The following is a 114,154-nucleotide window of genomic DNA, read 5'->3' as shown; positions in this document are numbered from 1 at the left end:
GCCGCCACCGAACCGCCGCTGGAAGGCATCTGCGTACTTGTCGTAGCTGCCCTGCGAGAAGCTGCGCAGCACGGTCCGCTCGCCGACCCGCATCCGGACGACGATCTCGGCCCGCTCCCCCGGCGACAGCTGGACCCGCTCCAGCGACGCCGGCCTCTCCAGGAACCCGCCGTCCGTGCCGACGAGGGCGAAGGGCCGGTCGTCGGAGAAGCCGAAGTCGTACGTACGCGCCGTCGAGGCGTTCAGCAGCCGTAGCCGTATGAGCTCGTCGGTGACCTCGCGGTACGGGCTGAGGGTGCCGTTGACCATGGTGCGGTCGCCGAGGAAGCCCACGCTCTGCATCACGCGGTGGCCCCGGTCGAACTGCGCGCCGTCGAACTTGACGTCCTGCACGATCACGGGCAGGTCGTCGACGCCGTACCGCTTGGGCAGCGTCAGCCGTGCGGAGGTGTCGTCGTCGAGCAGGAACATGCCGGCCAGGCCGCGCTGTACGTGTTCCTCCGTCGCGCCGTGCGGATGCGGGTGGTACCAGAGGGTGGCCGCCGGCTGGTCGACCTGCCACCGCGGGCTCCAACTGCCGCCCGCCGGCACCATCTGGTGCGGGCCGCCGTCCATCGCCGCGGGCAGATGCATGCCGTGCCAGTGCACGGTCGAGGCCTCTCCGAGGGTGTTGTGGATCCGCACCCGGACCTTCTCGCCGCGCTCGGCACGCAGCGTCGGGCCCAGATAGTCGCCGTTGAAGCCCCAGGTGCTGGTCCGCTGCCCCTCCCTGAACTCCTTCTCGCCCGCCTGCATCCGCAGGTCGAACACCCGCGTGCCGTCGTTCTCGACCCGGGACGGCGCCAGTGGCGGTATCGCCAGCTCGTTGCCGAACGACTCCTTGCCGACCGTGCTCACCTGCGAGCCGGTCCACAGCCACAGGAACAGTCCGCCCAGCACGAGGGCGACGACGGTGAAGACCGAGGCGAGAACGATGAGTGCGCGCTTGATCCGGGACATGCTTCAAGGCTCCCGGCCCACCGCCCCCCGGACATCGGGGCCGACCCCCCAACCACCCCGGACCGCACCCCCATACGGCATCGGGGTTTCCCCCGACCCCGCACCCGATTCCGGTCCCGCTCCCGATCTCCCACCCGTTCCCGATGGCGCCGCGCGAACAGACACCGACGCCGGTGACCTCGTACGGGACCGTCGCGCCGCCGTCAGCCGATGTCGTCGGGGTCCAGGTCCGGGCCGACGACCAGGGTGAGCAGGCCGGCGGTGGCGTCCGTGTCCTGCGTCGCGCGGGTGTCGGGCAGGCGGGAGGCGAGGACGCGGGACTGTTTCTCCAGGCCCTGCGGGTAGGTGACCGTCGTGTCGTCGACCGTCTGCGGGGCGTTGCCCGTGCCGACGACGGTCAAGCCGGCCTTGCGCAGTTGCTCGGCGACGACGGCAGCGCGTCCCTGTTCGCCGGTGCCGTTGAGGACCTGGACCCGCACGGAGGAGGCGTAGACGGGATCCTTCACCGCCGCCGCCAACTGCGCCTTGGTCATCTCCTTGTCCTGGGCCAGCGCGGTGAACAGGTCGGCGGCCTGCGGGTACTGCCAGACGACGTTGGCCAGGTCCGAAGGCACGTCCGCCTCGCGCGGGTAGTTGGGCACGGTGAGGAAGGCCAGCCGGTCACTGGGTATGCCCTTGAGTTCGTTGGCGAGGGCGTACAGCGGCTGGATGCCCGCCATGTCGGGGTCCGTGGTGAGGGACTTGGTGGCCGACTTCAGGAAGCCGTACAGGGACTTGGGGCTGGTGAGCTTGTCCTGCGCCTTCTCGACGAGGGCGTTCATGAACTCCTGCTGGCGACCGATGCGTCCGATGTCGGAGCCGTCACCGACGCCGTAGCGGACCCGGACGTAGCCGAGGGCCGTCTCGCCGTCGACGGTCTGGCAGCCGGTCTGCAGGTCCAGGCGCGCCTTGTCGGACTTGATGTCCTGTTCCGGGCAGACCTCGATGCCGTCCAGGGCGTCGACCATGCCCTTGAAACCCGAGAAGTCGATCGACATGAAGTGGTCGATGCGCAGCCCCGTGTGGGCCTCGACGGTCTTGATGCTGCACGCGGCGGCCCCGGACACCTCACCGCTGCTGCCGCCGATCGCGAACGCCTCGTTGATCTTGGCGAGGTGCGGGGAGGACGTGCTGCCGTCGCCCCGTTCGCAGGCGGGTATCTCCACCCAGGAGTCGCGCGGGAACGACACGACCGCCGCCCACTTCCGGTTCGCGGGCACGTGCAGCACCATCAGCGTGTCCGACTGCATGGTGGTCAGGTCCTTGCCGTACTTCGCGTTCGCGCCGTCACGGCTGTCGGAACCGACGACCAGGAAGTTCTTCGAGCCCGGGCTGAGGTTCTCGGGCCGGTCCCCGCCGATCTTGTCGTCCACGTCGGCGGACCTGATGCTGTCGTCGAGGTCCTGGTAGACCCAGGCACCGACGCCGGCGACACCGAGCACGACCGCGGAGGCCACCCCCGCACCCCACAGCAGCACCCGGCGTCGCCGCGACGTCCCCGCCTTCCCTGCCTCCTCCGCCGCGCGACCCGACGTACGTCGTCGCCTCCCCGATCCACTCACCCGCACTCCCCCTCCGACTCGGCCGTCCTGGGCCGTCCTGGCACAGACGTCCCTGGACACAGACGTCTCACCCTGAACAGACCACAGCATCCGCCACATCCGTTGCCCACACCGGTCAACTTCCTGTCGGTGTAAGGCCGGTCACATCAGGACGCCGGTGTGTCGGCGGGGGAACCGGGCCTACTTCAGGCCGATGGCCGCGCAGTCCGCCGCGTACTCGGCGGTGCAGATGTCCTTGACGGTGTACACCTCGTCCTGGATCACCGTGTCCTCGATATTGGCCTTCGTGAGCGCGACCACCGGCACCAGCTGCGACGGGATGTTCTTCTGCGTCGGGCTGTCCACCGTGTCGCGGGTCAGCGCGTCGAACTCGATGGAGTGGCCCTGCACCGCGGCCACCGCGATCTCCGCGGCACCGTTCGCCTCGAGCAGGAACGACTTGTACACGGTCATGAACTGCTCGCCCGACACGATCCGCTGGACCGCCGCCAGGTCCGCGTCCTGCCCGGTCACCGGCGGGATCTCGCTGGCACCGGCCTCTTTCAGCGCGTCGATGACGGCGCCCGCCATGCCGTCGTTCGCCGAGTACACGGCGGCTATGTCGGCCAGCCCGATCGACTCGATGGCCTTCTCCATGTTGGCCTTGGCGATCTCGGGCAGCCACTCCTTGGTGTCGTACTGCTGGGCGATGACGACGTTGCCCTCGAGCTCGCTCAGCGCGCCGTCCTTGAACCGTGCCGTGTTCGGGTCGGCGGGCGCCCCGTTGATCATGACGATCTTGCTCGTGGCGGCGTCGTCGCCGAGCGCCTCGACCAGGGAGCGGCCCTGCACCTCGCCGACGAGCTCGTTGTCGTGGGAGATGTACGCGTCGATCGGACCCTCGGCGAGCCTGTCGTAGGCGATGACGGGGATGTTCGCGTCCTTCGCCTTCTGGACGGCCGACGCGATCGACTTGGCGTTCACCGCGTCCACGATGACGACGTCCACCTGGTCGGCGACCATCTCCTCGAGCTGTTCGTTCTGCTTGGCCGCGCTCGACTCGGCGTTGGCGTAGACGACCTCGCCCTTGTTGTTGGTGAGCTCGGCGACCCGCGTCTTGATGAGGGGGTGGTCGAACTTCTCGAAGCGCTTCGTCGCCTTGTCCGGCAGGAGAAGGCCCACCGTGATGTCGTCGCCCTTCTTCGGGGAGGCGGAACTGTCGCTCGCGCCGAGGCCGTCGACGACACCGCACGCGGTGAGGGAGAGGGCCGAGGCGGCGGCGAGAACCACCGCGTATCGACGGGCGGTGGTTCTGTGGGGGGTACTTGCGTTCACAGCTTGGTGCCTTCCGGGCGAGAGAGCAGCGTGGCGACCGGTGGGTGAACAGCCAACGCGCAGCGTGCATCCAGCGTCAAGCAGCCCTGGTCAACGAGACAGCAACAGCTTTCCATGACAACTCCCCAGTAATCACGGCCTGTTACTGCGAGTAAGAATCCGACCCGAGGCGCTGCGTACTCAGCGGATGGAGACCGCCATGGACGACGCGCCCCGGCCCCCGGCCGCCCCCGGTCCGCTCGCCTCCTTCCTCCGGCTCGTGGTGTGCGGCGGCGGAATCGGCCTCCTGTCCAGCGGGGCCGTGGCACTGCTCGCCGGGCTGCTGCCCCGGGCCGTCGCCAACGCGCTGATCACCATCGCCTCCACTGGCGGTCCGCCGGATGGCGTGCGCACTGGCAGTCGGCAGGCTCGGAGACGGTCGCCTACGCCGTGACCAGCGGCGCGATGCTCGTCCTGCACCCGGTGCAGTCGTCGCCCGGGGCGCTGACCCAGCAGATCGTCCACCTCGGCGCCTCCAGTCTCGCCGGACTCGGCCGCTTCCTGGTCCTGCGGCTGTTCGTCTTCGCGACGGGCCGCAGCAAGACGGCAGAACGGCCTGCCGGACAATGGACCCATGAGCATCGTCAAGATCAACGTACTCACGGTCCCCGAGGAGCAGCGCGAGACGCTGGAGAAGCGGTTCGCCGCCCGCGCGGGCGCGGTGGAGAGCTCCGACGGCTTCGAGTGGTTCGAGCTGCTGCGCCCGGTGGAGGGCACGGACACCTACCTCGTGTACACCCGCTGGCGTACCGAGGAGGACTTCCAGAACTGGATGACCGGGCGCGGACAGGCGGCGCACAGCGGCGGCGGTGCCGCGGAGGGCGAGCGGCCGAAGCCCGCCGCGACGGATGCCACGCTGTGGTCCTTCGAGGTGGTCCAGCAGGCCGCGCCCAAGCAGGACTGACACCGGCGGTGGCGCGCCACGGCCGGGGCGCGCCACCGAAGGTCTCCCTCGTCACGGGCTCAGGCGGGGAACAGCGCCGCACCTCCCAGCCCGCCCCGGCGCGCGGCCCCGCGTGCAGTTCGTGCGCAGACGGCAGCGTTGTCACGCACGTTCGGCTGCGTACGGAAGGTCGACAACCTGGCGCTCGCGGCCCGTACCGAGGCGTGGGCGCGTCAGGAACGGGTCAACCACAACGCCACCTCGGCGATGCCGACGGCGTGGAAGAAGACCGAGGAGCTGGCGTTCCTCAACGACGTGTCGTCGGTGCCGTTGCAGCAGACGCTGCGGCACTTGCAGACCGCGTTCACCCACTTCTTCGCCAAGCGGGCCAAGTATCCGCGCTTCCACGAGCGGCAACGACGCGACATCATGCCCGGCGGCCTCGGCCGTACGGCGGCACGCGGAGACGCACCGCGCCGCCCTTCGTGCCGCCGACGGAAACTCATCGGCACCTGTTTCTGAGACGGCCGTCTATCCGCGATCCGAACTCGGCTCGGCAGTGCCGCCCGAGGGCGTTTCGGCTTTCGTGTGGAGGACCTCGCGGGCCTGCTCCGCGGCGCGGGCGATGCTCTCGCTGACGAAGTCGAGGAAGCGGGCGATGTTCTCGAGGCGGGTGGCGGCCGGGGTGCCGGAGCCGAGGATGCCGACGCCCTGCCGTGCGACCTCGACGATCTGGGCGGTGGACCGGGCGCTGGCCATCATCGACTGGTACCAGACGTCCTCGTCGGCGACGTAGCGCTCGCGGCGGCCTTCGTCGCGCTCCCGGCGGACGAGGCCCTGGCTCTCGAGGAACGCGATCGCTTTGGAGACGGACGCCGGGCTGACCTGGAGGCGCTGGACGAGTTCGGACGCGGTGAGGCTGCCCGCGTCGGTGGTGTAGAGGCAGGCCAGGCCCCGGGCCATCATCCTGGGCGCACCCGACTGCATGAGGACAACACCCTGATGCGCTCCCTCGGCACCTCCTTCGCCAGCGCCCTCGCCGGCGTCATCCTCGCCCAGATGACCACCGACTTCGGCGGCCACGCACTGCCCTCGGAGAACGGCTTCCAGGTCGTCATGGCCATCGGCGCCGGAGCGGCTCTGCTGGCCTTCGTGCTCGCGTCCTTCGTGCCGAAGCACCGGGTTGCGGTGGAGGCGGCCGCGGAGGGGCCGGCTGAGGGGCCCGCTCCGGTCGCGGAGGGCTCGGGGGCGAAGGCGTAACGGCCGTCGCGGTCCGCATACGCCGGAAGGCCGCCGTCCCGTTCCCACGGGTGGCGGCCTTCCGGCGTATGTCTGCCCGGGCGTCGCCTGTCACCGGAGCGTGAAGAAGATCATGGGGTTGTGGTGGCTGTCCCGCAGCGGGTGGCTCAGGGCCAGGGAGCGCTTGACGTCGTTCAGACGGTCGTGGGTCTCGGGGGCGTGCGCGCGGGAGGCCGTGAAGTACGGGATCTGCCGCTCGGCCAGCCATTGCAGGACCACCTTGCCCTCGGTGAACGGCAGTGGCCTGCGGCCGTGGAGGACGTCGTGGACGCAGACCGGGATGCCCGGCGTCATACGCGGGAACAGGTGCCCGAGGTACCAGCGGGCGAAGCGGGCGGAGTGGTCCGCGTCGACGAAGAGGAACTCCGCGGTGTCCGGGATCTTCTCCAGGTTCTCCCGGACGTCGCCCTGGGTGAAGGTCCAGCGGCCGGTGGACAGGGGGAGCGGGACGTTGCGTACGACGTGGTCGACGACGTCGTACGAGTGGAGGTGGCCGGTGCCGTTGTCGCGCAGCGCCTGGAGTATCCAGGTCGTCGACCAGCCGTGGAAGGTGCCGATCTCCACGACGGTCTCGGGGCGGGACTCCCGCAGCAGGAGGTAGGTGATCTCGGCCTCGATGTCGTCGAGCTGGGCCTTCATCGGGTTCGGCGGGGCGAGCAGGGTGCGCTGGCGTTCGCGGGCCTCGTCAAGGTCGGCGGCGTAGGTGCGGTAGAGGGTGGTGATGTGGTCGAGGTCGAGACCGAGGTCGTTGTGGTGGGGCATGCGCGCTCCGTGCGGGGGAGGTGCCGGTGGGTGCCGGTGGTGGGAGGGTCGCGGGGACGGTAGGTGGGGGGTTGGGGGGAGCGCGTCACACTGGGGTGCCAAGTGCCGTGTCGTACCTGGGTATTAGGGGGTGCGGCTCGGCTCACCCCTTCTCGTCGGGGCTCACCAGGCCCGACTCGTAGGCGAAGATGACCAGTTGGGCGCGGTCGCGGGCGTCGAGCTTGGACAGGAGGCGGGTCATGTGCGTCTTGACTGTCTGCTCGGCCACGAACAGGTCGGCGGCGATCTCGGAGTTCGACAGGCCGAGGGCGACCAGGTGCAGGACCTCTGTCTCCCGGGGCGTGAGCGCGTTGAGCTTCAGCCGGGTCTGGCGGCGGCGGACGGGGCGGCGCCGGGTGTAGTCCTCGATGAGGCGACGGGTGACCGACGGGGCGAGCAGCGCGTCGCCGGCCGCGATCACCCGTATCGCGTGGATGAGTTCGGCGACCGGGGAGTCCTTCAGGAGGAAGCCGCTGGCTCCGGCGGCCAGCGCCTCGTGGACGTAGTCGTCGATGTCGAAGGTGGTCAGCATCAGCACTTTCGGCCGGTGGGTGATCCCGGGCGGCGGACCGAGCAGCCGCCGGGCCGCCTCGAGGCCGTCCAGCTCCGGCATCCGTACGTCCATCAGCACCACGTCGGGGAGGGTGGCGCGGCACACCTCGATGCCGCGCAGGCCGTCGGGGGCGTCGCCGACCACGTCGATGTCGCTCTGCGCGGACAGCAGGGCGGCGAATCCCGAGCGGACCATGTCCTGGTCGTCGACGATGACGACACGGATCACGCCGGGTGTCATGGCGGACCGTCCTGCGATGGCATGTGGGAACTCCAACTCCTGTTGCCGAGAGGGATTGCTCGGATCGGCTCCCACTCTCCCCGCACGACAGGGCCGCCCACTTCGGCCGAACGGCCACCTTTCCCGGGCCTCGACGGTGCCGCGCTCCACCGAACGGACGAGAAGGCCGACGGCAGGACCCTAATAACCTCGGCGACATGACCGGAACCCTGCAGTGCTTCGTACTCGACTGCCCCGACCCACTCGCCCTGGCCCGCTTCTACGCCACACTCCTCGACGGCGAGGTGAACCGGCCGGACCGTCGCTGGTCACTGGGCGCGGACTGGGCGACGCTGCACATCGCCGGGGGCCAAGTGCTGTGTTTCCAGGGGGTGCCGGACTACCGCCCGCCCCGGTGGGGCGACGCCGGGCATCCGCAGCAGGCGCACCTGGACATCGGGGTCGCGGACCTGGACGAGGCCGGGGCGGAGGCGGTGCGGCGCGGGGCGCGGGTGTTGGACTCGGGGGCGGTGGGGCGGAGTTGGCGGGTGTACGCGGATCCGGCTGGGCATCCGTTCTGCCTGGTCAGAGAGCGTTTCGCTGACGCGTGACGATCGCGCCGGGTGGGTCGGGGGCCCGACGGTGGAGGCCAGGCTGCCGCCGCGTCCTGGGGCCGACAGGCGCGGGCAGGTTGGCGGCCACCAGGAGTCCTTGGCCAGGAGTCCTTGGCCAGGACTCCCGGCACACACGCCGCCGGGGGCGGGCGACGCCTCGGCCGGGTCCGGCCCACGTCACTCCGCCCACAGTTGCCCGCCCGGGCCGCGCCCTCACCGCCGGTGTCCGGGGCAACCACGGTCAGCGTGTCGGTCGTGGCGTCAACTCCCCTGCGCCAGGGCCGTCTTGGCAGCGGCGCCCACGAACCGTCCAGCCCTGCCTGGTGGCCGTTGAGCATGGGATTCGGGCGTTGGTGGGAGAGGGCGGCGGATGTACAGCGGATGGATCAGGCGAGCTTCTTCAGGAGCTCTGCTGCCAGCGGGGCCGAGGACGCCGGGTTCTGGCCGGTGACGACGTTGCGGTCGACCTCCACGTGCGGTGCCCACGGCGCGCCCACCTCGACCTTGACGCCCACCTCGGTGAGCCGGTCCTGGAGCAGCCACTTGGCCTTGTCGGCGCTGCCGGCCAGTTGCTCCTCGGCGTTGGTGAAGGCGGTGATCCGGTAGCCGCCGTAGGCGTTGGTGCCGTCCTCCCGCACCGCGGCGAGCAGCGCGGCCGGTCCGTGGCAGACCACGCCGACAGGCATTCCGCGTTCCACCGCCCTGGTGAGGATGCGGCCGGAGTCGGCGTCGACCGCGAGGTCCTCCATGGGGCCGTGGCCGCCGGGGACGTACACGGCGTCGTAGTCGTCGAGGCGTACGCCGGTCAGCGCGAGGGGGCTGCGGAACTCGGCGGCCGTGTCCACGACGTCCTTGATCCTGGCGGCCTGCTCCGGGCCACCGTTGGCGTCGGCGCTCAGGCTGCCGGGGTCGACGGGCGGGACGACGCCGCCCGGCGTGGCCACGGCGACCTCGTGCCCGGCGGCCTTGAACGCCTCGTACGGAGCGACGGCCTCCTCGGCCCAGTAGCCGGTGCGGTGCTTGCTGCCGTCGGCCAGCGTCCACTGGTCGGCGCCGGTCATCACGAAAAGGATCTTCGCCATGTGTCCTCCTGAGATCGCTTGGTGACGTCCTCGACAGTAGGCCCGCCCCTCAGGTGCGTCACGTACCGTCGCGTCCCGGCACTCTTCGCACCGACCCTTCGCCGCCAGGCGCTTATTCCGTACGAATCGGCGATAATCGGAGCATGAGTACCGCGACGTTTGTTCAAGCAGCAGCGGCGAGCGACGTACTCAACGTGGTCGCCGCGTTCGCTGGTGGTCTGTTCATCGCCGGCGCACTGGTCTGGGCCGTGTCGTTCGGCATGCGGGTCCGTGATCGGGAGTTGCCGCGGCCTCGGCCGGAGGAGCAGCCACATCTTCCCGAGACCGGCCCGGTCCACGAGATCCGGGAGATGCGGGAGCCGGACGAGGTGCCGCACACGGAGGGCAGGGAGCGGATCTATCCGTACCAGCTGCACCACGCGGGCAGCAGACGGGGCAAGGACCAGCGCCGCAAGCGCTGGCTGCCCGGGTCCAGCGGTTCGTTCGGCGGCGGCGGTCTGGGGCACGTCTGACGGGCGGGCCCAGGTGAGTGAGGGCTGCCCCGCCGACCAGGGGCAGCCCCCGCTCCCGAATATCCGGGAGACGGGGACGACCCCGCGCTGCCACGCTGTACGGGCATCGCAGGCGAGGGATGGAACGGGACGGGGCGGGGAGCGGGCTTGAGCAGACGGCGTTACGTGGCGCGAGGGGTCCCCGGCGGCTACCGCATCTGGGACAACCATGGCCGCCGCTTCTGGGGCGACCACTACGAACTCTGCCCCGACGACCTGCTGACCGAACTGAACGGCAAGAAGGATCCGGCGCGGATCAGCGCACTCCAGCGGCGCTGTCGGGCTGCGAAGCGGTAGCCCTAGCCCTGGCGGCAGAGCTGCCCGGCGCGGTGGCCAGCGCCCAGATGACGAAGAAGTCGACGGCGACCGTGATGACCGACCAGACGGGGGCGTACGGCAGGAACAGGAAGTGGGCGACCATGCTCAGCGCGGCGAGGAAGATGCCGGTGATACGGGCCCACCAGGCGCCCTTGAGGATGCCGTAGCCGACGCCGGCCAGGACCACGCCCAGGACGATCATGATCGTTCCCCACCCGGTGAGGTTGATCTTGTAGACGTAGTCGCCGATGCGGTCGTACACGTCGTCGGAGGCGAGCGCGGAGATGCCCTGGAGGACGGCGAGGAGTCCGTTCACCATCATCAGCACCCCGGCGAAGACGAGGCCGCCGACGGCCAGGCCGGGTCCCGCGGGTGCCGGGCGGTGGGTGTCGTCCCAGGGGGGTGAGGGCTCGGTGCTTCCGGTGGACGTCCGGGTGGTGCCGGTCTGCGACTGGGTGGTGCCGGTCGGGGGCTGGGGGGCGTGCGGTTGCTGGGTCATGGCAGTACCCCGTTCCAAGGTTTTCTCGCGTGCGTGTCGACGGTCCCTACAAGGATCAGCGCGGGGGTGGGGCGGGGCCACGGGGGCGGGCCGTTCGGGTGACGGCGTGACGGCCGGGGTGCGGGGGCGGGTGTACGGACCTTGACTGAAGGAACACGGAACCTAGGCGGCACGTAGGCGGAACCTAGGTACGGACATCCCTGGAGGCTGACATGGCCGTTCACCGGAGGCGCCGGGCGCCGGCGGCCCTGGCCGTGACCCTGACCTTGCCCCTGACGCTGACCCTGACCTCCTGCACCGACGAGGAGACCCCCTCGTCGGTGGCCAGCAGGGCGGAATCGGCGTTCGAGTCGGCGACGGCGGAGGCGGGCCGCAGGCTGGACGAGATCAAGGGCGGCGTGGACGCCAAGGACGAGGTGACACTGGGCGACCCGACGACGAACGGCGGCGACCGCACGTCGGTCGAGATCACGGCGTCCAACACGACCGACTCGACGAAGTCCTTCGCCGTCCAGGTCGATTTCACCGACCAGGACGGGAACTGGCTCGACACGGTGGTGGTGACGGTGCCGGACGTGGCCACGGGGGAGTCGGCGAAGGCGACGGCGCGGAGTACGCGGGCACTGAGTGGAGAGGTGGAGGCGGAGGTGGCGAGGGCGGTGCGCTACTGAGGACGGCCGTGCGGCGATCCGACCCCGCGGCGCCGGACACAATTGGCGGATCTGTTCCACCCCCACCCCGCACGACCTGGGCTTTCACCGGCCCCAGGTGAAACAGACTCTCCACTCACCGAGGCGGCCAGGGCTCAGTCACCAGGTTGGACACCTCGATGCCGCGCCACTGGAGGATGTTCAGGACCATCTCGGAACGTTGCACGAAGACCGCTGCGCTGTCGCGGTCGATGGTCCGCAGGGCGGCTGCCAGGGATTCCAGAATGGCGGCGGCCCGCGGCCCCTTGCCATGTGTCATCGCCGAGAGCACCGCAAGAGGTACGTCCCGCTCGGCCTCCCGCTCCTCCGCGATCACCGGCACGTTGTCCGGGCCGCGCACGAAACGTGATCAACGAGCTACGCCACCACCAAGTCACACCACACGTACTTGCCCCGACTCCCGTTCCTGGACAGCGGCTGCCGGCCCCACAGGTCGGCGCAGGCCCGGACCAGGGCCAGGCCCCGCTCCTCCTCCGCGTCCGCGAGGCTCGCCAACTCACCCGGGGGTGCAGGGGGTTCGGAGTCCGCGTCCCACGCGCCGATCCGCAGGACGCCCCGCGACCAACGGACGCGGAAGACAGCCGGGCTGTTGGTGTGCTGTGCGGCGTTGGCGAGGGTGAACTCCGAGGGTGTACGTCCCGTAGATGCCGCCCGCCGCCACGGAACCCCCGTAGCCCTGGCGTCCAGCGGCGTGCCGGTGGTCCGCGTCCTGTACGGCCGTATGGACGAGTGCGACGCGCCGCCCGCCCGCCCGGGCACCGACCGTGGGGACATGACGTACCAGCAGACTCCCCTGCCCTCCCTGGCCGTTGCCGGGATCCTCGCCCTCGCCTGCCTCACCGCCCCGGCGGCGACCGCCCACGCCGCGGCCGCCACCGTCAGCTGCACCTCCGCCGAGCCCGCACTCGCCGACAAGCTCCGCAGACACATCACCGCCGCCCTCGCGGAACGCGCCGGGACCGTCGCCGTCGGAGTGCGCGACCGTACGACGGGCACCACGTGCACGCTCCGCCCGGACGCCGCCTTCGACTCGGCCAGCGTCGTCAAGGTGACCGTCCTGGCCACGCTCCTCTGGGACGCCCAGCGCCACGGCCGTACCCTCACCCGGCGCGAGTCCGACCTCGCCACCGACATGATCACGCGGTCCGGCAACAGCGCGACGGACACGCTGTGGGAGCAGTTGGGGGTGGAGAGGGTGCAGGCCTTCCTGGATGCGGCGGGGATGAGCCGGACCGTCCCCAACCTCTCGGGCTACTGGGGCCTGACCCAGATCAACGTCCGCGACCAGCAGCGGCTCCTCGCCCTCCTCACCGGACCGGACTCCGTCCTCGTCGCCGACTCACGGGCATACGTCCTCGATCTCATGGGCAAGGTCGTCGCCTCCCAGCGCTGGGGCACCTCGGCCGGGGCGCCCGCCTCCGTCTCCGTGCACGTCAAGAACGGGTGGCTGCCGCGGGCGACGTACGGCTGGCGGGTGCACAGCGTCGGCGCGTTCCAGGGCGCCGGCCATGACTACACGATCACCGTCCTGACCCACGGCAACAGCACCATGTCCTACGGCGTGAACACCATCCAGGCCGTCGCCCGCGCCGTCCACCTCGACCTCGTACCCGACGACCGCATCGAAGACCGGTACCGGCCGACCACGAGGCCGACGGAGGTCGTCCCGCCGCTGCCCTCCCGTCGGCCGGGGTCGTCGTGAAGATGTCCGGGTGACTCACCGCATCAGCGCCCTGATCCGAGTGCGATTCAGGGCGGGTGGTCAGACCCGTCGGTTTTGCCAAATCAATACGAGCCCAAGAGGTTCCGAACACCCGTCCGTTCGTACTCCTCCACGTGCGGGGTTCCAGACTGGAACAGGAGTCATGGTGCTCGTTTCACGGAAAGCGGCGGGAACTCTCATCTTGGGCGGTGCGCTCACCTTCACCCTCGTTTCGCTCGTCTACCCGGCCATGAAGGGGGTCGAGACGGTCAGCAGCGCGCCCTCCCGGATCATCGCCGAAACAGCGGCCGGACCGCTGACCGAAGCCGACCGGGACTTCGTGGTGAAGGTGCGGGCGGCCGGGCTGTGGGAGTACCCGGTGGGGCAGATGGCGTCGGAGAGGGGAACGACCAAGGCGGTGCTGACGGCCGGTCGGCATCTCGTCGACGGGCACACCGCGCTGGACGCCACCTGCCGCCAGGTCGCCGCGCAGCTGAACATCACGCTGCCCAACCAGGCCAGCCCCCAGCAGCAGGGCTTCGTCGCGACGCTCAGGGCGGACACGGGCCGGCAGTTCGACACCGACCTGGCCAACATCCTGCGCGTCACACACGGCCAGATCTTCAGCACGATCGCGACAGTCCGGGCCAACACCCGCAACACCCTGGTCCGGCAGCTCGCCGACCAGGCCAACGACACCGTCCTGGACCACATCACCGTCCTGGAGAAGACCGGGCTGGTCAACTTCGGTCAGGTTCAGGTGCAGGTGACCGCCCCGCCCGGACTCCCAGCCGAGGCCATGACCCCGCCACCGCCCGCACCGGGCGAGCCGCAGGTCGTCCTCACCCCCGCGGCCGCACCATGACAGCCGTCACGCCAGCCAGACCGTCGTGTCCGGGCCAAGTCGCCCCTCCTCCAGCGGCGCGCTGCTGATCAGTACCTCTCCGGGCGGGAGCGGGATCGCCGTCCCGGAGAGGTTCGCCACGCAGCGCCAGCCGTCGTGGCGGGCGAAGTGCAGGACTCCGGCCGGGCTGCCGTCCGGCGCCCACTCCAGCGACTCCCCCTCCAGCAGCTTCCGCCTCAGCTTCAGGGCGGTGCGGTAGAGCTCCAGGGTCGAGCCGTCCACGCCCTCCTGGGCCTCCACGGCGTACGCCTCGAAGCTCGTCGGCTGGGGCAGCCAGGCGCCGCCCGGGCCGAAGCCGTACGACGGTCCCGTCGTCGTCCACGGCAGCGGCACCCGGCAGCCGTCGCGGCCCTTGCGGACCCGGCCCGTCTGTTCCCAGACCGGGTCCTGGAGGACCTCCGGGGGCAGGTCGGCGACCTCGGGCAGGCCCAGTTCCTCGCCCTGGTAGACGTACGCCGAACCGGGCAGCGCCAGCATGAGGAGGGTCGCGGCGCGGGCGCGGCGGAGGCCGGACGGCTCGTCGACGGCGGGGGCGTGGCCGCCGGTCAGGAGCCAGGCGTTGTCGTCGGTGCCGGGCGGGAGCATCAGGCGGGAGGTGTGGCGTACGACGTCGTGGTTGGAGAGTACCCAGGTGGCGGAGGCTCCGGCCGCCCGGGCCGTGGACAGGGAGTCGGTGATGACCTGGCGGAGTTCCGCCGCGTCCCAACCCGCCTGCAGGTACTCGAAGTTGAACGCCTGGCCCAGTTCGTCCGGGCGGGCGTACAGGGCGCGGCGGGCGCCGGGGACCCATGCCTCGGCGACCGCCATGCGGGGCGGGGTGTAGGCGTCGAGGATTTTGCGCCAGTCGCGGTAGATCTCATGGACCTCGTCGCGGTCGTAGAAGGGGTGGGTGCCGGGCGGGAACCCGGGGAGCGCCTCCTCGCCGCTGAGTTCGGGGGCGCCCAGGTCGCGCAGGGGTTCGGTGAGGTCCTTGGCCAGCGCGTGCGCCACATCCACCCGAAAGCCGTCGACACCTCGGTCGGACCAGAAGCGCAGGGTCGTACGGAAGTCGGCGCGGACGTCCTCGTGCTCCCAGTTCAGGTCGGGCTGTTCGGGGGCGAAGAGGTGGAGGTACCACTGGCCGTCGGGGACGCGCTGCCAGGCGCTGCCGCCGAAGACGGACTGCCAGTCGGTGGGCGGGAGTTCGCCGTGCGGGCCGCGGCCGTCGCGGAAGACGTAGCGGTCGCGGGCCGGGGAGCCGGAGCCCGCGCGCAGCGCCTCCTGGAACCAGGCGTGCTGGTGCGAGGTGTGGTTGGGGACCAGGTCGACGATCACTTTCAGGCCAAGTCGGTGGGCCTCGGTGATCAGGGCGGCGAAGTCGTCGAGGGTGCCGAGGCGGGGGTCGACGTCGCGGTGGTCGGCGACGTCGTAGCCGCCGTCGGCCAGCTCGGAGGGGTAGAAGGGGCTGAGCCAGAGGGCGTCGACGTTGAGGGCGGCGAGGTGGGTCAGGCGGCGGGTGATGCCCCTCAGGTCGCCGAGGCCGTCTCCGTCGGCGTCGGCGAAGCTGCGGGGGTTGGCGACTGCTCGCCAGGGAGTGCGCGCGAGGTCGAGTTAGCTCGATCGTGTGATGGTCGGCTCGCGAGCTTGCGGTGCCCTGGGCCGACCGGGTTAACGTGATCGCGCGATCTGGGACGCCGGGTACGGCGCCAGTGTGCGGGGCCCCCGCTCCACCAGAGGATGGTTTGGGGCCTCCCCGTCGCCTCTGGCCGTATCCATTTGGCCAGGTCGCGCAGGGAACTGGCCTCCCGGGAACGGACCACGCACAGGATGCGTGTCGCCGCCCTGGGGTTGAGTACGCCGGGGACCTGGGGGTACCTCCCACGCCCTTAAGGCAGTGGGGGAGCGCCCAAGACCGTTCGGGGCGTGCGGCTGATCAGGCTCACTCATGCTCAGTCCTCAGGAACGGTAGACCTGGTAGATGACGGCCTGGCGCCACCAGTTCGGGTCGCGGGAGGAGAGGTCGGGCGTGGTGGTGCGGACGGTCACGCGGGCTCCTCGGTCGGTGCGTGCGGCGTGCGGGCATACGGGCGTACTGGGCGTACTGGGCGTACGGGGCGTACGGGCGACAAAGGGGAATCTGTCCAGCACGCCGGAAAATTGAACCTCGGAGTTTTCCGGGCTTTCCGGAGTAGATCGTTCCCCGTGTGATGGAATTGTGACGACGCTCTAACGGGCCCCGCATTCCCGCAGGTTGACAGCGTCCGCCGAGCCCATCACGATGTGCTCACACTGTGGTGCAAGTGACCATTGAGCCCAGTGTTTCTCTCAGACCACGGGGGTCTCCGCACCCCCTCCTCCACATGCACACCAAAAATGGGGATACGCATGTCCATAGCGAGCCATGTCACCGCGCGCCGCCTGCTGGGGACGGGCGCCGCGACGCTCGCCCTCTGCGCAGCAACCGTCGCCTCCGCCTCCGGCGCGTTCGCCACCGGCCCGCACGGCGGGGACGGCTGGAACTCGGGCGGCACCTACAAGCCGGGCACGGGCGCGGGCACGGAGACCGTGACCGACCGCTGCCAGTTCTCGCTCGACGGCAACAACTTCTACGACTCGGTGAAGGTCGACGACCAGAACCTCAAGGTCACCGAAGACGGCAAGGTCCACATCAAGGTCCGCACCGCCGGCAACGCCACGACCTGCACGGCCTCCCTGGCCTCCTACCTCGCCCACGGCCCGTCCTTCGGCACCTCCGGCGAGCAGGTCTTCGTCGACTTCGACACCGTCACGGTGAAGCCGGGGCAGACCGACTCCCTCGACATCGCCGTGCCGGACGCGGGCTGCTTCGCGCAGATCGACCTGTACCGGGGCTCGGTGAAGTTCGACGGCAAGCTCGACGCCAACGACGGCTTCGAGCACGGCGACCTGCCCAAGGGTCCGGACCGTCCGGTCATCAAGGACAAGCTGATCGCGGCCTGGAACGGCGGCACGAAGGACTGCACGGTCACGGAGTCCGAGCCGCCGACCTCGCCGACGCCGACCCCGTCGACGCCGGAGACCACGCAGCCCCCGGCGGAGGAGACCACGCCGCCGGCGGACGAGACGACCCCGCCCGCCTCCGAGACCCCGGCGACGGACACCCCGACCCCGTCCGCCTCCGAGTCGACGACGGCCCCGGCGACCACGCCCAACGGCGGCGGCGACCTCGCGGAGACCGGCGGCTCCAGCGCGACCGGCCCGATCGCCATCGGCGCGGTGGCGCTGCTGGCGGGCGGCGCGGCGATGGTGGTGGCGACGAAGCGTCGCCGTACGGCCCGCTCCTGACCGACGCCCGGTGAAGGGGCCCGGGGTGATCACTCACCCCGGGCCCCTTCGTGTGCGGCGGGTGCCGGCCGGAGGCGGGCCGTCAGTAGCAGTTGCGGATCTTCCAGACCGGGGTCCAGTTGTAGCTCGTGCTCTGCTCCCCGATCGGCACGTTCTTCAGGACGTTGCCGGACTCGCCGTAGAACGTCGCTGTCGCGCGGCTGCCGCTCTGGAAGTTCGCGTAGCCACCGGTGCCTCCCCAGTACGAGAGCGAGTAGGTGTGGCAGTTGTAGAGCTTGAACACCTTGTACGTGCTCCTCGTCGGGTCCCATACGCGGGCGCAGAAGGTGTCGTCCGGGCACGTGTAGCCGGGGCCCGAGGTGTAGAAGAAGTCCGCGCCCGGCGACACCGTCGGCGCGACCGCTGCCACCCCCTGGCTGCCGGCGGGCGACGTGGCCTCTGCGGCGCCGGCACCGGGAGCCAGGCTCACCGCCGCCAGACCTGCGGCGGTGCCCGCCGTACCGAGAATGGAACGTATACGCATAAGGACGAACTCCCCCTGTGTGGTGTGACGCCTGGTTCCTGGTCGCCCACAGGCTGGCAGCGCCCTCGTCCCGCTGCCACACGTTGAAGCCGTGCCTTAAACGGAGGTCTGCGCACCGTCGAGGAGGGCGCGTCCCGCGGGGGTGATGGTGTGGACGACGTTCTTGCTGCGGCGCATGCTCAGCAGCAGGCCCGCCCGGCGGAGCACCGCCGTGTGCTGGCTGACGGCCGCGCCGGAGATGCCGAAGCGTTCGGCGAGTTCGCCGGTCGTACGGCCGGTCACGACGTCCTCCAGGATGGCGGCGCGGGTCCGTCCGATGAGGGCGCCCAGCCGCGTACCGCTCTCCGGGGGCGCGGACTCCCGGGCCCAGCCGAGGGTGTGCTGGATGGGGTAGACCAGGACCGGCGTCAGGTCCTCGGCGGCGAGCGTGATGGGTCTTCGGAGGCAGAAGAAGGACGGCTGCAGCAGCAACCCCCGCCCGCCCAGGCGCAGTTCGCGGTCGACCGGGTAGTCGGCCTCCAGCACGGGCGGCTGCCAGCGCAGTACGGGACGGAAGCCCGCCAGCAGACCGTCGGTACCGCCCGCCAGCACGGCCCGGGCCCGCACCGCCCGGTCGGCGTCCACCTGGGCGCGGATCCGGGGCCAGAACGGGGCGAGCGCGCGGCCGTGGTAGGCGTGCAGGGCGGCGCCCAGCCGGCCCAGGGCCTCGAGGTCGCCGTCGGCCAGGGCGCGGGTGCCGGGCGGCAGCGGGCGCGGCAGTCCGGGGGACGCGGCGAGTCTGGCCAGATCCCGGCGCAACCTTCCCCGGGGAGTGCCGAGCACGGTGTCGACGGCGGCCCGCAGATCGGGGGCGCCGCGCAGATCGGGGGCGCCGCGCAGATCGGGGGTGAGAAAGTCGGGGAAGTAGCCGCGCAGCGGCAGCAGCGCGGCGAGCAGCCCGCCCGCCGGACCCAGCCGCGGCCGCACGAGCCGCCGCCACTCGCCGAACAGCAGCGGGGCGTCCTCGCCGATCAGCGCCTGGAAGCTGTTGGCGATCTCCCAGAGGGGGTCGGGGGCGGCGGCGACGCGCACGCGCGCGAGGTCGTCGCTGGTGAAGTGCACCCGCAGCATGGAGGGCTCCGATGGTGGTCGGTCATCGGTGAGTGGGCGAGTGACGGTGCCCCACGACAGTGCCGGAGCCGCACTTGTGCGGACAAGGCGGCATCCGGACGACCACAGGTGCCAGGTGGTGGCTAGGCGCGCTCCACCGTAGCCAGGTACAGCTTCACGAACCGTTCCACGTCCACCTCCAACGCCACATCTACCAGGGCCTGTTCACGCCCGCCCCCGTGGATCTCGGACTCGCCGGGCCGGGGACGCAGGTCGACGATCGTCTGGCCGCGGGTCGGGCCCGGGGCGAGGGAGACCTCGACGGGGAGGAGGCGGGTGCCGATCCCGGCCGGGTCGGCGACCGCGCAGACCGCGCCCGCGTCACCGAGGCCGCCTGAGGGAGTGGGATCGCCGGAAGTGGCCGGGTCCCGGTGGGCGAGCAGCTCGCCGGCGAGACGGGTGCCGGGTTCCGCGCTGTCGCGCAGCCGCCGTACGTCCGTACCCGGCACGACCACCCGCTGGAAGACATCGAGGCCGTACATGGTGATCGGCACCCCGGCGGTGAGCAGCACGGCGGCCGCCTCCGGGTCGTGCCAGACGTTGAACTCCGCGACCGGCGTGGCGTTCCCGGTCGCCACCGCGCCGCCCATGAACACGATCCGCTCGATGTTGCGGACCACCTCCGGGTGCGTACGCAGGAGCAGCGCGATGTTGGTGAGCGGGGCGAGCGGGATCAGCGTCACCGGGCGCGGTGAGGCGAGGATCTCGCGGCGCAGCAGCGTCACCGCGTCCACGTCGACGCGGGTGCGGGCGGGCACGGGCAGGCCGAGGTCGCCCATGCCGTCCACGCCGTGGACGTGCCGGGCCGACCGCGCGGGTTCGATCAGCGGGCGTTCGGCGCCCCGGGCGACGGGGATGTCCGGGGCGCCGGCCTGCTCCAGCACGGTCAGGGTGTTGCGTACGACGCCGTCCACGTCGGTGTTCCCGGCCACGCAGGTCACCGCGCGCAGGTCGATCCCCGGGTGCCGTACGGCGAACAGCAGGGCCAGGGCGTCGTCGACACCGGTGTCGCAGTCGATGATCACCGGGATGGGCTGCTGGGCGTTGGTCGTCACGGCGGGGCTCCTTTCGCGGGTGGGCCGAGGGACGGGCGGGCTCCGTGTCCGCGACTTTACGGCGTTCCGCAGGTCACAAGCTGTCCCTGAGCGCAGTGCGGGTCACACGCGCGGTGCGGGTCACAAGCTGTCCCTGAGCGCGGTGCGGGTCACACGCGCGTGCGGGTCACACGCTGTCCCAGCGTGGGTGCAATCGCGATCACACGCCGTCCCAGAGCGCGGTGCGGGTCACACGCCGTCCCAGCGCGGGTGCATTCACGGTCACACGCCTTCCCAGAGCGCGGTGCCACGCGCGGCGACCTGGTCGGCGATCCGGCCGACCAGCTCCGCGGCCGGCACCGCCCCCGGCCGCCGCCCGTCCCGCAGCCGTACGGCCGCCAGGTCGCCGCCGTCCGCGGCCTCCCGCTCCCCGATCACCGCCTGGTACGGCACGAGCCGCGCCGCGCGGATCCGGGCACCGAGGGTGCCGTGCCCGGCCCCGAGGACTTCCACCCGCACCCCGTGCTCCAGCGCCCGGCGCATCAGCTTCTCCGCCGCCTCCCCCTGCTCCTCCGACACCGGCAGAACGGCCAGCTGCACGGGCGCGAGCCAGGCCGGTGTCCGGCGTCGTCGTGGGAGACGGGTGGGCGCGCTTCATGGGGGGGGACGGTAACAGGGGGTGGGGCGGCGGTGCGATCGGATTTCCGGGGCGAGCAGCGCCGCTACTGGCCGAGCGCGCCGTCCTTTGCGCCCGACAGGAAGGCGTGCCAGCCCTCGGGGCTGAGGTAGAGGGAGGGGCCGTGCTGGTTCTTGCTGTCGCGGACGGCTCGGCCGCCGGTTGAGGTGAAGGCGACCTCGACGCACTGGCCCTCTCCTGTGGTGTACGACGACTTCCAGAAGGGGCTTACCACCTCGGTCACGATGCTTCTTCCTTGCTACTTCGCAGTGCGCTCCGAATGAGCCGCGCACTGGCGTCCGGTGCCAGCGCTGCCGATCGTAGATGGTCGTACGCGTTGGCGTAAGCCGCCAGATCCTCGGGAGCCTCAAGGACCGATGCGCCCCGCAAATTGTCCAGGGTTACAGCTTCGACAGTCGGCTCAGATTCGAAGCTGAAGGACTGGAAGGCGTAGGTGGAGCCCGCCACCGCTCCCGCGCTGAACGGCAGTACCTGCACGGTGACGTTCTTCCGCTTCCCGGCCTCAAGAATCGCGGACAGCTGTTCCCGGTGAATCTCGACACTCATCAACGGGTGCCTGATGACCGCTTCCCAGAGAATGGCGGCGTACGCCGCTCCGCCTTCCTCGATCTTCGCCTGTCGCCCCTGGCGCACCTTCACCAGTTGAGCAACTCGCTCGGGGGCGATGTAGTCAGGAGTCGACGCGATAACCGCCTCCGCGTAGGCCGGAGTTTGCAGAAGCCCTGGCACCAGAACCGGTTGCCACTCCCGGATGTACGTCGCGTCGTCCTCCAGCGCGATGTAGTCGAGGTAGTCCGGTCTCAGGTGTGCCGCGTGTTCGAGCCACCACCCGCGGTGGTTGGACCGCTTCGCCAAGTCCTCCAGCTTGTTGCGGACTTCCGGATCATCCACGCCGTACGCGTTCAGCAGTACCCGAATCTCAAGGATGCGTGCGGTCACATGCCCGCTCTCTATGCGGCTGACCCGGGTCTGGTGCACGCCGAGCATCTCCGCCGCCTGCGGCTGGTCGAGCTTGGCGGCCTGTCGGTACCTCTTGAGCGCAGCGCCAAGTCGCCTACTGCGCACGGTCGGCCGTCCCCCTGCGGGCATCGCTTCCCCTCTCCTGCAAGAGCCGGTCCCAGCGAGCTCCACTCTAGGGCGTGCGAAAACCGCAGGGCGACTCGCAGCATGTATGCAGCTTGTTCGGTTGCGAAATCGGCGACCTGGGTTCTAGCCTCGTTGCACACGCACCACTACAGGGCGTGAACTTGACTATGCGTCAGGGGGTACATCCGCCATGCCCACCGCCGTTACCACCCACCCACGCCGCGACACGTTCCGCATCCCCAAGCACAAGAGACACGTGCCGCAAGCCCGAGCCCAGATCCGGCGGATCCTCAAGGACTGGGCCCTCGACGCCGAACTCGCCCACGACATCGCCACCGTCGCGACCGAGCTGGTCACCAACTCCGTACGCCACTGCCGTGTGGCTCTCGCCCAGGTCGAGGTCACCCTCTCGATCCGGGGCTGCGGCCTGCTGGTTGAGGTGTCCGACCCCGACCGGGAGCGCATTCCGACGCTGCCCGCGGGTGTCGACGAGGAAGCGGCCGGCGGACGCGGGTTACTCCTGGTCGCCGGGCTGGCCTCGCGCTGGGGCCACGACCTGCGCCCGTTCACCAAGTGCGTTTGGGCGTACTTCCTCATCCCCGAGGAGTCCCGTTGCTCGGATTACTGACTGCCTCGCCACCCCTACCCAGCCCCCACGACGCGCGTTGGCGCCGTTGGTCGGCACGTTCGCGGCGTCACCGCGCCGAGCGCGGGCGATGGTTGCCGTTCCTCGCCCGTGAGGCGTGCTGGGAACCTCCGCCCGCGCAGGCGGAGCACCTGGAGGGCGCGTACATGGACGTAGGGGACATCGTGCGGACGTACGTCACTGCGTACCTGTGCGAGGAGCAACCGGCAGGAACGGACGCAGCCGGACGACGCGGTCATGGCCACCTTCCATGACTGGCTCAGTCATGTCGTCGCCTGTAGAGGGGCCTGTCGCACGGAGGGAATCTCCTGTCACCACTCAATGCAGCTGGGCGACAAGCACCGTGAGGCGAAGAAAGCCGCGCAGGTGGCCTGGTTCGGTGGGAGTCCTCGTAGGGCGGGGCTCGTACGTGCTCGGCCAGGCGTTGTCGTACCCCCGGTGTAGCGTCCAGGCCGGAAGTCAGGTTCCTGCTCAGCGGTTGACGGAGGCGCGCGGATGACGAGTACGACAGGCGAGCCTGTGGTGGTGTCCCGGCGCATCGGGGCCCCGGCGGGGGACATCTTCCGGATCCTGGCCGACCCTGGACGGCACCCGGACCTCGACGGCTCGGGGATGCTGCGCGGTGGCGTCTCCGGCGCCGTGGTTTCGGGCGTCGGAGACGTCTTCGTGATGCGGATGCACTATGAGCGCTACGGCGACTACGAGATGAACAACCACGTCGTCGAGTACGAGCCGGACCGCCGCATCGGCTGGGAGCCGAGGCCCGGTCGCGGGCACCCGGACGCCACCGCGCCCGGAACCGTGTGGGGCCACCAATGGATCTTCGACCTACTCCCGGCCGGGACCGGGGCGACGGTCGTGACCGAGATCTTCGACGGTTCGCGAATGCCGGAGGACAAACGCGCGGAAGTGGACAGCGGGCGAGCCTGGTGGCAGACGCAAATGGCGAGCACCCTGGAACGCCTCGCCGAACCGTGTGCCGCCCGGTGAACGCCGAACTCGACGCCCTCAAGGGCGCCCTGGACCGCCAGCGCGAGCACGTCCTCGGGATCCTCGAAGGGCTCTCGGAGGAGGATCTGCGGCGACCGGTGCTGCCCAGCGGCTGGAGCTGCCTGGCATTGCTGCGTCACCTCACCCTGGATGTCGAACGCTTCTGGTTCCCCGGGGTGATCGCGGGCGAGCCGGATGTGGCAGGACAGCTCGCGACGGGCGCGGAGGCGCACTGGTACGTACCCGAGGGAATGAGCGCCGAGGAGGTCTTCGCCGACTACCGGACGGCCATCGCGCGCGCGGACGCCGTGCTCGCCGCCGCCGCGCCCGAACAGGAGCCCGCCGCCTGGCCCGTGGAGATCTGGCCGACCTGGCGGCTGCCTGACGTGCGGCACATCCTGATCCACGTGCTCACCGAAGTCGCCTGTCACAGCGGCCACTTGGACACGGTGCGCGAGCTGATCGACGGCACCACCTGGCTCGGCGGCAACCCCTACGCCGGCTAGTTCTGTGACCGGATTGGGTTCGCCGGGTTCTTCAGGCCGCGGTGGCGAGCGGAAGCCTGCCAAGGCTCCCTGAGACGGTCTGGCTCCCGTCCTGGGCAACGACGCCACGGCGCGGCGACAGCGACATCGCACATGCTCGCAGGTCCCAACCCCGACAAAGGTGACTCGACCGGCTGCTGATAGCGGCCTCCACCAGCGCCTGGTGAGTCTTGTCCAGTCACCGGTACACCAGAAAGGATCGCAGCATGTCCAGCGACCGTCTCATGCGCATCCATAGCGCCGAGTTCCAGGCCATGGCCGAGAGGGTCCTGCGGGCCACCGAACTCACCTCCCGCCTGAACGTCCTGCCCTTCGAGGACGAAGCGGGCAAGGCGGACCTGTTCGAACAGATCCTCGGCAGGCCGCTGTCGACGAGAGTCACGATCTATCCACCCTTCTACACGGACCACGGCCTTCACTTGGACCTCGCGGAACGTGTGTTCATCAACCAGAACTGCACGTTCCTGGACTACGCCGGCATCCGGCTCGGCGAGCGCGTGATGGTCGGACCAAAGGCCACGTTCATCACCGTCGGTCACCCGGTCGATCCCGGGGAGCGACGGGGGTGGCTGAGCGGCGCGCCCATCGACGTGGCGGAGAACGTGTGGATCGGCGCCGGTGCCACGATCCTTCCTGGCGTCAGCATCGGCCGTGATGCCGTGATCGCCGCCGGCGCGGTCGTGACCGATGACGTTCCGCCGGCAAGCCTGGTGACCGGCAGTAAGGCAACCGTGCACCGACGGTGGTGACGACCTCTCCCGGGCCACACCGAGCCCCTGACTACGGGCAGTCATCAACCACGTCGGAAGCCCACGCGCGTTGCCGGCATCACTTACTGGATCCTGCTCGCCGCCAAGTTTCCGCTGCCCCACCCGTGATCGGTATCCGTCAGTTGATGTTCCAGACGGTCGGGAGGGGATTGGGAGCCGTTCGCCAGTCCGACCGGATGGTGTCGGGACCGCAGTCGAGGGCAGGGCGGCGGAGCGATCGGTTTTCCGGGCCACCTCAACCAGCACATCCCCGTAAGCTGACAGCGAGGGTTCTGAACACGCGGGAACCGGAGACGACGGTATGACCGAGCAGGCCATCTACCGGCACTTGCGTGAGATGCGCGACCATTTCACGCCACCGCCCGGTTTCACGTACCCGGAGATCAGCGAAGGCACGCTCGTCATAATGATGAGCCCGCGCCCACGTCACCAGGTCACCGCCAAGGACATCACGCGTCAGCTCGATCCTCAGCTTCCCGAAGGCATCTTCACTTTCGAAGCCACGGACACCGACGACGGCTCTCTCGGCAAGCTCCGAATCCCCGATATCGTCGTCACCGCCCGCGAGGCGATGCTGACCGATGAACCACTGGATCCGCACGAGATCGTCCTCGCCATCGAGATCGTCTCCCCGTCCAACCCGAGCAACGACTACGAGGCCAAGAGCCGCGACTACCCCGCTATGGGCATCGAGCACTACCTGATCCTCGACCCTCGCGACGGCACCTGGACCTACCAGTGGGACATCGACACCAGCGGTGGGCGGCCCGAGTACGGCAACCGTCTCCATAAACAGCCCTACGGCACACCGCTCGCCATCAGCACTGAGCTGGGCACGTGGAAGCTCGACACCAGCGAGCTTCCGCTATACAGCCGCAAGGACATGATGCTCGCCTCAGAACCCGAACCCGACGGAACCGACGACGTCTGACCGCTGACCTGCTCGGTCTGTTCGGGGTGCGGGGCAAGGAACCAGGGACCGTGCAGAACGGGCGGCGGTGCGATCGGATTTCCGGGGCGAGCAGCGCCACCGCTTCCCAGAGGATGGCGGCGTACGCCGCTCCGCCTTCCTCGATCTTCGCCTGTCGCCCCTGGCGCACCTTCACCTCGACGCCGAACTCGCCCACGACATCGCCACCGTCGCGACCGAGCTGGTCACCAACTCCGTACGCCACTGCCGTGTGACTCTCGCCCAGGTCGAGGTCACCCTCTCGATCCGGGGCTGCGGCCTGCTGGTCGAGGTGTCCGACCCCGACCGGGAGCGGATACCGACGCTGCCCGCGGGTGCCGACGAGGAAGAGACCGGCGGACGCGGATTACTCCTGGTCGCCGGGGTCACTGACCACCGTTCTTGGGGCCCAGGCCCCCTCATCGGGCGAGTCCGGCCCTGTCGCAGGCGGGCCGGAGCTGCCGGGTGCAGATCTGGTCGATGGTGTACACGCCGTCCTTGACGAGTGTCTGCTCGATGTTGCCGACCGTCACCGCGCTCGGAGCGAGCAGGACGGACGGGATGTGCTCGGTGGTGGGGCTGTCGGTCGTCGTTGTGGCGACGTCGCGGAGACCCTCCCCGCGTCCCAGGGCGACGGCCATGGCGGCGGCTGCGTAGGCTTCCGTCCTGAAGGGTTTGTACACCGTCATGTACTGCTCGCCCTTGATGATGCGCCGCACGGCGTCGAGGTCGGCGTCCTGGCCGGTAACCGGAGGGAGTTCGCTGACGCCGGCGCTCTTGAGAGCGGAGATGACGCCCGCGGCTATGGCGTCGTTGGCTGCCAGGACGCCGTCGATCCGGTTCGGGCCCAGGGCCGCGATGGCGGCGGACATGTTGGCGTGGGCATTCTCCGAGTTCCAGCCCAGGGTGTCGTACGACCTGGCGATCTTCACCTTGCCCGTGAGGACGGACAACGTGCCCTCCTTGTACCACGCCGCGTTGGGGCTGGTCGGATCGCCGTTCATCATGACGACGTTCCCGCCGTTCGCCTTGTCCTCCATGGCCTTCAGGAGCGCCTCGCCCTGGAGCCGGCCGACCTGCGCGCCGTCGAAACTGACGTAGCCCGAGACCGGGCCTTCGGCGAGCCGGTCGTAGGCGACGACCGGGACACCCGCCTTGCGCGCTTCCTGGATCGAGGAGCGGAGCGCCCTGGTGTCGGCGGCGTCGAGGATCAGGACCTCGACCCCTTTGGTGATCATGGAGGTCACCTGGGCCCGTTGCCTGGTCGCGTCGTTCTGGGCGTTGGCGTACGCCATGGTGCAGCGGGGACACAGCTCCTTCACCCGCTTCTCGATCAGCGGCTTGTCGGAATGCTCCCAGCGGGGGACCGCTCGGCTGGGGAGCAGCAGGCCGACGGTGAAGCTGTCCGCGCCCGCCTCGCCGTCTCCCCCGCAGGCGGCCAGGGACATCGTCATGATCCCCGCGACGAGCGCCGCGACGACGTGCCGCGTACGGATCCTCCTGGCAGGCCCCCTCTTACGGATCCTCCTGGCAGGCCCCCTCTTACGGATCCTCCTGGCAGGCCCCCTCTTACGGGTCCTCATGACAGACCCCCTTGTTCCGTTCGGGGCTCGGAGTCCGCGGGAGCCGGCTCGCGCCGCGGCAGGACGATCTCGCTCCACACCTGCTTGCCGCCGGCCACCGGCATCGAGCCGAAGGCCTCCGACATCGCCTCGACCAGCAGCAGGCCGCGGCCGCCGGTCGACTCCCAGTCCACGATCACCGGCTTGGCGGGCGCACGCGGCGAGGAGTCGCTCACACAGACACGCACCCGGGCCTCGCGCAGCGTCAGGTCGACGCGGACCGCGCCCTGGGTGTGCACCAGGGCGTTGGTGACCAGTTCTGACACGACCAGCAGCACTTCGTCGGTCACGTCCCCGACCTTCCACCGGCGCAGCGTGCGCGCGGTGAACCGGCGGGCGTGCATCACGGCGTCGGGCAGCCGCCACACCGCCCAGCCGGCCCGTATCGGCCGGGTCTTCATGCCGTCGTAGCGCAGCAGCAGCAGCGCCACGTCGTCCTCGCGACGGTCGAGGCCGCCGAGCAGTGCGTCGACCATCCGCCCCGGATCCGCCGGATCGGCCGCGGTGAGCGCGGTGCGCGTCCGGCGCACGCCCTCGTCCAGGGGCAGGTCGGCGCCCTCGACCAGGCCGTCGGTGACCAGGGCGAGCACCGTGCCCGGGGCCAGCGCGACCGCGGTCATGGGGAACTCCGCCTCCGCGAGAATGCCCAGCGGGAGCCCGCCCTCGACCTGCACCTCCTCGGTGGTGCCGTCGGGATGGCGCAGCAACGGTGAAAGGTGCCCGGCCCGGACGAACAGGGCGTTGCCCTGCTCCATGTCCAGTTCGACGTAACAGCAGGTGGCGAACAGATCGGTCTCCATACCGACGAGGAGACGGTTCGCGTAGGAGACGACCACGTCGGGCGGGTGGCCCTCCACCGCGTAGGCCCTGACCGCCGTACGCATCTGGCCCATGATCGTCGCGGCTCCGGCGCTGTGTCCTTGCACGTCACCGATGACCAGCGCCACTCGGTCCTCGGAGAGGGCGATGACGTCGTACCAGTCGCCGCCCACCTGCAACCCCCGTCTGGCGGGCAGGTAGCGGGCGACCGCCGTCCCCCCGGCCAGCTCGGGGAGGCGCCGGGGCAGCAGACTGCGCTGCAGCATCGCCGCGAGCTCCTGCTCGGCGTCGTGCTCGTGCGCGCGCTTGAAGGCTTGCCCGACCAGCGCCGCGGTGGCGGTCAGCAGGGACCGCTCCTCGGGGACGAACTCGTGCGGCTTGTCCCAGCCGACCAGGCACACGCCGGCGACCCGGCCCTTGGCGGGCAGCGGCAGGACGGCCAGGCCTCCGGCACCGACGCCCGCGAGTCCGGGTTCGAAGGCTGTGCCGGCCGGCCACAGATCCATACGTCCGTCCCGCAGGGCCATCTGCAGCGTGGGCAGGGCGCTGAGCGGTGCGTCGGGCCACTCCGAGCGCCACTCGGCACGCCATGCCTCCGGCCAGGCGGCGGGCTTGGGCGGGTCGAGTACGGTGACCATCAGCCGGTCGTTCTGCACCTCGGCGAGTGCCACCCGGTCGGCGCCCAGCGGCTCACGCAGCGCGGTGACCACCACTCGGCTGACATCACGGACCGTCGCGACCTCGTCGAGTGCGGCCGTCAGCCACTGGATCCTGGAGACGTCGTCAGGGCTTTGACTCAGAACCGAGGTCGCCGTCACCACGCCCAGCACCTGCTCCGGCCCGCCGTCGGCGCTCGCCACCACCCGACAGCTCAGGCTCAGCCAGCGCATTTCCCCGGTGGGGCGGCGGACGCGGAGCTCCAGCTCCCGCCGACCGAGGGCCTGGGTGGACGGCTCCACGACCGACATCAGCGCGTGCATGTCCTCGGGCAGGGCATGCGCGAGCAGGGTGTCCACCTTGCCGTCGAAGTCGTCCGGTGCGATGCCGACCAGTTCGAGCAGCGTCTCGTCCGCCTCGATCAAGCCGGTGTCCGGCACCAGCACGAACGAGCCGACGCGCAGACTCCGCAGGGCGGGACCCAGCAGCGACGTCGGCGCGGCCCGGCCGGACCCCGTCTGGAGCCTGCAGGCGACGGCGTCGGCGTACCGCTCCAGGAAGTGCCGTTGCCCGGCCTCGAAGCCGTCCGCGGAATCCCCCACGACGACGAGGCAGCCCAGCCGCCTGCCTTCCGTTCCGAGTGGCAGCGCGGCGAGCGACGCCTCCGCTCGCGGTGGCGTCGGCCCGCCCTCGGGGTAGGAGGCGAGTACCGCGGGGTTCAGCCAGAGCGGCCGGTCGGTGCGGAAGGCCTGCGCCGCGGGTGAACCACCGGACAGGGGCAAACGCTGCGGCAGCTCGTACTCGGACGTGGCGCATCCGGCCGTTTCCACCAGCAGGAGCTCTTCATTCCCGACACCGGGCACATAGACCGCTGCCAGCGCCGCCCCGGCGAACGTCAGGGCCCGCTCGCTCGCGGCGACCTCCGGCACCGGTGGCAGTGAACCGGTGTCCGCGGCGCCGGCCCCGGATACTCCCAGCTCCGAGACTCCGGCCCGGGCACCACCGTCATGAGGCATGTCCGCGACCTACTTCCCGTCCATGCAGCAGGTACCAACAGGTGGAGACCGAGCACCCACGTACCAGAATCGCACACATGGACCAATCGGACAGATCTACTCGATTACTGCATATCGATGGCAGGAGCAGCTACGTTCGCAGATCACCACGGCCGGTGTCACACTGACGACGTGGCCGTCTTGCCACTTCCACGCGGTCCCTTCCAGGAGGACGTCGGGCGCCGGCGTCGTGGCCGTCCGCCTGCTGCCGGACTGCTGCCTGGCAGTACGCGGTGGCCTCGTGAGGAGGCCCGGGTCGGCGATGCCGCTCCACGACCGCCGAACCCGCGTGTGAGAGCGGGGGTGTTTGCCTGGATCCCCATCCCGGCATGGCTGTCCGGCTCGACGCGGCCAGTGCCGTTGCGTCGCGTCACGGCCGGTGTGGCCCCGCCCGGCCAAGGGAGGTCTCTCACATGAAGGCCCGCATACGGGAAGCGACCGTCGTCGTGATCGCGGTCTCGACGGCCGTTGTGCTCGCGGCCTGCGGGGCGGGCGACGGGAACGAGTCCGACGAGGAGAGCACGCCGAAGATCGCTCTGTTGCTGCCGAGCGCCACCACGGATCGTTGGGAGGCACAGGACAGGCCGCTACTCGAGAAGAAGATCAAGGAGCTGTGCGACGACTGCACCGTGGAGCATGGCAATGCCAGGAACGAGGCGGCCATCCAGCAGGAACAGATGAACTCGATGATCGCCAAGGGGGTCGATGTCATCGTGCTGGTGGCCGTGGACTCCCGATCGATCGCCTCCGCGGTCAGGAGGGCGCACGAAGCAGACGTCCCGGTCATCGCCTACGACCGTCTCGCAGGGGGCCCGATCTCGGGCTATGTCTCCTTCGACGGCGAGGAGGTCGGCAGGCTCCAGGCCAAGGCGCTGCTGACGGCCATGGGCGACAAAGCCGCCAACGGCCAGATCGTCATGATGAACGGCGATCCCAGCGACCCCAACGCGGTGTCGTTCAAGAAGGGCGCGCTGTCGGTGCTGGAGGGGAAAGTGAAGATCGGCAAGGCGTACGACACACTCCATTGGAGGACGGAGACCGCGAACATGAACATGTCCGGTGCCATCTCCGCCCTCGGCGTCCGCAACATCGACGGGGTCTACGCCGCCAACGACGGACTGGCCGCGGGCAGCATCTCCGCCCTCAGAGCGAACAAGGTCCACCCGCTGCCCCCCGTCACCGGGCAGGACGCCGAACTCGGAGCCGTGCGGCGCATTGTCGGCGGCGATCAGTACATGACCGTCTACAAGCCGTTCGCGCCCCAGGCGTCCGCCGGCGCCGCCATGGCCGTGGCCGCGGCCCGCGGCGAAAGCCTCGACGAGGTTGCCACGGGCGAGGTGAGGACCCAGGACGGCAGGGCCGTTCCGACGGTCCTGCTCACCCCCGTGTCCGTGACCGTCGACAACATCGAGGAGACCTTGCTGAAGGACGGCGTGTACACGATCCAGCAGATCTGCACCCCCCAGCTCGCCGCCGCCTGCGACAGGGCCGGGCTGACCTGACAGCTGGTTCCGACCGGGTCCGGGCCCCGGGAAGGAGATGGTTTCCGTGCCGGCTCCCCCCTTGCTGGCGCTGCACGGCGTGTGCAAGCGCTTCGGCGTCGTCGAGGTCCTCTCGGACATCGAGCTGAAGATCCACGCCGGCCAGGTCGTCGCACTTCTGGGCGACAACGGGGCCGGCAAGTCCACTCTGGTCAAGGCGATCTCCGGCGTCGCCCCCGCGGACAAGGGAGTCATCAAGTGGGAGGGCCGGCCGGTCCACATCAAACGCCCCCACGACGCCCGGGACCTCGGCATCGCCACCGTCTACCAGGACCTCGCGTTGTGCGGGAACCTCGACGTCGTCGGCAATCTGTTCCTCGGGCGGGAGATCCGCAGGTTCGGGTTCCTCGACGAGGTGGAGATGGAGCGCCGCACCAGGCACCTGTTGGAACGCCTGACCAGGGGTATCCCCGATCTGCGCGCCCCGGTCGTCTCACTGTCCAGCGGCCAACGGCAGACGGTCGCCATAGCCCGCTCGCTCCTCGGCGATCCGCGGGTCCTCCTCCTGGACGAACCGACCGCGGCTCTGGGATTCGAGCAGACCACCGAGGTCCTGGACCTCGTCGACCACCTGCGTGACCGCGGCGTGGGCGTGCTGCTGATCAGCCACAACATGGGCGACGTCAAAGCTCTCGCGGACCGGGCCGCTGTGCTGCGGCTCGGTCGCAACAACGGCTTCTTCGACGTGAACACCGCGTCTCAGGAACAGATCATCTCCGCCGTCACCGGCGCCACGGAGAACGTGCCCCGCCGGATGGCCCCACAGGAGACGGGTTGGTGAAAGGGATGCGAAACATGGCCGACAACACGCGGGCCGAACCCACCGCGCCCCACACCAAGGCTCGTCACCCGCACCGCGAGCGGGCCATCGCCCATGCCGTGGAGAGCTGGGTCGGCGTCTTCCGGCGCAAGCTGAGCGCCGGTGAACTGAGCTGGCTCCCCGTCGTCCTCGTCCTCGCCGCGGTCTGGATCACCTTCCAGGCCCTCAACGAGAACTTTCTCTCACCCCGGAACCTGTCCAATCTCAGCGTGGACATCGTGGGCACGGGTCTGATCGCGGTGGGCATCGTCTTCGTCCTGCTGCTCGGTGAGCTCGACCTGTCGGTCGGCTCGATCAGCGGTCTCGCGGCGGCTGTCTTCGCCGTTCTGAACGTGAACAACGGCGTCCCGGAATGGCTGGCCCTCATCATCGCGGTGTTCGCGGGCACTGTCACGGGAGCCGTCCAGGGCTTCTCCTTCGCCAAGACCCGGGTGCCGGCGTTCGTCGTCACCCTCGCGGGGTTGCTCACCTGGAACGGTCTGATGCTCTACATCCTTGGCACCAGCGGCACCGTCAACCTCGACGAGAACGGGCTCGTCGCCAAGCTGACCAGCCATTACTTCACCAACGACGCCGCCGCCTATGGCCTGGCGACGGTCGGCGCGGGCATGGTTTTCCTCGTCTCGTACCAGAACAGGCGGCGCCGCAGGGCCGTCGGCATGCCGCACCGCTCGCTCGGGGGAATCGCGGTGCGCGCGGGAGGAGTCGCCGTGATCGCGTTCGCCGCCGCGTATCTGCTCAACCGCTTCCAGGGTCTGCCACTCGCGCTCCTGATCTTCCTGGTGGTGGTGGCAGGCCTGGACATCGCTCTCCGCCACACGCACTACGGGCGGCAGGTCTACGCACTCGGCGGCGGTGTCGAGGCAGCCCGGCGGGCCAGCCTCAGTGTGACGCGGGTACAGACCGCGGTGCTCGCGGTCTCGGGCACCATGGCCGCGGTGGGCGGCCTGTTCCTGGCCTCGCGCATCACTTCGGTGAGCACGGGTTCAGGCTCGGGCGTCCTCCTGCTCAACGCCATCGCAGCGGCCGTCATCGGTGGCACCAGCCTCTTCGGCGGACGCGGTACGACCTGGTCCGCGGTGCTCGGCATACTGGTCATCCAGTCCATCGCCTCAGGCATGGCGATCACGGACACCCCCGTCGCCGTCCAGTTCATCATCACTGGCGGCGTGCTCTTCGCCGCCGTGGTCATCGACTCACTGTCGCGGCACTCGCAGGAAGCACACGGGCGGGCTTGACGCGTCTGTTCCTGGCCACGCCGTCCGAACTGTCCTGGACCCGGTCGGGGCTGGTGTTGAGCGTAGTGGTTGGTCTCCCAGCCCTGGTCCAGGGGGAGTTCCGGCGCGGTCGCGGTTGACACGTTTTCTCGAGCCCAACTATCGCCTCTGACCAGGGGTTTGGGAATGAGAGACTGCCGATGGCAGGTAGAGACGAGATAGATACGCGAGCGGCCTTCCGCTCTACAGCCGCACGGACGTGATGCTCGCCCCGGAACCCGACGGAGTCGAAGGCGCCGACGACGTCTGACCGGTGACCTGCTCGGTCCGCTCGGTTCGCTCCGCTCTCTCCGCCGGCCCTGCCGGGCCCGCGTTCGCCGCCAGGACCAGGGCCGCCACCGCGATCACGGCGGCGGCGAAGCCTCGGGTGTAACGCTCGGTGGGGTTGGTGCGTTCCAGCACGGCGACCTCGCTACAACGGCGTGTTAAGCATGCTTAATGCGCGGCTTAACCTAGGGCTGTCGGACTTGAACGGCAAGGGGTACTGGGGGAGTTGGACGATGGCGGACCGCGACGACCCGGGCATCATCGGGCGCAGGGTGCAGCAGTTGCGGTCCGCACGCGGGCTGACGCAGAAACAGCTGGCCGAGCCCGCCTACACCCCCGCCTACATCTCCACGCTGGAGGCGGGCCGCGTGCGCGCCTCCGACGAGGCGCTCAGGCATATCGCGGGGCGGCTGGGTGTGGCGTACGAGGAGCTCACCACCGGGCGCCCGGCCGGCCTCGCCACCGATCTGCGGCTGCGGCTGACCGAGGCGCAGCGCACCCTCGCCACCGGCGAGGCCGGGGCGGCGGCGGAGCAGTACGCCGCGCTGCTCGCCGAGGCGGAGCGGCACGAACTCTCCGAGGGGGCGGCCGTCGCCCTGCTCGGCCTCGGCGAGTGCGCCCTGAACACGGGCGAGCTGGAGGCGGCCCGGCAGTACTTCGAGCGGGCCGAGCGGGCGCACGCCGACGCACCCCTGCCCGCCCGCGTCCCCGCCCTGCGCGGACGGGCCGTCGCCCACTACCTCGCCGGTGAACTCCGTTACGCCGTCTACCTGTTGGAGTCCGCCCTCGATGAGCTGAACCGGGGCGGGCTCCACGATCCCGACGCACTGCTCCTCATCTACGCCAGTGTCATCGGCCCCTACATGGACATGGGTGCCCACGCCCGCGCCGCCCAGGCCGCCGAGCTGGCCCTCGCCCTGGCGCCGCGGTCCGGCGACCCGGCCCTGGTCGCCCGCATGCACCGCTCCGTCGCCCGCACCCTCCTCGCCGAGGGCCGCATCGCCGAGGCCGACGCCTCGCTCGCCAAGGCCGCCGAGATGTACCGCCAGCTCCAGCTCCGTACCGAACTCGCCAACTGCCACTGGATGCGCGGCTACGTCTACGCCCAGAACGGCCGACTGGAGTGCGCAGAGGGAGAGTTGAGAGAAGCCCTCACCATGCTCTCCGCCAAACACGCCGCCCTCTACACCAGCCAGGTCGCCGTCGAGCTCGCCGACGTACTGCACCGGCGCGGCAAGTCCGACGAGGCCGCCGCCCTCCTCCAGGGCGTGCTCAGCGACATCGGCCCCGAACGCGGCGCCCTCCACTCCGCCGCCGCCCACCGCCTCCTCGGCATCATCGCCGAGGACGCCCGGGACACCGAGACCGCCGAGGAGCACTACGTCCGCGCCCTCAGCCTCCTCGAACGGGCCGGCGCCGCCGGTGACCTGGCCGACCTGTGCCGGCTGCTCGGCGATCTGCTGCGCCGTACCGGCCGGGTGGAGGCCGCGCTGGACGCGTACCGCACGGGCCTCGGACACCGTACGGCCCCCGGCACCACCACCCTCGGGCCCGCACCCGCACAGCCCCCTCTGTGACGGTTCCGGGGGCGCGCACGGCCCGGTCCTGACAGCCTGCGCCGCGGAACGCGGTACGTGCAGGCGGGGCTGCGGCCCTGGCTGGTGGTGTCCGGGGCGGTGCTTGTCCTGGTGGGGCGGGGCGGCGGTCGTGCGCCGGCGGGAGCGGTACGCCGACGAGGACGGGCACGGGGGCGGGCATGGGGGCGGGCACGGGCACGGGCACGGGGACGGGGACGGGCACGGGGACGGGCACGGGGACGGGGACGGGCACGGGGACGGGCACGGGGACGGGGACGGGCACGGGGACGGGCACGGGGACGGGCACGGGGACGGGCACGGGGACGGGCACGGGCACGGGCGCGACCACGGGCACAGCCGCCGCGTCGCCTGGCTCCTCACCCTCCCCGCCCTCGCGCTGCTCCTCTTCCCACCCTCGGCCCTCGGCTCCTACAGTGCCGGGCGCGAGGCGGCGCAGCGGGCGGCGCGGGGCGTGGGGACCTTCCCGGCACTGGCGGCCGGGGACCCGGTGGCGCTGACGCTCGGGGGTTCGGCTCGCGGGCGATCTACGACAGCGGGCGGTCGCTGACAGGCCGTTCCGTCCGCCTCACCGGCTTCGTCACGCACGACGCCGACGGCACCTGGTACGTCGGACCTGGCGTCCCGAGGGCGTCGGGGCGCCGGCCGGTCCGTACGAGAAGCGGTAGGGGTTTCGCGGGACGGGTCACGGGTAGTCGGGCGTCGTCCGGGGTGGGCGGTGAGAGCGCCCCGTGAGCCCCTTGGACGACCTAGGCCACGCTTGAAGTGAAGGTGAGGAGGCGGTGGCCGTGCGGCCCAGGGACGACCAGCGTGCGCGCGGTCGGGAACGGGCGGATGCCGCCGACGCGATCGCCGAGGGCGTACGTGGTGCCGGGCCCAGCGAGATTCCGGGACGGCTGTGCCATGTCGCCGTCGAGCTGCTGCCCGTGAACGGCGCGAGTGTGTCGCTGCACAGCGACGGCATGCCGGTGCAGCTGGGCGCGAGCAGTGCGCAGGCCGCGTATGTGACGGAGATCCAGGCGACCCTGGGGGACGGGCCCTGCCAGAGCGCCGCGGAGCGCGGGGAGCCGGTGCTCGCCTGCGATCTGACGGCGGGCCGGGATGTCGGACGCTGGCCGGTCTTCGCCCAGCTGGCCACGGAGGCCGGGATACGGGCCGTGTACTCCATGCCGCTCGGCAACGACACGGTGTGCGTGGGCACACTCGACCTCTACCGCGACGCCCCCGGCGAACTCACCGCCGACGAGGTGCGGACGGCACGGATGGTGGCCGGGGTGATGACAGTGGCGCTGATGGCGCTGCCGCGCGGGGAGGAGTACGGGTCGGGGTCGGGGGTGCGGGACGAGGACCGGTGGCTGAGTGGCTTGGCCACTGACCACGACGAGGTCTACCAGGCCACCGGGATGATCATGGCGCAGCTCGGAGTCGGCGCGGACGAGGCGCTGGCACGGCTGCGGGCCCACGCCTTCTCGCACAGCAGCACGGCACTGGATGTGGCGCGGGATGTCGTGTCCCACCGGATACGGTTCGACCAGGACTGACGGGAACTGTGTGAACCGGGGCGGGAGTTGGGGAGCGACGCCTAAGATCGCGAGCCATGGACACAGTCGGACTCTTGGGGCTCCTCTTCGCGCTCGTCGTGATCGTCGGCGTCATCAGCATCGAGGGCCGGATCAGCCGCGCCGACAAGCGGGTTGCCCGGATCGAGCGCAAACTCGACCTGATCCTCGACCACTTGGGGCTCGGCGAGGACGAGCCCCGGATGGCCGAGGTGGCGGCGCTGCGGCGGGACGGGAAGACAATCCAGGCGATCAAGGTGTACCGGGAGGTCACCGGGGTGGGCCTGAAGGAGGCCAAGGAGGCGGTCGAGCGCATGGGCTAGCCCTGTATTTCGCAGGCCGAGCGCCCGGCCCCGGCCTCAGATCTGGCCCCCGGACCTGGCCCCCAGAGCCGGAGCCGACCCTCAGACCTGCACCCGGCCCTGCTTCCTGACCTCCGCCAGCCGGTGGGCGCCCAGATCCACGGCCGCCTGGGTGGCTTCGTTCAGTACGTCGCCGAGGCCGCCGTTGGTGACGACGATCGCGTCCCCGCCGACCCGTACGACGGCGACGTCCACGGTGAGCGTCAGCGACTCGTCGTCCTCCGTCGCCCCGGTGAGAAGGACGCGCAGCGCCTGCCGGGCGTCGCCGACCTCCGGCAGCGCGGCCTCGCTGACCTCCACGGCCTGCGGAACGCCGCGCGCGGTCGTGGCGCCGAACTGCGCGCACTTCTCCGGCAGCGTCCTCAGCCAGCCCAGCGTCCGGTCCACCTCGGCGGGCCGATGGGCGACGACCTGGTACCGCAACTGCGCCTCGTCCCAGTTGTCGTCGAGCCCGACCACGGCCTGGGTACGGGCCTCCGCGCCGAAGAACTCCTCGGTGTACAGGGCGTCCAGCAGCCGCCGGCAGTCCGGCAGGTCGGTGGTCGCCTTGAGCATGGCGTCCCGCCAGGTCGCGGCGCCCTGGGTCGGCGTCCAGGGCTCTCCGAGGTCGGCGTCGCTGATGAGGGCGTCCCGGGCCTGGGCCTCGGTGAGGGCGGGGGCGGTGGTCGTCGGAGACTGGGCTGTGGTGGGGGTCGCGGCGGCTCTGGCGGTCGTGGGTGCCTTGTCCGGGCCGGCGGAGCATGCCGTCGCGGTCAGCAGGGCGGTTGCCGAGAGGGCCGAGGCGACGAAGGTGCGGGCCGGGGGACGGGGCATCGTGGGGCCTCCTGGAGGGCTGCCAAGATCGGGTGCGTGTTCCCAAGGCACCACCGGAGGGGTGCGGGCACCAGCGCGCCGGGCCGTACGGGTGAGTGGCGACGGCGAGCGCCCGGCAAAGGGCTCGCCGCCCGCAAAGGGCATCAGGCAGGCGGGGTCCCCGGCGCCGGTGCGGTGTGCCCGCCGGGCCGGCGCGGAGCATGGCCCGGTAGAGGGCGTCGCCCATGTGGATCAGTACGAGATCCGAGGGGTCGAAGTCCTCGCGCAGCCGCCCCGTCGCCTTGGCGCGGCCGATGAGCTCCACCATGGCCTCGTACGCCTCGTTGCGACGCTGTTCCAGGGCCTTGGGGGTGGGAAAGGTCATGGTCAGGACGTCGGCGAAGCCGGAGTCGGCGGCCTGCATCGCGCAGGCGGCCTCGATGTAGCCGATGAAACCGTGCCAGGGGTCGAGGTCGTCGAGGGCGACGGCGACCGCGTCGGCGTAGGCGTCCATGCGGTCGAGGAAGACGGCGGCGACCAGGTCCTCCATCGCGGGGAAGTGGCGCAGGATGGTGGCGATCCCGACGCCTGCCTCGCGGGCCACGGAGGCCATGGAGGCGTTGAGTCCGTCGCGCCCGAGGACCCTGCGGCCGGCAGCGATGATCCGGCCCCGGTTGCGCTCGGCGTCGCTGCGCCGGGGTTGGGCGGCACAGTCGTCGGTGGGTCGGGCGCCAGGGGTCATGCCGGTGACTCCAGCAATCGGATCGCCCTGTCCGGTTCCGGTCCCCGGGGCGGGACGGCCACACCCCCGGCGAAGAGCCGGAACCCCGCTGATCGCCTCCGGCGGGGCGCAGTTGGCAGCCGCGCGGCGCGTCAGGGCTGCGTCTGCAACTGGCGTAGCTGTCGGTGGATGTTCTCCAGGGCGCCCTGGCGTCGTCCCGGCACCCGGCCGCGCAACTCCGCCAGGGCCAGGCCGAGTTCGCGGGCCGGGCCGGCGTCCCGGATCTGGCTCCACTGATGGTGGGCGCGGTCCACTGCCGCCTCCACCGCGGGCGCGTCCGGGGCCTGGCCGGCGTGGAGGCGGGCGGAGGCGACCGTCAGCCAGGTGCGGCAGCTGCGGACGGCGTCGCCGGCCAGCATGGCGAGGTCGGCACGGACCTCGATCCAGTGCAGGGCCTCTTCGGAGGCGGGCCCGTGGGTGTGGACGGCCGCCTGTTCGTGCTGCGCGGCGAGGGCGTCGGCGGTGGAGTGGCGGCCGGACTGGACGGCGGCGGTGATGGCGGCGTGCGGATCGCTGGGCGCGGTGGCCTGCGCACCGGTCTGCGCGGTGAGCACGATGTCGGTGCCGACCCCGCCCTCGGGTGCGATCCGCGCGAGTGCGTGCTGATGGAGCTGGTCCAGCGGCGGTCTGAGTCCGCTGCGGAGCAGGGTCGCGACCGCCTTCATATACGCCGGCCCCGCCACCGTACGGCGTGCCGGCGGCGGCGCGATCCGGCCGTAGACCTCGTTGTTGCGGCCGGTGTCGAGGGGGTTGGCATGCAGCCACTCCCAGGTCTCCTGGTCGGCGTGCAGGTCGAGGAGGAGGGCCGTCGACCCCGGGGCGCGCAGGCGCAGTTCCTCGCGGATCCAGTGCCAGGGGAAGCCGGTGTAGCGGACCGTCGAGGGCGTCGTGCGGGCCAGCGCCAAGTGCGGGAGGTGCTGGCGGCGGTCCAGTTGGAGCTGGCCGGTGACGAAGACCGTGAGCGGGTAGGGGGCGGCCGCGGCCGCGCGCAGGCGGGTGAGGACGGCCTGCGGCTCCAGGGGGTCGGCGAGTTCGACGACGTTCGCGGTGTCGGTGCCGGACAGCACGCCGGGCGGCACGGCCGCGAGGACGGGAAGCACGGACGCCGCGTCCACCAGACAGCCCTTGGCTGCCGGCGCGGCGGCGAGCAGCAGCACGGTTCCGGGCATCGGTCCCTCCCCATCCCCCGTCGATCACGTACGTCAGCACCGTAACCGCTGCGGCTGCAAAGGGGGATCTCAGGCCTGCAAACGTCCGTTTCCGTCCGCATTGGCGCCGCCGGCACTGTTCCTCCGTACGGCGAACACCGTGGTGTCGTCGGCGAGATGCCCACCGCAGTGCCGCAACGTGCCGTCACGGACGGCGGCGACCAGGCGCGGAGGTTCGGCGGTACGCGGGTCGGCGGCCACGGCCCGGGCGACCTCGGCGGCCAGCGGGTAGAAGACGCCGTCACCGTCCCGGGCCTCGGTGACACCGTCGGTGGTGAGCAGCAGGGTCTCGCCGGGCGCGAGGGCGACACGGTGGACGGGCGGTGGCGCGGGGTTGACGGCGAGTTCGCTGAGGCCGAGGGGGAGTCCGTCGCCGGGCGGGAGGGGGCGTACTCCGGACGGGCCGACGACGAGGGGTGGCTCGTGCCCGAAGATGACGACGTCGACCGCACCGTGGTCGTCGTCGGGGAAGTCGAGCAGGACGGCCGTGGCGAACCGGTCGCCGTCGTCGCGGCGGGCCCGCGCCGGCAGGGGCGGCCCCGCCGCCCAGGCGGAACCGAGCCGGGTACGGGCCGGGCGCCCCGGGACCGGCGGGGCCGCGACGGCGGAACGCAGCGCGGCGCGCAGGCGGGCGTGCCGCTGCATACGGAGTTCCAGGCGGGCGGCGACCGTCGTGAGGTCCGGCTCGTGATACCCGGCCTCGCGGAACGTGCCGAGCAGCGCGGCCGCCGCCTCCACCGCCTCCAGGCCCTTGCCCTGTACGTCGCCGACGAGGACGCGGGTGCCGTGCAGGCCCAACTGGATGTCGTAGAAGTCGCCGCCGACGCGGGCCTCGCTGTCGGAGGTGAGATAGACGGCCGCGTGGTCGAGGCCGCCCCAGTCCGGGGGCAGCGGGCGCAGCACGGTACGGCGGATGGTCTCGGCGACGTCCCGCATGTGCAGCATGCGCCGCTCGCCGCGGATCCGCACCGTGCAGGCGAGGGTGGCCAGCACGCCGCCGACGGCGACCAGGATGAAGTCGGGCAGGCCGCTCTGGTACTCGTACGGCCAGGCGCTGTCCGCGACGACGTACGTCAGCAGCGCGAACAACGCGAACACGGCCGTCCCGGCCACCCCGCAGATCGCGGCGGCGATACCCGGCACCAGCACGATCCAGGAGATGATCCGGAACTCGGCATCGGTGTTGGAGTCGGCCAGCACGATCACCCCGAGCAGCAGCAGCGGCGGCACCCAGGCGACACTCCGCCCACGCACCCGCAGCAACAGCTGCCGCCGATGTACATCATCTCCGCCGACGCCTGCGAACCCCCGATACGGCCGGGTGAGCGGCCCCCGGCGACGACGCCCGCCCCCCGGCACGCGCACCCGACCGCCGCCACTCTCGCTCACGGCCCTCATGCGCCTCAGCGAAACACGACGTCCCGCGGGCCGCATCCGCTCCCGGCCGGGGCCTCCGGCGAACCGGCCGGGAGGACGGCGACGGCAGCTTGTCGGCGGGGCTCGACGGAACCCTTCGCCCGGTCGCAGCCAATCCGACGGGCGCCTCCGGCGGCAGGACGCCGGAGGCGCCCGTGAACCCCCGAACACACCCCGACACCACCGACTTGCCACCAGCCCCCCACAGGTGTGCTCTGGTAGGGCGGGGGCGAGGAGAGAGGAGTGCCTTCTCATGGCTCATGCGGCACCCGCGCGGCGCGGCACGCCCCAGCGCACACCCGATGTCTTCAGCGCGCGAACCCATCAGGCCGCGAAGGTGGCCGTGCCCGTCGTGCTCGGGCTCGTCTACGGCTACTGGGCCGCGGCCAACCGGCGTGGCGGCGGCGAGATCACCGGCTGGAACCTGCTGTTCGGGTTCGTCACCGCGTTCGCGTTCATGGCGCTCTACGTCGCCGTACGCGCCCTGTCACCCCTCATGAAGCGCGAGCTGCACGCGCTGCTGTGGACGGCGTTCGCGGGCTCGGCGTTCGGCTTCCTGTACAACCAGACCGGCGCGACGGTACTGCGCTCCACCGTGATGGCACTGGTGGTCGCGGCGGGCTTCTTCGTGGTGATCTTCTACCGCTACTACACACACGAGGACGCGGAAGGCCACCGCATCCGTTGAGGCTACGCACGGTTCGGCGCACGGTTCGGCCCCGGTGCCCGCTCGGGCGCCGGGGCCGAACCGTTCCCTTCCTCTCCCCAAGTCCTCTCCCCAAGTCACGAAGCGTCCCCAAGTCACCAAGCGCTTCCGCTCACGCTCCAGCTCCACGAACCGGAGATGCTCCAGGAACCGGACGCGGACGCGCGTCCGAGCAGGTCGGCACCCCGTGCCCGCCGGTGTCCACGAACGCGGCGCCGGCCCAGGCCTGCGCGCCGACGAGCCAGTACCAGTACGGGTTGCCGTTGACGTGCCGTCCGCGAACCTTGCAGTCGACACGGTCCTCGCTGCCCGGTGACACCCGCGCGACGACGGGTGATCGGGTGGTGGGCGCCTGCCGCAGGTTGAGGTCGGTGCGGGAGATGATGGTGCCCCGGACCGGGCCGCCGCCACGCCCTTCGCCACCTCGTCCTTCGGTGGTGGCCGGCGGGGCTGCCGCTGCAGTGGTGCCCGCCGCTGTGACGGCGAGGGTGCCACCGGTGAGCAGGGCCGCGGCCAGGATCCGCAGGGCCGGAGTGGTGCGCACAGATCGGCCTCCTTCTCCCCAGAACCAGGAAACACCCGTTCGGGTGAACGCTCCACCGGAGCAAGGAATCCCCAGCTCGGCGCACGTCTGACCGGCTCGGCGCACGTCTCCCAGGACGGCGCGCCCGTACGGCTTGACGCATGCGCCCATATGCAGTCACCCCGCTCGCACGGCCGCCCCGGGGCGACTTGCCTGAAACCGTGTCCCCACGACTCCGGAACGCCCTGTCGGCCGCGCTGATCGCCCTGTCCTGCCTCCTCGTGCCGTTCGGGGCGCTGGCGGCCTGGGTGACGTACGGGCTGGCCGACACCGGACGGTACGTCACCGCGATGGCGCCGCTGGCCGCCGATCCGGACGTACAGAACGCGGTCGCGCAAGCCGTGGGCGACGGCATCATGCGGGAGATCGACCACGGGACCGACCAGGAGCCCCTGCCCACCGGCACCCGCCCCTTCGTGCAGGACGCGGTGCGCTCGTTCACCCGGACCGACGCCTTCCGCACGGCATGGGACGCTAGCAACAGGGCCGTCCACGAGGCCGTGTTGAGCGCACTGCGGGACAAGGGGGACCGCGCGGTCACCGTCGACCTCGCTCCCGTCACCGCCCAGGTCAAACGCCGACTCACCGACGACAACGTCGCGTTGGCGCACCGTATCCCGGTCAAGCATACCGAGGTCGCCATACTCCCGGCCCGTGATCTGGACCGGCTCCGGAAGGGGTACGACGTGCTCGAGGTCGCCGGTTTCTGGCTCCCGGTCACAGCCGCTGTGCTGGCCGTCACCGGCATCACGGTCGCCGCCTGCCGCCGCCGCGCGGTCACGGCGACGGCTCTCGGCACGGCACTGGGCGGCGCGTTCCTGGACCTCGCGGTGGTGATCGGCCGCCATCTCACCCTGGCCGATCTGCCGGACGAGATCCACCAGCCGGCCGCGGGCGCGGTCTACGACGCCCTGACGGCCACCCTGCGCACGGTGGCCTGGCTGCTGGTCGCACTCGGCCTGACAGTGGCCGCGGGCTGCCGGCTCACGGCGTACCTCGTACGACACCGGCGAGCGTCCGCAGCGCCGACCTCAGATCCGGCTCCGCGGCCGACGCGAGCCCAAGTCTGACGGCGTCCGGCGTGCGGTTCGGATCCACGACGAACGCCGGCCCGGGGGTGACCGCGATGCCGTGCGCGGCGGCAGCGGCCGTGAAGGTGTCGGCACGCCACGGCGCGGGCAGCTCCCACCAGGCGAAATAGGCGCGCGGATCGGACCGTACGGCGCACCCCCGCAACTCCTCCGCGACGATCCGCTGTCTGCCCGCCGCGTCCGCCCGCTTGGCCGCGACCAGCCGCCGCACGGTCCCGTCCGCCACCCACCGCACGGCCGCCTCCAGCGCGAACCGCCCCGCACTCCACCCACCGGACCGGATCGCCGCCGCCACGGCCTCGCCCCGGTCCGCCGGTACGACGACGAAGCCGACGGTGAGTCCCGGGGCGACGCGCTTGGAGAGACCGTCGACGACGTAGGTGAGGCGGGGCGCGTGGACGGCGAACGGGTCGCCGTCGGCGAGGAAGGACCAGATGCGGTCCTCCACGACGGGAATGCCCAAGTCGCCGACAGCACCGGCGAGTTGACGACGCCGCTCGTCGCTCATGGTCAGGGACGTCGGGTTGTGCAGCGTCGGCTGGATGTACAGGGCGGAGAGGGGAGCGCTGCGATGAGCGGCGGCCACGGTCTCCGGCCGGAGACCGTCCTCGTCCCCCGCCAACGGCACCAGCGTGCTGCCGAGCCGGGCGGCGATCTCCTTGACCACGGGATACGTCAACGTCTCGACGCCGACGCGGCCGCCGGGCCGGACGAGGGAGGCGAGGGTGGCGGCGACGGCCTGGCGGGCGTTGCCGGTGAAGAGAAGCTGGTCGGGGCCGGGCTGCCAGCCGGGGGTGGCGAGGAGGCCGGCGGCTGCGTCCCGGGCCGGCGCGGTGCCCTCGGCGCGGGCGGGGAGCATGGCCTCCGCCAGGACGTCGGGGCGCAGGAGGGGCGCGAGGGTGGGGGCGAGGAGCTCCGACTGGCCTGGGGCGGACGGGTAGTTGAGCTCCAGGTTCACCGGTGCGGCGGTCGCGGGTTCGGTGAGTGCGCGGCCGGCGGGGCCCGGGACAGTGGCGGCGCGGACGAAGGTGCCGCGGCCGACCTCGCCCACGACCAGTCCCCGCCGCACGAGTTCGGAGTACACCCGCCCCGCCGTCGACGCGGCGACCCCGCGCCGCCGGGCGAACACCCGTTGCGGGGGCAGCCGTTGACCGGGCCGGAGACGTCCGGCGGTGATGTCGTCGGCTATGCGGTCGGCGAGGCGCCGGTAGTCGTCCACGAAACTCTCCCCCTGAGATTGCACCGAGCACAAAGATCTTATTGCACCGAGGAGTTGGGCCGATCTAGGGTCGTCCACATGAGCCCCTTCCTCGCATACGAGGACAAAGGCGGCGACGACAGTTCACTCGTCCCCCTTGTCCTCGTCCACGGCCACCCCTTCGACCGCACGATGTGGACCCCGCAGACCGAGGCCTTCTCCCCCGCCCGCCGGGTGATCGCCCCCGACCTGCGCGGCTACGGCGCCTCCCCGGTGGTCCCCGGCCGCACGCTCCTCTCCGACTTCGCGCGGGACATCGAGGCGCTCCTGGACGAGCTGAAGGTCGAGACGTTCGTGCTCGCCGGGCTGTCGATGGGCGGCCAGATCGTCATGGACTGCTACCGGCAGTTCCCCGACCGGATCCGGGGCCTGGTCCTCGCGGACACGTTCCCGGCGGCGGAGACGGAGGACGGGAAGAGGTCCCGCAACGCGATGGCGGACCGGCTGCTGCGCGAGGGCATGCGCGGATACGCCGACGACGTGCTGGAGAAGATGGTCGCGCCGTACGCCGCCCCGGAGGTGAAGACCCACGTCCACCGCATGATGACGACGACGTCCCCCGAGGGCGCGGCCGCGGCCCTGCGCGGCCGCGCCGAACGCCCCGACTACCGGGCCCTGCTGACCCGGGTCACGGTCCCGGCCCTGGTGGTCGTGGGCACGGACGACGAGTACACGCCGGTCGCCGACGCGGAGGCGATGCATGCGGCGTTGCCGGACTCGACGCTGCGGGTGATCGAGGGGGCGGCGCATATGCCGAACCTGGAGCGTCCGGGGGAGTTCAATGGGGTGCTGGGGGCGTTTCTGACGAAGGTGGACGGTCGCTCGTAGGCTCGGTGCCGTGACTGACCATGGAGTGCACCCCTTTCCCGACAAGTGAACAGGTGGCGGGTGGGCATGGGCCGGGGGTCCAGGGGGCGGAGCACCCTGGGGGCGGCAACGGGGCAGGGCCTCGCGCATGGTTCGCCGGTCTGCTGCTCGCCGGCGTGAGCGTGATCGTCGGCTGCCGACTCGCCGACACCGACGGCATCACGCCCGTCCCCCAGCTCCTCGCCTTCCTGCCCTGGCTACTCGCGCCCACCGCACTGGCCCTCCTCCTCGGCCTCGCCTCCCGTTGGTGGACCGGCGTGGTGTGGAGCGTCGCGGTCCTCGGCCTGCTGGCCTGGTTCATCGAGCCGTACGGCAAGACCGGCGAACCCGGCGGCCCCGCCCTCGCCTCCTTCACGGTCCTGACCTCGAACGTCGAGTTCGGCCACGCCACCGACGCCCTCGTCGCCACCGTCCGCCGCGAGAAGCCCGACCTCGTGTTCGTGGAGGAGTGCGAGTACACCTGCGACGCCACGCTCAAGGAGACCCTCGCGTCCGACTACCGTTCCTGAAGACTGAGCAGGAGCGAGCCCGATCAGCCGCAGCCCCGAACGGTCCTGGGCGCTCCCCCACTGCCTTAAGGGCGTGGGAGGTACCCCCAGGTCCCCGGCGTACTCAACCCCGGGGCGGCGACACGCATCCTGTGCGTGGTCCGAGCCCGGGAGGCCAGTTCCCTGCGCGACCTGGCCAGGTGGGTACGGCCAGTGGCGACGGGGAGGCCCCAAACCATTCTCTGGCGGAGCGGGGGCCCCGCACGCTGGCGCCGTACCCGGCGTCCCAGATCGCACGATCACGCTAACTCGGTCGGCCCCGAGCGCCGCAAGCTCGCGAGCCGACCATCACACGATCGAGCTAACCCGACCTCGTGCACACTCTCCTCGGAGCAGCTGCCAACCCCCACCGCGAGGCCCGCATCGCCTGGCCCGCACCGCCCCGGCGTTGGGCACGCAGATCGACCACGTACTCGTCTCCGAGGACCTCTCCGCCCGCACGGTCCGGTTCCTCGACCTGGCCGACACCGACCACCGTGCGCTGCTCGTCGACATCACGCTTCACCAGCGCCGATGACCGGAGCAGGCGTGCCCATAATGGGCGCATGTCCCGCGAGTTCCCCATCGGCCTGACGCCCCCCGACTGGCTGGTCCGGAACCTCCGGCCCCAGCAGGCGCCCGTCAACCGTGCCGCCATGGCCCGCGCCGCGATCGCCATGGCCGTCCCCCTCGCCATCGGACTCGCGACCGACCACACCGCCTACGGCGCCGTCGCCTCCATGGGCGCCCTGTCCGGCGTCATCGGCGACACCGCCGACGCCTACCGCATGCGGATCCTGAACATCGCCGTCCCGCAGCTCTTCGGTGCCATCGGCATCACCCTGGGCTCCGCCGTGTACGGCCACGGCTGGGTCGCCGTCGCCGCGGTCACCGGCGTCGCGCTGATCTCCGGGATGATCTCGACGATCGGCGCGGTGGCCTCCGTGTCCGGACTCCTGCTGCTCCTCAACTCGGTCGTCGGCGCGGGACTGCCGCTGCCGGGCGCGTGGTGGCTCGCGCCGATCCTGGTGGCGGGCGGCGGACTGCTGGTCCTGCTCCTCGCCCTGCTCGCGTGGCCCCTGCGCTCCGGGGTGCCGGAGCGGGTCGCGGTGGCCGACACCTACCGGGCGGTCGCCACGCTGCTGGGCGGCTGCGGCGACGACCGGACAGCGGCGTACGACACCGCCCGGCACGCCGTCACCCTCTCTCTGAACCATGCCTACGACCTGGTCCTCGCCCACCGCACCCGCCAGCACGGCCAGAGCCCCGAGCTCACCCGTCTGCTGGCCCAGTTGAACGCCATCACCCCGGTCGTCGAGGCCGCCCCGGCCGCCCATCTGTCCGGCACCCCCCTCCCGCCGGAGATCCCGGCAGCCGTACGCCACCTCGCCTCGGCCGTGGAGACCGGCTACACCGGCCCGATAGGGCTGAAGCTCCCCACCCCGACCACCGAGACCGCCCGCGCCGTCGACCACGCCCTGCGCCACGCCGCCGACGTCGTCACCGCCCCGGACATCGACCCGCGCGGCATCGACGACGCCTCGGCCTCCCCCACTCTCGACTTCGCTCGAGCGGGAGGTGCCCCCATCGCCGCCCTGCGCATCCGCACCGCCCGCGCCGCCCGCAACGTGACCCTCTCCGCCGCGTCCTGGCGCTACGGCCTGCGCCTCGCCCTCTGCATCGGCGCGGCGCAGGTACTCGTCTCGCTCATCTCCGTCCCCCGCTCCTACTGGGTCGCCCTGACCATCACCTTCGTCATGAAGCCCGACTTCGGCTCGGTCTTCTCCCGGGCGCTGCTGCGCGCCCTCGGCACGGTCGCAGGCCTGGTGATCGCGGCAGCCGTCCTCGCGGAGGTGCCCCGGGGCTGGTGGGACGTACCGGTGATGCTGCTGCTGGCGCCGCTGATCCCGGCGTTCACACCGCGCGGTTACGGCTATCAGACGGCGGCGATCACACCGGTGATCCTGCTCCTGTCCGACGTCCTGAACCGCGAGGGCACGGCCCTGCTCCTGCCCCGCCTGGTGGACTCCCTGATGGGCTGCGCGATCGCGCTGGTCGCCGGGTATCTCCTGTGGCCGGAGAGCTGGCACACCCGGGTCGGCGACCGGCTCGCGGACGCGGTGGCGGACACGGCACGCTATGTGGAGGGCGCGTTCGGGCCGGACGCCGTGGATCCGCCGGCCCGCGCCCGGATGCGGCGCCGCCTCTACCGGGACCTCTCCGTCATCCGTACGGAGTTCCAGCGCGCGCTGACCGAGCCGCCGCCGACCGGACGGCTGGCGGCGGCCTGGCTGCCGCTGGTCGTCGCCGTGGAACGGATCGTGGACGCGACGACGGCGGCCCGGGTACGGGTGCGGCACGGGGCGGCCCCGCCGTCCCCGCCCGAGGTGGACCAGGTCGCGCTGCAGCTGCGGGAGCTGGCGGAGGGCGTGCGGGAGGCCGAGGTGCTGGTGGAGGTCCGTACGGATCTCACCGGCCCGGCGGGCAGTGTGCTGGAGCCGCTGCGGCAGGAGGTGGCGGCGGCACGGGCGATCGCGTCGCCGCGCTGAAGTCCCGCTGAAGTCCAGCTCACACAGGTGGATGCGGCCGCCCTGTGCAGGAGGGCGGCCGCACCAGGTGGGGGGGGTCCTGGAGCCGGCCCCAGCGGCCGGACTTCTGCAGGGCTCAGGAGCCGATGGCGCACCCGTCCGCGCGCCACACGGCCACGACCGCCGGACGGACGAGCTTGCCGGGCCCGTCGGGCCAGGTGCTGGCGGGGTTCTCGACGGACGCCCCGTCGATCTCGCCCGGGTGCTGCACGGCGACCAGGACGCGGCGCTCCTGGATGATCGGCCCGCAGGTCTCGGCGCCGGCCGGCATGGTCAGGAACTGCTTCAGCTCACCGCGCCGCGAACCGCGGGTGGCGACGCCGAAGAGGCCGTCGTGGACGCCGAGCTGGGCGCCGTCGGTGGAGATCCACAGGTTGCCGTAGGGGTCGAAGGCCACGTTGTCCGGGCAGGAGATCGGGCTGACCTTGTCCTTCGGGAAGCCCGCGAAGTAGGTCGCCGGGTCGTTCGGGTCGCCGGCGACGAGGAACAGGGACCAGGCGAACCTGGTGCTCTCGGGCCGGTTCCAGCGCTCGGTCAGCTCGAGGACGTGCCCGTGCTTGTTGCTGTTGCGCGGGTTGGCCTCGTCGGGGCCCGCCTTGCCGGTGGCGCCGCGGTCCTTGTTGTTGGTGAGGGCGACGTACACCTTGCCGGTGAGCGGGGAGGGCTCGATGTCCTCGGGCCGGTCCATCTTGGTGGCGCCGACCTTGTCACCGGCGAGCCGGGTGAAGACGAACACCTCCTCGGCGGTCATTCCGTCGACGTGCGAGACGGCGCCCTTCGCGGTGGCGGTGGCCAGCGGAATCCACTCGCCGCTGCCGTCGAACTCACCGTCGGAGGGCAGCTTGCCGGTGCCGTCGATCTCGATGGCTGGGGAGTCACCGGTGAGCTTGGCGACGTAGAGGGTCCCCTCGTCGAGGAGGGAGAGATTGTGCTCGCGAACGGCCCGGCTGGTCCCGTGCTTCATCCGCTTGCTGCTGACGAACTTGTAGAAGTAGTCGAAGCGCTCGTCGTCACCGGAGTACACGACCGGCCGCCCGTCGGCGGTGAGCCGCACGGTCGCGGCCTCGTGCTTGAACCGCCCGAGGGCGGTGTGCTTACGAGGAGTGGAGGAGGGATCGTACGGATCGAACTCGACGACATACCCGAACCGGTGCACCTCGTTGGGCTCCTGGGCGACGTCGAACCGCTTGTCGAAGAGCTCCCACTTGCGCTCGGTGCCGCCGGTGCCGATGCCGTACCGCTTGTCGGTGGCGCGGGTGGCGTTGCCGAAGTACTGGTTGAAGTTCTCCTCGCCGTGGAGGGTGGTCCCCCACGGGGTGGTACCGCCGGAGCAGTTGTTGAGGGTGCCGAGCACCTTCGTCCCGGTCGGGTCGGCGGACGTCTTCAGCAGGTCGGACCCGGCGGCGGGCCCGGTGACCCGGAACTCGGTGGTGGCGGTGACGCGCCGGTTGAGGTGATGCCGGGGGACGGCGGTGAGCTTGCCGGTACGCCGGTCCTCCTCCACAACAACAGCGGAGAGCCCATGAGCAGCCCAGGCGATCTCAACCTGCTCCCGGGTCGGGTTGGCCTCGTCGTAGCCGGCGAACATGAGCACCTCGTCGGTGTACTCGTGGTTGGCGACGAGAAGCTGCTTGCCGCGCTCACCGGGAAGCGGCAGCAGGGAGAGGAAGTCGCAGTTGTACCCGAACTGGCCGGCCTGGGTGGCGGCGGTCTGATGGTCCGGGTCGAAGGCGGGCGCACCGCGCAGGATGGGCTCGCCCCAGCGGATGACGACGTTCTGCTGGTAGCCGTCCGGGACGGTCACGGTGTCGGCGGTGTTGGGGACGACGGGGTTGAAGCGCAGCCCGCGGGCCGCACGGCCAGAACCGGCCGCCTTGGCGGCAGCCTCGCCGGTCGTCGTGGCGGCCTTGGCCTCCGGCACGGACACGGCGGTCCCGGCAGCGGCGGCCACGGTGACGACGGCGGCGGCACGCATCATCGAACGGCGGCTGAGGGCGTCGGCGATCACATCACCGACGTACGGGTTTGCGGTGGGGTTGGGCACCTCGTGGAAACAGGCGTCCCCACACCGGAAACGGCAGGTCATGGCGGACCGCCCGCCGGGATGCGAACCGTTCGAAGTACTGATCAGCGGCAACGGAATGCGCATAATGTCTCTACCCCTTTGACTTCCCCTTGGATGTCGCGTGAGGGACGCTAGGGGCACGTTTGTGCGGGAGCGGGGCCGCACGGTGAACGGAGGGTGAACCTGAGGTATGCGTACGTCAGTTGGGGGCGCGGACCGAGGAAGGCGCATTGCCGCCCTTGACGTGACGGACCCCCTATGCCGCCCCGGCCCAAGATCACCCCGCGGGGCCGCTAACCTTACGTGTCCGTCCTGGCCAGGGATTAACGGGCATCAACTCACGCGAAGGGTTGCGCACATGGGCATTCTCACTCTCCTGCGGAACGCGTTCGGCCGGTCACGCAAGAAGCGGACCGCCGAAGCAGAGGGTGCGGATCGGACGCCGACCCCCTCGCAGACGGTCCCCACCCCGGACCCGACCTCGACGGCCCCGTCCCCGTCCCCCGAACCCGAGCCGACGGCTCCGGCCCCGGCTACGACGCCGGATACGACTCCTGCTGCCACGGCTCAGATCCCGGAGCAGCGCCTGTCGGCCGAGGAGGAGCACGACCTCGTCGCGCTGGCGTTCGACAACGTGGCGGTACCGAAGCCGGGAGAGGCGGAGGAGACCGAGGGGGCTGCTGCGCCGGAGGCCGCGGAGGCTGCGGCAAAGCCGGTGGCGGAGGTGACGCCGAAGGCTGCGGCAATGCCGGTGGCGGACGTGACGCCGAAGGCTGAGGCCGAGCCGGTCGTGGAAGTGACGCCGAAGGCTGAGGCCGAGCCGGTCGCCGGGGAGCCGACGCCCGAGCCGGTCGCCGAGGTCGCGCCGGAGCCGACCGAGGAGCCGGCCGCCGTGGCGGAGGAGCCGACGGGGGAAGCCAAGCCTGCGGCCGAGGAACCGGCCGCCGAGGTCACGCCCGAACCCGAGCCGGAGCCGACTGCCGAGGTCACGCCGGAGCCGGCCGAGGAGCCGGTGGCCGTCGTGGAAGAGCTGGCGGAGGAGGCCGAGCCTGCGGCCGAGAAGCCGGTCGCCGAGGTGACGCCGGATCCCGAGCCGATCGCGGAGACCACGCCCGACCCGGAGCCGACCGCCGAGGTCACGCCCGAACCCGAGCCCGAGCCGGCCACCGAGGTCACGCCCGACCCGGAGCCCGAGCCGGCCACCGAGGTCACGCCCGAACCGGAGCCCGAGCCGGCCACCGAGGTCACGCCCGACCCGGAGCCCGAGCCGGCCGCCGAGGTCACGCCCGACCCGGAGCCCGAGCCGGTCGCCGAGGTCGCGCCGGAGCCGACCGAGGAGCCGGCCGCCGTGGCGGAGGAGCCGACCGAGGAGGCCGAGCCTGCGGCCGAGAAGCCGGTCGCCGAGGTGACACCGGAGCCCACCGACGAGCCCGCAGCCGCCGACGGCGAGGAAGCCCCGCAGGGGCCACCCGCAGTCGACGACGAAAGTGACACGGGTGGTGCGGGTGGGAACACAGAGGCCGAAGGCGAAGCCGAGGCCGTAGTGCCCGCCACCCTCCTCACCGCCTACAAGGCCGCCACCACCACCCTCACCGCCAACAACCTCACCGGCACCCACGCCAAGGTCTACCTCGTCCTGGACCGCTCCGCCTCCATGCGCCCGTACTACAAGGACGGCTCAGCCCAGGCCCTCGGCGAGCAGACCCTCGCCCTCGCCGCCCACCTGGACCCCGAGTCCAAGGTCCACGTCGTCTTCTTCTCCACGGAACTCGACGGCACGGGCGAGCTGACCCTCACCGACCACGAGAACAAGATCGACGAGCTGCACGCCGGCCTCGGCCGCATGGGCCGTACCAGCTACCACGCAGCGGTCGAAGAAGTGGTGACCCACCACGAGAAGTCGGCCGACCCCACCACCCCCGCCCTGGTGATCTTCCAGACGGACGGCGCCCCGGACGCGAAGACCCCCGCCACCCAGTCCCTCACGGACGCCGCGAAGAACCACCCCACCGTGTTCTTCTCCTTCGTCGCCTTCGGTGAGCACGACAACAAGGCCTTCGACTACCTCCGCAAGCTGAAGACCGACAACACGTCCTTCTTCCACGCGGGCCCGACCCCGCGCGAGCTCACGGACACGGAGCTCTACGAGGGCGTACTGGCGACCTGGCGCCCGTAGCAACCCTCAGCACCCCCAGATCGTCACCGGCCGCCCGCTTCTCACCCCGTAAAACGAGAAGCGGGCGGCCCACCCCTGTCGGCTACGATTTCAAGGTTCGCAAAGCAGCAAGAAAACCGACCTGGGAGCAGCCCCCGATGGCTCGACACCTCATCACCAGCGCCCTTCCGTACATCAACGGAATCAAGCACCTGGGCAACATGGTGGGGTCCATGCTCCCGGCGGACGTGTACTCCCGGTACCTCCGCCAGCGCGGCCACGACGTCCTCTACATCTGCGCGACGGACGAACACGGCACCCCGGCCGAGCTCGCGGCGAAGGAGCAGGGGATCCCCGTAGCCGAGTTCTGCGCCCAGGCGCACGACGCCCAGAAGGCGGTCTACGACGGCTTCGCACTGGCCTTCGACTACTTCGGCCGGAGTTCCTCCCCCCAGAACGTCGAGATCACCCAGCACTTCGCCCGCCGCCTCAAAGAGAACGGCTTCATCGAAGAGCGCGCCATCCGCCAGGTGTACAGCCAGGCCGACGGCCGTTTCCTCCCGGACCGCTATGTCGAGGGCACCTGCCCCCACTGCGGCTACGACAAGGCCCGCGGCGACCAGTGCGAGAACTGCACCCGGGTCCTCGACCCCACGGACCTGATCAACCCGCGCTCGGCGATCTCCGGCTCCACGGACCTGGAGGTCCGCGAGACGAAGCACCTCTTCCTGCTCCAGTCGAAGCTGCAGCACGAGGTCGAGGAGTGGGTCGCCCGCCACGAGAACGACTGGCCGCACCTGGCCTCCTCCATCGCCCGCAAGTGGCTGAACGAGGGCCTGCACGACCGCGCGATCACCCGCGACCTGGACTGGGGCGTCCCGGTCCCCGCGGACACGTGGCCGGAGCTGGCGGCGGAGGGCAAGGTCTTCTACGTGTGGTTCGACGCCCCGATCGAGTACATCGGCGCGACGAAGGAATGGTCCGATCTGGACCCGGAGAACAGGGACTGGAAGTCCTGGTGGTACGAGGCGGACGAGACCGTCCGCTACACGGAGTTCATGGCGAAGGACAACGTCCCGTTCCACACGGTGATGTTCCCGGCCACGGAACTCGGCGTACGCGAGCCGTGGAAGAAGGTCGACTACGTCAAGGCCTTCAACTGGCTGACGTACTACGGCGGAAAGTTCTCCACGTCCCAGAAGCGCGGCGTCTTCACCGACCAGGCCCTGGACATCCTCCCGGCGGACTACTGGCGCTACTTCCTGATCGCCAACGCCCCGGAGTCGGACGACTCGTCCTTCACCTGGGAGCACTTCACGGCGACGGTGAACAAGGACCTGGCCGACACCCTCGGCAACTTCGTCAACCGTGTCCTGTCCTTCTCCAAGAAGCGCTTCGGCGAGGAGGTCCCGGCGGGCGGCGAGCCCGGCGAGGCGGAGACGCGGCTGGGCGAGGAGATCGCCCGTCTCCTCGCCGAGTACGAGGAGCACATGGAGTCCCTCCAGTTCCGCAAGGCGGCCGCCGCCCTGCGCGCCCTGTGGTCGGCGGGCAACTCCTACCTGGAGGAGAAGGCCCCCTGGCTGGAGATCAAGACCGACAAGGACGCCGCGGCCCTCACACTCCGCACGGCGATGAACCTGATCCACCTCTACGCGGTGGTCTCGGAACCCTTCATCCCGGCGACGTCGGCCACGATGCGCACCGCGTTCTCCCTGACCGACACTGCGTCTGATCAAAAGCGTGCGGCCTGGATCACCGAAGCCGAGGCGAAGTCCCTGACCACCCTCACCCCCGGCATCCCCTTCACGGTCCCCCCGGTCCTCTTCGCGAAGCTCACGGACGAGGACCTGGAGACCTACAAGGAGCGCTTCGGCGGCGAGCCGGCGTAAGCACACAAGCACCTGACAGCGAAGGGGCCCGGGAAGCGCAACCACTTCCCGGGCCCCACGCCTTTCCATCAGCCCTCTAGCGGAGAACGGCGCCCGTCGTGGCCGTCAGCTCCGTCACCAGGTTCTTCGCCGACGTCTGAAGCCCAGCCGTAAGCGTCGGCTTCCAGTTCACCGTCGTCTTCATCTTCTTCGAGCTCGCGGCGTTGTACGCGGCGACGATGTCCGTCGTCGTGCCGTTGACGAGGTTGCCGCCGCCCGCGACCGAGCCGGTGCCGTCACCGCTCAGCAGCTTGGCGACCTTCGCGCCGGACGGCAGCACCCAGGCGTTGCGCTCGGCGACCACCTGGGCCTTGGCGCGGGAGTCGAGGCTGTACTTGGGGACGTAGCCGTTGAGGTTCGTCGTGTCGTAGAGGTTGTTGTAGAGGTGGACCTGGCCGATGCGGGCCAGCGGGGCGCGCTGGACGATGCCCTTCCACACGTTGTGGTGGATGGTGACCCGCAGCTTGCCGACGCTGTCGGTGTCGCTGCTGCCGATCAGCATCGTCTTGTCGTGGCAGGTGAACACGTTCCGCTCGACGGTCACCAGGTCGGAGCCGTTGGTGATGTCGAGGGCACCGTCGTGGATCTGGTACTTGCGGCCGAAGTACGTCTTCAGCGCCTTGTCGAAGGTCGGCTCGTCGGTGAACGTGTTGTGGTCGGCCCAGACGTTGGTCGCGCCGCGCAGCGTCACCGAGTCGTAGTTCGAGTTCCACTCGCCCGCCGAGCCGTCCGTCGGGTCCCACTGCGGGAAGCAGTCCTCGGTCGCGGAGAAGGTGAGGTTGCGGATGATGACGTTCTTCACGTTCTGCACCTGAAGGCTGCCGCCCTTGATGCCGGCGTTGGTGCCGGGCACGCCCACGATGGTGGTGTTGGCGGGCACCTTGAAGACGATGTTCTTCTTCTGCTTGGCCTCGGCGGCCTGGCGGGCGTTCTCCTGCGTGCCGGACGGCGCCTTCTTGCCGTAGGTGGCGGGGTCGTACGCCTTCAGGTAGGAGGCCGGCGAGTAGCCGGTGCCGGAGGCGTAGCCGGCGCAGGTCAGCTTCTTGCCCGCGTCGTTGGTGTTGGCGTCGATCGTGCCCTTCACCTTGATGATCCGCGGGGCGGTGTCGGAGGCGGACCCCAGCGCCTTCACGAGCTGGGCGCGGGTCGAGACGGTGAAGGTGTGCGCGGAGTCGGCCTTCGCGCCGCCGGTCGTCCCCGCGCCGGAGGCCGCCCAGCCGTCCTTGGCGGGCAGCGTCTGGTGGTAGAGGTCTACGGGGTTGGCGTTCGCGTTCATCACGATGACGCCGGCACCGACGCCTGCGGCCGCGACGGCGGCGGTGACGACGAGGGTGCGCCGCGTGCGGAGGGACCGGCGGTGGGAGGGTGCTGCCACGAGGAGTCCTTACGTGATTGTGGGACACATGCTGTGCGTGGTGAAGCTCCGGTGAACGGCGCTCACGACTCATCAGTGGCCGTGGCTGCGGGGAAGGTTGCCGCCTCTCGCAGAGGAACTCGCAACCCACATCCGGCAGTTCGCGTCCCTCCTCAAAAGCAGGTCGATCGAGTGGGGGTCTCCATGGCGCTGTTCGGGAACGCGCACACCATCAATCCGGGGCAGGCGCAGCAGGACTACGCGCGACTGCTGGGGCACGGGGAACAGGTGCACGCGGCGTTTCTGCTGATCCGCGACACCATCCTGTTCACCGACCGGCGGATGATCCTGATCGACAAGCAGGGCCTCACCGGCAAGAAGGTGGAGTACCACTCCGTCCCGTACCGCAGCATCTCCCACTTCTCGGTGGAGACCGCCGGGCACTTCGACCTCGACGCCGAGCTCAAGATCTGGATCTCAGGGGCCGCGACGCCCATCGAGAAGACCTTCACGAAGGGCGTCGACATCTACGAGGTGCAGGCGATCCTCACGCAGTTCGTGGCGAGGTAGGCTCCCGGCGTCCCAACCTTCAACAAAGCACGAACCTACTTGGCGGTACATGTCAGGATTGCCCGCGTGGGAGGCCGCTGATCCGGACAGCCCGCGAGTCCGCTCCCGCCTGTGGCCGGCGGGGCGGACTCGCGCCATTGGTGAGGCAGCCCTAGCCGCGCCCGCCGGGGCCGCCGCCGAAGCCGCCCTCCGGGGCCTCGCCTGCGGTGACCGTGGCGATCTCGTCGGCGTCGCCGAGCTCCCCGCTCTTGGCGAGGCCGCCCGTGGTCTCCTCGGACGCCGATCCGCCGGAGTAGATCCGGTACTCCTCCCCGCTCTTGACCGCGGAGGACGACAGGACGACGTTCTGGATCGTCTTGGACGTCACGTACGTCGCCACGACCTTGCCGTCGGAGTCCACCACGTGCAGGGTCGTGCCCGCCGCGACGGACGAGTCGAGCGTCGCCGAGAGCCAGCCCTGCTCGGACTCGGTGTCCGGGGCGACGACCATGCCCGCGCTGCCGGCCGCGAGCAGGGTGCCGCCGCTGACCGTGAAGCTGCCGTTGACGTCGAGCGCGCCGTTGCCGTTCATCTCCGGACCGTTGACGACGACCGTGCCGCCGGTGATCTCGGCGGTGCCGTTGGAGTCGAAGCCGTCGCCGTTGGCGTTGATGACGAGGGTGCCGCCGGCGACCTTGACAGAGTAGTCGCCGACGCTCTCGCCGCCGCCCCCGCCGCCGAAGCCGCCCTGACCGCCCTGGTCGTCGGAGGAGGTGTCGCTGGCGGAGGCGTTGACGCCGTCGTCGCTCGACGTCACCGTCGCCGAACCCCCGCTGACCAGGATGTCCTTGCCTTCCAGCCCTTCGTTGGAGTTCGTGATGGTGAGCTTGCCCTTGCTGATCACCAGGTCACCCTCGGCGTGCACCCCGTCGTCGCCCGCGGCGGCCGTCACGGTGGCACCGGCCAGGTGCACGGCCGAGTCGCTGTGCAGGGCGTCGGCGGAGGAGTCGATGCCGACGGTGCCGCCCTCCAGGACGGTGATGACACCCGACTTCAAGCCGTGCGCGGAGGAGTCGTCGGACGCCTTGCTGGTGACGGTCAGCCTGCCGCCGGTGACCACCACGTCCGTCGCCGCGTCGACGCCGTCGCCCTCGGAGGTCACCTTCACGGTGCCGCCGCTGACGGCGATGTAACCCCGGTCCGCGTCCTCCGTGTTGTCGGCCTTGAGCCCGTCGCCACCCGCCGTGACGGTGACGTTGCCGCCGCTCACCACGAGGTAGTCCTTGCCCCGGATGCCATCGTCGGCAGCGTCGACGGTGAGGGTCCCACCCTGGATCACCAGACCGTCGGCGCTCGCGATGCCGTCGTTGCCGTTGCCCTTCACGGTGAGCGAGCCGCTGCCCCCGATCGTGAGGTCGGCGGCGCTGTACAGGGCGGCGTTCGCCTCCGCGTCCTCGGCGTACGAGTCGGTGTCGCCGAGCGTGTTCTCGCTGCCGTCGGCGAGGACGACCACGGCCTCGTCCGCGCCGGCGATGTCGATCGCGGCGCCCTTGGAGTTCGAGACCGAGACACCGTCGAGGATGAGGGTCACCTTCGCGTCGGGGGCGTCGACCACGACCTGCCCGTCGTTGAGGCTGCCGCTGAGCCGGTAGGTACCGGCCGCGGTGATGGTGACGGCGGACCCGTCGACTTCCACCCCCTTCCCCTTGGCGGAAGCGGAGTCACCGTTCAGCTCGATCTCCACGGCCTCGGACGCGTCGGACTCCGTGTCCCCGTCCTTCGCGTGGACGTCCTGGTTGTCGGCGAGGACGGCGGCGGCCGTCTGGCTTCCGTCGGTGGAGGCCGAGGAGGCCGAGGAGGTGGAGGAGGTGGAGCTCGACCCCGCCGCGCTCGACGAGGAGGAACCGGCCTCGGAGGAACACCCGGCCAGCACGGCCGTACCGAGTACCACCGAGGCGAGGGCGGCCACCAGCTTCGTACGAACCCTTCGTGTCAGTCTCATGCGGGACTCCCGTTCGATATCAGTGCCGTCGGAAAGTGGCGCCGCAGGACGGGCAGCCAACGGTGTGCGGGCAGTTCGGGGCGCAGGGCGGCGAGCCCCGCGCCGTACTTGGAAACCGGACAGGGCCGGTGCTTCAGGGACCACAGCAGCCGGTCGGCGCCCGAACCGGCCCGCCCCGACTTGGTCTCGACGATGGCCCGGTCCGGGGTGCGCAGTTCGGTCCCGTCGGGAAGAGCCCAGGTCAGGTCGGTGTCGACGGTGACGCGGCTGCCGCTCGCGGGCAGGAACAAGGTCATACGCCGGTACGACGTGACCAGCGAGGGCGCGAACCGGAACCCGTCGGAGTTGATCCCGGCCCCGGCGAGCACCTCGTCGGTGTACGCCCGGGCCGCGGGGGCGAGCCGCCAGGCGTCCCCCTCGTACGGGATGCGCTCCTTGACGGTCGTACCGCGCGGGCCACGTGTCTTGACCTCGAAGTACCGGTCACCGGAGTCGAGATAGGTACGGACCCGGAGCTTGAAACGGCGCCGACGGCGTCGGGCGGCGCCCAGGTAACCGTCCAGGTCGGGGGTGTCGAAGTAGACGGACCGGTACCCGAAGCGCCGCTCGCCGGCCATCTCCAGGACCTGTACGTCGTTCCCCAACCCGGCGAGGAACAGAGGAAGTTCGTGCGCCGGCAGCATGTACTTGCGGTCCAGTCGGGTCAGCAGCGAGGCGCGTTCCACGAGTTCGTCGAGCCCGATGGGCCGCAGGGTGCCGACGACTCGGGTGAGGGAGTCGGTGGCGGTCACGCCCGAACTCCCTGCCGGGTGACGGGGGAACCGGTCTCCTGGGGGATCCGCGTGCCCTCGGTCACGACGTACCGCACCTCGAGCTGGGTGGTGTCGTTGACGAGGTCGACGCTCTTGACCGAGAGGTTCACGACGCGTCCGCCCAGCAGCACCTCGAGGTGGGCGCGCAGGGCGTCCTCGTCGGTGTACGCGGAGTCGAGTTTCAGGCTCTGCTGCCGGTGCCGGCCGAAGAGGCGGGGGTGGTCGCCGACGTACATGGTGAGGACGATCAGCCCCATCAGGGCCGTCGTGAGGACGTTCACGCTCGTGGGGAGCCCGGCGAGGAGTCCGAGAGCGAGGGCGGAGAAGTAGTAGGCGATCTCATGCTGCGCGATCTCGTACGACCGGAGCCGGATGATCGACAGGACCCCGAACAGCCCCATGCCCAGCCCGATCCCCACGGACGCCGAGGTGAGCGTCATCGCGACGGCGAGGACCCCGATGTTCACACCGAGGAAGGCGGCGATCAGGTCCCGGCGGTGGTGGCGGGGGAAGTAGACGCCGAAGGTGAGCAGGGAGATGGCGGCGAGGTCGATGGCGACAAGGACCAGCTGATTCATGGCGGTTACCGCTCCCCGGGTCTGTGGTGACGTGGGCTGTTCGGGCTCATGTCCATGACGATCGGGGAGTGGCCTGTGAGAACCCTTTGCGTTCCCTTAACCAGCCTTGAGAAATACCAGAGGGGAAGGTGAGGTGAACTACACCTGTACGGCGGCATGGTGGCACCGCACCGACCCGGATACGACCGCGATAATCGGGGCCACCACGCAACCCCCGCACCGCCACCTGCTGACCGACGTCCTCACCGTCGGCGCCCGCTACCCACTGGTCCTGGCCGGTGACTGCGCGGTCCGGGCGCATGGCCTGACCGCACGGCGTGTGACATCGTCGGCGTCGGCGACATCACGGACGACGGCAGGTCGGACTGGTCTCCCGCGACACCAGCGGCAACGTGTGGCGCAACAGCGGGGACGGGAAGGGCTCGTTCGGGCCGCGCACGCAGATCGCGAGCGGGTGGGGCGGCTACAAGGCCCTCTCCTGACCGGCGAGTTGAACTCCTGAAGGCTCCCTGGGTGAAGAATCCCCGGGCGCCTTTACAATTCCCGCGTGATGTCGGCGCACGGATGGTGCGCCTGGGGTGGAGGGGACTCACATGGGCAGATGGGGCACGGCTGCGTTCGTCGTCGTCAGTCTGATCGGGGGTGCGCTGCTGCCGGCCGTCCCGGCGGCCGCCGTGCACGGGGCCGTCCCCGGTGACTTCAACGGCGACGGATACCGCGACGCGGTGCTGCCCGCGCCGGGTGCGAACGTGTCCGGCAAGGAGGCGGCCGGTGCCGTCGTCGTCCTGTACGGCTCGTCGTCGGGCCTGTCCGCGGGCCGCCGCAAGACCATCACGCAGAACACGTCCGGGGTGCCGGGCACGGCCGAGGCGTACGACCGCTTCGGCGCGGCCACCGCGACGGCCGACCTGAACCGGGACGGGTATGCCGACCTGGTGGTGTCGTCGCCGTACGAGGACACGGCGAAGGGGACCAACGCCGGTACGGTGACGGTGCTGTGGGGTGGCAGGAGCGGGCTGACGAACGGGACGAATCTGCCGGCGCCGTTCGCTGAACCGCGCTACTACGGGCTCGACGTGGCCGCTCTCAGTACCGGCGGGGGCGTGCGGACGCAGGTCGTGGTCGCCGGATATGAGGGGTCCGTGCACTTCGAGGGGCCGTTCAGCCGCACGGGCACGTACGGTTCCGCCACCGAGAACCAGGACACCGCCTCCGTCGAAAGCGTCGCGCTCGGCGACTTCAACGGCGACGCTCTCCCGGAACGGGTCGTAGCGACCACCCGCCTCGACGGCCTGAGCGGTGGAGAGATCCACATCAATCCGGTGCTCCCGAACGACCCGCTGCCGGGCAACGGCCTCATCGCCGCCACCGGTGACCTCAACGGCGACGGATACGCCGACCTCGTGGTCGGCGACCCCGACGACCCGGACACGGCGGGCGTCGACGGTGCGACCGGCGGGCGCGTCCTGGTCTGGTACGGCTCGGCAGGCGGCATCGCGACCGACGCGAAGCCCGTGCAGATCACGCAGAACACGCCCGGCGTCCCCGGCGGGAGCGAGAAGGGCGACGCGTTCGGCGCAGCCCTCGCCGTGGCCGACCTGAACCGGGACGGGCTCGCGGACATCGTGATCGGATCGCCGTACGAAGCCATCGGCACGACCCGCCAGGCCGGTCAGGTGACCGTCGTCCCGGGCCTGCGTACCGGCTCCCTCGGCACCGGCGCGTACGCCTTCACACAGGACACGGCAGGCGTCCCGGGCGGCTCCGAGCTCCAGGACTTGTTCGGTACGACCGTCTCCGCGGGCGACATCAACAAGGACGGCAAGCCCGAACTGTTCGTCGGCGCTGCGGGCGAGAACAACTTCACCGGCGCGGTCTGGGTGTTCCCGGGCGGCTCCTCCCGCCCGACGACCACGAACAGCCGCATGCTCACGGCGAACGCGGTCGGCCTCACCCAGCAGAACGGCACGCTGCTGGGCGGCAACGGGCTGCTCTGGGTCATCTGACGAACCGCCCGCGTCCGGCCACCGGCCTCGCTGCTAGCATCCGCACGCTTGTGCGAGGGCGTGGGCCCTCGCGGGGGAGGGAAACACACGTGGGCAGAATCGCCCTGTCGCGCCGTCGTCTCGCGGTCGCGATCTCTTCGGTGGCGCTGGCCGTGGCGGGCGGCGCCGTTCTTCCGACTACGGCCGTCGCGGCTCCGGTCGCGCCCTGGACGTCGGCCACGGCCATCACCGGCACCGATGTCAGCACCTCCGTGCTCGACGTCGTCACCGCCGCCGACGGGTCGGCCGTCGCGCTGTGGAACCAGTTCGCCGGTGTCGGCGGTGGCGAGCGCACGCTGTACGCCGCCGTGCGCCCGGCCGGCAGCGACGCATGGGGCACGCCGACGCCCCTGGCGACGACGCCGAGCGAGGCCGGCGGCGCCCAGTTGCACGCGTCCGCGGACGGCACGGTCACCGCGCTGTGGGTGGAGCACCCGGACAACACCGGGCCGGGCGACACCAACCTCGGCATCCGGCTGGTCAGCTCCGTACTCGCGGCCGACAAGTCCGGCTGGTCCGCACCCGCCGAGATCGTCGGCACGGACGCCGCCTGGTCCGACGCCGGCATCGACCTCGCCGAGGCGCCCGACGGCACGGTCACCGCCGTATGGACGACCCGGGCGAACTCCGCGGCCCACGCCGAGGTCCACGCCGCCACCCGCGGCACCGACGGCACCTGGACGGATCCCGTCCAACTCAGCACCGCCGCCACGGACGGGGCCGACTTCGCCGCCAATCCGAGCGTCGCCGTCACCACCGACGGCACCGCTGTCATCGTCTACAAGCAGTGGGACGGTCCGTCCGCCTCCCTGTACGCGGTCTCCCGCGCGGCCGGTGCCACCGAGTGGTCCGCCCCTGTCGCCGCGACCGGCAGCTACCAGTCGGTCGGTGACCCCGAGGTCGCGGCCGCCGACGACGGCTCACTCACCGTCGCCTGGCCGGGCACCGACGAGTCCGAGTCCACGTCCATCCTCACGGCCACCCGGAGCGGCGAGGGCACCTGGTCCGCGCCCGAGACCGTGACCGCCACCGACAACCTCGCCGACACCCCCGAGCCGCTCATCGCGCCCGACGGCGACGTCACCCTCGTATGGGTCGACTACACCAGCACCTTCAGCGCCCGCACCGCCACCCGCGAGGCCGACACCGGCACCTGGTCGGCCGCACGGACGCTGTCGACGGCGTACGCCTCCGAGCAGTACGACGCCGCGATCGGCGCCGACGGCACCGTGCACGCCCTGTGGAGCCAGTCCGGGACCCTGCGGGAGGCCGTCCGCAGCGACGGCACGTGGACCAGCCCCAGCCAGCTGCCGGGCTCCTCCAACGCATACGTCCTCGGCCACATCAGCGTCGGCGCCGACGGCGCCGCCACCGCCGTCTGGTCCGGCGCCGCGACCGAGAGCAGCGTCGGCCGGCTGTACGGCTCCCGCACCGCCTGGCCCACCCTCGCCGTCAGCGCCTCCAGTGTCCCGACGACGGCCGCGCTCAAGGGCACCACCGCCACCAGCACCGCCTGGGCACCCACCTGGACGCTCAGCCGCCCCACGTCGTCCTGGTCGGTGACGATCACCGACCGGGCCGGCAAGACCGTCCGGAGCCTCACCGGCACGACCGGCGAACTGAAGATCGCGGCGACCTGGAACGGCCGTACGGCATCCGGGAGTTACGCCCTCAACGGGCCCCTGACCTGGACGCTGCGCGCCACCCAGGAGGGCGCGGCCTCGGCCGTGAAGCTGGCCTCCGGCACGGTCACCGTCGCCGGCGGCGCAGCCGTTCTCCGTGACTTCTCCGGCGCCTCCGCCACCCCCGACGGCACCGGCGACCTGCTCACCCTCAACTCCTCCGGCGCCCTGACATGGCAGCTCGGCAAGGCGTCCACGGGCACCTTCTCCGGCAAGGTCAGCGGAAGCGGTTGGACGACGACCGTCAAGGCCGTCCCGGTCGGCGACCTCAGCGGGGACCGCTGCAACGACGTCCTGGTCCGATACAGCAGTGGCGCCCTCCGCCTGTACAAGCCGGGCTGCGGCAAGGCCGTGACCCCGTCGACGTCGTACACCACCCTCGCGAGCAGCGGCTGGACCCAGTACAACGTCCTGACCTCCCCCGGCGACGTCAGCGGCGACGGCCGCCCGGACCTCATCGCGCGGAACGCCTCCACCGGGGCCGTCTACCTCTACAAGGGCACGAGCACCGGCAAGCTCGCCTCCCGCGTGAAGCTCTACGACAACTGGAAGGGCTACAGGAAGATCGTCGGCGTCGGCGACATCACCGGCGACGGCATCGGCGACCTGCTCGCCCAGGACTCGTCCAACACCCTGTACCGCTACAACGGCACGGGCACCGGCACCTTCAAGGCCCGCACCAAGCTGTTCACCAACTGGGGCGGCTCGTACAACGCCGTCATCGGCGTCGGCGACATCACCGGCGACGGCAAGGCCGACCTGGTCTCCCGCGACAGCAGCGGGAACCTGTACCGCAACAGCGGCGACGGCAAGGGGTCCTTCGGCGGGCGTACGAAGATCGCCACCGGATGGGGCGGCTACAAGTCCCTTTTCTAGCCGATGACTTGAGTCACCAAGGCGCCCGGCGACTGGATGTCACCGGGCGCCTTTACATTCCCCCGCCTGTGGAGTCGGCGCACAAATGGTGCGCCGGGGGATGAGGGGATGCACATGACCTCCACCGGCGCCGTCTGGATCATCTGACGGTGCGGTCCGCTTGGACGTGGTGGAGGAGGGCGGCGAGGCCGGTGGGGGTGACGGGGAGTATTCGGGTGGGGTCGTCGCTTTCGCGGAGGAGCAACGAGTCGTCCCGGAGGGCAAGTTCGACGCACTCATTCCCGTCGGCACCGCCGGAGAACGACGACTTCTGCCACTGGATCACGTCTATAGCTCCTTCGCCAGGCGATGGATGAAGTCCCGGGACTTCACGGGGTCAAGCGCTACCGACTCCACCTTACGAAAAAGTGTTCGCATAGCGAGGAGTTGAGCGGCGTCGTCCAGGAACGCCGTGCCGTACGGAGTGTCCCGCTGCACCGTGTCCAGCGCGGCCACCGGACCGCCCAGGTAGAGCAGGGCGGCGCTGGCGCCGGCGAAGCCGTCGATATCGAAGGGAACCACCCGCACCGTGACGTTCGACCGCTCCGTCTGCTGGAGGATCTCGTCCAGTTGGGCTCGCGCGACACTGCGGTCGGCAACGCGCGTGCGCAGTACGGACTCGTGGACCACCGCCTCGTACTCGACGGCACCGTCACGCGTGATGACGGTCTTGCGCCGCATGCGGTGCTCGATCCGGGGGTCCACCTCGCCCGCCACGAACTCCGGAACCCAGTACGAGAACACCGCGCGCGCATAGTCCTCGGTCTGCAGCAGCCCCGGAACATGCGCCGTTCCGATCACCTGGATCGACCGGGCGTGATGTTCCAGCTCCGCCAGGTCCAGAAACGTCGGCGGCAGCACGCCCCGGTATTCCTCCCACCAGCCACGCGTACGGTCCGCCGCCATCGCCACGAGGGCCTCCACCAGCGCCCCGTCCGTACATGCGTAGAGAACGGCGAGCCTACGCACCCGCTCTTCACTCACGCCCGAGAGCCCGGACTCGACCTGGCTCATCTGAGCCGACGTCGACGAGAGGAGTCCGACCACTTCCCGGGCCGACATGCCCGCCGCTTCCCGCAGTTTGCGCAGCTCGGCGCCCAGACGCACCTGTCGGGTGGTGGGCTGGCTCCTCGGCGCCACGACGGCTCAACTCCTCAACAGCACTGCCTAAGGGACCTGTTGGCCCCCCTCGTTCGGGTGCCAGGTTACGCGAACAGCTTGCGCTGGGAGAAATTTCTCCTCTACCGTCAGTGACGCGACGCACACCCTGCGAAACCGGGGCCCCGGAAGCGCACCGCCCCGCCACGCCATGGCGACGACGACGAAGCCACCGCCCGACACTCCGCAGACCCAGCCAACTCTCCACCCACTGAACGGAGTTCACTCATGCCCGAAGTCGACCCCTGGGAGTACACCCTCCACATCCCCAACACCCCCCTGGCCGTCCCCATCTGCCGCCACACCCTCCGCCTCATCCTCGCCGCCCACGGCCTCCCCCACCTCACCGAAGCCGCCGAACTCCTGGCCACCGAGCTGGTCACCAACGCCGTACAGCACACCAAGGGCCCCGCCGCCATAAAGCTCCGCGCAGAACACGGCACCCTCCGCATCGGCGTGTGGGACGCCGACCCCACAGCACCCCGCCCCTCCCACCACACCACCCCGGACGCCCAAACGGGCCGCGGCCTCGCCCTCGTACGGGACTGCGCAGACGACTGGGGCTGGGTGCGGCAGCACGACACCAAGAACATCGTCGGCACCGGCAAGTACATCTGGTGCGAACTGACCGCCGTGGCCTGAACACCTCTTCCCTCCCCGAAAGAGTGATCCCATCCCTTCGGCCGGACGCCCCGGCCCAAGATCCCCTAGGTTCCGCCACATGGTCACCGCAGCAACCCGCCAGACATCGCACCGGATCTTCGAGAACCACCCGGAGGCCCTCACCCCCGTCTTCGAGACGCTACGACTTCCCCCACTCCCGAAATCGGCCATCGAGGTGCTCACCCTCGACGCCACGGAGTTCGGCCCACCGGACCACCCCGTGGACACGGTGCTGAAGGTCGAGCCCGCCGAGGGAGATGCCTTCCTCCTCGCAGTCGAGGTCCAGACGAAGCCGGACCCCGACAAGACACCGGGCTGGGCCCTGCCACGTGGCGCATCTCCACCTGGCGTACGACCTGCCCGTACTGCTGCTGGTGATCTGCCGGAACCGGCCCACCGCAACCTGGGCCGCCGGCCCCTTCGAGTCCCGCATCGGCAACCAGACATCCCAGATCCTGCGCCCGCTGGTGCTGGGCCCGGACGACCTGCCGGAGATCACGGACGAGTCGACGGTGGTCCGACAGCCGGCACTGGCGTCACTCGCGGCCATCGCGCACAGCGAGGGCGAGAAGACCACCGCCACCCTGGGTGTCCTGGCCCGAGGGATCCGGTCGCTCGACAGGGATACAGCGACGTACTTACGCGGGTTGCTGAGGTCCGGCCTTGTCGGTCACCCTCAGCCCCAGCTTCGGCAGCCCTGATGTATGTAGATTTAATCTACGTAGATTGAATCTACATAACCACCTGGAACCCACCCCTCACTCCTGGAGGAGGCCCATGCCCACCCCCTTCGTAGGCCGCCAGACCGAGCTGGCCCTCCTCCAGAAGCGCCTCGATCGCGTCACCTCCGACGGTAACGGCCTGGCCGTCGCCATAAGGGGGCGGCGGCAGGTCGGGAAGTCCCGGCTCGTGCAGGAGTTCTGTGACCGGGCCCGGCGACCGTACGTCTTCTTCACGGCGACCAAGGGCGCGTCCCCCCTGGAGGGGATCGCCGATCTCATGACTGAGCTGAGAGAGTCCTCGCTCCCGCCCGACCTGGAACTCGTACCGAAGAGCCCGCCGACCAACTGGCCCGACGCCTTCCGCGCACTCGCCGCCGTGCTGCCCGCCACCCCGAGCATCGTCGTCCTCGACGAACTTCCCTGGCTCGCCGAACAGGACCCCGTCTTCGACGGAGCACTCCAGACCGCCTGGGACCGGCTCCTCTCCACCCGCCCCGTGCTGCTGCTACTGCTCGGCAGTGACCTGCACATGATGGAGCGGTTCACCGCGTACGACCGCCCCTTCTACGGCCGGGCCGACAGCCTGGTCCTCGGTCCGCTCAACCCCGCCGAGACCGGGGCCGCACTGGGGCTCGACGCGGCGGACGCCATCGACGCGCACCTCGTCTCAGGCGGGCTGCCGGGGATCCTGCGCGCCTGGCCGCACGCCACCCCGGCGCTCGACTTCATCGAGGCCGAGTGCGCGGACCCCGCCTCGCCCCTCTTCGGCGTCCCCGAAGCGGCTCTCATGGCCGAGTTCCCCGCAGCCGACCAGTCCCGCCGGGTGCTGGAGGCGGTGGGCAGCGGGGACCGTACGCACGCCAACATCGCGGCGACGGCGGGGAGCCAGAGTGGTGCCCTGCCGTCGGGGATACTGTCCCCTCTGCTGCGACGGCTCACCGACGAGAAGCGGATCCTCGCCTCCGACACCCCGCTGTCCACGAGCCCCGGCAAGCCCGCCCTCTACCGGGTGGCCGACAGCAACCTGCGTCTGTATCTGGCCGCCTTGCGCTCCGCGCAGGGGTTGTCGCGGCGCGGCCGGCCCGAGGCCGCATACCGGCTCGTCCAGCGGCGCTGGGCCGCCTGGCGCGGGCGGGCCGTCGAGCCGCTGGTCCGGGAGGCACTGGAACTGGCCGCCGCTTCCGGGGACTTCCCCTGGCCGGACACCGAGGTCGTGGGTGGCTGGTGGAACCGCCGGTTCTCCCCGGAGATCGATCTCATCGGCGCCGATCGCTCTCCGGTGGCCGGGACCCTCTTCTTCGCGGGCTCCGTGAAGTGGCTCGGCTCGCCCTTCGATCAGCACGACCTGGCCGCGCTCGTGCGGGGCGCTGCTCAGGTCCCCGGGTTCTCGCCGGGTGGCACAGGGCTGGCCGTCGTTTCCCTCTCCGGTACCGCTGGGTCGGTGACCGGTGCCGGGGTCGGGCTGGTGTGGCGGGCCGGCGACGTGGTTGCGGCATGGCAGGCCTGAATCGCCGATCATGAGCGAGGAGTGCCTGGCCGCACCACGTTGTCCACGACCATCCGCTCCGCGCTCACTCTTCCCTTTACCCTGCATTTACCTCCTTATAGTGTTCAGGTCAGCGTGCGGCCAGGTCGGCCAGTGCGCAGTCGGCACAGAGTCCGACCACCACCGCATCGCACCCCAGGGGAATGTCGTGAAGCGCGTCCTGATCCGTTCCGGAAAGAGTCCGTTCCGTGTCGCCACTCCGGCGGAGTTCATCCAGCAGGACCTCATCGGGACGAACACCGGCAACCTGCTCTTCAGCGACTCCGCCCACAAGATGCTGTCGACGCCGAACACCGAGGTGACGTCGAACGGCATCCGCACCGACCCGTCGGCCGAGCGGGCCGCAGAGATCAACGAGCAGTACGACGTCTTCGTCGTCCCACTCGCCAACGCCTTCCGCCCCACCTTCCAGACCTCACTGGACCGGCTCTCCAAGCTGATCGAGCAGCTCACCATCCCGGTGGTCGTCTTCGGCGTCGGCGCCCAGGCCCCAGCCGACTACGACACCGAGTGGCTGACGCCGATGGAGACGTCGGTCAAGCGCTTCGCGTCCGCCGTCCTCGACCGCTCGGCGTCCATCGGCGTGCGCGGCGAACTGACCGCCGGCTACCTGAACGGCCTCGGCTTCCGGGACGTCGACATCATCGGCTGCCCCTCGATGTTCCTGTACGGCGCGACGTTCCCCGCGATCCGGGCCGCGGAGCTCACCGCTGACTCGCGCATCGCCCTCAGCCTCTCCCCGGACGCGATACCCGTCGGCGACATCTCCGGCATCGCCCGGCACGCATGGGAGCGCTACCCGCACCTCACCTACTACGCGCAGAACCTCACCGACGCGGAGCTGCTGCTGTGGGGCGACACCACGCCCGAGTCCGGGTTCGAGGATCCGTTCCCGCTGCAGCTCAGCCACGCCCTGCTGCGGGAGAACAAGGTGCGCATGCCGCTGGACCCGGCGACCTGGATCGACGAACTGCGCGGCTACGACTTCGCCTACGGCACCCGCATCCACGGCAACATCGCCGCCCTGCTCGCCGGCACACCCGCCGTCGTCCTCACCCACGACTCGCGCACCCTGGAACTGTGCCGGTACTTCGACATCCCGCACCGCCCGCTCACCGACCTGCCGGCCGACACCGATCCGCGCGAGCTGTACGAGGCCGCTGACTTCTCGCCCATGCTCAAGGGACACGGCGAGCGGTTCGAGCGCATCACCGCGTTCCTCACCCGCAACGGCCTGGACAACGCCTACCAGCACGGCGACGGCGGCGCCGCCCACGACGCCCGCGTCGCCTCCCTGGACCTGCCTGCCTCGATGCCGGTCTGGGACGGCTCGGACGACGGACAGATGCGTTACCGCATGAGCCGCCTGCGGGAGCTGATCACGGCGGCCGAGACCAAGGCCCAGAAGCAGGCCAAGAAGGCCGGCGAGGAAACCGGGAAGCTGCGCGCCAGGCTGACCGCCGCCGAGCGGCACGCGATCGAGACCGCAGAGCAGCTCGACGCCGTACGCCAGGAGCTGGCCGCGGCACACAAGCAGCTGGCCGCCGTCGAGCGCCGCGTCGGCGGCATCGAGAGGCGCCTCCTGGTCCGCCTGGGCCCGGCCATACGCCGCCGTACCCGCAAGCTCGCCGACTCCCGCGACCGCAAGGGCTGACCGCCCCTCACCTCTCCACCGGCGAGGGCGTCACCGCTCTCGGCGCCAAGTGGCTGGTAATATTCGGCCACTTGTGCGAGGGTGCGGGCCCTCGCAGGGGAGGAGGGGACGCCCACATGAGCAGAGGCAGATGGGGCGCGGCCGCGTTCGTGGCCGCCGGACTGATCGCGGGGACGCTGGTGTCGGCCGTCCCGGCCGCCGCCGTGCACGGGGCGGTCCCCGGTGACTTCAACGGCGACGGCTACCGCGACGCGGTGCTGCCCGCGCCCGGCGCGAACGTGTCCGGCAAGGAGGCAGCCGGTGCGGTCGTCGTGCTGTACGGATCGTCCTCCGGCCTGTCGGCCACCCGTCGCAAGACCATCACCCAGAACACGTCCGGGGTTCCGGGCGTGGCCGAGGCCTACGACCGTTTCGGCGCCGCCACCGCCACCGCCGACCTGAACCGGGATGGGTACGCCGACCTGCTGGTCTCCTCGCCCACCGAGGACACGACGAAGGGCACCGACGCGGGCACGGTGACGATCCTGTGGGGCAGCGGGAGCGGGCTGTCGAGCGCCACCAACCTGCCGACGCCGAGCACCGGCCCGCGGCGCTACGGTCTGGACCTGGCCGCGCTCAGCACCGGCAGCGGGACGAGGACACAGGTCGTCGTCGGCGGCTGGGACGCGATGGTGCGCTTCACGGGCCCGTTCAGCAAGAGCGGCAGCCACGGTTCCGCCGAGCTGAATCAGAACACCCCCTCCGTCGGGTCCGTCACGCTCGGCGACTTCGACGGCGACACGGCGCCGGACCCGGCCGTGGCCACCGTCCGCGTGCACGATCGCAGTGGCGGTGAGATCTACACGGAACTGGCGTTCCAGAAAGAGCTGAAGCACGGCAACGGTCTCATCACCGCCACCGGCGACGTCAACGGCGACGGGTACGGCGACCTCGTGGCCGGCGACCCGGACGAGCCCCTGGTCGCGGGCATGGACGGCGCGTCGGGCGGCCGGGTCCTGGTCTGGTACGGGTCGGCGGACGGCATCGCGAGCGACGCGCAGCCGGTGCAGATCACGCAGAACACCCCGGGCGTGCCCGGTGGGAGCGAGAAGGGCGACGCGTTCGGCGGCGCCCTCGCCGTGGCCGACCTCAACCGGGACGGGCTGGCGGACATCGTGGTCGGCGCGCCGTACGAAAGCCTCGGCAGCAGGAAGCGGGCGGGCATGGTCACCGTGATCCCCGGCCGTGCCTCGGGCGCCCTCGGCACCGGCTCGTACGCCTTCACCCAGAACACCTCCGGTGTGCCGGGCGGCGCCGAGGAAGACGACTTCTTCGGGACGACGGTCGCCGCCGGGGACGTGAACAAGGACGGCAGGCCCGAGCTGTTCGTCAGCGCGGCGGGGGAGAACAACCACACCGGCGGTGTCTGGGTCCTGCCCGGCGGCACCTTCCGTCCTACGGCCACCGGTAGCCGGGTGTTCACGGCACGCTCCGTCGGCCTCACCCAGCAGGCCCTCACGGCACTCGGCGGCAACGGCCTGCTGGAGGCCACCTGACGCCAACAGGTCGGCCGTCGGTCTTACGTCGGAAACCCGCCGGACGGCCGCAGCGCCCGGCGACGGCACCTGAGTGACCGCCCGTGACCCTCACGTTCACGGGCGGTTCGCGCTTTCCGGTGCCGGACCAGGCCGGCCGCCGCCCTCCCTGTGTCAGCTGTCCTGACCTGTGCGCGTGGCCTCCGGATCCACCCCCATCGTGATGGTCGCGAGGACACCCTTGGCGATGTCGTTCTTCTTGTACTTCAGCTTGAGCAGACCGCCCTGGACGCCACTGCCGTCGTAGATCGTGTCCTCGTCGAGCGTGGTGCGCTCGGTCGTCGACGTCGCGTACGGCGCCACCTCGGCGGCGGCGAGAGCTGACTCCTCGTCGAAGAAGAACTGGCCGGTGTGGCAGGTGTTCCCGCCCTCGTACCCGGCGTCGGTCCACTCGCCGTCCACATGCACCTTGGTGTGGATGTGGACGCAGCGGCCCTGGTACCAGCCCGGGAAGATCGTCTTGAAGGTGACGAAGCCCTTCTTGTCGGTCTTCCAGGTGCCGCGCAGATAGCGGGTGTCGCTGGTCGGCTCCTGGTGGCCGCCGCCACCGCCACCGCCGGACGGGGGCTCACCGGTCGGGGTACCGGAGGGGGCGTCCGTCGGGGCGTCCGTGGGGGCGCCGCCGCCACCGCCGTTGGAGAAGCTCTCGTAGCCCGAGTAGAGACCCAGCGCGTCGCAGTGCCAGACATCCACGGCCGCGTCGGCGATCGGCTTGCAGGTCTCGGAGTCGATGACCTTGAGGGTGAGAGTGAGCGGGATGCCCTCCTTGTCCTCGGTGATGTCCCGGCGGATCTTGTCCGCGTCGATGTAGTAGGGGCCCTCGGTGGTCTCGGAGGTGAGCTGGTAGCAGACCTCGCCGCTGCTGGAGGTGCTGCTCGCCGAGGCCGAGGTGCCCTTGGCGCCCTTCGCTCCCGACTCGCCCGCGAAGGCGCCCGCCGCGAGGGCGCCGCCCGTGCCCACCGCCACCGCAGCACCCGCACCGGCCACGACGACCTTGCGCCGCGTGAGGTCCTTCTGGTGTTTCGGTCCTTCGGCCGTCTGGTTTCCCGTCATGTGCAGGGAAGTTAGGGACGGCGTCTGTCAGGAGCATGGGTAAGAGCTGAGTAAGAGCCCTGCACAGGAATGTGGCCCGAAACCGATGTCGGTTCCGGGCCACTCCCACAGCTGTCCGCTACTTCGCCTACTTCGGCTGCGGCTTCCGCACCGAGAGGTGCAGCTCCTTCAGCCGCGTCTCGTCCAGCTCCGTCGGTGCGCCCATCATCAGGTCCTGGGCGTTGCCGTTGAGCGGGAAGGCGATCGTCTCGCGGATGTTCGGCTCGTCGGCGAGGAGCATCACGATGCGGTCGACGCCGGGCGCGATACCGCCGTGCGGCGGGGCGCCGAAGCGGAAGGCGCGCAGCATGCCGGCGAACTGCTCCTCGACGGTGTCCCGGTCGTAGCCCGCGATCTCGAAGGCCTTCAGCATGATCTCCGGCTCGTGGTTCCGGATCGCGCCGGAGGACAGCTCGACGCCGTTGCAGACGATGTCGTACTGCCAGCCCAGGATGTCCAGCGGGTCCTGCGTCTGCAGGGCCTCGAGGCCGCCCTGCGGCATGGAGAACGGGTTGTGCGAGAAGTCGATCGCGCCGGTGTCCTCGTCCTTCTCGTACATCGGGAAGTCGACGATCCAGCAGAACCGGAAGACGTTCTCCTCGAAGTGCCCGGCGCGCTGGGCGGCCTCGACCCGCACCGCGCCCATGATCTTCGAGACCTCGTCGAACTCGCCCGCGCCGAAGAACACGGCGTGACCGGCCGACAGGGACAGGCGCTTGGTCAGTTCCGCGACGTTCTCCTCCGTCAGGAACTTCGCGATCGGGCCGGACAGCGAGCCGTCCTCGGCGACCCGTACCCAGGCCAGGCCCTTGGCGCCCTGCGAGACCGCGAAGTCACCGAGCTGGTCGAAGAACTTCCGCGGCTGGGCGGAGACGTCCGGCACCGCCAGGGCGCGCACGTGCTTGCCGGCGAAGGCCTTGAACTCCGAGCTCTCGAACACGTCGGTGATGTCGACGAGCTCCAGCTGGGCGCGCAGGTCCGGCTTGTCGGAGCCGTACTTCAGCATCGCCTCGCGGAACGGGATCCGCGGGAACGGCGAGGTGACGTGGCGGCCGTTGCCGAACTCCTCGAACAGCTCCGTCATGAGCTTCTCGATCGGCTGGAAGACGTCCTCCTGCTCGACGAAGCTCATCTCGACGTCGAGCTGGTAGAACTCGCCCGGCGAGCGGTCCGCACGCGCGTCCTCGTCACGGAAGCAGGGCGCGATCTGGAAGTAGCGGTCGAAGCCGGAGATCATCAGCAGCTGCTTGAACTGCTGCGGCGCCTGGGGGAGGGCGTAGAACTTGCCCGGGTTCAGGCGGGACGGGACGACGAAGTCGCGGGCGCCCTCGGGGGAGGTCGCGGACAGGATCGGCGTCGCCATCTCGTTGAAGCCCAGCGCCGTCATCTTGTGACGGATCGCGGAGATCACGGCCGTACGCAGCATGATGTTGCGGTGCATGCGCTCGCGGCGCAGGTCGAGGAAGCGGTACTCCAGGCGCCGCTCCTCGTTGACGCCGTCCTCGGCGTTGATCGTGAAGGGCAGCGGGGCGGCCGCGCCGAGCAGCTCGACCTCGCCGACCTCGACCTCGGTCTCGCCGGTGGGCAGCTCGGGGTTGATGTTCTCCGCGCCACGCGAGACGACCTTGCCGTCGATGCGGACGGTCGACTCCTTGGAGATCTTGTCCAGCGCCTCGTACGCCGCGGTACCGGGGCGGGCGACCAGCTGCATGATGCCGTGGTGATCGCGCAGATCGATGAAGAGGATGCCGCCCAGGTCGCGCCGATTGTGCAGCCAGCCGCTCAGCCGGACGTCGGTGCCGACGTCAGAGGCGCGGAGCTCGCCGCAGGTGTGGGACCTGTACCGATGCATCGTCGTTCATCCAGTCTTCGCGGATCGGGGCCTTGTTTCACGTGAAACTCCCCCAAGCCTACCGGGCACCCCAAGATCGGCTCCCCACCATGAGGAACGGCCCATTGGCCACCCCGCCGATCACATGTCCCGTACAGCTTCGGTGGCAGCCTTCGATCAACTCTTCTTAGAGTGGAGCGCATGCGCACTGGTGAGCCCCTGCCCGCCGTGGGGGAGGTTCTCGCCGCCCTCGCGACCGGCCTGTGGCACTGGGACACCGCCACCGGACTGGTCAAGGTCGACGGCGAGGCCGCACGACTGCTCGGTCTGCCGGCCGAGCCGGCCGTCCTCACGCAGGCCCAGACCCGGGCCCGCCTCCACCCGGTCGACTGGAACGAGATCACCGGGGTGGTCCAGCTCGCCGCCGCCGAGGACAGCCTGGCCGAGGTGCGGGTACGGGTCATGGACGGCGAGGGCCGGGTCGTCCGGGTCGTCCGCAGCCGCTCCAAGCCGTCCTACGACCGGGTGAAGCGGGCGTACGAGATGACCGGCACCCTCCAGGAGGTCACCGAGCCGACGCCGGGCACCCCGGCCGGACGCACGGCGGTCACCGGGGACTGGCGGCGCTCCCGGGAGGCGTTCCTGCTGGACGCGGGCCGGGCGCTGGCCGAGGCACGGTCCACGGCGGAGGTCCTGCGGGTCGCGGCCGGCCTGTCGATGCCGGGCTTCTCACCGGACGGCCTCGCGGTCTTCGGCGTCGAGGGCGACCGTCTGACGATCATCGGCCACCACGGCCACCAGCCCGGCGACGAGGGCCCCTTCTCGCACATGGCCCTGGAGACCGACTACCCGGCCGCCGAGGTGGTCCGCACCGGCCGTGCCGTATACCTCTCCACACCCGAGCAGTACAAGTCCCGCTACCCGCTCACCTGGCCGCTCGCCCAGCACTTCGGCCGCCAGTCCTGGGCGTTCCTGCCGCTGACGGTCGCCGGGCAGACGATGGGCGCCTGGATGGCGGCCTTCGCCTACCCCGTCGCCTTCACCCCCGACGAACGCTCGGTCCTCACGACGGTCGCCCGTATGCTCGCGCAGGCCCTGTCCCGCGCCGGCGCCGCCGAGACGGCCCGCGAGCTCACCGACGGCCTCCAGCGCTCCATGCTGCCCAAGCTGGGCCCTGAGATACCGGGCATGGGCGTCGCCGCCCGCTACGTCCCGACCGGCGGCGGCCTCCAGGTCGGCGGCGACTGGTACGACATGATCCCGCTCCCCAACGGCCGCTTCGCCCTGGTCATCGGCGACGTCCAGGGCCACGACGTGCGGGCCGCCGGCCTGATGGGCCAGCTCCGCATCGCACTCCGCGCGTACGCCTCGGAAGGCCACCGCCCCGACGCGGTCCTGTCCCGCGCCTCGCGCTTCCTGCACGGCATGACCTACGACGACGGGGCCGAGGACGCCGCCGACCTGCGCTTCGCGACCTGCCTCTACGTCGAGGTCGACCCCACGACCGGCATGCTGGACATCGCCCGCGCCGGCCATCCCGACCCGGCGATCCGCATGGCCGACGGCACGGTGCTGGCCCGCCCGACGGCGGGAGGGCTGCCCCTCGGGATCGACCCGGACGCGGACTACCCGACGACGAGGATCACCCTCGAGCCCGGCGAAACGATGCTGATCTGCACGGACGGCCTGATCGAGACCGGCGGCCACGACCTGGAGACCGGCTGGAAACGCATCCGCACCATCCTCGAGGAGCACAAGGGCGATCTGGAGGAACTCGCCGACGCCCTCGTCCAGGCCGTCCACGGCCCGTCCTCCCACCACACCACGGGTCCGCTCGCCGACCGCCGCGAGGACGACATAGCCGTCCTGCTGCTGTGCCGGGAGGGCGAGGGCTGCGGTTGCGGTGACACGGTGACCGTGGTCCCGACGGTCCGCCGCACGATGCTCACGGTCGCGCAGGCCGAGCCCGAGCGCGTCGCGGTGGCCCGGCAGCAGCTCCGCGAGCTCCTCCACGACTGGGACTCGGCGGACCAGATCGACTCCGCGGTCCTGCTCCTCTCCGAGATGCTGACCAACGTCCTGGTCCACACCGACGCGGACGCCCTGCTTCTGGCCGAGGTGCGGGGTGGGCCGGGGGCACGCCGGATGCGCGTCGAGGTGACGGACACCAGCGACGACCTCCCGCACAAGCGGCGCCCCGGTGAACTGGCGTCCTCCGGGCGCGGTCTGATGCTGATCGAGCTGCTGGCGGAGACGTGGGGGGTGGATCCGCGGGGTGAGGGCAAGAGCATCTGGTTCGAGCTCTACGAATCGGCGGAGTCCTCGGCGGGCGCAGAAGCAGGCTCGGCAGCGGGCTCGGAGTAGCGCGTACGCAGCTCGTGCAGGACCCCGAAGGCGGCGGCGGTCAGCGGCACGGCGAGCAGCATCCCGAGAATCCCGGCGACGGACGCGCCCGCCGTGATGGTCACCATCACCACCGCGGGATGCATCTGCACGGTCCGGCTCTGGATCATGGGCTGCAGCACATGCCCCTCCAGCACCTGCACGGCGAGCACCACCCCCAGCGCCCAGAGCGCGATGACGAACCCCCGGTCGGCGAGCGCGACGAGCACGGCGACGGCCCCGGAGATGAAGGCGCCGAGGTAAGGGATATAAGCCCCCACAAAGACAAGCGCACCGAGCCCGACGGCCCCCGGCACGTCGAGCACGAGCAACCCCACGGTGATGCACACGGCATCGATGAACGCGATGAAGGTGGTCCCCCGCATGAACCCCTCCACCGCCTCGAAGGCCCGCCGCGCCATGGCCTCCACGGAGTCCCCCGCCCCACGCGGCACGACCGACCGCAGGACATCGGCGGCCCGATGCGAATCCCGCAGAAAGAAGAAGACGAGCAGCAGCGCGAGCACGGCCATGGCGATGGTCTCGCCCACGACGCTCACCCCACTGATAACACCGGAAGCGGCCGTCCCCCCGAACTTGGTGAGCAGCTCCCTGGCATTGGAGGCGAGGTCGTCGAGTGAGGTCCCGGCGGCCCCGAAGTGATCGGCGAGATCCTGAGCGGCGTCCTTGAGGGAGGCGACGATCTGATCCCCGGTGTCGATGAGAGCGGCGACGACGATATAGACGGCGCCACCGACGACAGCCACAACCGCCACGCACGTGAGCCCGGCGGCAACGGACCGCTGCACCCCGGCCCGCACGAGCCGCCGGTACAGCGGCCCGAGCAACGCCGTCCCGAGCAACGCGAGCAGCACAGGCACAACGGCCGTACGGAACTCGACGGCAAGCCGGACCCCGAGATAGACGACTCCCGCGACGAGCAGAGTCACGACACACCAGGCGGCGAGACGACGAACGGGCTCGGGGAGCAGCTGCTGCACGCTTCCAGCGGATCATGGGGCGGGCGGGGCTGCGGTACACGACGTGCAGAATCGATGTGCCTGTCCACTATCGGGTGAACATCCTTGCTATGTACGCAAGTCAGACCTCGTCGTGCCTAGCTTCCGGAGCGGAGGTGATGCTCGATGCACGAGCAGAACAACACGCCGCCGGAGCAGGCGGCGGGACGGAACCAGGACGCGATCGACATCAACGACTTCGTGTTCGCGGCGACGGGGGCGCGGATGCGGAGGCTGACGACGCCGGAGAGGGAGCACTGGTTCGTGGCAGCCGACGTGGCCACGGATCTCGGTTACGCAAACACGCGCCAGGCACTCCTCTGGCATGTTGCGCCAGATTGCACGAAGCGTCTGAGCGAGATTGCACCAGGCGTCTATACAGCAGACGCCTCACGCAAACTTGCAGCTCACAAGCTACAAAGGTCGATGAAGATGGTGAACCTTCGCGGGCTCATCGCGCTCGTCAACGGGTGCACGAAGCCGGAGTGCGCACCGTTCAAGGAGTGGGTCTCCGAGGTCATCGCCACCATCCAGCGCGACGGCTCCTACAGCCTGGAACCGGCCCCCGTACAACCCGCCCCCACCGGCGGCACCGCCTACGCCATGCCGCAACAGGTCGCCGACGCCATCGTGCGTCTGGAAGAACGCAACATCCGCGCCGACGAGATGATGCTGGCCTTCCAGGAGGAGCGCAACGATCTCCTTCGTCAGATCAGCCGCAGCCAGGACACCATGGCCAACGCACTCCGGGACATCGCCCAGTCCCTCAGGCACACCGATCCGGAACCGGAGCTGACGGCACAGCAGCTCCTCGCCACCTGGAGGACGAAGAACCTCGTCTTCACCGAGGACATCCACGCGGTGGCGGCCTACCTGGCCCCGACACTGGTGCGCGGCGAGGCGCGTTACCGCCTGGAGGAGATCGCCGCCCGGACGGGGCTGCCGCAGGACCGCGTCCACGACTGTCTGCGGACTCTGCTCAAGCGAGGTTGTGTACGGCAGACGGGCTGCGCCCCCGACGGAGCGCCGATCTACGTACTGCCGTAGCGCCGCAGCAGAGCCCCCATAAGACAGGCCCGAAGTCGCAAACCTCAGTTGCGGCTTCGGGCCTCGTCGTACCGTACCGGACCCCGCCCCCCACTCACCGCAGAACTACGCCGCCGTCGCCCCCCGCATCACCAACAGCACCCCCGCCAACACCGTCCACGCCGCCATCAGCAGCACCGTCGCCCACGCCGTGATCGGCCCCGCCAGGCACAGCACCGCGATGACGAAGCTGACCCAGCCCAGCCAGCTGGGTACGGCGCCGGTCGTCAGGGACACGCGCCAGATCGTGAACAGGAGCACCGCCGCCGCGGCCATCGCGGCGACGAAGCCGGCGTAGGCCATGTCGAGGAGCAGGAGGGCGACCATGGCCGTTTCGGGGCCGACGCGGAAGCTGTCCGTGTTGTTGGCCGAGATGGCGTAGATGGAGCCGGCGAGCGTGGCGATCATCAGGAGGGCCGTGAACACGGTGCCGCCCGCGAGCACCAGGTGCGACCGGTTCCCGGCGAGGCGGGCGAGTGCGCCCAGGAACCACAGGAACAGCAGGGCCGCCACCAGCAGCATCAGGGCCATGCCCTCGGTGACGTCGAGGTTGCTGTCCTTGCTGTAGAAGGCGAGGGTGTCGCGCAGTCCGTCGTCGCCCTCGGTGTCCGGACTGTTGGCGTAGATCACCAGCAGCGCGACGAGCATGAACACCCCGGAGGCGATCCCGGCGACGCCGGGCCAGAGGGTTCTGCGAGGGGTGTCGCCCGCGCTGTGCGGCTGAGCCGTCGTCGGTGCCGTCATGCCGGCCTCCCACGCGATGAGAATGTCGCGAGGGTCCCGAAATAGGACTCTTGATCTATTCTGCCCCTCCTGTCCTGTGAGAGACAGGAGGGGCAGGAGGGATGATCAGATGCCGCCCTCGGTCATGCCGTGCACCGCCGGGATCGTCCCCAGCCGGCCCTTCTGGAAGTCCTCGAAGGCCTGCTGGAGCTCCTCGCGGGTGTTCATGACGAACGGGCCGTAGTGCGCCATCGGCTCACGGATCGGCCGGCCGCCGAGGAGGACGACCTCCAGGTCGGGGGTGTGCGAGTCCTGCTTCTCGTCCGCGCGGACCGTCAGCGAACCGCCGGCCCCGAAGACCGCCGTCTGGCCCAGGTGGATCGGACGTCGGTCGGCACCCACCGCACCGCGGCCCGCGAGCACGTACGCGAGGCCGTTGAAGTCCTCACGCCACGGCAGGGTGATCTCCGCACCCGGCGCCACCGTCGCGTGGATCATCGTGATCGGCGTGTGCGTGATACCGGGGCCCTGGTGGCCGTCCAGCTCACCGGCGATGACACGCAGCAGCGCGCCGCCGTCGGGGGTCGTCAGCAGCTGGACGTTGCCGCCGCGGATGTCCTGGTACCTCGGGGCCATCATCTTGTCCGCGGCCGGGAGGTTCACCCACAGCTGGAGCCCGTGGAACAGGCCGCCGGACATGACCAGGGACTCCGGCGGGGCCTCGATGTGGAGGAGACCGGAGCCGGCCGTCATCCACTGGGTGTCGCCGTTGGTGATGGTGCCGCCGCCACCCTGGCTGTCCTGGTGGTCGAAGATCCCGTCGATGATGTACGTGACGGTCTCGAAGCCGCGGTGCGGGTGCCAGGGCGTGCCCTTGGGCTCACCCGGCGCGTACTCCACCTCACCCATCTGGTCCATCATGATGAACGGGTCCAGATGGCGGTAGTTGATCCCGGCGAACGCACGGCGCACCGGGAAGCCCTCACCCTCGAAACCGCTCGGCGCGGTCGTGACGGCGAGCACGGGACGAGCCACGGCGTCGGCCGGGGCGGCCACGCGGGGCAGCGTCAGCGGGTTCTCGACGGTCACTGCAGGCATGTCGGTACCTCCTTGTGCGGCCAGTTTAGTTGAGCATTGAACTTCCTGCTACCCCCAACAGAGAAAGCCCGGAGGGCATTCCCTCCGGGCTCCAGCCAAGACTTGGCACCTCAGCCGTACATTCTGCGCATCGCGAACTCGACCATCTGCTCGACCGCCTTCGCGTCGAACACCATCCGGTGCTCGCCCTCCATGTCGACCACGAAGCCGTACCCGGTGGGCAGCAGGTCGATCACCTCCGCGCCGGTGATCACGAAGTACTTGGACTCCTTGCCCGCGTACCTGCGCAGTTCCTTGAGCGAGGTGAACATCGGGATCACCGGCTGCTGGGTGTTGTGCAGGGCGAGGAAGCCGGGGTTGTCACCACGCGGGCAGTAGACCTTCGACGTCGCGAAGACCTGCTGGAAGTCCTCCGCCGACATCTGCCCGGTGGTGAAGGCCCGCACCGCGTCAGCGAGCGACGGCGGCGACGGTTCGGGGTACAGGGGCTGCTGCTGCCCGTAACCGCCGCCGCCCATGGGCTGCTGCGGCGGGGCGTACTGCTGCTGGGCACCCGCGTTCTGGTCGTAGCCGTACATGCGCGCAAGCGTACCGAGCCCACCGGGCGTGCGGGACGGTACGGGCACTCACGCCCCCACAGGGAGCCCACAGGTACACCCCTGGAATCCCACAGGCGGGGCCCGTAGCGTCCGCCACACCAAAGAACGCGCCACGGAACGGCAAAGCGCGAGCAATCGGCGGCAAGGAGACACGGCCATGAGCGGACACCACCACGACGACGAGATCCACGAGCACGACAGAGGTCTGTCCTACGACCTTCCCGTTCTCGCCCGCCGCCGGATGATCCGGCTGCTCGCCGGGGCGAGCCTGGTGCCGCTGGTCGGCTGCTCCGCCGAGGACGACTCCTCCACCTCCGCCGGCGGGAACTCGTCGGCCGCCTCTTCTTCTTCCTCCTCCTCTTCCTCTGCAGAGTGCGCCACCATCCCCAACGAGACCGCCGGCCCCTACCCCGGCGACGGCTCGAACGGTGTGAACGTCCTCAAGGAAAGCGGTGTCGTCCGCAGCGACATCACCTCCAGCTTCGGCGACTCCGCGGGCGGCACCGCCGAGGGTGTGCCGCTGACCATCACGCTGACGGTCGTGGACGCGGCCTCGGGCTGCGGTACGCCGAAGAAGGGCGCCGCCGTGTATCTGTGGCACTGCGACCGGGAGGGCAACTACTCCCTGTACTCCGAGGCCGTCACCGACGAGAACTACCTGCGGGGCGTCCAGGAGACCGACGACAAGGGCCAGGTCACCTTCAAGAGCATCTTCCCGGCCTGCTACACGGGCCGCTGGCCGCACATCCACTTCGAGGTCTACGGCAGCCTCGCCGACGCCACGGCGGCCACGTCGATCACGAACACCTCGCAGCTCGCGCTGCCGAAGGAGGTCTGCGACACGGTGTACGCGACGGACGGCTACAGCCAGAGCGTGACCAACCTGGGCCAGCTCTCCCTGGAGACGGACAACATCTTCAGCGACGGCTACGACCAGCAGCTGGCGGCGATGGAGGGCAGTGTCGACAACGGCTACACGGCCACACTGACGGTTCCGGTGTGACCTGTCACAGATGGGCGGATCGGGGTTGCTTCTTATTACCGACGGGTAGCATCATCGTAGCTACTTGTTGGTATGTGAACTAGAGCGAGGATCCAGTGCCTCGCCGATCTCTCTTTACGGAGCCGTCGCCATGGGGCACTACAAGTCGAATCTCCGCGACATCGAGTTCAACCTCTTCGAAGTACTCGGGCGGGACAAGCTGTACGGCACCGGTCCCTTCGAGGAGATGGACGTCGAGACCGCGAAGAGCATCCTCGAAGAGCTGACCCGGCTCGCGGAGAACGAGCTGGCCGAGTCCTTCGCGGACGCCGACCGCAACCCGCCGGTCTTCGACCCGGAGACGAACACGGCCCCGGTGCCGGCGTCCTTCAAGAAGAGCTACAAGGCCTTCATGGACTCGGAGTACTGGCGGCTCGGCCTGCCCGAGGAGATCGGCGGCACCACCTCCCCGCGCTCCCTGATCTGGTCGTACGCGGAGCTGCTGCTCGGCTCGAACCCGGCCGTGTGGATGTACGCCTCCGGCCCGGCATTCGCCGGCATCCTCTTCGACGAGGGCAACGACGTCCAGAAGAAGATCGCCCAGATCGCCGTGGAGAAGACCTGGGGCTCCACCATGGTGCTGACCGAGCCCGACGCGGGCTCCGACGTCGGCGCCGGTCGCACCAAGGCGGTCCAGCAGGAGGACGGCTCCTGGCACATCGAGGGCGTCAAGCGCTTCATCACGTCCGGTGAGCACGACATGGAGGAGAACATCCTCCACTACGTCCTCGCCCGCCCCGAGGGCCATGGCGCGGGCACCAAGGGCCTGTCCCTCTTCCTCGTCCCGAAGTACCTCTTCGACTTCGAGACCGGCGAGCTGGGCGAGCGCAACGGCGTCTACGCCACGAACGTCGAGCACAAGATGGGCCTCAAGGCCTCCAACACCTGCGAGATGACCTTCGGCGACCAGCACCCCGCCAAGGGCTGGCTGATCGGCGACAAGCACGACGGCATCCGCCAGATGTTCCGCATCATCGAGTTCGCGCGGATGATGGTCGGCACGAAGGCGATCTCGACGCTGTCGACCGGCTACCTGAACGCCCTCGAGTACGCCAAGGAGCGTGTCCAGGGCCCGGACCTCGCCAACTTCATGGACAAGACGGCGCCCAAGGTCACCATCACGCACCACCCGGACGTGCGCCGCTCGCTGATGACGCAGAAGGCGTACGCGGAGGGCATGCGCGCCCTCGTCCTCTACACGGCGTCGGTCCAGGACGAGATCCAGGTCAAGGAGGCCGCCGGCGAGGACACCGCCGCGGTGGAGGCGCTCAACGACCTGCTCCTGCCGATCGTCAAGGGCTACGGCTCCGAGAAGGGCTACGAGCAGCTCGCCCAGTCGCTGCAGACCTTCGGCGGCTCCGGCTTCCTGCAGGAGTACCCGATCGAGCAGTACATCCGCGACTCCAAGATCGACACCCTGTACGAGGGCACCACCGCGATCCAGGGCCAGGACTTCTTCTTCCGGAAGATCGTCCGCAACCAGGGCGCCGCGCTGAACTCCCTCGCCGAGGACATCAAGAAGTTCCTGGCGCTCGGCACCGGCGGCGAGGAGCTGGCGGGCGCCCGCGAGCACCTCGCGAAGGCGGCCGTCGAGCTGGAGGCCATCGTCGGCCTGATGCTGACCGACCTCGCGGCCACCGAGTCGGACGTCAAGAACATCTACAAGGTGGGCCTGAACACCACCCGCCTGCTGATGGCCTCCGGTGACGTCGTCGTCGGCTACCTGCTGCTCAAGGGCGCCGCGGTCGCCGCCGAAAAGCTCGAGACCGCCTCCGCCAAGGCTGTGTCTTCCAAAGATGTGGCCTTCTACACCGGCAAGATCGCGGCGGCGAAGTTCTTCGCGGCCAACGTCCTGCCGGGCGTCACCGGCACCCGCAAGCTCGCCCAGGGCGTCGACCTGGACCTGATGGAACTCGACGAGGCCGCGTTCTAGGGCAGGCCCTGGTCACGGTTCCGGTCACGCACGGACATTCCGCGTCGTCCTCACGCAGGCCCGCTCCCATCGCCGGGAGCGGGCCTGCGTACGTCGTTAAGGTGAACCCATGAGCGAACCCACCCGCTTCGGCGGCCGCGGCCACACCGACGACCTCATGTCCTTCCTCTCGGCGAGCCCCACGCCGTACCACGCCGTGGCGAACACCGCCGAGCGGCTGGAAAAGGCCGGCTTCAGGCAGGTCGCGGAGACGGACGCGTGGGACGGGTCGACCGGCGGCAAGTACGTGCTGCGCGGTGGCGCGATCGTGGCGTGGTACGTCCCCGAGGGCGCCGAGCCGCACACGCCGTTCCGGATCGTCGGCGCGCACACCGACTCCCCCAACCTGCGGGTGAAGCCGCGGCCCGACAGCGGGGCGCACGGCTGGCGGCAGGTGGCCGTGGAGATCTACGGCGGGCCGCTGCTGAACTCCTGGCTCGACCGCGACCTGGGCCTGGCGGGCCGGCTGTCGCTGCGGGACGGTTCGAGCCGGCTGGTGAACATCGACCGGCCGCTGCTGCGGGTGCCCCAACTCGCCATCCACCTGGACCGTTCGGTGTCGGCGGAGGGCCTCAAGCTCGACAAGCAGCGGCATCTGCAGCCCATCTGGGGGCTGGGCGACAACATCCGCGACGGTGATCTGATCGCCTTCCTGGAGGAGAGCGCCGGGATCGCGGCGGGCCAGGTCACCGGCTGGGACCTGATGGTCCACTCCGTGGAGCCGCCCGCGTATCTGGGCCGGGACGAGGAACTGGTCGCGGGCCCGCGCATGGACAACCTGCTGTCGGTGCACGCGGGCATGGCCGCACTGGTCGCCGTGTCCGGTGGCGACCTGCCGTTCATTCCCGTGCTGGCCGCCTTCGACCACGAGGAGAACGGCTCGCAGAGCGACACGGGCGCCGACGGCCCGCTGCTGGGCAGCGTCCTGGAGCGGTCGGTGTTCGCGCGCGGAGGGTCGTACGAGGACCGGGCGAGAGCCTTCGCCGGCACGGTGTGCCTGTCCTCCGACACCGGCCACGCCGTCCACCCCAACTACGCCGAGCGGCACGACCCGACGCACCACCCGCGGGTCAACGGCGGCCCCATCCTCAAGGTCAACGTCAACAACCGCTACGCCACGGACGGTTCGGGCCGCGCGGTCTTCGCCGCCGCCTGCGAGAAGGCGGGCGTCCCCTTCCAGTCCTTCGTGTCCAACAACTCCATGCCCTGCGGCACCACCATCGGCCCGATCACCGCGGCCCGGCACGGCATCAGGACCGTCGACATCGGCGTGGCGATCCTGTCGATGCACAGTGCCCGCGAGCTGTGCGGCGCGGACGACCCGCAGCTGCTGGCGAGGTCGCTGGCGGCGTTCTTGGAGGGGTAGCGGTCCCAAGGGCCCTGTCATCGCATGGGTGTTGCCGACCGGGGTACCCGGGCGTCCCGGACCGGAACGACCGGACCTTTCAGGGAGGCGACACGAATGGGCCATGGGGGTCCCCCCGCTCGAGCGAAGCCGAGAGTGGGGGAGGGTGCATCATTCTCATCGCCGCGGGAGCCATCCTCACGTTCGCGACCGACTGGGAGATGGAGGGGGTCAACCTCGACCTGGTCGGCATCATCCTGATGATCGTCGGGCTGATCGGGGTCACGACGTTCAGCAGCATCGCGCGGCGGCGGCGCGTGGTGGTGCCGCCCTCGACACCGGTCATCGACGAAGAGCCGCACCGCCACCGGCGGGACGGATACAGCGACGGTTACGGCGCCTGAGTGGTGTCCAACCCGGCGAGCACCAGCGGAAGACGGCCGGCGCCCTCGTCCGTGAGCCGGACGGGCACACCCCAGTCCAGCTGGTGCACATGGCAGGCCAGAAGTCCAGGACGACGATGCGTCCCCGCAGGTCGGCGAGGCTGTACGGACGGCCGCCCGTGTTCAGCCAGCCGCCCTTGCCGGTCAGCTCTGGGGCGCGGACCCGGGCACGGCGGGCAGTCGGGGCCGGGGCGGAATCGGTCATGGATCAAGGGTGCCACCCGGCACTGACAGTCACGTCAGCGCATGCCCGGTGGTGGCGTCCACGTGGTCCGGTACGTCGTCGTGGCGGTCGCCGACGGTGAGCGTGCCGGTGGGTTCGAACAGGAGGAGGGCGGTCGGGACGGGCGTGTACGGCTTGTGCTCGGTGCCGCGCGGGACCGTGAACACGCTGCCGCGGGGCAGGACGACCGTGCGCTCGCCTTCCCTCTCCCGTAGGGAGATGTGCAGTTCGCCGTCGAGGACCAGGAAGAACTCGTCGGTGTGGTCGTGCACGTGCCAGACGTGCTCGCCGTGGACCTTGGCGATCCGGACGTCGTAGTCGTTGACGGCGGTGACGATACGCGGGCTCCACCGGTCGCTGAAGGAGGCGAGGGCCTGGGCGAGGGAGACGGGTTCCTGAGGCATGCCGTCATCGTGCGGGGTGCCCGGGGCGGCGTACGAGTGCTAGAAATCGCACATGCCGCAAGGATCCTCTCAACCGCATCGCGTGGTCCTGGTCGTCGACGAGAACTCGAACCCCTTCGAGATGAGCTGTGCCATCGAGGTGTTCGGGCTGCGGCGGCCCGAGCTGGGCCGGGAGCTGTACGACTTCACGCTCTGCGCGGCCGGCCCCGAGACCCGCATGCGGGACGGCTTCTTCACGCTCACCGGGGTGGCCGGGCTGGAGGCGGCGGAGACGGCGGACACCCTGATCGTGCCGAACCGCCCGGACACGGACGCCCCCCGCTCGCCGGAGGTGCTGGACGCCGTACGCCAGGCACACGCGCGTGGCGCCCGCCTGCTCGGCTTCTGCTCCGGTGCCTTCACGATGGCGGAGGCCGGCCTGCTGGACGGACGGCGGGCGGCGTGCCACTGGATGTGGGCGAAGGCCTTCCGGGCGCGTTTTCCGCGGGTACGGCTGGAGCCGGACGTGCTGTTCGTGGACGACGGGGACATCCTCACCGCGTCCGGCAGCGCGTCGGCGCTCGATCTGGGCCTGCACGTCGTACGCCGGGACCATGGCGCCGAGATCGCCAACCACGTCTCCCGGCGGCTCGTCTTCGCCGCTCACCGGGACGGCGGACAGCGGCAGTTCGTGGAACGCCCGGTGCCCGAGGTGCCCGACGAGTCGCTGGGCCCGCTGCTGGCCTGGGCGCAGGAACGGCTGGGCGAGCCGCTGAGTGTGGCCGAGCTGGCCGCGCGGGCGGCGGTGTCGCCGGCGACCCTCCACCGGCGCTTCCGGGCGCAGCTGGGGACGACGCCGCTGGCGTGGCTGACCGGGGAGCGGGTGGCGCTGGCGTGCCGGCTGATCGAGCGGGGTGAGGAACGGCTGGACGTGGTGGCCGCGAGGACCGGCCTGGGGACCGCCGCCAACCTCCGGGCGCGGCTGCGGCGCGAGACGGGACTCAGCCCGTCGGCCTACCGGCGGCGTTTCGGACCCGCCGGCGGGGAACCGGTGACCGTATGAGATTCCTCGTACGCGACCGGCTCCTCGGCATCGGCGACGACTACTGGATCGAGGACGACCGCGGCAACAAGGTGTTCCTCGTCGACGGCAAGGCGATGCGGCTGCGGGACACCTTCGAGCTGAAGGACACGCAGGGGCGCGTCCTCATCGACATCCGCCACAAGATGTTCGCCCTGCGCGACACGATGGTCATCGAGCGGGACGGCGACCCCCTGGCGACGATCCGCCGCAAGCGGCTGTCCCTGCTGCGCAACCACTACCGGGTGTCCCTGGCGGACGGCAGCACGGAACTCGACGTCAGCGGCAAGATCCTCGACCGGGAGTTCGCCGTCGAGTACGACGGCGAACTGCTGGCGGTGGTGTCCCGGCGGTGGCTGCGGGTGCGGGAGACGTACGGCGTGGACGTCGTACGGGAGGACGTGGATCCGGCGCTGCTGATCGCGGTGGCGGTGTGCGTGATCCATCTGGCGGAGAGGGAACGGGAGTCGGACTGACGGCCGGGCCGACTAACGGTCCGGCTGACGGCGCGGGGGTTGCAGCCCCAGCATCCGGTCCTTCAGCGCCGGGAACTGGTTCCTCGTCGTCGTCACCTTCGTCGGGTCGAAGTCGACGGTGAGGATCTCCTCGTCCGGTCCGGCCTCCGCCAGCACCTCGCCCCACGGGTCGACCACGATCGAGTGACCGGCCTGCGGAACCCCCGCGTGGGTGCCGGCCGTTCCACAGGCGAGTACGAACGCCTGGTTCTCCACCGCCCGTGCCTGAGCCAGCAGCGTCCAGTGCGCCCGGCGGCGCTCAGGCCAGCCCGCCGGGAGGACGAAGACCTCGGCACCGAGGTCGACCAGCCCACGGAAGAGCTCGGGGAACCGGAGGTCGTAACAGGTGGCCACACCGAGGACGGTCTCGGGCAGCCGGACCGTGACCAGTTCCGCCCCGGCCCCCATCAGCACGGCCTCACCCTTGTCGAACCCGAAGCGGTGGATCTTCCGGTACGCGGCGGCCAGGTCACCGGAGGGAGAGAAGACGAGGGAGGTGTTGTAGAGCGGCCCTTCCGGGGTGCGCTCGGGAATCGACCCGGCGTGCAGCCACACACCGGCGTCGCTCGCCGCCTTGGCCATCGCTTCGTACGTCGGCCCCTCGAGCGGCTCGGCCTCGCTCCCGAACTCCTCGTACGCGAACGCCCCCGTGGTCCACAGCTCCGGCAGCACGACGAGGTCGGTGCCCGCCTGACCCCGTACCAGCGAAGCCATCCGCCTCCTACGAGATTCAACCGATTCGCCCTCATCTACGGCGATCTGGATCAGCGAGGCGCGCACACTACCACCGTCCTGGCATTCGACCTGTCGATACGGGCCTACGATCGTCACACGAAAGCACTGCCGGGGTGCCTCGCAGCAGCGTAACTTAGCGTTCCAAGACACCCGCCGACAGCCACCTCCCACTGGCACCGCCGCCACCACCAGCCCGAGTTCCCACCGCCGAGGGGTCCCGTTCCGTGAGTCTGCATCCCACCCTCCAGCCCTACGCCGACGCCTGGACCCACTCCATCGAAGCAATATCCGAGCTGGTGCAGCCGCTCGTGGAAGGGGAGTGGAACCGGCGGACGCCGTGCCCGGCCTGGTCGGTCCGGGATGTGATCTCCCATGTGATCGGCCTGGACAACGAGATGCTGGGCGACCCGCGCCCCATCCACACGCTTCCGCGCGACCTGTTCCACGTCACCAACGACCACCAGCGTTACATGGAGATGCAGGTCGACGTCCGCCGCCACCACACGGCGCCGGAGATGACGTCCGAGCTCGAGTACACGATCATCCGCCGCAACCGCCAGCTCCGGAACGAGTCCCGCGATCCCGGCACCAAGGTGCGCGGCCCGCTGGGCACCGAGCTCACCCTGGAAGAGGCCATGCGGGGCCACGCCTTCGACATCTGGGTCCACGAACAGGACCTGCGCACCGCCCTCGGCCGCCCCGGCAACCTCGACTCCCCCGGCGCGCACGTGGCCCGCGACGTCCTGCTGGACGCGCTCCCCGAGATCGTCGCCAACAGGTCGAACGCGCCCCGCAGCTCGGCGATCGTCTTCGACGTCCACGGCCCGATCGAGTTCCTCCGCACGATCCGCGTGGACATCCAGGGCCGCGGCACCCTCGAAACGGCCCCCGCCCTGGGCCCCGCCGCCACCCTCACCCTCGACTGGGAAACCTACGTCCGCCTGGCCTGCGGCCGCGTGACGCCGGAGGCGGCGGCGGACCGGGTGAAGGCGGAGGGCGATCCGGAACTGTCGGGCGCGATCCTGCGGAACTTCGTGGTGACGCAGTAGGGAGCAGTAGGGAAACGACGGGACGTTCTGACGCCGGGCAGCGATATCCATGCTGTCCGGCGGCATCCCGGGCTTCGCCCACCTCACCCTGGTCCCGGCCCGCCGGCCTGCGCCCCCGCGCGACTACGCCGGCACATGCACCGTCTCCACCCGGCTCGCAACCAACCGCTCCCGCTCCCGCCGAGCCGCCTGCTTCCGCAACCGCAGAATCTGGCTCACCCCCAGCGCCTGCAGAACGAACACCGCCGAGAACGCCACCCGGTACTCGTCCCCGGTCGCATCCAACAGCACCCCGACCGCGAACAGCGTCGTCATCGAGGCGACGAAGCCCCCCATGTTCGTGATCCCGGACGCCGTCCCCTGCCGCTCCGGCGGATTCGCCGGCCGCGCGAAGTCGAACCCGAGCATCGAGGCCGGCCCGCACGCACCGAGCACGGCACACAGCACCACCAGCAGCCACATCGGGGCATGCGCGGCGGGATACCCGAGCGTCGCCGCCCACAGCACGGCCGTAGCCCCCACGGTCCCCAGCGCCAACGGCAGCCGCGCCCCGTGATGCCGTGCGACGACCTGCCCGTAGACCAGCCCGACGACCATGTTCGACAGCACGACGAGCGTGAGCAGTTCGCCGGCCGTCGCCCGCGACAGCCCCTGCGCCTCCACCAGGAACGGCATCCCCCACAGCAGCAGGAACACCATCGCCGGGAACTGCGTCGTGAAGTGCACCCACAGCCCGAGCCGCGTCCCCGGCTCCCGCCATGACGCCGCGATCTGCCGCCGTACGTAGGCCACGCCCTGATGCGGGAGCGGCTCCGGCTCGTGCCCCTCGGGATGGTCCTTCAGGAACAGCAGCACCAGTACGAGCACCACGGCCCCCGCCACCGCGCTCCCCGCGAAGGCCGCGGTCCACCCCACCCCGTGCAGCAGCCGGGCCAGCACCAGCGTGGACACCAGGTTCCCGGCCATCCCCACCAGCCCCGCGAACTGCGCGACCAGCGGCCCGCGCCGCGCCGGGAACCACCGCGCGCCCAGCCGCAGCACGCTGATGAACGTCATCGCGTCTCCGCACCCGAGCAGCGCGCGCGAGGCGAGCGCCATGCCGTACGAGGGTGAGAAGGCGAACCCGAGCTGCCCGACCGTGAAGAGCACCGCCCCCAGCCCCAGCACCTTCTTGGTGCCGAGCCGGTCGACCAGTACCCCCACGGGTATCTGCATGCCCGCGTACACGAGCAGCTGAAGGATCGAGAAGGTCGACAGCGCGGAGGCGTTGACATGGAAGCGGTCGGCGGCGTCGAGGCCGGCGACACCGAGGGACGTGCGGAAGACGACGGCGACGAAGTAGACGGCGACGCCTATGCCCCAGACGGCGACGGCACGGCGTCCGCCGGGCGGATCACCGGGCAGTGCGGCGCTGCTCATCGCGCCTCGCCCCGGGCCAGATGGGAGAACCAGCCGACGTGCCGCCGGACCACCGTCACGGCCTCCTCCGCATCCCCCGAGCGCAGGGCGTTCAGGATCTCCTCGTGCTCGACGAGGGTCTTGGCGATCCGGTCGGGATGGGAGTGCAGGACGGCGACGCCCATCCGCAACTGCCGGTCGCGCAGCTGGTCGTAGAGCCGGGAGAGGATCTCGTTCCCGCCGCTGCGGACGATCTCGGCGTGGAAGCAGCGGTCGGTGACGGCGGCCGCGGCGAGGTCCCCGGCGGCGGCCTGCTCCTTCTGCCGGGCGAGCAGTTCCTCGAGCCGCGCGACCAGCCCGGCGGGGGCGGGCACGGCCTTCCTGGCCGCGTGCTCCTCCACCAGCAGCCGCGTCTCCACCACATCGGCGATCTCCTGCGCGGAGACCGGCAGCACCAGCGCGCCCTTCTTCGGGTAGAGCTTGATCAGCCCCTCGACCTCAAGCCGCAGCAGCGCCTCCCGCACCGGCGTCCGCGACACCCCGACGGCCTCGGCGAGCTCGCCCTCGGTGAGGAGGGTCCCGCCCTCGTAACGGCGCTCCAGGACGGCCTGCTTGACGTGGGTGTAGACGCGGTCGGCGGCGGGGGGTTGCCTGACGGCGAGGCTGCTCATGTCGACAGCATAGATACAACACGTACGCATGAGGGGATACGTCCCAGCATGCGAAACAAACCCAGATGCCAGAGCCGGCCTACCCGCGAATACGCGACCCCGCCCAACCACCCCACAACCTTCTGTGCTACTCACGTGTCACACACGTGCGGCCCCCTTCTCGCCTCCACGGCCACCATGGCCCCAGACCTCAACTCGGCCGCATCACAGCCGCATTCAACTTAATCGGGGTACCTCACTTGATAATCGGCATTCAGGGCATCCGTATCCGCCGAGCTGCCGCCGTCACCGTGACCAGTGGCGCGATGCTCGCGACCGTTGCCCTCTCCGCGGCGCCCGCGCAGGCCGTCACCGCGCCCACGATCGCCGCCAAGGGCGGCTACGTGATGAACAACGCGAACGGCAAGACGCTGTACACCAAGGCCGCGGACACCAAGCGCTCCACCGGCTCCACGACCAAGATCATGACCGCGAAGGTCGTGCTCGCGCAGCCGAACCTCAACCTGAACGCCAAGGTCAAGATCCAGATGGCGTACAGCGACTACATCGTGAAGAACAACGCCTCGTCCGCCCGGCTCATCGTCGGCGACAAGGTCACCGTCCGCCAGCTGCTCTACGGCCTGATGCTGCCGTCGGGCTGCGACGCGGCGTACGCCCTCGCCGACAAGTTCGGCACCGGCACGACGCGGGCGGCACGCGTGAAGTCGTTCATCGGCAAGATGAACACCACCGCGAAGAACCTGGGCCTGAAGAACACCCACTTCGACTCGTTCGACGGCATCGGCAACGGCGCCAACTACTCGACACCGCGCGACCTGACGAAGCTCACCCGCAGCGCGCTGAAGAGCTCCACGTTCCGCACGATCGTCAAGACGAAGTCGTACACCGCCAAGACGATCACCAAGACCGGCTCCACCCGCACGATGGCCGCGTGGAAGAACACCAACACCCTCCTCGGCAGCTACACCGGCACGATCGGCGTGAAGACCGGCTCCGGCCCCGAGGCCAAGTACTGCCTCGTCTTCGCCGCCACCCGCAACGGCAAGACGGTCATCGGCACGGTCCTCGCCTCTACGAGCAGCACCCAGCGGGCGACGGACGCGAAGAAGCTCATGAACTACGGGTTCGCGAAGCTGGGCTGACCCACCGGCACAGAGGTACGTGAGAGAAGGGGCCCGCCGCCGATGAGCGGTGGGCCCCTTCTGCCTTGGGCGGCCTGCCCGGCGGGCACCGTAATGGAGGCCCTCCGTCATACACCTGCCGATGACGTCCCGTTGGGGAATCGGCGATCTTTCCCCTCGCGATCGTGAAGCTTCTCGCGTGAGTTGGCATATTCGATTTGCTCCGCCATACCGTCCGCGACGGAGGTGGTTCACATGATCGAACCCAGCAAGCACCAGCCCGACCCGCGGACACAGCACGACGCGATCGATGCCGGCGACTTCGTGTACGCGGCCACCGGGGCCCGGGTCCGGAGGCTGACGATGCCGGACGGGACGCACTGGTTCCCGGCGGTGGATGTCTGCAAGGAGTTGGGGCACACCAACTCGAGGAAGGCACTCTCCGACCATGTCCCTGAGGAGCACCGAGAGATTCTCGAGACCGTAACTGGAGGTTACGGTCTCAGCATTCCCGCAGGTAGAGAGTGGCGCCGAGACATGAATCTCATCGATCTCCAAGGCCTGATCCTTCTCGTCAACGCCTGCACGAAGCCCGCCTGCGCCCCCTTCAAGCAGTGGGTCGCCGAGGTGATCGAGACTGTCCAGCGCGAGGGGTCCTACGCCCTTGAGGAGGCCGAGGTACAACCCGCCGACCCGGGTGCCCCGATCGCGTACGTGATGCCGGAGCAGGTTGCCGAGGCCATCGTCCGGCTCGAAGAGCGCAATCTTCAGGCCGACGAACAACTCGCCGCCGCCCAGCACAGGTCACTCGCCCTGCAACAGGAGATGGTGGAAATGCAGCGCGCCACCCTCGCCGCGCAGCAGGCCATCGCCCAGGCCATGGACCGCATCGCGAACCGGCTCGACGTCCTGGCCCTCGACCGCCCGGCACCCGCGGCGGGCCTTTCCGCACACCCGACCACCGAAGCCGTACTGGCCGACTGGCGGCATCGGCTGTCCGTGACGTCGGACGTGTGGGCGGTGGCGGTGGTGATCGCGCCGGTTCTCGTCGAGCAAGGCGAGCTGCGTCAGCCGCTCGCGTCGATCGCTGCCCGTACGGGACTCTCGGTGCACCGTGTCAACGAATGCCTGCGCCTGCTGCGCAAGCACGCCTGCATCCACTCCCGGGGCGCCAGCGAGGACGGGGAGCCGGTTTACGTACTCGAGCTTCCCTGACCGGCCTCGGTGAATGACTGAAAGAAAAAGAAGGGGCGGCCGCAATCAGAACTTGCGGCCGTCCCTTCAGATTTCAACCTATACCGTCCCGGACCGTCACGACCAGGTGATCAACCTCTTCGGCTGCTCCAGAATCGCCGCCACATCGGCCAGCACCTTGGAGCCCAACTCCCCGTCCACCAGCCGGTGATCGAAGCTGAGCGCCAGTGTCGTCACCTGGCGCGGCTTCACCTTGCCCTTGTGGACCCACGGCTGGAGCTTGATCGCGCCGACCGCGAGGATCGCGGACTCGCCGGGGTTGAGGATCGGTGTGCCGGTGTCGATGCCGAAGACGCCGACGTTGGTGATGGTCACCGTGCCGCCCTGCATGGCGGCGGGCGATGTCTTGCCTTCCCGCGCCGTCGACACCAACTCGCCCAGCGCCGACGCCAGCTGCGGCAGCGTCTTCTCGTGGGCGTCCTTGATGTTCGGGACGATCAGGCCGCGCGGGGTGGCCGCGGCGATGCCCAGGTTGACGTAGTGCTTGCGCACGATCTCCTGGTTGGCCTCGTCCCAGGACGCGTTGACGTCCGGGTTGCGCTTGATGGCGACCAGCAGGGCCTTGGCGATCAGCAGGAGCGGGTTCACCCGCAGGCCCTGCATCTCCTGATCCTGCTTCAGCTCCTCGACCAGCTTCATCGTGCGCGTCACGTCCACCGTCACGAACTCCGTGACATGCGGGGCGGTGAAGGCGGATCCGACCATCGCCGCCGCCGTCGCCTTGCGGACGCCCTTGACCGGGATACGGGTCTCGCGCGCCGTGTCGTACGTCGGCACGGGTGCCGGAGCGGCGACGGGCGCTGCCGGCACCGGCTCGGGGGCGGCCATCGGCGGGGCCGCCGCCGCGTGCACGTCCTCGCGCGTGATGATGCCGTCCGGGCCCGACGGGGTCACCGTCGCCAGGTCGACGCCCAGGTCCTTCGCCAGCTTGCGCACCGGTGGCTTGGCGAGGGGACGGTCCTGCACCTGGCCGGGGCCGTGACCATGGCCGTTCAGCTCCGGCTGGACGGTCTGGATCGGCGCCGATGCCACCTGCGCCGGGACCTCGGGGCCCTTGCGCGGGCGACGCTTCGTCGAGGACGCCGCCACGCCGTAGCCGACCAGGACCGGCTGACGTCCCTGCGGCTTCTGCTCCTCCGGCTCCGCGGCGGCCGGGGTCTCCGCGACGGCCGGCGTCTCCGCCACCTCCGCCGCTCGGCCCGACACGTCCACCGCGATGATCGGCGTGCCGACATCCACCGTGGTGCCCTCGGGGAAGTGCACGTCGCGCACGACCCCGTCGTAGGGGATGGGGAGTTCCACGGCCGCCTTGGCGGTCTCGACCTCGCACACCACCTGGCCGTCGGTGACCGTGTCGCCGGGCTGGACGTACCACTTGAGGATCTCGGCCTCGGTCAGGCCCTCGCCCACATCGGGCATCTTGAACTCGCGCACGGACGCTTCAGTCATCGTCGTCACGTCCCTCTCCTCAGTACGCCAGGGCACGGTCGACGGCGTCGAGTACCCGGTCCAGGCCCGGCAGGTACTCGTCCTCCAGGCGGGCCGGCGGATACGGGGCGTGGTAGCCGCCGACCCTGAGTACCGGGGCCTCCAGGTGGTAGAAGCAGCGCTCCGTGATCCTCGCCGCGATCTCCGCACCCGAGCCGAAGAACACCGGGGCCTCGTGGACCACGACCAGGCGGCGGGTCTTCTCCACCGACGCCTGGATGGCGTCGAAGTCGAGGGGGGACACCGAGCGCAGGTCCAGGACCTCCAGGGAGCGGCCCTCCTCGGCGGCGGCGTTCGCGACCTCCTGGCAGAGCTTCACCATCGGGCCGTAGGCAACCAGGGTGAGGTCGGTGCCCTCCCTGACGACACGCGCCTTGTGCAGCGGGCCCGGGATCGCCTCGGTGTTGACCTCGCCCTTGTCCCAGTAGCGCCGCTTCGGCTCGAAGAAGATCACCGGGTCGTCGCTCTGGATGGCCTGCTGCATCATCCAGTAGGCGTCGCCGGCGTTCGACGGGCTGACGATCTTCAGGCCCGCCACGTGCGCGAAGAGCGACTCGGGGGACTCACTGTGGTGCTCGACCGCGCCGATGCCGCCGCCGTAGGGGATGCGGACGACGACCGGGAGCTTGACCTTGCCCAGGGAGCGCGCGTGCATCTTCGCGAGCTGCGTGACGATCTGGTCGTAGGCCGGGAAGACGAAGCCGTCGAACTGGATCTCCACGACCGGGCGGTAGCCGCGGAGGGCCAGGCCGATCGCCGTGCCCACGATGCCGGACTCGGCGAGAGGGGTGTCGATGACCCGGCTCTCGCCGAAGTCCTTCTGGAGGCCGTCCGTCACGCGGAACACGCCGCCGAGCTTGCCGACGTCCTCGCCCATGATGAGGACCTTGGGGTCCGCGTCCAGGGCGTGGCGCAGCGATTCGTTGATCGCCTTGGCCAGCGCCATGTTCTTAGTAGTCTCCGCCGCCATGATCAGACCCCCTCGTCCGCGAACGACGCCTGGTAGGCGGCGAACTGGGCTCGCTCCTCATCGACGAGCGCGTGCCCGTCCGCGTACACGTTCTCGAAGATGGCGAAGTGGTCCGGGTCCGGCATGGCGCGGACCGCCTCGCGCACTCGTTTGCCCAACGCCTCGCTCTCGGCCTCGAGTTCCGCGAAAAATCCCTCGTCCGCGTGGTTTGAGGCCTCCAGGAAGCGGCGAAGGCGCAGGATCGGGTCCTTGGCCTCCCAGGCGAGACGCTCCTCGTCACCCCGGTACCGGGAGGGGTCGTCGGAGGTGGTGTGGGCGCCCATGCGGTACGTGTACGCCTCGACCAGCGTCGGGCCCTCGCCGCTGCGGGCCCGCTCCAGGGCCCACTTGGTGACGGCCAGGCTGGCGAGGACGTCGTTGCCGTCGACGCGTACGCCGGGGAAGCCGTAGCCCTGCGCGCGCTGGTACAGCGGCACCCGGGTCTGCTTCTCGGTGGGCTCGGAGATCGCCCACTGGTTGTTCTGGCAGAAGAAGACGACCGGGGCGTTGTAGACCGCGGAGAAGGTGAACGACTCGGCCACATCACCCTGGCTGCTCGCGCCGTCGCCGAAGTACGCGATGACCGCGCTGTCGGCTCCGTCCTTGGTGATGCCCATCGCGTAGCCCGTGGCGTGCAGCGTCTGGGAGCCGATGACGATCGTGTAGAGGTGGAAGTTGTTGCCGTTCGGGTCCCAGCCGCCGTTGTTGACGCCGCGGAACATGCCGAGCAGGTTGGTCGGGTCGACTCCGCGGCACCAGGCGACGCCGTGTTCGCGGTAGGTCGGGAAGACGTAGTCGTCGTCGCGCAGGGCCCGGCCGGAGCCGATCTGGGCGGCCTCCTGGCCGAGCAGCGACGCCCACAGGCCCAGTTCGCCCTGGCGCTGCAGGGAGGTGGCCTCGGCGTCGAAGCGCCGGGTGAGCACCATGTCGCGGTACAGACCACGGAGCTCTTCGGGGGTGATGTCGTCGACGTACTTGTCGTACTCGGCATTCTTGACGCGTTCGCCCTCAGGCGTCAGCAGCTGCACCGGCTCGTGCTCGGCGTCCGGCGACTTCCTTGCGGTCGTTCGCTTGCCGGCCGTGCTCTTGGTACCGGCGCTGCGTCGCGGCTTGCGCGCGGCAGTGCTCTCCACGGTCACGTGTGCTCCTCCGTCGGTCCGGCTCCCGGGTTCGCCGGGTGCCAGTGCGGCTCACCTGCCGCCGTACGGACGCACAGGGTGGGCGCGCTCGTTCGGGAACAGGCGTGACAGGTGCCCCGGCGAGCGCCCTGCAAAAGGCACGTTACCCAGTGCTCCACAATTCTGTGAAACCCCTCCTGACCTGCGTTTTTGCTTGGATTTCCAAGTAAATCGCAAAAGTCGGGAACAACTCCTGGTCACAGCCTTGCAGGGGGCCGGAACAACGGCACGTTATATCGGTGACCCAGGTCACGGGAAGAGTCCACCGAGGGCAGATCACTGCGGTCGTCCGGCGCGGCGTACAGGTGCGCGGGGAGATCCGCTCCTGGAACGCCACTTCACGCACGCCCATGACCGAATGTGAATGCCGACGACTGTCTGTGACAACCCCCAGTTCACAGGCCCGGATCGTGCCCTAGCATCTGCCGCGTGCCGCGCTCCCATGTACCACCCCTCATGCCTCACGCGCCCCCGCTGGGCGCCCTGCTCCGCCAGTACGCCGCCGGTTCCGCCCTGACCTGCGAACCCGTCGACCAGGGGCTGCTGAACCGCGGCTACCGGCTGTGCACGACCCGCGGCCGCTACTTCCTCAAGCACCACTTCGACCCCGAGACCGCCGCCCCGGCCGCCATCGCCCGCCAGCACCGGGCCACCCAGCGCCTGGCCGACCTGGGCGTCCCGGTGGCGCCCCCGCTGGCCGGACGCGACGGACGTACGGTCGCCGTCGTCGGCGGCCACGCCTACGCCCTGCACCCGTGGATCGAGGGACGGCACCGGCACGGCGGCCAGCTCACCGCCGGCCAGTGCGGACGGCTGGGGGCGCTGCTGGGGGCCGTACACGCCGGTCTGGAGCGGGTGATGCCGACGGAGGGGCGGGCGACCGGTGCGGTACCGGCCAAGGCGGCTACGGGGGCGCTCTCCGGGTCACCGGCCGGGACGTCCGCCAGGGCGCTCGCCAGGAGCGCCGACCCCGCCGACACCTTCGCCCTCATCGACGACCTGCTCACCCGCGTACGCCGCCACCGCCCCGCCGACTCCTTCGACGAACTGGCCCGCCACCGCCTCCTGGAACGCCGCGCCCTGCTCGAGCAGCACGCCGACCGGCGTCCCCCGCGCGGCGGCTCGGTCGGCTGGGTGCACGGGGACTTCCACCCGTTCAACCTGCTCTACAAGGGCGACGCGCCCGCCGCGATCGTCGACTGGGACCGGCTCGGCATACAGCCCCGCGCGGAGGAGGCCGTACGCGCCGCCGCGATCTTCTTCGTACGGCCCGCGGGGGCGCTCGACCTGCCGAAGGTGCGGAAGTACGCGCGCGCGTACCGGCGTACCGCGGGCGCCACACCCTCGGAGCTCGCGGCGGCCGTGCACCGGGTGTGGTGGGAGCGCCTCAACGACTTCTGGATGCTGCGCTGGCACTACGAGCGGGGCGACACCCGCGCGGACCCCCAGTTCCCGGCGGCGTCGGCGCTGGCGGTGTGGTGGACACGGGAGTACGACGCGGTGTGCGACGCGTTCGTGGAGTGACCGGGGCGGCCTCGCGAGCGGCACGCGCGCGTAGTGGGCCGTGAAACGCCACGCGCGCGTGCCGCCCGTTCCCGGGGCGCACGCGCGCGTGAAGGTCGCCGCCGGACGGTCAGCTGTCGCCGTCCTGGTCGCCCGTGGGGGCGGCCGTCGGGGTGATGGGCGCCGACGGCTGCGTCGCCGGGTCGGTCGGCTGCTCCGTCGGCTCCTCGGTCGTCGGGTCGGTCGTCGGGTCCTGGGTCGGGTCCTCGCTGAACGTCGGGGACGGCGTGTACGAGGGTGTGTACGACGGCGTCCACTCCGAGCCGGTGCCCGTGCCGGTGCCGTCGTCCGTGGCCGTGTCGGTGGGCTCCTCGGTGACGTCGTCACTCGGCGTCTCGCTGGCCTGGTCGTCGTCGGTGGTCTGCGAGGTGGTCGGCGACGGCGTGGTGCCCGTACCGCCCCCGTTGCCACCGCCGTTCTGCAACGCCAGCGCGACACCCGCCGCGATGGCGATCACCGCGAGGACGGCGAGGATCCACAGCTTGCCGCGGCCGCCGCCCCGGTTGCCGTGCCCCTCGAAGCCGCCGTCGTCGCCGCCCCCGTATCTGGAGGGCAGGATCGGCTGCGGGATCTGCGTCGTACCGGAGCCCGAGTCACCGGGGTGCGGCATCACGGTCGTATGGGCGAAGCCCGCCGCCGGGGTGTGCCGGCCGTCGTGCACCGCCACCGGGCCGGTGTTCCAGGTGCCGGTGTGGCCGCCCTGCTCGTACAGCATCTGCAGGCCGTACTGGACCAGCCCGCGCATCTCCTCGGCCGTCTGGAACCGGTCGTCCGGCTCCTTGGCCAGCGAGCGCATGACCAGGCCGTCGAGCTCGGGCGGGCAGCCGTCGGAGACCTCGGACGGGGCCGTCGGGATGTCCTGGACGTGCTGGTAGACCACCGACAGCGGGGTCTCGCCGGTGAACGGGGGCCGCAGCGCGAGGAGTTCGTAGAGCAGACAGCCCGTCGCGTACAGGTCGGAGCGGTGGTCGACGGCCTTGCCGAGGGCCTGCTCCGGGGAGAGGTACTGCGGGGTGCCCATGACCATGCCGGTCTGCGTCATGGTCGACTGGGCGCCGTGCAGGGCGCGCGCGATGCCGAAGTCCATCACCTTCACGGCGCCGCCGTGCGTGATGATGACGTTGGCCGGCTTGATGTCGCGGTGCACGATGCCGTGCTGGTGCGAGTAGGCCAGCGCCTCCAGGACGCCGGAGACGATGATCAGGGCCTGCTCGGGGCCCGGCGCCTCGGCGTTGAGCAGCAGGTCGCGGATCGTCCGGCCCTCGACGATCTCCATCACGATGTAAGGCACCGAATGGCCGCCCACAGAGTCCTCGCCGGAGTCGTACACGGCGACGATCGCATGATGGTTGAGGCCGGCCACCGACTGGGCCTCGCGCGTGAAGCGGGCCTTGGACACGGGGTCCTCGGCGAGGTCGGCGCGCAGCAGCTTGACCGCCACGGTGCGTCCGAGGCGGACGTCCTCGGCCGCGAAGACCTCGGCCATGCCGCCCCGGCCGAGTCTGCGGGTCAGCCGATAACGGCCGTCCCCGACAAGTCCGCCATTACCCCACATTTCCGGCGCGTCTGACATACCGCCGCCAGCCGCCTCGGGGTCGGACGGGCCCTGAGCGCGCTGCTGCTGTGCCATCAGTCCTCGCCGTCGTTTCTGCCCGCGGTGCGCGCGGTGTTGTTACGGTCTCCGTCGGCCACGCTACAGCCTCCGTGCAAGCCGCCGGTCCGGGACGGTCGCCGGGACCGGTACGCGACGGACCGGCCATGAAACCGGCACCGACGGCTCTCGTGCAAATTCTGTGTACCGGCGGTACGGCCCTCGTAACGCTTCCGCGACGCTTCTTCGCGTACGGTCACGGAACGGGCACCGAGCTTGACGTGTCAGTGCCCTGGGGCAGACTTGGCCGAGAATGACACATTCGATCAACGATTATCGACGGCGTCTGAAGGCTATGGGGGACACGGAAACATGAGCCAGGACGGCGTTCAGGGCCGGTACGCGGGGCGGGCGCTCGCCAACAACCGTTATCAGCTGCGTGACTTGCTCGGCGAGGGCGGCATGGCCTCGGTGCACCTCGCGTACGACGCCGTGCTCGACCGGCAGGTCGCGGTCAAGACACTGCACACCGAGCTCGGCCGTGAGCAGGCCTTCCGTGAGCGCTTCCGCCGCGAGGCCCAGGCCGTGGCCAAGCTCACGCACACCAACATCGTCTCGGTCTTCGACACCGGCGAGGACGACCTCGACGGCATGACGACGCCGTACATCGTCATGGAGTACGTGGAGGGCCGCCCCCTCGGCTCGATACTGGACGCGGACGTACGGCAGTTCGGCGCGATGCCCGCCGACAAGGCGCTGAAGGTCACCGCCGATGTGCTGGCGGCGCTGGAGATCAGCCACGAGATGGGCCTGGTCCACCGCGACATCAAGCCGGGCAACGTGATGATGACCAAGCGCGGCGTCGTCAAGGTGATGGACTTCGGCATCGCGCGCGCCATGCAGTCCGGCGTCACGTCGATGACGCAGACCGGCATGGTCGTCGGCACCCCGCAGTACCTCTCGCCCGAGCAGGCCCTGGGCCGCGGTGTGGACGCCCGCTCCGACCTCTACTCGGTCGGCATCATGCTGTTCCAACTGGTCACCGGGCGGCTGCCGTTCGAGGCGGACTCGCCGCTGGCGATCGCGTACGCGCATGTGCAGGAGGAGCCGGTGGCTCCGTCCTCCATCAACCGCGCGCTGCCGCCGGCCGTGGACGCGCTGGTCGCCCGGGCGCTGAAGAAGAACCCGAACGAACGTTTCCCGAGCGCCGAGGCCATGCGCGACGAGTGCCTGCGGGTGGCGTCCTCCTTCCAGGCGGCCGCGCCGAGCATCGTGCCGGGCGCGCAGACCTCCAGCGGCGCCGGGGTCGGCTCCGCGGTGTTCCCGCCGGTCGGCCAGACGCCCCCGCCGCACACCGGCGGCGTCCAGACGCCGTACCAGCCGACCCCGGCGCCGATCCCGTACGGCGCCCCGACGCCCCCTCCGGCGTACGGCTACCCGCAGCAGCCCGGCTACCAGACGCCGGCGCCCGCCGCGTACTCACCGCAGCCGGGTGGGGCGACGCCTCCGCCGTACAACCTCTCGCCGCAGACGCCGGCCCCGTCGTCGGGCGGCGGCGGGAAGAGCAACAAGGCGGTGATCATCGGCTCGATCGTGGTGTCCCTCGTGGCGATCGGCGGCCTGATCGCGGCGCTGACGCTGAACAACGGCGGGTCGGAGGACCCCGAGTCCGCCCCCAGCGCCTCGGCGACGAGCCACAAACCGGGCTATCGCGGGCCGGACACGGCGAAGACGGTCGAGACGACCGAGTGCACCGAACCGCGGGAGTCGTACAACGACCCCGATCAGGTGCAGATGCCGGAGCTCACGTTCAAGAACTGGGACTCGGTTGTCGCCTGTCTGAAGGCCGCCGGGTGGACTTACGACCCGTCGTACGAGGACGAGAACACCTTCGGCGACGGCACGGTGCTGGACCAGTCCCCCAAGGCGCGCACGGACTTCGACCCTGCGAAGCCGCCGACGTTCAAGTTCACGATCTCCACGGGCAACCCCGCGTGATCCACGCCAAGTGAACGGGCCCGACAGCACTGGCTGCCGGGCCCTTCGCGTATGAGGTCGCTGCTACGTCCTTACAGGTACGGCCCGCCCGAGCGGCCGCCCGGGGGGTGCTCGCCGTCCTCGTGGCCGGCGCCCGGGGGGAGGGCGCGGCGCATCTGCTCCAGCTGGGCGCGGGCGGCCATCTGCTGGGCGAACAGGGTGGTCTGGATGCCATGGAAGAGGCCCTCCAGCCAGCCGACCAACTGGGCCTGCGCGATCCGCAGTTCCGCGTCGCTCGGGGTCGCCTCGTCCGTGAACGGCAGGGAGATCCGCTCCAGCTCCTCGACGAGCTCCGGTGCCAGACCGTCCTCCAGCTCCTTGACCGAGCTGGCGTGGATCTCCTTGAGCCGGACCCGGCTCGCCTCGTCCAGGGGAGCCGCGCGCACCTCTTCGAGCAGCTGCTTGATCATGCTGCCGATCCGCATGACCTTCGCCGGCTGCTCGACCATCTCCGTCACCGGGACCTCGCGGGAGTCCTCGTCTCCAACGCCGCCGAGCGCCATCCCGTCCTGGCCCACGACCAGGATCTGGGGGTTCTCGGGCGACCTGTCGTTCCTCGGCATCTCCATGCCGCCATTCTCTCGCACCCCTACACCTCATCACCGTGGTGCCCCCCGTGTGAGGTGATCCACCGTTTACGGAGGGGAGGTTTCCGTCCGGGTCGGCCCGGTGGCGGAGTCCGGAATGCCGGGGGTGACGGGAGATGTGAGGCTTGTTCCGTGACTCCATGGCTGCGGACAGTGCAGGGGGTACGGGGGACGGGCCTGCTGGGCGTGCTGGTGGCGGGCCTGGTCGTCGGGGGCTACGGGGCTGTGCCGTCGTACGGCGCGGAGGGCGCGCCCGGTGAGGTCATCGCCGCCTCCACCTCCCCTGACCCATCCCGGGCCGGAAGCCGGGCGGGCGAGGGCCGGGAGCGGCCGGGGCGGCAGGTGGAGGGGGCCGCCGAGAGTCCGGACGCCTCCGGACCGCCCGCCCGGGAGGTCCTGGAGCCCGAGGAGAACGGCCACCTCGTGCCCTCTGCGCCGCCTCCGACCGAGCGGGAGGCCGTCACCCGGGCCGAGGACCCCGCTGAGCCCGTGTACCAGGTACTGCCACTGGGCAGCGGGCTGGTGCTCATCGGGCTCGGACTGGGGCTCGCCTTCGTCGGACTGCGGGTGCGGCGCGGCTAGGGCGTGTACGGCGGATCAGCCCGGCTCAGTGCTGCGGTGCCTGCCCTGGCCCGCGGCCCCAGGGTGATCCGAAAGACACGCCCTGAGGGCCCGCCCGGCGGATCGGATCAGGCCGGGAAGCTACGGGGCGACCAACAGGACCTTGCCCACGTGGCCGCTCTCCTCCACCACCCGGTGTGCCGCGGCCGCATCGCTCATCGGGACCTCTCGGTCGACGACCGGGCGTACGTGGCCGGCGTCGATCAGGGGCCAGACGTGCTCGCGTACGGCCGCGACGATCGCCGCCTTCTCGCCGAGCGGGCGGGCGCGCAGCGAGGTCGCGCTGATCGCGGCGCGCTTGGCGAGGAGGGCGCCGATGTTCAGCTCACCCTTGACTCCACCCTGCATGCCGATGATCGCGAGGCGGCCGTTGACGGCGAGCGCCTTGACGTTGCGGTCGAGGTACTTGGCGCCCATGTTGTCGAGGATGACGTCGGCGCCCGCGCCGTTGGTGGCCTTCCTGACCGCGGCGACGAAGTCCTGCTCCCGGTAGTTGACCAGGATGTCGGCGCCCAGCTCGGCGCACCGGTCCAGCTTCTCCCGCGTGCCGGCCGTGACGGCGACCTTGGCACCGACCGCCTTGGCCAGCTGGATCGCCATCGTGCCGATGCCGCTGGAGCCGCCGTGCACCAGCAGGGTCTCGCCGGGACGGAGGTGGGCGGCCGCGAAGAGGCCGGAACTTGTGAGGTCTCCTCCGTCGAACCATCCGAAGAGATTGGACCAGACAGTACAGGTGACTTCGGGGAGGGCCGCGGCCTCTACCAGGCCCACACCTTTAGGGATAGGGAGCACCTGTCCAACGGGAGCGATGACTTTCTCGGCGTACCCGCCGCCAGTCAGCAGAGCACACACCTCATCCCCCACAGTCCAACTGGCGACGCCGGGACCAAGGGCGGCGATTCGGCCGGAGCACTCCAATCCCGGGTACGGAGAGGTACCGGGGGGCGGGTCGTAGAGCCCCTGTCGCTGGAGGATGTCAGCGCGGTTCACAGCACTTGCCTCCACCTCGATGAGAACTTCCCCGGTCTGGGGTACAGGGTCCGGCACGTCCGTCCACTCAAGCACTTCGGGGCCGCCTGGCTGCGTGATGGTGACTGCCTTCATACGGGCGACGCTACTCCCGCCACAGAGTTCAAAAGCCCCCGCCCGCTGCCAGTAGCCCGTTACGCGGCTTCTTCCGGCATGGCTTGTTGGTCTTCTGCGTCTTCTGTCGCTTCCGTAAACGGACGTGCCCAGTGAATGAGTAGGCGTTCCGCAACGACTACTTCCTTCCGGCCCGGTGTGCCAGGGAGCACCTCGACATGGTCAACCCAGAGTTTAAGGAAGTCGCGCCGTTCGGCCATGGTCCATGTGGACCATGGCGTACCTTCGCCGATCGGCTCTGGTCCGGCTGCCTCGATCCACTCATTCAACGGCAGGCGCACCATGTTCACCTGCGTCTCGCGCAGTTCCCGCAGCCGAACCGTGCACGTCTCTTCGGTGAGCTGCATGGACCGCACGGCATCGATGAACGCTGCTTGGCCCACGGCCCCCTTGTAGAGCCCCGCCCGGCGGTCGTCGTAGATCTGTCGCAGGCTCTCCTGCGTGTGCTCGATCTGCGCTTCAAGTTCGTTGCACTCGAAGGCGACACCGACCGTGTCCTGCCGCTGGGCGAAGCGCTGAGCAGCGGCGGCCAACAGAGTTGCGTCTTCGGGATCTTCCGGGTCGGCGTTCATGACACGCGCCCACACCTGCCGGACCAGGTAGTCGTCTGTCGCCTCAACCTGAATGCTGACCCGCTGCTTGCACATCTGGCGCGCTGCACTGACCTCCCGGTTGCTCCGGTAGCGAGGCACCCCCTTCGTGATGGTGGTGCTCATCGTGGCGCCGCAGTACGAATACAGGAACGGCCAGCCGGTCAGCAGGTAAGTACCGCCGTGGTACTCGCGCCGGTGCTTCCCCTCCGTGGAGATCGCGATCTGCAGTGCGTACCACTCAGCGGGGGTGATGATCGGCTCGTGCACGTGGATCGGGTCTCCGTCGGCGTTGCGCCGGATCTCCCACTTGTCGGAGCCCACGCGGTTGGCGGCCATGCCCGCGATGCGCGGGTCACGAAGCGTCCGCAGAACGGCTTGCGGGGTCCATCTCGGCTTGTCGGGGAATGCCTTGTACGTGCCGCGCTTCCGCCGAGCCTCGACGCGCGCCTTGCCTTGCACCGCCCGCCAACCAGGCGGAGGGGTGCGGGGGTTGTCGGTCAGCTTCTCGGCGATCTCCCCCGGCGTCAGACGGTCCTTCATCGCCATGTCCCGCATGAGCAGGACCGTCTGGCGCCCTTCACCAGTCGGGACGATCTTGACGTACTTCACGTCGTCTTCGGTGAATGCCTTCTCGTTCGTCCCCCAGAACGGCGCGGTACCGGACACATGACCACCCGCCTTGCGGGCGAGCTCCTTCGTGTTGCTGATGAACGCCGACTTGATGTCACTCTCTTGCTTGGCGAGTCCCGCGATGATGGCAAAGATTCCGGCACCGATCGGGTTGTTGGTGTCCAAGTACGGCTCGCGGACGCTGACGAGTGAGACGCCGTGATCCCGCATCTCCGTCTCGATGGCGAAGGCTTCTTGTGCGCCCAGGCGGGTCAGGCGGGACAAGGTGAAGATCACAACCACGTCGCACTCGCCCCCACGGACCCACCGCATCAATTCTTCGAAGCCCTGGCGCTGCGTTCCGGGGTCCCAACCGGACTTCCCAACGTCCTTGAACCGGTGCACGACCCGGTAGCCACGGGCCGCACACAACGTTTCTCCCGCTTCCCACTGCATGACCGGGCTTGCCTCACTGCCGTCCTCGTTCAGCTTGGACTGACGGGCATAGAGAACGGCGCGGGGCTGATCGTCGGCGGCTGAGTCGGCAGCGCAGCTGTTCTGCACATTAGATGACATGGGGGGAATTTCATATGACCTAAAGGAGACGATGCAGCCCATCTCGGAAATGGTCACCCGTTCGGAGTAGGAGATGGCGACGTCATGTCGGGGCGGGTGTACCAACACCTCGGTCCTCGGTCCCATACCCCTCCGTCTTTGGGCGGGTCCGCGGGAAATCCCCGTGCGGAACCGATGAGTTTGCGCGACCGTAAAAGTCTCCCCATGCGTAGCCCAAGCACGTGGAAGAACCCCGTGGAAGGACCCGAAGCATGAGCACGCAGACGACGTCCGGTCTCGCGATCGAGACCGCGGGCCTGGTGAAGACGTTCGGTGAGACACGGGCCGTGGACGGCGTCGACCTCGCGGTCCCCGCCGGCACGGTGTACGGAGTCCTCGGGCCGAACGGCGCCGGGAAGACGACGACAGTGAAGATGCTCGCGACCCTGCTGCGGCCCGACGGCGGTCAGGCGCACGTCTTCGGGCACGACGTGGTGCGCGAGGCCGACGTGGTGCGCGGCCGGGTGAGCCTGACCGGGCAGTACGCGTCCGTGGACGAGGACCTCACCGGCACCGAGAACCTGGTCCTGCTCGGCCGCCTCCTCGGCCACGGCAAGCACGCGGCGCGGACGCGTTCCGGGCAGCTTCTGGAGGCCTTCGGGCTCTCGGACGCGGCCGGGAAGCAGGTCAAGCACTACTCGGGCGGCATGCGGCGCCGTATCGACATCGCCGCGTCCATCCTCAACACCCCCGACCTGCTCTTCCTCGACGAGCCGACGACCGGACTCGACCCGCGCAGCCGCAACCAGGTGTGGGACATCGTGCGCGCGGTGGTCGCCCAGGGCACCACCGTGCTGCTGACCACGCAGTATCTGGACGAGGCGGACCAGCTGGCGTCCCGGATCGCCGTCATCGACCGCGGCAAGGTGATCGCCGAGGGCACCAAGGGCGAGCTGAAGGCGTCCGTCGGCGCCGGATCCGTCCATCTGCGGCTGCGCGACCCGGCACAGCGGCCGGAGGCCGAGCAGGTGCTGCGGCTGGCGCTGAACGCGGACGTGCAGCTGGAGCCGGACCCAGTGGCGCTGACGGCCCGCCTCGGTACGGCGAGGAGCGACTCGGCCGCGGAGCAGGCCTCCCGCGCACTCGCCGAACTGGCCCGCACCGGCATCACCGTCGACAACTTCTCGCTGGGCCAGCCCAGCCTGGACGAGGTGTTCCTCGCCCTCACCGGACACGACACTCACGACGCCCACGACTCGAAGGACGAGGTGGCGGCATGAGCACCGCGACTACGACCGAGACCAAGGACCTCGCCCCCGTCAGCGCCGAGTCCCTCGCCGCGCTGCTCGTCTCCGGGGAGCGGCCGCCACGGCCCAGCGCCCTGTCGGCCTCGCTGACCTTCGGCTGGCGGGCGATGCTCAAGATCAAGCACGTACCCGAGCAGCTCTTCGACGTCACCGCGTTCCCGATCATGATGGTGCTGATGTACACGTACCTGTTCGGGGGCGCCCTGGCCGGGTCCCCGAAGGAGTACATCCAGTTCCTGCTGCCGGGCATCCTGGTGATGTCGGTCGTGATGATCACGATGTACACCGGGGTCTCGGTGAACACGGACATCGAGAAGGGCGTCTTCGACCGGTTCCGGTCGCTGCCCATCTGGCGGCCGTCCACGATGGTCGGCTATCTCCTCGGCGACGCCCTGCGCTACACGATCGCGTCGGTCGTGATGCTCACCGTCGGCATGATCCTCGGCTACCGCCCGGACGGCGGGGTCGTCGGTGTGGTCGCCGGGATCGCGCTGCTGGTCGTGTTCTCGTTCGCGTTCTCGTGGATCTGGACGATGTTCGGGCTGATGCTGCGCACCGAGAAGTCGGTGATGGGCGTCAGCATGATGGTGATCTTCCCGCTGACGTTCCTGTCCAACGTCTTCGTCGACCCGAAGACCATGCCGGGCTGGCTGCAGGCCTTCGTCAACAACAGCCCGATCTCCCATCTGGCGTCGGCCGTCCGCGAGTTGATGGCGGGCGACTGGCCGGCGGACGAGATCGCCTGGTCGCTGGGCTGGGCGGGCCTGTTCCTGCTGATCTTCGGGCCGGTCACGATGCGGCTCTACAACCGCAAGTGATCAGCCCCGCTGTGTTTCACGTGAAACACACCCCGATTCCGGCGGTCGCCCACGGCAGGTCGAGGAGTTCCGCCTCCTGACCCGCGCGGGCGCCGCCCGGGGGTACGACGGCGAGGGCGTCGGCCGCCGCGATGCCGCGCAGCATGGCCGGGCCGTTGTAGTGCAGCGGCAGGGCGCGGTCGCCGCGCAGGACGACGGGGATGAGCCGGGTGTCGTACGGGTGCCCGTGCGCGGCTTCCTGCAACGGCAGGGCGTACGGCTCCGGGGCCGGGCGTGCGGCGAGGGTGCGCAGCAGGGGTTCGGCGAGGGTGAGCAGGCCGGAGACGGCGGCGAGCGGGTTGCCGGGGAGGCCGACGAGGTGCTGGTTGTCCTTGATCCGGGCCAGCAGCATGGGGTGGCCGGGGCGTACCTTGACGCCGTCCACCAGGAGCTCGGCGCCGATGCGGCGCAGGGTGGGGTGGACGTGGTCGACCGGGCCGGACGCGGTGCCGCCGGTGGTGACGATCAGGTCCGCGCCGGACTTCGTGATCGCCCGGTGCAGGGCGTCTGCGTCGTCGCCGATCCGGCGTACGGCGGTGATCTCGGCGCCGAGGGCGCGCAGCCAGGGCGGCAGCATCGGGCCGAGCGCGTCGCGGATCAGGCCGCCGTACGGGCGCCCCTCGGTGAGTAGTTCGTCGCCGAGGATCAGCACTTCGGCGCGGGGGCGGGGGACGGCGGTGACGGTGTCGTATCCGGCGGCCGCGGCCAGCCCGAGGACGGCCGGGGTCACGAGGGTGCCGACGGGCAGGAGCTGGTCGCCGCTGCGGCACTCCTGGCCGCGGGGGCGGATGTCCTGGCCGTGCTGCAGCATGGGGGTCCCCCCGCTCGAGCGAGGCCGAGAGTGGGGGAGGTTGAGGTGCAGGCGGCCCTTGTCGTCGGTACGGCCGTGCTCGCTGCGCAGGACGGCGGTGGTGTCCGGGGGGATCCGGGCGCCGGTGGCGATCCGGACGGCCTCGCCGTCGGTCAGGGGCTCGGGCGCGGCGTGCCCCGCCAGGACGCCCTCGTCCCGTACGGCCCAGGGGCCGGGGCCCGCGACCGCCCAGCCGTCCATCGCCGAGGTGTCGAAGGAGGGGAGGTCGGTGAGGGCGCTGAGGGGAGCGGCCAGGGTGAGGCCCAGGGCGTCGTCGAGGGCGACGGAGACGGGCTCGCGGCGGGCGCCGATGGGGGCACCTCCCATGCCCTTAAGGCCATGGGGGAGGGCGGCCCGGGCTGCGATTGCGCGGGCCTCGGGCCAGGGGGTGGCGTGGTGGTGGGCGTCGGGCTTGTGCGGTGTGCCCGTAGGCGCCGGTACTGGGGTGGGGCCGTTGTTCTGGTTCACGAGGGCGAGTACCTCCTCGACGTCGAGGTCCTCGGCGTCCTCTCCCGCGCGGACACCGGGGGCGGTCATCCGGCGTCCGGGGCGGGCTTGGCGTCGGGGGCGGCCGGGGCGTTCTCCTCGGCCCAGCGCAGGGCGAGGGCGGCGGCCTTGCGGGAGGCCTCGGCGACGGCCTCGGGGCCACCTCCTGCCTGCGCGGCGGCGTAACCGGCGAGGAAGGTGGTCAGCGGGGCCGCGGGCCGCGCCACGCTGTGGGCGGCGTCGCGAGCCAGGTCCAGCAGCACCTTGGTGTCGACGTCGAGGTCGATGCCCAGCTCGTCCTTGACTGCGGAAATCCATTCATCCAACACGTGCCCATGCTCCCTGATGCGTGCCCTGGCGGTGGTGATGTCGTCCCAGGTGTCGCAGTCGAAGGACGCGACGGGGTCCGGGACGCGGGTGAGGTCGAGCGCGCCGGTCAGCCGGCGCAGCGGCAGGCCGGTGAGGCCGCCGTGCGCGTCGGTGAGGGCGGCCAGTTCGCGGCGCAGGGCGGCTGCCCGGTACGCGGCGACGAGCGGCTGGTCGCGGCCGTCGGCGTCGGTGAGCAGCACACCGTCGGCGCCGCCCGCACGCAGGGCGCCGAGCAGCCGCCGTACCGTGCCCGCTTCGAGGAACGGCAGATCGGCGGAGAGCACGACGACGTGTTCGGCCGTGGTGTGCCGCAGCCCCGCGTCGAGGGCGGCGAGCGGTCCGCCGCCCGGCGGGTCCTCGCGCGCCCAGGTGACGGGCCGCGCGGTCGGGCGCGGATCGGCGACGACGACGGTTGCGCGGGCGTCGTCGCAGGCGGCGAGCACCCGGTCGAGCAGCGCCCGGCCGCCGACGCGCAGGCCGGGCTTGTCGGCGCCACCGAGCCGCCGGGCGGCACCGCCGGCGAGCACGACGGCGTCGTACCCGGCGTCGGCGGCGTCCCTCGGCTCGTACGCGGTCACCCCCCGAGTATGCGTGCCGCAGCGATCACAGGGAACGCGCCGAAGGTCGCCCATTCACAGCGTGCGCAGCAGCACCGCCGGCTGTTCCACGCAGTCCGCCACATACCGCAGGAAGCCGCCCGCCGTGCCGCCGTCGCACACCCGGTGGTCGAAGGTGAGCGAGAGCTGGACGACCTGCCGCACCGCCAGCTCGCCCTCGTGCACCCACGGCTTGGGGACGATGCGGCCGACGCCGAGCATCGCGGCCTCGGGGTGGTTGATGATCGGCGTGGAACCGTCGACGCCGAACACCCCGTAGTTGTTCAACGTGAAGGTCCCGCCGGTGAGTTGCGCCGGAGTCAGGGACCCGGTGCGGGCCGCCTCGGTGAGCCGGGCGAACTCCGCGGTGAGCCCCTCGGCGTCGCGCGCGTGCGCGTCCCGGACGACCGGCACGACCAGTCCCCGCTCGGTCTGCGCCGCGAACCCGAGGTGCACGTGGTCGAACTGGACGACCTCCCTGGCCGCCAGGTCGACGCTGGAGTTGAGCTCGGGGAAGCGGGCCAGGGCGGCGGTGCAGATGCGGGCCAGCAGGGCGAGGACGGAGATCTTCGGGCCGCCCGCGGCGTTCATCGCGGTGCGCGCCCGCATGAGCTCGGTCGCGTCGGCGTCCACCCAGCAGGTCGCGTCCGGGATCTCGCGTCGGCTGCGGGAGAGCTTGTCGGCGACAGCACCGCGGACGCCCTTGAGGGGGACGCGGATCCCTCCGGGGGTCTGTGGGAGGGCCGCTGTCGCCGGCGCGGGCGCCACGCGTGCGTGCGGCTCGGTGGCCGGCTCCGCTGCCCGCCCCTGCACGGCGGCGGCCCGCAGCGCGTACTCCACGTCGGCGCGCAGGATCAGCCCGTCGGGTCCGGAGCCGGTCAGCTCCCGCAGATCCAGGCCGTTCTCGCGGGCGAGACGGCGTACGAGGGGGGAGATGACCGGCACGGGGCCGTCGGCGGGCGAGGTGCCGTCCTCGGCGGCCAGGTCGGCGCCGGCGGCGCCCGTGCCGCGCGCGCGAGATGGCACGGGGCCGTCGCTGCGGGTGAGGCCGTCGGCGGGCGAGGTGCCGTCGTCGCCGGG

The 114,154-nt window shown here is 70.5% G+C and carries 99 protein-coding genes and 9 pseudogenes (1 of these 108 running past the window's edge); 55 read left to right on the top strand and 53 right to left on the bottom strand.

All coding sequences use genetic code 11. The features are described 5' to 3' along the window. The 3 genes from AQJ91_RS10075 to AQJ91_RS10065 all read right to left on the bottom strand — a co-directional run. A protein-coding gene (locus AQJ91_RS10075) for a multicopper oxidase family protein (protein WP_067018606.1) crosses the window boundary here: on the bottom strand, positions 1–999 show its 5' portion. It extends 537 nt beyond the left edge of the window; the window shows 999 of its 1,536 coding nt (coding positions 1–999); it begins with the start codon at positions 997–999; its stop codon lies beyond the left edge, outside the window. A 203-nt stretch (positions 1,000–1,202) separates the two neighbouring features. Further along, the gene (locus AQJ91_RS10070) at positions 1,203–2,600 is read right to left on the bottom strand and encodes an LCP family protein (RefSeq protein WP_407696838.1); all 1,398 of its coding nucleotides are present in this window, start codon (positions 2,598–2,600) and stop codon (positions 1,203–1,205) included. Between the two features lie 180 nt (positions 2,601–2,780). After that, positions 2,781–3,914: a sugar ABC transporter substrate-binding protein gene (locus tag AQJ91_RS10065; RefSeq protein ID WP_067018604.1), complete on the bottom strand. Its 1,134-nt coding sequence runs from the start codon at positions 3,912–3,914 to the stop codon at positions 2,781–2,783. Between the two features lie 187 nt (positions 3,915–4,101). Here AQJ91_RS10065 and AQJ91_RS58175 point away from each other — a divergent pair. The 3 genes and pseudogenes from AQJ91_RS58175 to AQJ91_RS10050 all read left to right on the top strand — a co-directional run. Continuing rightward, positions 4,102–4,502, top strand: a pseudogene (locus AQJ91_RS58175) (hypothetical protein); the annotation flags it as partial. A 25-nt stretch (positions 4,503–4,527) separates the two neighbouring features. Beyond that, positions 4,528–4,857: an antibiotic biosynthesis monooxygenase family protein gene (locus AQJ91_RS10055; protein ID WP_067018600.1), complete on the top strand. Its 330-nt coding sequence runs from the start codon at positions 4,528–4,530 to the stop codon at positions 4,855–4,857. Positions 4,858–4,980: 123 nt separating this feature from the next. Further along, positions 4,981–5,256: pseudogene (locus AQJ91_RS10050) on the top strand (helix-turn-helix domain-containing protein); the annotation flags it as partial. Between the two features lie 111 nt (positions 5,257–5,367). Here AQJ91_RS10050 and AQJ91_RS10045 read toward each other — a convergent pair. Then, positions 5,368–5,829 (bottom strand): annotated as a pseudogene (locus tag AQJ91_RS10045) (MarR family transcriptional regulator); the annotation flags it as partial. Between AQJ91_RS10045 and AQJ91_RS51935 the strand changes: the two are divergent. Next, positions 5,830–6,096: pseudogene (locus AQJ91_RS51935) on the top strand (MFS transporter); the annotation flags it as partial. A 90-nt stretch (positions 6,097–6,186) separates the two neighbouring features. Here the strand turns inward: AQJ91_RS51935 and AQJ91_RS10035 are convergent. Together AQJ91_RS10035 and AQJ91_RS10030 are read right to left on the bottom strand one after the other, a co-directional pair. Further along, the gene (locus AQJ91_RS10035) at positions 6,187–6,897 is read right to left on the bottom strand and encodes a class I SAM-dependent methyltransferase (RefSeq protein WP_067018594.1); all 711 of its coding nucleotides are present in this window, start codon (positions 6,895–6,897) and stop codon (positions 6,187–6,189) included. Positions 6,898–7,039: 142 nt separating this feature from the next. Further along, positions 7,040–7,729, bottom strand: coding sequence for a response regulator transcription factor (locus tag AQJ91_RS10030; protein WP_067018591.1), 690 nt, complete (start codon positions 7,727–7,729; stop codon positions 7,040–7,042). 197 nt (positions 7,730–7,926) lie between these two features. Between AQJ91_RS10030 and AQJ91_RS10025 the strand changes: the two genes are divergently transcribed. Next, a complete protein-coding gene (locus AQJ91_RS10025; RefSeq protein WP_067018589.1) occupies positions 7,927–8,319 on the top strand; it encodes a VOC family protein in 393 nt (130 codons plus the stop codon). A 389-nt stretch (positions 8,320–8,708) separates the two neighbouring features. Here AQJ91_RS10025 and AQJ91_RS10020 read toward each other — a convergent pair whose 3' ends face one another. After that, on the bottom strand, positions 8,709–9,404 hold the full coding sequence (locus AQJ91_RS10020; RefSeq protein ID WP_067018587.1) for a type 1 glutamine amidotransferase domain-containing protein: 696 nt from the start codon (positions 9,402–9,404) through the stop codon (positions 8,709–8,711). A gap of 143 nt (positions 9,405–9,547) precedes the next feature. Here AQJ91_RS10020 and AQJ91_RS10015 point away from each other — a divergent pair, with 143 nt between their 5' ends. Then, on the top strand, positions 9,548–9,916 hold the full coding sequence (locus tag AQJ91_RS10015; protein ID WP_067018585.1) for a DUF6479 family protein: 369 nt from the start codon (positions 9,548–9,550) through the stop codon (positions 9,914–9,916). 147 nt (positions 9,917–10,063) lie between these two features. Beyond that, positions 10,064–10,252, top strand: a complete 189-nt coding sequence (locus AQJ91_RS10010) for a hypothetical protein (protein ID WP_067018583.1) — start codon at positions 10,064–10,066, stop codon at positions 10,250–10,252. Here the strand turns inward: AQJ91_RS10010 and AQJ91_RS10005 are convergent. Then, positions 10,212–10,772, bottom strand: a complete 561-nt coding sequence (locus AQJ91_RS10005; RefSeq protein WP_067018581.1) for a DUF7144 family membrane protein — start codon at positions 10,770–10,772, stop codon at positions 10,212–10,214. The genes AQJ91_RS10010 and AQJ91_RS10005 overlap by 41 nt on opposite strands. A gap of 212 nt (positions 10,773–10,984) precedes the next feature. Between AQJ91_RS10005 and AQJ91_RS10000 the strand changes: the two genes are divergently transcribed. After that, on the top strand, positions 10,985–11,443 hold the full coding sequence (locus AQJ91_RS10000) for an FxLYD domain-containing protein (protein ID WP_199847884.1): 459 nt from the start codon (positions 10,985–10,987) through the stop codon (positions 11,441–11,443). A 199-nt stretch (positions 11,444–11,642) separates the two neighbouring features. Here AQJ91_RS10000 and AQJ91_RS09995 read toward each other — a convergent pair. Next, positions 11,643–11,822 (bottom strand): annotated as a pseudogene (locus AQJ91_RS09995) (hypothetical protein); the annotation flags it as partial. Between the two features lie 17 nt (positions 11,823–11,839). Further along, positions 11,840–12,256, bottom strand: coding sequence for an ATP-binding protein (locus tag AQJ91_RS55360; protein WP_234381981.1), 417 nt, complete (start codon positions 12,254–12,256; stop codon positions 11,840–11,842). Here AQJ91_RS55360 and AQJ91_RS09985 point away from each other — a divergent pair. After that, positions 12,255–13,184 carry a serine hydrolase gene (locus tag AQJ91_RS09985; protein ID WP_067018577.1) on the top strand — a complete coding sequence of 310 codons (930 nt, stop codon included), beginning with the start codon at positions 12,255–12,257 and terminating at the stop codon, positions 13,182–13,184. The genes AQJ91_RS55360 and AQJ91_RS09985 overlap by 2 nt on opposite strands. Before the next feature lie 163 nt (positions 13,185–13,347). Then, a complete protein-coding gene (locus AQJ91_RS09980; RefSeq protein ID WP_407696837.1) occupies positions 13,348–14,049 on the top strand; it encodes a DUF4142 domain-containing protein in 702 nt (233 codons plus the stop codon). Positions 14,050–14,055: 6 nt separating this feature from the next. On the opposite strand, the pseudogene AQJ91_RS09975 reads toward AQJ91_RS09980, so the two are convergent. Next, a pseudogene (locus AQJ91_RS09975) lies at positions 14,056–15,639 on the bottom strand (glycoside hydrolase family 13 protein); the annotation flags it as partial. A gap of 813 nt (positions 15,640–16,452) precedes the next feature. Between AQJ91_RS09975 and AQJ91_RS09970 the strand changes: the two are divergent. Beyond that, positions 16,453–17,391 carry an LAETG motif-containing sortase-dependent surface protein gene (locus tag AQJ91_RS09970; RefSeq protein WP_067018574.1) on the top strand — a complete coding sequence of 313 codons (939 nt, stop codon included), beginning with the start codon at positions 16,453–16,455 and terminating at the stop codon, positions 17,389–17,391. A gap of 82 nt (positions 17,392–17,473) precedes the next feature. Here AQJ91_RS09970 and AQJ91_RS09965 read toward each other — a convergent pair whose 3' ends face one another. The 6 genes and pseudogenes from AQJ91_RS09965 to AQJ91_RS09940 form a co-directional block, all read right to left on the bottom strand. Next, complete coding sequence (locus AQJ91_RS09965; protein WP_067018572.1) at positions 17,474–17,914, bottom strand: hypothetical protein; 441 nt, start codon at positions 17,912–17,914, stop codon at positions 17,474–17,476. 96 nt (positions 17,915–18,010) lie between these two features. After that, on the bottom strand, positions 18,011–19,024 hold the full coding sequence (locus AQJ91_RS09960; RefSeq protein ID WP_067018571.1) for an ArsR/SmtB family transcription factor: 1,014 nt from the start codon (positions 19,022–19,024) through the stop codon (positions 18,011–18,013). A gap of 122 nt (positions 19,025–19,146) precedes the next feature. Next, a complete protein-coding gene (locus tag AQJ91_RS09955; protein ID WP_067018569.1) occupies positions 19,147–20,118 on the bottom strand; it encodes a nucleoside hydrolase in 972 nt (323 codons plus the stop codon). Positions 20,119–20,379: 261 nt separating this feature from the next. Beyond that, positions 20,380–20,715, bottom strand: a pseudogene (locus AQJ91_RS09950) (His/Gly/Thr/Pro-type tRNA ligase C-terminal domain-containing protein); the annotation flags it as partial. A 104-nt stretch (positions 20,716–20,819) separates the two neighbouring features. Further along, on the bottom strand, positions 20,820–21,017 hold the full coding sequence (locus AQJ91_RS09945) for a DUF397 domain-containing protein (RefSeq protein WP_067018564.1): 198 nt from the start codon (positions 21,015–21,017) through the stop codon (positions 20,820–20,822). Further along, on the bottom strand, positions 21,014–21,883 hold the full coding sequence (locus AQJ91_RS09940) for a helix-turn-helix domain-containing protein (protein ID WP_067018562.1): 870 nt from the start codon (positions 21,881–21,883) through the stop codon (positions 21,014–21,016). Before AQJ91_RS09940 ends, AQJ91_RS09945 begins: the two co-directional genes overlap by 4 nt. A 187-nt stretch (positions 21,884–22,070) precedes the next feature. Here AQJ91_RS09940 and AQJ91_RS09935 point away from each other — a divergent pair, with 187 nt between their 5' ends. The 6 genes from AQJ91_RS09935 to AQJ91_RS49045 all read left to right on the top strand — a co-directional run bounded on the left by AQJ91_RS09935 (position 22,071) and on the right by AQJ91_RS49045 (position 26,282). Next, positions 22,071–22,508 carry an ATP-binding protein gene (locus AQJ91_RS09935; protein ID WP_067018560.1) on the top strand — a complete coding sequence of 146 codons (438 nt, stop codon included), beginning with the start codon at positions 22,071–22,073 and terminating at the stop codon, positions 22,506–22,508. A gap of 513 nt (positions 22,509–23,021) precedes the next feature. Further along, complete coding sequence (locus AQJ91_RS09930; RefSeq protein ID WP_159054522.1) at positions 23,022–23,516, top strand: SRPBCC family protein; 495 nt, start codon at positions 23,022–23,024, stop codon at positions 23,514–23,516. Continuing rightward, positions 23,513–24,022, top strand: coding sequence for a DinB family protein (locus AQJ91_RS09925; protein ID WP_067018784.1), 510 nt, complete (start codon positions 23,513–23,515; stop codon positions 24,020–24,022). Before AQJ91_RS09930 ends, AQJ91_RS09925 begins: the two co-directional genes overlap by 4 nt. A gap of 245 nt (positions 24,023–24,267) precedes the next feature. Beyond that, positions 24,268–24,810, top strand: a complete 543-nt coding sequence (locus AQJ91_RS09920) for a sugar O-acetyltransferase (RefSeq protein ID WP_067018556.1) — start codon at positions 24,268–24,270, stop codon at positions 24,808–24,810. A 322-nt stretch (positions 24,811–25,132) separates the two neighbouring features. Next, entirely contained in the window at positions 25,133–25,762 is a 630-nt protein-coding gene (locus AQJ91_RS09915) for a Uma2 family endonuclease (protein ID WP_067018554.1), read from the top strand. 67 nt (positions 25,763–25,829) lie between these two features. Beyond that, the gene (locus AQJ91_RS49045) at positions 25,830–26,282 is read left to right on the top strand and encodes an ATP-binding protein (RefSeq protein WP_079084805.1); all 453 of its coding nucleotides are present in this window, start codon (positions 25,830–25,832) and stop codon (positions 26,280–26,282) included. On the opposite strand, the gene AQJ91_RS09910 is transcribed toward AQJ91_RS49045, so the two are convergent. Both AQJ91_RS09910 and AQJ91_RS09905 read right to left on the bottom strand, forming a co-directional pair. Then, positions 26,200–27,234 (bottom strand): sugar ABC transporter substrate-binding protein, encoded by a 1,035-nt coding sequence (locus AQJ91_RS09910; RefSeq protein ID WP_234381979.1) that lies wholly within the window; start codon positions 27,232–27,234, stop codon positions 26,200–26,202. The two genes, AQJ91_RS49045 and AQJ91_RS09910, sit on opposite strands and share 83 nt — an antisense overlap. 125 nt (positions 27,235–27,359) lie before the next feature. Beyond that, positions 27,360–29,894, bottom strand: a complete 2,535-nt coding sequence (locus AQJ91_RS09905; protein ID WP_067018552.1) for a SpoIIE family protein phosphatase — start codon at positions 29,892–29,894, stop codon at positions 27,360–27,362. Positions 29,895–30,346: 452 nt separating this feature from the next. Here AQJ91_RS09905 and AQJ91_RS09900 point away from each other — a divergent pair, with 452 nt between their 5' ends. The 3 genes from AQJ91_RS09900 to AQJ91_RS09890 are packed head-to-tail and all read left to right on the top strand — an operon-like array spanning position 30,347 to position 33,532. After that, on the top strand, positions 30,347–31,435 hold the full coding sequence (locus AQJ91_RS09900; protein WP_067018550.1) for a substrate-binding domain-containing protein: 1,089 nt from the start codon (positions 30,347–30,349) through the stop codon (positions 31,433–31,435). Between the two features lie 37 nt (positions 31,436–31,472). Then, on the top strand, positions 31,473–32,255 hold the full coding sequence (locus AQJ91_RS09895) for an ATP-binding cassette domain-containing protein (protein ID WP_067018548.1): 783 nt from the start codon (positions 31,473–31,475) through the stop codon (positions 32,253–32,255). 14 nt (positions 32,256–32,269) lie between these two features. Further along, entirely contained in the window at positions 32,270–33,532 is a 1,263-nt protein-coding gene (locus AQJ91_RS09890; RefSeq protein WP_407696836.1) for a sugar ABC transporter permease, read from the top strand. 222 nt (positions 33,533–33,754) lie between these two features. Here the strand turns inward: AQJ91_RS09890 and AQJ91_RS09885 are convergent, their stop codons facing one another. After that, complete coding sequence (locus AQJ91_RS09885; RefSeq protein WP_067018543.1) at positions 33,755–33,973, bottom strand: hypothetical protein; 219 nt, start codon at positions 33,971–33,973, stop codon at positions 33,755–33,757. A 98-nt stretch (positions 33,974–34,071) separates the two neighbouring features. Between AQJ91_RS09885 and AQJ91_RS09880 the strand changes: the two genes are divergently transcribed. The 4 genes from AQJ91_RS09880 to AQJ91_RS09865 all read left to right on the top strand — a co-directional run bounded on the left by AQJ91_RS09880 (position 34,072) and on the right by AQJ91_RS09865 (position 37,315). Then, positions 34,072–35,415, top strand: a complete 1,344-nt coding sequence (locus AQJ91_RS09880; protein ID WP_067018541.1) for a helix-turn-helix domain-containing protein — start codon at positions 34,072–34,074, stop codon at positions 35,413–35,415. Between the two features lie 103 nt (positions 35,416–35,518). Next, complete coding sequence (locus AQJ91_RS58170) at positions 35,519–35,983, top strand: hypothetical protein (RefSeq protein WP_407696835.1); 465 nt, start codon at positions 35,519–35,521, stop codon at positions 35,981–35,983. Positions 35,984–36,215: 232 nt separating this feature from the next. Beyond that, positions 36,216–36,974 (top strand): GAF and ANTAR domain-containing protein, encoded by a 759-nt coding sequence (locus tag AQJ91_RS09870; protein ID WP_407696834.1) that lies wholly within the window; start codon positions 36,216–36,218, stop codon positions 36,972–36,974. 56 nt (positions 36,975–37,030) lie between these two features. After that, complete coding sequence (locus AQJ91_RS09865) at positions 37,031–37,315, top strand: ribosomal protein L7/L12 (protein WP_067018539.1); 285 nt, start codon at positions 37,031–37,033, stop codon at positions 37,313–37,315. 81 nt (positions 37,316–37,396) lie between these two features. Here the strand turns inward: AQJ91_RS09865 and AQJ91_RS09860 are convergent, their stop codons facing one another. The 4 genes and pseudogenes from AQJ91_RS09860 to AQJ91_RS09845 form a co-directional block, all read right to left on the bottom strand. Continuing rightward, positions 37,397–38,167, bottom strand: coding sequence for a hypothetical protein (locus tag AQJ91_RS09860; RefSeq protein ID WP_067018537.1), 771 nt, complete (start codon positions 38,165–38,167; stop codon positions 37,397–37,399). 517 nt (positions 38,168–38,684) lie between these two features. After that, positions 38,685–38,888 (bottom strand): annotated as a pseudogene (locus AQJ91_RS58165) (helix-turn-helix domain-containing protein); the annotation flags it as partial. A gap of 131 nt (positions 38,889–39,019) precedes the next feature. Then, positions 39,020–40,096 (bottom strand): hypothetical protein, encoded by a 1,077-nt coding sequence (locus AQJ91_RS09850; protein WP_067018533.1) that lies wholly within the window; start codon positions 40,094–40,096, stop codon positions 39,020–39,022. A gap of 69 nt (positions 40,097–40,165) precedes the next feature. Continuing rightward, positions 40,166–41,533 (bottom strand): PP2C family protein-serine/threonine phosphatase, encoded by a 1,368-nt coding sequence (locus AQJ91_RS09845; protein ID WP_234381977.1) that lies wholly within the window; start codon positions 41,531–41,533, stop codon positions 40,166–40,168. 271 nt (positions 41,534–41,804) lie between these two features. On the opposite strand from AQJ91_RS09845, the gene AQJ91_RS09840 reads away from it, so the two are divergent. Continuing rightward, positions 41,805–42,239 carry a hypothetical protein gene (locus AQJ91_RS09840; protein ID WP_067018531.1) on the top strand — a complete coding sequence of 145 codons (435 nt, stop codon included), beginning with the start codon at positions 41,805–41,807 and terminating at the stop codon, positions 42,237–42,239. A 130-nt stretch (positions 42,240–42,369) separates the two neighbouring features. Here the strand turns inward: AQJ91_RS09840 and AQJ91_RS09835 are convergent, their stop codons facing one another. Continuing rightward, on the bottom strand, positions 42,370–42,801 hold the full coding sequence (locus tag AQJ91_RS09835; protein ID WP_324617987.1) for an SH3 domain-containing protein: 432 nt from the start codon (positions 42,799–42,801) through the stop codon (positions 42,370–42,372). 200 nt (positions 42,802–43,001) lie between these two features. On the opposite strand from AQJ91_RS09835, the gene AQJ91_RS09830 reads away from it, so the two are divergent. Then, positions 43,002–43,910, top strand: coding sequence for a hypothetical protein (locus AQJ91_RS09830; protein ID WP_067018529.1), 909 nt, complete (start codon positions 43,002–43,004; stop codon positions 43,908–43,910). On the opposite strand, the gene AQJ91_RS09825 is transcribed toward AQJ91_RS09830, so the two are convergent. Next, positions 43,825–45,150 carry an aminotransferase-like domain-containing protein gene (locus AQJ91_RS09825; RefSeq protein ID WP_067018526.1) on the bottom strand — a complete coding sequence of 442 codons (1,326 nt, stop codon included), beginning with the start codon at positions 45,148–45,150 and terminating at the stop codon, positions 43,825–43,827. The genes AQJ91_RS09830 and AQJ91_RS09825 overlap by 86 nt on opposite strands. 78 nt (positions 45,151–45,228) lie before the next feature. Here AQJ91_RS09825 and AQJ91_RS09820 point away from each other — a divergent pair, with 78 nt between their 5' ends. The 3 genes and pseudogenes from AQJ91_RS09820 (at position 45,229) to AQJ91_RS09810 (ending at position 49,132) form a co-directional block, all read left to right on the top strand. Further along, positions 45,229–46,017, top strand: a complete 789-nt coding sequence (locus AQJ91_RS09820) for an alpha/beta fold hydrolase (RefSeq protein WP_067018524.1) — start codon at positions 45,229–45,231, stop codon at positions 46,015–46,017. Positions 46,018–46,037: 20 nt separating this feature from the next. After that, a pseudogene (locus AQJ91_RS09815) lies at positions 46,038–47,121 on the top strand (endonuclease/exonuclease/phosphatase family protein). A gap of 28 nt (positions 47,122–47,149) precedes the next feature. Next, a complete protein-coding gene (locus AQJ91_RS09810; protein ID WP_067018522.1) occupies positions 47,150–49,132 on the top strand; it encodes an FUSC family protein in 1,983 nt (660 codons plus the stop codon). Between the two features lie 115 nt (positions 49,133–49,247). Here AQJ91_RS09810 and AQJ91_RS09805 read toward each other — a convergent pair whose 3' ends face one another. After that, positions 49,248–51,320, bottom strand: a complete 2,073-nt coding sequence (locus AQJ91_RS09805) for a PhoX family protein (RefSeq protein WP_067018520.1) — start codon at positions 51,318–51,320, stop codon at positions 49,248–49,250. Between the two features lie 274 nt (positions 51,321–51,594). On the opposite strand from AQJ91_RS09805, the gene AQJ91_RS09800 reads away from it, so the two are divergent. Further along, a complete protein-coding gene (locus AQJ91_RS09800) occupies positions 51,595–53,412 on the top strand; it encodes a VWA domain-containing protein (RefSeq protein WP_067018518.1) in 1,818 nt (605 codons plus the stop codon). Positions 53,413–53,549: 137 nt separating this feature from the next. Beyond that, on the top strand, positions 53,550–55,280 hold the full coding sequence (gene metG, locus AQJ91_RS09795; protein WP_067018516.1) for a methionine--tRNA ligase: 1,731 nt from the start codon (positions 53,550–53,552) through the stop codon (positions 55,278–55,280). Positions 55,281–55,356: 76 nt separating this feature from the next. Here the strand turns inward: metG and AQJ91_RS09790 are convergent, their stop codons facing one another. Continuing rightward, positions 55,357–56,694, bottom strand: coding sequence for a pectate lyase family protein (locus AQJ91_RS09790; RefSeq protein WP_067018514.1), 1,338 nt, complete (start codon positions 56,692–56,694; stop codon positions 55,357–55,359). Positions 56,695–56,877: 183 nt separating this feature from the next. Here AQJ91_RS09790 and AQJ91_RS09785 point away from each other — a divergent pair, with 183 nt between their 5' ends. Beyond that, positions 56,878–57,243: a PH domain-containing protein gene (locus AQJ91_RS09785; RefSeq protein WP_067018512.1), complete on the top strand. Its 366-nt coding sequence runs from the start codon at positions 56,878–56,880 to the stop codon at positions 57,241–57,243. Between the two features lie 151 nt (positions 57,244–57,394). Here AQJ91_RS09785 and AQJ91_RS09780 read toward each other — a convergent pair whose 3' ends face one another. Genes AQJ91_RS09780 through AQJ91_RS09770 form a run of 3 tightly spaced genes read right to left on the bottom strand, consistent with a single transcriptional unit; the run spans position 57,395 to position 60,614 of the window. Next, a complete protein-coding gene (locus AQJ91_RS09780; protein WP_067018510.1) occupies positions 57,395–59,224 on the bottom strand; it encodes a carbohydrate-binding domain-containing protein in 1,830 nt (609 codons plus the stop codon). Further along, positions 59,221–60,015 carry a polyphosphate polymerase domain-containing protein gene (locus AQJ91_RS09775; protein WP_067018507.1) on the bottom strand — a complete coding sequence of 265 codons (795 nt, stop codon included), beginning with the start codon at positions 60,013–60,015 and terminating at the stop codon, positions 59,221–59,223. The genes AQJ91_RS09780 and AQJ91_RS09775 overlap by 4 nt, the downstream gene beginning before the upstream one ends. Then, complete coding sequence (locus AQJ91_RS09770) at positions 60,012–60,614, bottom strand: DUF4956 domain-containing protein (protein ID WP_067018506.1); 603 nt, start codon at positions 60,612–60,614, stop codon at positions 60,012–60,014. Before AQJ91_RS09770 ends, AQJ91_RS09775 begins: the two co-directional genes overlap by 4 nt. A 593-nt stretch (positions 60,615–61,207) precedes the next feature. Here AQJ91_RS09770 and AQJ91_RS09765 point away from each other — a divergent pair. Together AQJ91_RS09765 and AQJ91_RS57310 are read left to right on the top strand one after the other, a co-directional pair. After that, positions 61,208–62,620, top strand: a complete 1,413-nt coding sequence (locus AQJ91_RS09765; RefSeq protein WP_067018503.1) for an FG-GAP-like repeat-containing protein — start codon at positions 61,208–61,210, stop codon at positions 62,618–62,620. Between the two features lie 89 nt (positions 62,621–62,709). Next, on the top strand, positions 62,710–65,217 hold the full coding sequence (locus AQJ91_RS57310) for an FG-GAP-like repeat-containing protein (protein WP_067018501.1): 2,508 nt from the start codon (positions 62,710–62,712) through the stop codon (positions 65,215–65,217). A 139-nt stretch (positions 65,218–65,356) separates the two neighbouring features. Here AQJ91_RS57310 and AQJ91_RS09755 read toward each other — a convergent pair whose 3' ends face one another. Further along, positions 65,357–65,542, bottom strand: coding sequence for a DUF397 domain-containing protein (locus AQJ91_RS09755; RefSeq protein ID WP_107122390.1), 186 nt, complete (start codon positions 65,540–65,542; stop codon positions 65,357–65,359). A 2-nt stretch (positions 65,543–65,544) separates the two neighbouring features. After that, positions 65,545–66,396, bottom strand: coding sequence for a helix-turn-helix domain-containing protein (locus AQJ91_RS09750; RefSeq protein WP_067018497.1), 852 nt, complete (start codon positions 66,394–66,396; stop codon positions 65,545–65,547). A gap of 246 nt (positions 66,397–66,642) precedes the next feature. Here AQJ91_RS09750 and AQJ91_RS09745 point away from each other — a divergent pair, with 246 nt between their 5' ends. From AQJ91_RS09745 to AQJ91_RS09725, 5 genes are all read left to right on the top strand, one after another. Next, a complete protein-coding gene (locus AQJ91_RS09745; protein WP_067018495.1) occupies positions 66,643–67,056 on the top strand; it encodes an ATP-binding protein in 414 nt (137 codons plus the stop codon). Positions 67,057–67,406: 350 nt separating this feature from the next. Next, positions 67,407–67,778, top strand: coding sequence for a hypothetical protein (locus AQJ91_RS09740; protein WP_067018493.1), 372 nt, complete (start codon positions 67,407–67,409; stop codon positions 67,776–67,778). A gap of 76 nt (positions 67,779–67,854) precedes the next feature. Further along, the gene (locus AQJ91_RS09735; protein WP_067018491.1) at positions 67,855–69,306 is read left to right on the top strand and encodes an AAA family ATPase; all 1,452 of its coding nucleotides are present in this window, start codon (positions 67,855–67,857) and stop codon (positions 69,304–69,306) included. Positions 69,307–69,493: 187 nt separating this feature from the next. Beyond that, a complete protein-coding gene (locus AQJ91_RS09730; RefSeq protein WP_067018489.1) occupies positions 69,494–70,999 on the top strand; it encodes a polysaccharide pyruvyl transferase family protein in 1,506 nt (501 codons plus the stop codon). Positions 71,000–71,115: 116 nt separating this feature from the next. Next, complete coding sequence (locus AQJ91_RS09725; RefSeq protein ID WP_067018487.1) at positions 71,116–72,534, top strand: FG-GAP-like repeat-containing protein; 1,419 nt, start codon at positions 71,116–71,118, stop codon at positions 72,532–72,534. A 153-nt stretch (positions 72,535–72,687) separates the two neighbouring features. Here the strand turns inward: AQJ91_RS09725 and AQJ91_RS09720 are convergent, their stop codons facing one another. Then, positions 72,688–73,626 (bottom strand): intradiol ring-cleavage dioxygenase, encoded by a 939-nt coding sequence (locus AQJ91_RS09720; protein WP_067018485.1) that lies wholly within the window; start codon positions 73,624–73,626, stop codon positions 72,688–72,690. A 127-nt stretch (positions 73,627–73,753) separates the two neighbouring features. Then, positions 73,754–75,517, bottom strand: coding sequence for an aspartate--tRNA ligase (gene aspS / locus AQJ91_RS09715; protein ID WP_067018483.1), 1,764 nt, complete (start codon positions 75,515–75,517; stop codon positions 73,754–73,756). A gap of 180 nt (positions 75,518–75,697) precedes the next feature. Between aspS and AQJ91_RS09710 the strand changes: the two genes are divergently transcribed. After that, on the top strand, positions 75,698–77,860 hold the full coding sequence (locus AQJ91_RS09710; protein WP_067018481.1) for an ATP-binding SpoIIE family protein phosphatase: 2,163 nt from the start codon (positions 75,698–75,700) through the stop codon (positions 77,858–77,860). Here AQJ91_RS09710 and AQJ91_RS09705 read toward each other — a convergent pair. Further along, on the bottom strand, positions 77,800–78,879 hold the full coding sequence (locus tag AQJ91_RS09705) for an AI-2E family transporter (RefSeq protein WP_067018479.1): 1,080 nt from the start codon (positions 78,877–78,879) through the stop codon (positions 77,800–77,802). The two genes, AQJ91_RS09710 and AQJ91_RS09705, sit on opposite strands and share 61 nt — an antisense overlap. 144 nt (positions 78,880–79,023) lie before the next feature. On the opposite strand from AQJ91_RS09705, the gene AQJ91_RS09700 reads away from it, so the two are divergent. Beyond that, complete coding sequence (locus AQJ91_RS09700) at positions 79,024–79,944, top strand: BRO family protein (protein ID WP_067018477.1); 921 nt, start codon at positions 79,024–79,026, stop codon at positions 79,942–79,944. A gap of 105 nt (positions 79,945–80,049) precedes the next feature. On the opposite strand, the gene AQJ91_RS09695 is transcribed toward AQJ91_RS09700, so the two are convergent. The 3 genes from AQJ91_RS09695 to AQJ91_RS09685 form a co-directional block, all read right to left on the bottom strand. Next, positions 80,050–80,727 carry a hypothetical protein gene (locus tag AQJ91_RS09695; RefSeq protein WP_067018475.1) on the bottom strand — a complete coding sequence of 226 codons (678 nt, stop codon included), beginning with the start codon at positions 80,725–80,727 and terminating at the stop codon, positions 80,050–80,052. A 105-nt stretch (positions 80,728–80,832) separates the two neighbouring features. Further along, a complete protein-coding gene (locus tag AQJ91_RS09690) occupies positions 80,833–81,804 on the bottom strand; it encodes a pirin family protein (RefSeq protein ID WP_067018473.1) in 972 nt (323 codons plus the stop codon). Between the two features lie 110 nt (positions 81,805–81,914). Continuing rightward, positions 81,915–82,382 carry an SseB family protein gene (locus AQJ91_RS09685; RefSeq protein WP_067018471.1) on the bottom strand — a complete coding sequence of 156 codons (468 nt, stop codon included), beginning with the start codon at positions 82,380–82,382 and terminating at the stop codon, positions 81,915–81,917. A 178-nt stretch (positions 82,383–82,560) separates the two neighbouring features. Between AQJ91_RS09685 and AQJ91_RS09680 the strand changes: the two genes are divergently transcribed. The 4 genes from AQJ91_RS09680 (at position 82,561) to AQJ91_RS09665 (ending at position 87,166) form a co-directional block, all read left to right on the top strand. Then, entirely contained in the window at positions 82,561–83,406 is an 846-nt protein-coding gene (locus tag AQJ91_RS09680; RefSeq protein WP_067018469.1) for an intradiol ring-cleavage dioxygenase, read from the top strand. 130 nt (positions 83,407–83,536) lie between these two features. Further along, the gene (locus tag AQJ91_RS09675) at positions 83,537–85,378 is read left to right on the top strand and encodes an acyl-CoA dehydrogenase (RefSeq protein WP_067018467.1); all 1,842 of its coding nucleotides are present in this window, start codon (positions 83,537–83,539) and stop codon (positions 85,376–85,378) included. Positions 85,379–85,487: 109 nt separating this feature from the next. After that, on the top strand, positions 85,488–86,783 hold the full coding sequence (locus AQJ91_RS09670; protein WP_067018465.1) for a M18 family aminopeptidase: 1,296 nt from the start codon (positions 85,488–85,490) through the stop codon (positions 86,781–86,783). Positions 86,784–86,932: 149 nt separating this feature from the next. After that, positions 86,933–87,166: a hypothetical protein gene (locus AQJ91_RS09665; protein ID WP_067018776.1), complete on the top strand. Its 234-nt coding sequence runs from the start codon at positions 86,933–86,935 to the stop codon at positions 87,164–87,166. Between the two features lie 273 nt (positions 87,167–87,439). Here the strand turns inward: AQJ91_RS09665 and AQJ91_RS09660 are convergent, their stop codons facing one another. Next, positions 87,440–87,832 carry a cupin domain-containing protein gene (locus tag AQJ91_RS09660; protein WP_067018463.1) on the bottom strand — a complete coding sequence of 131 codons (393 nt, stop codon included), beginning with the start codon at positions 87,830–87,832 and terminating at the stop codon, positions 87,440–87,442. Between the two features lie 52 nt (positions 87,833–87,884). Here AQJ91_RS09660 and AQJ91_RS09655 point away from each other — a divergent pair, with 52 nt between their 5' ends. Both AQJ91_RS09655 and AQJ91_RS09650 read left to right on the top strand, forming a co-directional pair. Next, the gene (locus AQJ91_RS09655; protein ID WP_067018461.1) at positions 87,885–88,874 is read left to right on the top strand and encodes a GlxA family transcriptional regulator; all 990 of its coding nucleotides are present in this window, start codon (positions 87,885–87,887) and stop codon (positions 88,872–88,874) included. Next, positions 88,871–89,368 (top strand): LURP-one-related/scramblase family protein, encoded by a 498-nt coding sequence (locus AQJ91_RS09650; protein WP_067018459.1) that lies wholly within the window; start codon positions 88,871–88,873, stop codon positions 89,366–89,368. Before AQJ91_RS09655 ends, AQJ91_RS09650 begins: the two co-directional genes overlap by 4 nt. A 12-nt stretch (positions 89,369–89,380) precedes the next feature. Here AQJ91_RS09650 and AQJ91_RS09645 read toward each other — a convergent pair whose 3' ends face one another. Next, a complete protein-coding gene (locus AQJ91_RS09645; protein ID WP_067018457.1) occupies positions 89,381–90,187 on the bottom strand; it encodes a carbon-nitrogen family hydrolase in 807 nt (268 codons plus the stop codon). 179 nt (positions 90,188–90,366) lie between these two features. Between AQJ91_RS09645 and AQJ91_RS09640 the strand changes: the two genes are divergently transcribed. After that, a complete protein-coding gene (locus AQJ91_RS09640; RefSeq protein WP_067018455.1) occupies positions 90,367–91,191 on the top strand; it encodes a maleylpyruvate isomerase family mycothiol-dependent enzyme in 825 nt (274 codons plus the stop codon). A gap of 123 nt (positions 91,192–91,314) precedes the next feature. On the opposite strand, the gene AQJ91_RS09635 is transcribed toward AQJ91_RS09640, so the two are convergent. Together AQJ91_RS09635 and AQJ91_RS09630 are read right to left on the bottom strand one after the other, a co-directional pair. Next, positions 91,315–92,610, bottom strand: coding sequence for an MFS transporter (locus AQJ91_RS09635; RefSeq protein ID WP_067018453.1), 1,296 nt, complete (start codon positions 92,608–92,610; stop codon positions 91,315–91,317). Next, a complete protein-coding gene (locus AQJ91_RS09630; protein ID WP_067018451.1) occupies positions 92,607–93,260 on the bottom strand; it encodes a GntR family transcriptional regulator in 654 nt (217 codons plus the stop codon). Before AQJ91_RS09630 ends, AQJ91_RS09635 begins: the two co-directional genes overlap by 4 nt. Before the next feature lie 239 nt (positions 93,261–93,499). Between AQJ91_RS09630 and AQJ91_RS09625 the strand changes: the two genes are divergently transcribed. Both AQJ91_RS09625 and AQJ91_RS09620 read left to right on the top strand, forming a co-directional pair. Further along, positions 93,500–94,402 carry a D-alanyl-D-alanine carboxypeptidase family protein gene (locus AQJ91_RS09625; RefSeq protein ID WP_067018449.1) on the top strand — a complete coding sequence of 301 codons (903 nt, stop codon included), beginning with the start codon at positions 93,500–93,502 and terminating at the stop codon, positions 94,400–94,402. A gap of 234 nt (positions 94,403–94,636) precedes the next feature. Then, on the top strand, positions 94,637–95,596 hold the full coding sequence (locus AQJ91_RS09620) for a BRO-N domain-containing protein (RefSeq protein ID WP_067018447.1): 960 nt from the start codon (positions 94,637–94,639) through the stop codon (positions 95,594–95,596). A 96-nt stretch (positions 95,597–95,692) separates the two neighbouring features. Here the strand turns inward: AQJ91_RS09620 and AQJ91_RS09615 are convergent, their stop codons facing one another. The 3 genes from AQJ91_RS09615 to pdhA are packed head-to-tail and all read right to left on the bottom strand — an operon-like array spanning position 95,693 to position 99,271. After that, complete coding sequence (locus AQJ91_RS09615) at positions 95,693–97,093, bottom strand: dihydrolipoamide acetyltransferase family protein (RefSeq protein WP_067018445.1); 1,401 nt, start codon at positions 97,091–97,093, stop codon at positions 95,693–95,695. 10 nt (positions 97,094–97,103) lie between these two features. Further along, positions 97,104–98,093, bottom strand: coding sequence for an alpha-ketoacid dehydrogenase subunit beta (locus AQJ91_RS09610; protein ID WP_067018443.1), 990 nt, complete (start codon positions 98,091–98,093; stop codon positions 97,104–97,106). Positions 98,094–98,095: 2 nt separating this feature from the next. Then, positions 98,096–99,271 (bottom strand): pyruvate dehydrogenase (acetyl-transferring) E1 component subunit alpha, encoded by a 1,176-nt coding sequence (gene pdhA, locus AQJ91_RS09605; RefSeq protein ID WP_067018441.1) that lies wholly within the window; start codon positions 99,269–99,271, stop codon positions 98,096–98,098. A gap of 495 nt (positions 99,272–99,766) precedes the next feature. Between pdhA and AQJ91_RS09600 the strand changes: the two genes are divergently transcribed. Further along, positions 99,767–100,834 carry a phosphotransferase gene (locus AQJ91_RS09600; RefSeq protein WP_067018439.1) on the top strand — a complete coding sequence of 356 codons (1,068 nt, stop codon included), beginning with the start codon at positions 99,767–99,769 and terminating at the stop codon, positions 100,832–100,834. 109 nt (positions 100,835–100,943) lie between these two features. Here the strand turns inward: AQJ91_RS09600 and AQJ91_RS09595 are convergent, their stop codons facing one another. Then, a complete protein-coding gene (locus AQJ91_RS09595) occupies positions 100,944–102,503 on the bottom strand; it encodes a protein kinase domain-containing protein (RefSeq protein ID WP_067018437.1) in 1,560 nt (519 codons plus the stop codon). Between the two features lie 333 nt (positions 102,504–102,836). Between AQJ91_RS09595 and AQJ91_RS09590 the strand changes: the two genes are divergently transcribed. Beyond that, the gene (locus AQJ91_RS09590) at positions 102,837–104,462 is read left to right on the top strand and encodes a protein kinase domain-containing protein (RefSeq protein WP_067018435.1); all 1,626 of its coding nucleotides are present in this window, start codon (positions 102,837–102,839) and stop codon (positions 104,460–104,462) included. A 71-nt stretch (positions 104,463–104,533) separates the two neighbouring features. On the opposite strand, the gene AQJ91_RS09585 is transcribed toward AQJ91_RS09590, so the two are convergent. Beyond that, a complete protein-coding gene (locus AQJ91_RS09585; protein ID WP_067018433.1) occupies positions 104,534–105,070 on the bottom strand; it encodes a bacterial proteasome activator family protein in 537 nt (178 codons plus the stop codon). Positions 105,071–105,220: 150 nt separating this feature from the next. On the opposite strand from AQJ91_RS09585, the gene AQJ91_RS09580 reads away from it, so the two are divergent. Continuing rightward, positions 105,221–105,670 (top strand): hypothetical protein, encoded by a 450-nt coding sequence (locus AQJ91_RS09580; protein WP_159054521.1) that lies wholly within the window; start codon positions 105,221–105,223, stop codon positions 105,668–105,670. 120 nt (positions 105,671–105,790) lie between these two features. Here the strand turns inward: AQJ91_RS09580 and AQJ91_RS09575 are convergent, their stop codons facing one another. Both AQJ91_RS09575 and AQJ91_RS09570 read right to left on the bottom strand, forming a co-directional pair. Next, positions 105,791–106,813: an NAD(P)H-quinone oxidoreductase gene (locus AQJ91_RS09575; RefSeq protein WP_067018430.1), complete on the bottom strand. Its 1,023-nt coding sequence runs from the start codon at positions 106,811–106,813 to the stop codon at positions 105,791–105,793. A gap of 59 nt (positions 106,814–106,872) precedes the next feature. After that, the gene (locus tag AQJ91_RS09570) at positions 106,873–108,687 is read right to left on the bottom strand and encodes a recombinase family protein (RefSeq protein ID WP_159054520.1); all 1,815 of its coding nucleotides are present in this window, start codon (positions 108,685–108,687) and stop codon (positions 106,873–106,875) included. A gap of 194 nt (positions 108,688–108,881) precedes the next feature. Here AQJ91_RS09570 and AQJ91_RS09565 point away from each other — a divergent pair, with 194 nt between their 5' ends. Further along, positions 108,882–109,889, top strand: a complete 1,008-nt coding sequence (locus AQJ91_RS09565) for an ATP-binding cassette domain-containing protein (protein WP_067018426.1) — start codon at positions 108,882–108,884, stop codon at positions 109,887–109,889. After that, entirely contained in the window at positions 109,886–110,734 is an 849-nt protein-coding gene (locus AQJ91_RS09560) for an ABC transporter permease (RefSeq protein ID WP_067018424.1), read from the top strand. The genes AQJ91_RS09565 and AQJ91_RS09560 overlap by 4 nt, the downstream gene beginning before the upstream one ends. A 16-nt stretch (positions 110,735–110,750) precedes the next feature. On the opposite strand, the gene AQJ91_RS09555 is transcribed toward AQJ91_RS09560, so the two are convergent. The 3 genes from AQJ91_RS09555 to AQJ91_RS09545 all read right to left on the bottom strand — a co-directional run. Then, complete coding sequence (locus AQJ91_RS09555) at positions 110,751–112,160, bottom strand: molybdopterin molybdotransferase MoeA (RefSeq protein WP_067018422.1); 1,410 nt, start codon at positions 112,158–112,160, stop codon at positions 110,751–110,753. Next, on the bottom strand, positions 112,157–113,056 hold the full coding sequence (locus AQJ91_RS09550) for an NTP transferase domain-containing protein (protein ID WP_067018420.1): 900 nt from the start codon (positions 113,054–113,056) through the stop codon (positions 112,157–112,159). The genes AQJ91_RS09555 and AQJ91_RS09550 overlap by 4 nt, the downstream gene beginning before the upstream one ends. A 54-nt stretch (positions 113,057–113,110) precedes the next feature. After that, on the bottom strand, positions 113,111–114,154 hold a 1,044-nt coding region (locus AQJ91_RS09545; protein WP_234381975.1), incomplete at its 5' end, for a dihydrolipoamide acetyltransferase family protein.

The sequence above is a fragment of the Streptomyces dysideae genome, from assembly GCF_001514305.1.
Lineage (GTDB): Bacteria > Actinomycetota > Actinomycetes > Streptomycetales > Streptomycetaceae > Streptomyces > Streptomyces dysideae.
The sequence above is the reverse complement of the archived record's forward strand: the minus strand, read 5'-3'. Positions and strand labels throughout refer to the sequence as shown.

Coding starts and splice junctions, on each gene's coding strand:
- AQJ91_RS09865 (WP_067018539.1), top strand. CDS start 37,031: ATGGACACAGTCGGACTCTTGGGGCTCCTCTTCGCGCTCGTCGTGATC.
- AQJ91_RS09820 (WP_067018524.1), top strand. CDS start 45,229: ATGAGCCCCTTCCTCGCATACGAGGACAAAGGCGGCGACGACAGTTCA.
- AQJ91_RS09595 (WP_067018437.1), bottom strand. CDS start 102,503: ATGGCACAGCAGCAGCGCGCTCAGGGCCCGTCCGACCCCGAGGCGGCT.
- AQJ91_RS09690 (WP_067018473.1), bottom strand. CDS start 81,804: ATGCCTGCAGTGACCGTCGAGAACCCGCTGACGCTGCCCCGCGTGGCC.
- metG (WP_067018516.1), top strand. CDS start 53,550: ATGGCTCGACACCTCATCACCAGCGCCCTTCCGTACATCAACGGAATC.
- AQJ91_RS09965 (WP_067018572.1), bottom strand. CDS start 17,914: ATGCGTATACGTTCCATTCTCGGTACGGCGGGCACCGCCGCAGGTCTG.
- AQJ91_RS09800 (WP_067018518.1), top strand. CDS start 51,595: ATGGGCATTCTCACTCTCCTGCGGAACGCGTTCGGCCGGTCACGCAAG.
- AQJ91_RS09780 (WP_067018510.1), bottom strand. CDS start 59,224: ATGAGACTGACACGAAGGGTTCGTACGAAGCTGGTGGCCGCCCTCGCC.
- AQJ91_RS09670 (WP_067018465.1), top strand. CDS start 85,488: ATGAGCGAACCCACCCGCTTCGGCGGCCGCGGCCACACCGACGACCTC.
- AQJ91_RS09660 (WP_067018463.1), bottom strand. CDS start 87,832: ATGCCTCAGGAACCCGTCTCCCTCGCCCAGGCCCTCGCCTCCTTCAGC.
- AQJ91_RS09940 (WP_067018562.1), bottom strand. CDS start 21,883: ATGCCCGCAGGGGGACGGCCGACCGTGCGCAGTAGGCGACTTGGCGCT.
- AQJ91_RS09555 (WP_067018422.1), bottom strand. CDS start 112,160: ATGACCGCCCCCGGTGTCCGCGCGGGAGAGGACGCCGAGGACCTCGAC.
- AQJ91_RS09805 (WP_067018520.1), bottom strand. CDS start 51,320: ATGCGCATTCCGTTGCCGCTGATCAGTACTTCGAACGGTTCGCATCCC.
- AQJ91_RS09695 (WP_067018475.1), bottom strand. CDS start 80,727: ATGACGGCACCGACGACGGCTCAGCCGCACAGCGCGGGCGACACCCCT.
- AQJ91_RS09725 (WP_067018487.1), top strand. CDS start 71,116: ATGAGCAGAGGCAGATGGGGCGCGGCCGCGTTCGTGGCCGCCGGACTG.
- AQJ91_RS09560 (WP_067018424.1), top strand. CDS start 109,886: ATGAGCACCGCGACTACGACCGAGACCAAGGACCTCGCCCCCGTCAGC.
- AQJ91_RS10015 (WP_067018585.1), top strand. CDS start 9,548: ATGAGTACCGCGACGTTTGTTCAAGCAGCAGCGGCGAGCGACGTACTC.
- AQJ91_RS09895 (WP_067018548.1), top strand. CDS start 31,473: ATGGTTTCCGTGCCGGCTCCCCCCTTGCTGGCGCTGCACGGCGTGTGC.
- AQJ91_RS09900 (WP_067018550.1), top strand. CDS start 30,347: ATGAAGGCCCGCATACGGGAAGCGACCGTCGTCGTGATCGCGGTCTCG.
- AQJ91_RS09575 (WP_067018430.1), bottom strand. CDS start 106,813: ATGAAGGCAGTCACCATCACGCAGCCAGGCGGCCCCGAAGTGCTTGAG.
- AQJ91_RS09920 (WP_067018556.1), top strand. CDS start 24,268: ATGTCCAGCGACCGTCTCATGCGCATCCATAGCGCCGAGTTCCAGGCC.
- AQJ91_RS09880 (WP_067018541.1), top strand. CDS start 34,072: ATGGCGGACCGCGACGACCCGGGCATCATCGGGCGCAGGGTGCAGCAG.
- AQJ91_RS09960 (WP_067018571.1), bottom strand. CDS start 19,024: ATGCTGCGGGTGCACTTCACCAGCGACGACCTCGCGCGCGTGCGCGTC.
- AQJ91_RS09845 (WP_234381977.1), bottom strand. CDS start 41,533: ATGAGGGCCGTGAGCGAGAGTGGCGGCGGTCGGGTGCGCGTGCCGGGG.
- AQJ91_RS09985 (WP_067018577.1), top strand. CDS start 12,255: ATGACGTACCAGCAGACTCCCCTGCCCTCCCTGGCCGTTGCCGGGATC.
- AQJ91_RS09720 (WP_067018485.1), bottom strand. CDS start 73,626: ATGACGGGAAACCAGACGGCCGAAGGACCGAAACACCAGAAGGACCTC.
- AQJ91_RS10035 (WP_067018594.1), bottom strand. CDS start 6,897: ATGCCCCACCACAACGACCTCGGTCTCGACCTCGACCACATCACCACC.
- AQJ91_RS09770 (WP_067018506.1), bottom strand. CDS start 60,614: ATGAATCAGCTGGTCCTTGTCGCCATCGACCTCGCCGCCATCTCCCTG.
- AQJ91_RS09930 (WP_159054522.1), top strand. CDS start 23,022: ATGACGAGTACGACAGGCGAGCCTGTGGTGGTGTCCCGGCGCATCGGG.
- AQJ91_RS09735 (WP_067018491.1), top strand. CDS start 67,855: ATGCCCACCCCCTTCGTAGGCCGCCAGACCGAGCTGGCCCTCCTCCAG.
- AQJ91_RS09935 (WP_067018560.1), top strand. CDS start 22,071: ATGCCCACCGCCGTTACCACCCACCCACGCCGCGACACGTTCCGCATC.
- AQJ91_RS09765 (WP_067018503.1), top strand. CDS start 61,208: ATGGGCAGATGGGGCACGGCTGCGTTCGTCGTCGTCAGTCTGATCGGG.
- AQJ91_RS10005 (WP_067018581.1), bottom strand. CDS start 10,772: ATGACCCAGCAACCGCACGCCCCCCAGCCCCCGACCGGCACCACCCAG.
- AQJ91_RS55360 (WP_234381981.1), bottom strand. CDS start 12,256: ATGTCCCCACGGTCGGTGCCCGGGCGGGCGGGCGGCGCGTCGCACTCG.
- AQJ91_RS09905 (WP_067018552.1), bottom strand. CDS start 29,894: ATGCCTCATGACGGTGGTGCCCGGGCCGGAGTCTCGGAGCTGGGAGTA.
- AQJ91_RS09710 (WP_067018481.1), top strand. CDS start 75,698: ATGCGCACTGGTGAGCCCCTGCCCGCCGTGGGGGAGGTTCTCGCCGCC.
- AQJ91_RS09840 (WP_067018531.1), top strand. CDS start 41,805: ATGGCTCATGCGGCACCCGCGCGGCGCGGCACGCCCCAGCGCACACCC.
- AQJ91_RS09685 (WP_067018471.1), bottom strand. CDS start 82,382: ATGTACGGCTACGACCAGAACGCGGGTGCCCAGCAGCAGTACGCCCCG.
- AQJ91_RS10025 (WP_067018589.1), top strand. CDS start 7,927: ATGACCGGAACCCTGCAGTGCTTCGTACTCGACTGCCCCGACCCACTC.
- aspS (WP_067018483.1), bottom strand. CDS start 75,517: ATGCATCGGTACAGGTCCCACACCTGCGGCGAGCTCCGCGCCTCTGAC.
- AQJ91_RS09810 (WP_067018522.1), top strand. CDS start 47,150: ATGTCCCGCGAGTTCCCCATCGGCCTGACGCCCCCCGACTGGCTGGTC.
- AQJ91_RS09860 (WP_067018537.1), bottom strand. CDS start 38,167: ATGCCCCGTCCCCCGGCCCGCACCTTCGTCGCCTCGGCCCTCTCGGCA.
- AQJ91_RS09565 (WP_067018426.1), top strand. CDS start 108,882: ATGAGCACGCAGACGACGTCCGGTCTCGCGATCGAGACCGCGGGCCTG.
- AQJ91_RS09915 (WP_067018554.1), top strand. CDS start 25,133: ATGACCGAGCAGGCCATCTACCGGCACTTGCGTGAGATGCGCGACCAT.
- AQJ91_RS09850 (WP_067018533.1), bottom strand. CDS start 40,096: ATGCCCGGAACCGTGCTGCTGCTCGCCGCCGCGCCGGCAGCCAAGGGC.
- AQJ91_RS09630 (WP_067018451.1), bottom strand. CDS start 93,260: ATGAGCAGCCTCGCCGTCAGGCAACCCCCCGCCGCCGACCGCGTCTAC.
- AQJ91_RS09585 (WP_067018433.1), bottom strand. CDS start 105,070: ATGGAGATGCCGAGGAACGACAGGTCGCCCGAGAACCCCCAGATCCTG.
- AQJ91_RS09700 (WP_067018477.1), top strand. CDS start 79,024: ATGCACGAGCAGAACAACACGCCGCCGGAGCAGGCGGCGGGACGGAAC.
- AQJ91_RS09680 (WP_067018469.1), top strand. CDS start 82,561: ATGAGCGGACACCACCACGACGACGAGATCCACGAGCACGACAGAGGT.
- AQJ91_RS09890 (WP_407696836.1), top strand. CDS start 32,270: ATGGCCGACAACACGCGGGCCGAACCCACCGCGCCCCACACCAAGGCT.
- AQJ91_RS09655 (WP_067018461.1), top strand. CDS start 87,885: ATGCCGCAAGGATCCTCTCAACCGCATCGCGTGGTCCTGGTCGTCGAC.
- AQJ91_RS09745 (WP_067018495.1), top strand. CDS start 66,643: ATGCCCGAAGTCGACCCCTGGGAGTACACCCTCCACATCCCCAACACC.
- AQJ91_RS10055 (WP_067018600.1), top strand. CDS start 4,528: ATGAGCATCGTCAAGATCAACGTACTCACGGTCCCCGAGGAGCAGCGC.
- AQJ91_RS09635 (WP_067018453.1), bottom strand. CDS start 92,610: ATGAGCAGCGCCGCACTGCCCGGTGATCCGCCCGGCGGACGCCGTGCC.
- AQJ91_RS09910 (WP_234381979.1), bottom strand. CDS start 27,234: ATGACGATGTCCCTGGCCGCCTGCGGGGGAGACGGCGAGGCGGGCGCG.
- AQJ91_RS10020 (WP_067018587.1), bottom strand. CDS start 9,404: ATGGCGAAGATCCTTTTCGTGATGACCGGCGCCGACCAGTGGACGCTG.
- AQJ91_RS10000 (WP_199847884.1), top strand. CDS start 10,985: ATGGCCGTTCACCGGAGGCGCCGGGCGCCGGCGGCCCTGGCCGTGACC.
- AQJ91_RS10030 (WP_067018591.1), bottom strand. CDS start 7,729: ATGACACCCGGCGTGATCCGTGTCGTCATCGTCGACGACCAGGACATG.
- AQJ91_RS09590 (WP_067018435.1), top strand. CDS start 102,837: ATGAGCCAGGACGGCGTTCAGGGCCGGTACGCGGGGCGGGCGCTCGCC.
- AQJ91_RS09650 (WP_067018459.1), top strand. CDS start 88,871: ATGAGATTCCTCGTACGCGACCGGCTCCTCGGCATCGGCGACGACTAC.
- AQJ91_RS09970 (WP_067018574.1), top strand. CDS start 16,453: ATGTCCATAGCGAGCCATGTCACCGCGCGCCGCCTGCTGGGGACGGGC.
- AQJ91_RS09620 (WP_067018447.1), top strand. CDS start 94,637: ATGATCGAACCCAGCAAGCACCAGCCCGACCCGCGGACACAGCACGAC.
- AQJ91_RS09785 (WP_067018512.1), top strand. CDS start 56,878: ATGGCGCTGTTCGGGAACGCGCACACCATCAATCCGGGGCAGGCGCAG.
- AQJ91_RS09600 (WP_067018439.1), top strand. CDS start 99,767: ATGCCTCACGCGCCCCCGCTGGGCGCCCTGCTCCGCCAGTACGCCGCC.
- AQJ91_RS09980 (WP_407696837.1), top strand. CDS start 13,348: ATGGTGCTCGTTTCACGGAAAGCGGCGGGAACTCTCATCTTGGGCGGT.
- AQJ91_RS09675 (WP_067018467.1), top strand. CDS start 83,537: ATGGGGCACTACAAGTCGAATCTCCGCGACATCGAGTTCAACCTCTTC.
- AQJ91_RS09610 (WP_067018443.1), bottom strand. CDS start 98,093: ATGGCGGCGGAGACTACTAAGAACATGGCGCTGGCCAAGGCGATCAAC.